Origin of the sequence: Haloechinothrix halophila YIM 93223, from assembly GCF_000504245.1 — a bacterium.
GTDB classification, from domain to species: domain Bacteria; phylum Actinomycetota; class Actinomycetes; order Mycobacteriales; family Pseudonocardiaceae; genus Haloechinothrix_A; species Haloechinothrix_A halophila.
Genome location: NZ_KI632509.1, coordinates 4,842,397 through 4,954,675 on the forward strand (window position 1 = coordinate 4,842,397; position 112,279 = coordinate 4,954,675).

Sequence of the window (112,279 nt, forward strand, 5' to 3'; positions counted from 1 at the left end):
CTTGCGAATGATCCTGGTGAACCCGCCGGACACCGCGCCACAACGGAACCCGAGCCGCTTGAGGGTACGCATCGTGGTCCGCGCGCCCGGCGTCAGCGTCATCTCGTCGGCCACGTCGTCGAGCACCGACTCCGGTAACCCTTCCAGCAGCGCCACCCGGTGCCGCAACGACTCGGTGAAGTTCAGCTCACCCCGCATGGCCGCCTCGGTGACCTTCGCGACCTCGTCCTCGACCCCGGCGTGCGCGGCGAGCATCTCGATGACCTCGCCGGTGATCAACGTCGAGTCGACGTCGAACACGATCAGCCGCTTGGCCCTGCGAAGCAGCCCCTCGGTCTCGACCGCGATGTCCACGCCCGCCTCGGTGGAGACGTCGGCCAGCGCGGCGCGCAGCTCGTTGTCGGCGCCCTGCCGATTCTCACCGGCGGAGATGTGCAGTTCGAGGCCGGTGACCGGGTAGTCGGCGACGCTGCGGATGGTGTCGATGTTCGCGCCAAGCTGGGCCAGCCTGCTGGATACCGCCGTGAACGCGCGGGCGGTGACCGGCCTGCCGAGCAGCACGGCGACGTGCGTCGAGTTGCGACGCCCCTGCGCGAACGGATCCTCGCCGATCTCATCGCCGACGCGGATGTCGACGTGCATGGACACCGTGGCCATCGCCTGCTCAACGGCTTCCTGCAGCGCCTCCGGGTCCTCCTCGACGGCGACGAGCACACCGAGCACGAGCCGCCCTCTGATGACCACCTGCTCGACATCGAGAACTTCGACGCCGTGCCTGGTCAGCGCCGCGAACAGCACCGAGGAGACACCCGGTTTGTCCGGCCCGGTCGTGGTGATCAGGACTGGTGTCGCGGTCACGGCTTCGGGCACCACACTCACTTGTGTTCCGGGTTGGCCTCGTCCGGTCCCGCGGCGACCTCGGCCGCCTTCTCGTAGGGCGACTCGTGGGCCGACTCGTGCGGGATCGGCTTGCCGGTGAGCGAGATGTGCGCGTCGCGGCGCGACTGCTCGACCAGGTGCGGATAGTGCAGCTCGAACGCGGGCCGCTCGGAGCGGATCCGGGGCAGCTCGGTGAAGTTGTGCCTTGGCGGCGGGCAGCTGGTGGCCCACTCCAGCGAGCTGCCGTAGCCCCACGGGTCGTCGATGTCGACCTTGGTGCCGAACCGGTAGCTCTTGAAGACGTTCCACAGGAACGGCAGCGTCGACGCGCCAAGGATGTAGGCGCTGATCGTGGAGATGGTGTTCAGCGTGGTGAACCCGTCCGACGGCAGGTAGTCGGCGTAACGCCGGGGCATACCTTCGTTACCGAGCCAGTGCTGCACCAGGAAGGTGCCGTGGAAGCCGACGAAGGTCAGCCAGAAGTGCCACTTGGCCAGCGGCTCGTCCATCATCCGGCCGGTCATCTTCGGGAACCAGAAGTAGATCCCGGCGAACGTCGCGAACACGATCGTGCCGTAGAGCACGTAGTGGAAGTGCGCGACGACGAAGTAGCTGTCCGAAACGTGGAAGTCGACCGACGGCGCGGCCAGCAAGATGCCGGTCAGCCCGCCGAACAGGAACGTCACCAGGAAGCCGACCGAGAACAGCATCGGCGATTCGAAGGTGATCTTGCCCTTCCACATCGTGCCGATCCAGTTGAAGAACTTCACACCGGTCGGCACCGCGATCAGGAAGGTCATGAAGGAGAAGAAGGGCAGCAGCACCGCGCCGGTGGCGTACATGTGGTGCGCCCACACCGCGACCGACAACGCCGCGATGGACAACGTCGCGAGCACGAGGCCCTTGTAGCCGAACACCGGCTTGCGGCTGAACACCGGGAAGATCTCCGAAACGATGCCGAAGAACGGCAGCGCGACGATGTAGACCTCGGGGTGGCCGAAGAACCAGAACAGGTGCTGCCACAGGATGACGCCGCCGTTGTCCGGGTCGAACACGTGCGCGCCGAAGTGGCGGTCGGCGAGCAGGCCCATCAGCGCCGCGGTCAAGATCGGGAAAGCCAGCAGGATCAGGATGCTGGTGATCAGGATGTTCCAGGTGAAGATGGGCATCCGCCACATCGTCATGCCTGGCGCGCGCATGCAGACCACGGTCGTGATCATGTTGACCGCACCGAGGATGGTGCCGAGACCACCGACCGCGAGGCCCACGATCCACAGGTCGGCGCCGACGCCGGGCGAGTGGATACCGTCCGACAGCGGGGTGTAGGCGAACCAGCCGAAGTCAGCCGCGCCACCGGGAGTCAGAAAGCCGGCGAGCACGATCAGGCTGCCGAACAGGAACAGCCAGTAGGAGAAGGCGTTGAGCCGGGGGAACGCCACGTCGGGCGCGCCGATCTGCAGCGGCAGGATGTAGTTCGCGAAGCCAAACAGGCTCGGCGTTGCGTACAGCAGCAGCATGACCGTGCCGTGCATGGTGAACAGCTGGTTGTACTGCTCAGCAGACAAGAACTGCATCTGCGGCTGCGCCAGCTCGGTGCGGATCAGCATCGCCATCGCGCCGCCGACCATGAAGAAGGCGAACGACGTCACCAGGTACATGATCCCGAGCTGCTTGGGATCGGTCGTACGGAACAGGCTCAGCAGGTAGGAACCCTTGGCCTTATCGGGCGCGGGATGCGGTCGCGTCGCGATCGGCTGGGGGGCTACGGCCGTCACTCCTGCCTCCTGCAGTGTCTTTCGAACAGTGGTGGGCGGCGCGAGGGGCACTCGCGGCTAGGAGGATCGTAGCCCGCGTGCCTTCCGGTGACGCGCGCCGGTTGGCGTGATCACACTGTGACCCCTCGCGGGGGCACTGGCGCCCCTGCCGTGAGATCGCCGCGGGACACAGGTGTATGCCCTGGTGGGACCGGTCGCGCCTGGCGTCACGCCGCGACGGCGGCTGGCTGCCGCGCACGGGCTACCGGACGGGTGTCCAGTGTGCCGCTAGTGCCGGAGTCGCGTGCTGTGTCGAACACCACCGTCGAACGCCACCGGTGCCGCTGCCACGCCGTTTCCTGGTGCCTACCGCAGCCAGCCGAGTATGGCCTCCGCGACGGCGGCGGGCTGCTCGACCGGGGCGAGGTGGCCCGCCGCCGGGATGATGTCCAGCGTGGCCTTCGGCAGCGCGTCCACCATGGCGTGTGCCTCGTCAACACGGGTGAGGGTGTCCTCCTCACCGACGACGACCAGCGCGGGGACGTCCGCGCGCCGCAGTGTTTCGGTGGAGTCCGGCCGCATGGCCATCGCCCGCTGTGCCCAGGCGACGCCGTCGGGTGACTGGCTCTTGATCAGCTCTCGTACCTGGGCCACCACCTCGGGCCGCTCGGCGCGGGTGGTCTCCCCGAGCAGGGCGTCCAGCATCGCGTCCGGCAGCCAGCCCACGCCATCGCGCTCGACCCGCTCGGCCATCACCAGGCGGTTATCGCTCGCCTCCTCGGCGTCGGAGCTGGCCTTGGTGTCGATCAGCACGATGCCGCCAACGCGCTCCGGCACCGCGCGCAGCACCGCCATGGTCACGTAGCCGCCCATGGAGCAGCCACCGAGCACGACCTTGTCCAGCTCCAGCTTGTCCAGCAGCGCGATGACGTCGCGAGCGGCGTCATCCAGCGTCGGCACCCGGTCACTGTCCGGCAGCGGGGACCTGCCGAGGCCGCGCTGGTCCGGGGTGATCAGCCTGGTCCGCGCGGCGAGCGGCTCACGGACGCCGTCCCACATCCGCGCGTCGACCGGGAAGGCATGGAGCAGCACCAACGGAAGATCAGCCATGGGAGTCATTGTGTCGAACCGGGTCAGAACCGACGGGACGGGCCGCGCCGGTGCCGGGCGTTCCAGCAGGAGCGGTGCCAGTGCCTGCGGTCGGCGACGCCGCCGGTGTCGTCGGCGGGCCAGGTCACGACGTGCGGGGTGCCCGGCCGGATCTCGTGGTCACACCCAGGGCAGCGGTACATCTTGGTGGTGCTGGCGCCGGGCACGCTGCGCACGATCCAGTCACCGTCCACGGCCGACTCGTGACTGCCCCACCCGAGCGACGCCCCGGGCGGCGGACCCACCTTGTCGCGCTTGGGACGGTTACGTCGAGGCATGTGGTCACGGTAACCGGGCGCGACCGGTGCCGGTGGCAAGGCAGGTCATCCGTAGGCCAGCACGAGCGGCACGAGCTGTTCGGCCGAGGTCAGTGAGCCGTGATGGCCCCGCAGCGAGGACTCGATTGGCTCGACAGTGCGGCGCAGCACCGCCGACCGCCCGCGCGATGCGACCACGACGTCCCCGATCCGCTCCCGTATCGCCTCGGTGACACCGGAGCCGAACCAGCCGGTGTCGATGGCCTCCTCGCCACTGATCACCCAGGCCCGCTCGCCGAGCGTCTCCCGCCACGCGGCAAGCACATCGGAGTCCGCGCCGTCCACTGTGTACACATGCCTCGCGCGTGGCTCGCCGCCGAGTGCCCGCACGCCGCCTCGCAGCGGTTCGCTGCTGTCGGCGTCCACAACGGATTCATCGATCTCGACCATGCCGTGATCGGCGACGACGGCGAGCACCGCATCCGGCGGCAGCTCATCGACGAGCGTCGCCACCAACAGGTCGACGTGGCGCAACTGCATCCGCCACGCGCGCGACCCCGGCCCATACAGATGCCCGACGAAGTCCAGCATCGCGTGGTAGCCGTAGCAGAATCCGCCCTGATCCACCGCGGTGAGCATCTGCGCGCTGAGGTCACCCAGCGCGTGCACACCGACGTAGCGCCCACCCCTGAGCACGGCCTGCGTCATACCGGAGTGGGTGAACTCGGCGCTCGACACCACATTGACGTCGACCCCGGCCATCGCCGCGCGTTCGAACGCGGTCGGCATCGGCTGCAGCACCGCGGGGTCGACCGTGCCACGCAGGTCCTCGCCCCACGGATGCACGCGCCAGCGCAGCGCGTTCATCACGCCGACGTCCGGCAGGTCGAACGAGTACCCGACCATGCCGTGCTGCCCGGAGCACATGCCGGTGCCGATCGCGGCGAGCCCGGCTGACGTCGTCGACGGATACCCGACGTGCAGCGTGCCGCTCCGCAGCCGGGCCAGCGTCGGCGCGTCGGACGCGTAGGTGTCCAGGAGTTCCGCGCCGAGGCCGTCGATCAGCAGCACCGCTGCCGAGCTGACCTCGGCAACGCCGAGGGTGTTCTCGAAACCGGGCGTGCCCAGTGCGGCGAGCAGGGACGGCGTGACCTCGGCAAGGTGCGGAACGTCAGGGGGTGCTGGTCGGTCCATGCCGTTCAGGGTGCCTGATCACGAGTGACGTCGTGGTGTTGTCACGCCGGAGGGCGTCCCACTCCCGTTGCGGCTCGAACGGTGACAGACGGCGCTCGACCTAAGCCCGACATGCGCGATAATCGGAAGCATGCCGACGTACGCATACCGGTGCCGCGAGTGCACCACCACCTTCGAGGTGAACCGGCCGATGGCCGAGGCCAGCGCGCCAGCTGCCTGCCCCGAGGGCCACGACGACACCGTCAAGCTGCTGACGACGGTCGCACTGACCGGCCGCTCGGCGCCGAGCCCAAGCGCCGCGCCCGCAGCACCGGCTGGCGGCGGGTGCTGCGGAGGCGGCTGCTGCGGCTGAGCCTCAGACCATCTCGGGCACGTGCAAGTGCGCCAGCACTAGTTCGAACTCGCAGACGTCCAGTACCTCGACGCCAGCCTCGCGCGCCCCGGACAGCCGTAGCGAGTCAGCCTCGTCGCGGGTGCGTTCCATGGCGGCGCTGTCGTCGTAGGTCACAGAGGACACCGCGATGTTGGACTCCCTGTCGATCATCAGACTCGCGCTGCAGAAACCCTCCAGCTCCTGCATCGCTGGCAGCATCGCCATCCGGTAGACGTCGATGGCGCGGTCGAGCGCATCGGTATCGAACCGCACCCACGTCGCCCGCACGCACGCGCCCTGGTTCGAGGGGTGGTCGCGATGCAGCACAGCGATCTCCCACTCGTCTACCTGCGCCCGGTTGCCCATGATCTCCGCGGCCCGCTCGCGCATCGGCCGCGCCATGTCCTCGCTGGCACGCATGCTCTCCATCGAGTCCCATGCGCTGGTGGCGATACACCTGCCCGACTCCCGGTTCACCAGCATCGACAAACCACTACAGCCAGGCATGTCCATGAGTGCGGGCATGACGTCATCGCGGATGAAAGCGATGCCGTTGTCGATCGAATCCAGGTGTGCTTGCACTGTGGTGGAACGCGCGTACACGCCTCTCCACCCCCTTCCGATCGGGGCAGCGCCCCGGCGGCGCCGCCGGTCCCCTCTCAGCGTGCGCCGCCCCGACCACCGTCGCAATGCCAGCTCACCCGCACGCGCGATGGCGGGCGCGGCGCCCATGGAAGCCAACCCGCCACCGGGCGCTCAGCGCCGAAGCACCCCGCGATGCTGACTCAGCTGTAGTCCCAGAAGCCCTGCCCGGTCTTGCGGCCCAGCCGACCGGCCTTGACCAGGTGCTCCAGCAGCGGCGCTGGCGAGAACCCCGCCTCGCGGAACTCGTTGAACAACGTGCGCTGGATCGCGAGCGAGACGTCGAGGCCGACGACGTCCAGCAACTCGAACGGCCCCATCGGCAGCGAGCAGCCGACCTTCATCGCGGTGTCGATGTCGGCGGCCTTCGCGTAGTGCGCCTCGAGCATCTTCACCGCGTCGTTGAGGTACGGGAACAGCAGCGCGTTGACGATGAACCCTGCCCGGTCGCCGCAGCGCACCGGCACCTTGCGCACCTTCGCGGCGACGTCGATGACGGTGGCTTCGACGTCGGGCGCGGTGTTGATCGTGCTGACCACTTCGACCAGCTTCATCACTTGCGCCGGGTTGAAGAAGTGCATCCCGATGACGTCGGCCGGGCGGTTGGTTGCCGCCGCACACTCCACCACTGGCAGTGACGACGTCGTGGTCGCGAGCACCGCACCGGGTTTCACGGCGGCGTCCAGTGCGGTGAACACCTCACGCTTGACGTCGATGTCCTCGGCGACGGCCTCCACCACCAGGTCCGCGTCCGCCAGCGCGGTGAAGTCGACAGCCGGGGTGATCCGCCCGATCGTGGCCTCGGCGTCCTCGGCGGACATCCGGCCCTTACCAACCGCCTTGTCCAGCGACTTGCGCACCTTGGCGATCACGCCGTTCGCCTTGTCCTCGCTGCGGGCGCGCAGCACGACGTCGTAGCCCGCCTTGGCGAGCACCTCGACGATCCCGGTCGCCATGGTGCCGGTGCCCACCACACCGACAGTGCGGACCGGGCGGGCATTCGCCGCCGCCGACGACGTGTCCGGCGTGAGGGCGTCGGCGACGACGGTCGGTGAGTCCGGCGCATCGTAGGTGTAGAAGCCCCTGCCGGTTTTCCTGCCGAGCAGCCCCGCCGTGATCATCTGCTTGAGGATCGGAGCCGGCGCGTGTCGCCGGTCGCGCGACTGGTGATACATCGAGTCGAGGATCTCGTAGGCGGTATCCAGCCCGATCAGGTCGATCAGTGCCAGCGGCCCCATCGGGTAGCCGCAGCCGAAACGCATCGCGGCGTCCAGGTCCTCCCGCGTCGCGTATTTCTGCTCGTACATGGTGACCGCGTGGTTGAGATAGCCGAACAGCAGCGCGTTCGCGATGAACCCCGCCCGGTCCCCCGTGACCACCGGCGACTTGCCGATCCGCTCCGCCAGCGCGACGACGTCGTCCACGACGTCCTGCTCGGTGACGACCGTCCGCACCACCTCGACCAGCGCCATCACCGGCGCGGGGTTGAAGAAGTGCAGGCCGACGACCTTGCTCGGCCGTGGCGTGTGCACCCCGATCTCGGTGATCGACAGCGACGACGTGTTGGATGCCAGGATCACGTCCGGCTTGGTGATCTTGGACAACTGCTCGAAGAGATCCGTCTTGGCATCGAGGTGTTCCGGGATCGCCTCGACCACGAGGTCGACGTCGGCCAGCGCTTCCAACGACGTCGTGTACGTGATTCGGTCGAGCAGGGCCTCGCGCGCCGCGTCGTCCAGCTTGTCCTTGGCCAGCGCTCGCTCCGTGGAGTGCTCGATGTGGCCGCGCGACCGCGCGATGCAGTCGTCGTTCAGCTCGACCCCGACAACGGGGATGCCGCTGCGGGCGAACACCTCCGCGATGCCGGCACCCATGGTGCCAAGGCCGACCACTCCAACAGATGCGAACTCACGCGGCATGCGGGCCTCCCGTGCTTCAGTCGCCGCCCTCGGCTACTACTGGGTAATCTGCCGATAGTGCCATGGATCACGTCCGATAGCAGCGCGGCGACCGGGGGATTTTCCGCGCCTGAGGACTCTGCTCAGTGAGCAGGAAGGCACGACAGCACGGATTAGGCGAGTGTGACAGTCTCCCGCACGCCCGCTTCGGCGTCGGCTCGCCGTCCGGCGTGCCGACGCCGCGCGACACCCACCGGGCGCTCAGCGGTGGTTCGGGAGTTACCGCGCGATCAGTCTCGCGCGGGTTGAATCAACCGCAGTTCGAGCAGCAGCCGCAGCCAGGACCGGAGCACTTGCCGCAGCCACATCCGCATCCACTCATGACACCCTCCGTATTGTCGGATGCGCATGACGTTACGCAGCGGTGCGCGCCAGGGACAACCTCCACCTGGGCGACGTCGGCGTTGAGGAAGCCCGTGCGGCCGGGGCACGCCTCGTGCTTCGCCGGGACAATTGTGCGAATGGCGCCCGATTGATAGCTGCATGTCCGATTCTCGGCGCAATATGCCCGGCGAAGCACGCAGGGGCGGGGCGGTGGAAACCCCAGCGAGCGTCAGAACAACCGAAACTCGTCCGGCTCGATGCCGCGCAGCGCGTCGTAGTCCAGCGTCACGCACCGGATACCGCGATCCTCGGCGAGCGTGCGGGCCTGCGGCTTGATCTGCTGCGCGGCGAAGACCCCCGCCACCGGCGCCAGCAGCGGGTCGCGGTTGAGCAGGTCGAGGTATCGCGACAACTGCTCGACGCCGTCGATCTCACCCCTGCGCTTGATCTCGACGGCAACGGTCGCGCCGCCTTCATCACGACACAGGATGTCCACCGGGCCGATCGCGGTCGGGTACTCGCGGCGAATCAGGCTGTAGCCGTCGCCGAGTGTGGTGATGTGCTCGGCGAGCAATTTCTGCAGGTGCGCCTCGACGCCGTCCTTGACCAGCCCAGGCTCAGCGCCGAGTTCCTGTCCGTGGTCGTGCAGCATCTCCTCGATGGTGATGACCAGCTTCTCGCCTGCTTTGTTCTGCACCGTCCACAGCGCAGCCCCATCGGCACCATCGCCGTCACGGCTCTCCTCGGTGAGCCAGCACGGCGGACTCATCCAGTTGAGCGGCTTGTACGCGCGGTCGTCGGAGTGCACCGACACCGATCCGTCGGACTTGACCAGCAGCAACCGGGTGGCCATCGGCAGGTGAGCAGTCAGCCTGCCCGCGTAGTCCACCTCGCACCGGGCGATCACCAAACGCACGCGACGCAGCCTAGGCGACAATGCGGGGCATGGAGACGCTGGGTTCGCGCGAGGTGTACGCCAACAACTGGATGAGTGTGCGGGAGGACGACGTCCGCCGCGCCGATGGTTCCGATGGCATCTACGGGGTGATCGACAAGCCGGACTACGCGCTGGTCATCCCACTGGACGGCAATCGGATACACCTCGTCGAGCAGTACCGCTACCCGCTCGGGCTGCGCCGCTGGGAGTTTCCGCAGGGCACGGCACCCGACCGGGCACACATGGCGGCCGACGAACTCGCGGTGCGCGAGCTGCGGGAGGAGACTGGTCTGAGCGCGGACAGCATGGTCGAGATCGGCCTGCTCGACGTCGCGCCAGGGCTGACCAGCCAGCGCGGCCGGGTGTTCCTGGCGACCAGGTTGAGCGAAGGTGAGCACGCGCGCGAACTGGAAGAGCAAGACATGCGCACGGCGTGGTTCACCCGATCGGATTTCGAAAAGCTGGTCAGCGAAGGCGAGATCACCGACGCGCAGTCGATCGCCGCCTACGCGCAGTTGCTCATGCACGAGCGAAGGGCGTAGCGCGATCCCACCCGTCAGGACGCAACCGGCGGCACCAGCCCGCGCAGCGGCTGCTGATGGCCCACCGGCGCCTGGCTCACTCCGGCCAGTCGGGCTTGCGCTTGTTCAGGAACGCCGCCATGCCCTCCCGCGCCGCGGCTGACTGTGAGGCCCGCGCCATCACGTCGAGCGCGACGTCGTAGGCCTCCTCCTCGGGCCGATCCAGCTGCGCGTAGAGCGTGCGCTTGCCGAGCGCCTTGCTCGCCCTGCTCCCCTGCGTCGCCCGTTCGAGCAGGTCAGCGATGGTGCTGTCCAGGTCGGCGTCCGGCACCACCCGGTTGACCAGTCCCCACTGCTCCGCGGTGCGCGCGTCGATCGGGTCGCCGGTGAGCGCCATCTCCATCAGCCGCTTGCGGCCGACCGATCGGGCTACCGGCACGGCGGGCGTGTGACAGAACCAGCCGCCCTTGCCACCGGGCAGGGCGAACCCGGCCGACTCCGTGGCTACCGCCAGGTCGCACGACGCGACCAGCTGACAGCCTGCCGCCGTCGCCAGCCCGTGCACCCGCGCGATCACCACCTGCGGCACCGACTGGATGGTGCGCATCAGCTCGGTGCACAGCTCAAGCAGCTCACGCACGCCGTCGAAGTCGCGTTCGGCGACATCACCGAAGTCGTGGCCCGCGGAGAACACCGGCCCCTCGCCCGCAAGCACGATCCCGGTCGCGTCGGTCTCACCCGCTTCGCTGAACGCATCAAGCAGTTCCGCGAGATGGTCCCAGGACAGCGAATTCCTGCGGGCGGCACGGTTCATCGTGATGGTCACCGTGTCGCCCTCGCGCTTGACGACGATGTGCTGGTAATCGGCCATGCATACCAAACTAACGCCGCCGCGGCTCCGAATCGAGTAATAGAAACCCAATCCGGCCCGGACGCAACGCCGTGTCGGAACTGACATCCACCAAACTGTCAGTCCCCGGGTTTACGATCACGACGAGAACCGGTTCCGTCGTGCGACATCAGAACAACGGCAACCGCCGGTAGCGGCGGAGATGGATGACGGAGATGGTCAGTGAGCAAGATCGCGAAGAGCTGGCTCAAGCAGCCGAGCTGCTGACGCACGTGATCGAGCGCCATCGGAGCGAAGACCTGCGCGCGATCAGCGTCTTCAACGCGGCATTGCAGGACATCCGCGTTGGCCAGCGCTATCTCGACGCCGACCGCAAGCACAGCGACGCCAACCAGCGCGACTGACGCGGATGCCACCGTCACCGGACCAGGCGACATGATGGGGGCATGAACGACACGGTGACGATCGCGGGCCGGTTTATCGGACCGCCCCGCTCAGCCAATGGTGGGTACGCGTGTGGCATCACCGCCCGTGCTCGCACGCACGGCACCGCACAGACCAGTCTGCGCGTACCACCCCCGGTCGAACGGCCGATGCGCGTCGAACTCAGCGAGGACTCCGCGGCCCTCTACGACGGCGACACCCTCGTCGCGCAGGCCAGCCCCGCGACGGTTGACATCGACCTGCCGACGCCGGTGACCCCGGCTGAGGCGAAGAACGCTGCCGAGGGCTTCGACCACGCCGCCTACCGGGCGATGCACTACTTCCCCACCTGTTTCACCTGCGGTCCCGATCGCGTCGAAGGTGACGGACTGCGGCTGTTTCCCGGCAAGGTGGACCGGCAGGAGCCGATGATCGCCTGGCCGTGGACGCCCGACCCGTCGTTGCCACGCGAGGACGGCGGTCTCGACCCGCTGATCTTGTGGGCCGCGCTGGACTGCCCGAGCGGGTGGGCCACCTACTACTCCCGCGACCCACACCCGCACGTGCTCGGTAGCCTCGCCACCCGCATCGAGCGGCTGCCCGAACCGGGTGAGCCGACGGTCACGGCAGGTTGGCCGATCTCCGATGACGGCAGGAAGGAACGTTCCGCGTCGGCGATTTGGTCCGCGGACGGCGAACTGCTGGCGGTCGGCGCGGCGACCTGGATCGCGTTGACCGAGGAGCAGTTCGCGCGGTTCCGTGTCGCGGTCAGCTAGTCCTCGGACGCGACTCGGTGGGGTGCCTCCGGCGGGGTTTGGTTTGTAGCCTGGCAGGATGCGCCGAGCGGAGCCACACCCGAGCGGACCCGATCTCGCGGGACTCGAATCCGATATCCCACCGCCCTGGCTCACGGAAAACGCCGTCACGGAACTCGTAGACGGCGCGCGGCTGCCGTTCGACGCGGGCGAGTACGCGGCTCGACTCGCCCGCGTACGCGAACGAATGGCGAACAGGGGCCTGGACGCGATGCTGGTGTTCCGGCCGTCCAGTGTGGAATACCTCTGCGGGTACCACACGGCGGAACGCCTGCCGCAGCCGTTGCTGGTGACCGAATCGGACGTCGTGCTGTACGTCCCCGATTTCGAGGTCGGCCGCGCGTTGGTCAGCAGCCGCGCGCCGACGGTACGGCACTTCCGGTATGCCTCCGCTCACGGCGCGCTCCGGCTGGTCACCGCCCATGTCTCTCGGCTCCTGCCACGGCGGGCACGCATAGCCGTCGAGCTGACGCCCCCGGTGACGCCGCCCCAGGTGCCGGACATGCTCCGGCATGACGACCTCGCCGTAGTCGACGGCGACTTCCTGGTCGAACGGGTCCGGCTGGTGCTGTCCGAGGCGGAAGTCCGATGCGTGGCGCGGGCCGCGATCGCGACACAACGCGGTGTCGAGGCAGCGGTCGAAGCGGCCCGTGAGCCGGCAGCGACGGACGCCTCGCTCGCTGCCGCCATCAGCGCGGCCCTGCTCCGAGACTCGAATTCCGCGTCAGCCTGGGGACCGACCGTGGCCACCGGCTCCCGCGCGGGTATCCCGCACTCCACCGTCGGCCACGTCCCGCTGAGCTCAGACTCGACGTTCGTGGAGTTCTCTGGCGCGCACCACCGCTACCACGCGCCGGTCATGCGCACCCTGTACCACTCGCGACCGTCGTCCTCGATCGAACGGCTGGCCGAACTCGCGACAACGGCACTGGCCGCTGTTATCGACACCGCACGGGCAGGCGTCACGTGCTCGGAGGTCGCCCAGCGAGCCGCATCGGCCATTGGCCCGTTGCCGAACGATGTCGTATTCCACGGACTCTTCGGCTACCCCGTCGGGCTCGCACACCCTCCCCATTGGATGGACGGGGCGCCGTTCGCCATCACCGTCGACAATCCCGAACCACTTGCGGAGGGCATGGTCTTCCACGTGCCCGCCTCGTTCCGCAAGTTCGGCGAGGCAGGCGTAGGACTCAGCCAGACCTTCGTCGTGGAATCCACCGGCGCCCGCGTACTGACCCACGGTGCGGCCGAGCCACTCGTAATGTGAGCCGCTGTGCCATGAGACCGTCTTGATGACGCTTACCCATCCGCCGTTCCGCTTGGTACCGCTCACTCCTCCTTGCCCCTGATCTCCGCGGCCACCGTGCGCAACGCGGCGAGTACCGCCGCGATCGGCGGATTGCGGCTGCTGCCCGCCCGCACCGCCACCGAGATGGTGCGCGACAACGCCGGTTCGGCGATCTCACGGACCTGGATGTGGGTCGAGATCGACTCCAGCGCGAGCCGGGGCACCAGCGACACCCCGAGACCCGCCTCCACCAGCGCGAAGATCACTGTGTAGTCGGAGCTGGTGTAGTCCAGTTCCGGCTCGAACCCGGCAAGTCCGCACGCCCGCTCCAGCATCACGCGCAGTTCGTTGTCCCGCTGCGCGGCGATCCACGGCTGCTCGGCCAACTCCCCCAGCGAGATCGGCCCGTCCGGCACTCGCACACTGGCGGGCAGCGCGGCGAGCAGTGGCTCGGTGAGCAGCTTCTCGGTCGTGACGCCGGGGACACGCACGCGCGGTAGCAGGTTGTACGAGTACACCAGCGCGACGTCGACGTCGCCCGCCTTGAGCGCGTCGATCGCGCCCGCTACGGGATCCTGCTCGGTCAGCCGCATCCGTAGGTCGGGATGCTCCGCGCGGCACCGCGCGATGGCGGCGGGGACCAGCGCCCGCGCCGCTGTGGGGAAGGCGGCGATGGTCAGCACGCCTCGCACCGTCGAGGACAGCTCGGCGACTCCGGCCTCGGCCGCCTCCAGGTCGGCGAGCACCCGTTCGGTGTGCGCGACAAGTACCCGCGCGGCCTCGGTCAGCACCAGTCGACGTCCGTCGCGGATCAGCAGCGGACTGCCGACCTCGCGCTCCAGCAACGTGAGCTGCTGCGAGACCGCCGACGGCGTCAGCGAGCACACCCGCGCGGTCGCGGCGATGGTGCCGTGCCGAGACAGTTCCCGCAGCAGCCGGAGCCTGCGCACTTCCAACATGTAGTAAATCTAATGGCTGCGGCAAGAGATCGTCGCTGGTTCTGATGGTCAGGTGGCCGCATCCTTGCGGTGTGAGCACCGACATGAACCTCGCGGCCAGCACCCAGGACGACGAGGCGCACGCCATCGCCCCTGACGTCAGGCACCGCCCTGGCGTCCCCGACGCCTGGCACTCCACCACCCCCGAACGCGCCGCCCGGCTCGCCGCGTTGCGGGCCCGGATGGCCGACGCGGACCTCGCCGTCGTCGCCCTCGCCAGCCCGGAGCGGATCTACTACCTCACCGGCCTGGACCATCTCGGTTACTTCGCCTTCACACTGCTACTCGTGCCCGTCGACGGCGAGCCGGTGATCGTCACCCGCGCGATGGAGCGGCCCACCATCGCCGCGCAGCTTCCCCACTGTCGGCATGTGACCTTCGCGGACGGCGACGACCCCGCGATGGCCGTCTCGGCGGTGCTGGACGAGTTCGCCGCCGACGGCGCGACCGTCGGCGTCGAGGCGAGCGCGTTGTTCTTCCCGCCCGCGATCCTCGCCCGGATCCGCGCCGCGACGCCGTGGCTGCGGCTGCGCGACACGGACGCGCTGCTCAGCGACGCCATGGCGGTGAAGTCCGCCGAGGAGATCACGCTGACCCGCCGCGCGGCGGGTGTCTCGGACGCCGCGATGACCGCCGGGATCGCCGCCGCCCGGCCCGGCGCTGGCGAACACGACGTCGCCGCCGCCGTACACCACGCGATGTACACGGCGGGCGGCCAGCAGCCGGGGTTCGCACCACTGATCCGGCCGTTGTCGCTGCTCGACCAGGAGCACGTCTCCTGGCAGCAACGCCCGCTCGTCGCGGGCACCGGACTGTTCCTCGAACTGTCCGGCTGCGTCGCGCGCTACCACGCCCCGCTGAGCAGGACCATCTACCTCGGCAGCCTGCCGGATGGCGCCGCCGAGGCACACGCCGCCGCGCTCGCCGGCCTGCACGCCGCCCGCGACGCGTTGCGTCCTGGAGTCACCACTGGCCAGGTCTACGCCCGGTGGCAGCACGCCGTCGCGGGATCGGACTCCCCCGCGTGGCCGCTGCGGCATCACTGCGGGTACCTGGTCGGCATCGGCTTCCCGCCCAGCTGGGTCGGCGGCGGCGAGGTGCTGGGAATCCGCTCCGGCGGCGAGACTCCGATCGCGGCGGGCATGACGTTCCATCTGATGTCGTGGGTGGCAGGCCACGTCGTCTCCGACACCGCGCTGGTCACCCCGCACGGCGCGGAACTGCTGACATCGACCCCCCGAGACCTGACGGTGGTGACCTGATGCGTATCACGAAGCTGCACGCGACGCCGGTGGCTGTGCCATTCCGCGCCGACGAGGTGTGGGCGTTCGGACGACGGCGCGGCCTGATCAGCGTGCTGCTCGAGGTCGAGACCGACGAGGGCGTCGTCGGCATCGGGGAGGCGGCGGCCTACCCGTCCGCGGACATCGTGCTCGCGGTGCTGCGCGGCCTCGAACCGCTGGTGATCGGTGAAGATCCGTTCGCCATCGAACGGCTGGTGCGCCGCATCGACCTTGTCGGCACCTGGCACCACGTCCGCGCCAGCAGCCCCGCGATCGCCGCCGTGGAGATGGCCTGCTGGGACATCGTCGGCAAGGCGTGCGGACAGCCGTTGGTGAACCTGTTCGGCGGCCGGTTCCGCGACGAGGTCGAGTCCTTCTACTACGTCGCGGCCGGCACGCCGGACGCCGTGGCGACGGAGGCGGCCCTGGCCACCAAGCACGGCTTCGCGACGTGCTACCTCAAGGTCGGTTCGGACGACCCGCACACCGACATCGCACGGGTGGAGGCGCTGCGCGACGGCGTCGGCTCGGACGCCAAGCTGCGGATCGACGCGAACGAGGCATGGTCGCCCGGTGAGGCAGTGCGCATGATCCGATCGCTGGAACGGTTCGACCTCGAGTTGATGGAACAGCCGGTATCAGGCCGGTGCCTCGATGAGATGGCCTACGTGCGCGGTCGCGTCGGCGTGCCGCTGCTGGCCAACGAGGCGAGCTGGACCCGCCACGACCAGCTCGCGGTGATCCGTGCTGGCGCCGCCGACGTGCTCTCCGCCGACAATCAGATGGACGGCGGCCTGCTCAACCTCAAGCGCTCGGCGGGCATCGCAGAGGCGGCGGGATTGACCGTGGTCAAGCACAGCCTGGGTGAGCTGGGTGTCGCACTGGCCGCTGCGACCCACGTGATCGCGGCGACGCCGAACTTCCGCCACGCCAACCAGGCCTACGGCGCGCTGCTCGCGGACGACGTCACCGTCGGCTTCGGCGGGGGTGTCGCGACCTACCGCAACGGCCACGTCCCCGTGCCGAGCGCGCCCGGCCTCGGCGTCGAGCTCGACCCCACGCGAGTCGAGCGTTACGCCGAGCTGTATCGCACCGACGGCGCGGCCTTCGCCTTCGGTGACCCGGACGCGTTGTCGGCATCCCACGCCCTGCCGAAGCGGTAACTCGATTCGAGCGGACCTTCGCGCCGCCACCAGGACTCCGGCGCCAACTCGATGGTGGTCAACAACGTTCACCAAGTGGCCAAGGGCGGGCCAGTCGGCGATGCTGTCCCAATAGGCATGGTCCATCACTATGATCAACTCGGGTAGGAACGTCATGCCAGGGTGGGCTGAATTCCGCGCGGCGGGTGCGCACCGTCAACGATTCACACGAGGGCCGCGCATCCCGGGCATTCCGCACGGCGTGTCGCCGCCATCAGCGCAGGTCAGGGCCCGCTGATTACAACCTTGCAAGAATCCTGTCCGTGTGAGTGATCAGTGCCTTAGGGTGTCGACAACTAAACGCGACTGAAACGAAGAGGAGGTCCCCCACATGTGGGCCATCCAGACCAGCAGGCTTCGTCGTCGTCTTGCCGCCCTCGTCGGAGCCGCCGCGCTGACGCTAGCCGGCTGCGGGGGCGACGGCGGGGGCAACGGCGACGGCGGCGGAGCCGGCGATGGCAGCGGGCTGCCGCCGAAAGACGCGCCGCTGACCATTGGCATCGCCAACGAGCAGCCCTACGGCTTCAAGAAGGGCGACGAGGTGACCGGCTTCTCGCCCGACGTCGCCCGAGCCGTGCTCAAGGAGATGGGCTACACCAACTTCAAGTTCGAGGTCGTCGATTTCGGCGCGCTGATCAAGAACCTCCAAGCGGAGAATTTCGACATTGTCGCGGCGGGTATGTATCTCACCCCCGATCGCATGAAGCAGGTCGCGTTCTCCGATCCGGACTACTGCATCGGCGAGTCGCTCGCTGTGGAGGAGGGCAACCCGCACGACATCGAGAACTACCAATCCATCGTCGACAACCCGGACCTCACGCTCGCCGTAGCCAGCGGCACCGTCGAGGTCGGGTACGCCGAGGACGCCGGCATCCCGGACGAGCAGCTGAAGACGTACTCCGGCATCGACCAGATGTACGCCGCGCTGGAAGCCGGTGAGGTCGATGCCGTGACGGGCACCGCGGCGACCGTCAAGTCGCAGGTCCAGGCCCGCAGCGGCATCGAGGCCGTGGAGTCGTTCATTCCGGAGGACAGCGTTCCGCCGTGCGGTGGCTATGCCTTCCGTCTCGAGGACCAGGAGTTCCGTGACGCGTTCAACGAGCAGCTGAACGAGTTCCGCGAGGACGGCACCACCACCGAGATCATCACCAAGTACGTGGACCAGAACGGCCCAACGGCTGAGGACGTGGCCAAGGCCAATGAGATGACCACGGCAGACTTCGAGGAAGCGCCCTAACAAGCGAGTCTCTTGCACTGTTTCCGGGGCCGGGCTGCCCGGCCCCGGAAACAGTCGGCCTGACATCGAGGTGATGCCGTGAGTATGAACGTGCCCAGCGACACCGGCGCCCCACCCGAGATCGAGCATCCTCGCACCAAGCTGGTGCTGGTGCTCGGCCTCCTCAGCATTCCGATCCCACTGCTAGGACCAGTCGCCTGGTGGATGGGAAATCAGGAGCTCCGCCAGCGGGATGACGACGACCGCGGGCAGCTGGTACTTGGCAGGACCATCGGCATGGTGATGAGCATTCTGCTGCTGGTCGTGCTCGGGCTACTCGTGACCCTGGCGGCAGTCGGCCAGGGCTGGTTGCTGACCGGCGGCCAATACCGGACCCTGATCAAAGCCTCGCTGGTGACGATCCAGATCCTGATCTACTCCTTCGCGCTCGGGATCGTGCTCTCTCTCGTCGTCGGGGTGGCACGCCTGTCCGATCATCGGTGGATCCGTGGCGCTGCCCTCGCGTTCGTGGAGTTCGCGCGGGGGATCTCGTCGATCATCCTGATCTTCATCATGGCTGTGGCCATCCCGATCTTGCTCGACGTCCCGCAGGCCTCGAAGATCCTGCTGGCCGCGATCGCACTCGGCATCAACATGGGCGGCTACGGCGCGGAGATCATTCGCGGCGCGATCCTGTCAGTGCCGAAGGGACAGGTTGAGGCCTCGCTGTCGCTGAACCTCACTCCGACGCAACGGCTACGCCACGTGATCCTGCCGCAGGCGATGACGGTCATTCTGCCGCCGATGGGCAATCTGACCATCGAGATCCTGAAGGGCACCGCACTGGTCAGCCTGGTCGGCGTCGCCGACATCATGCAGTCGGCGAACAACATCCGGCAGGAGCAGCTCTTCGCCCAGGAAGGAACCAAAGCGGTCCTGTTCCTCAATGTGCTTGTCCTCTACTTCATCCTTGCGCAGATCGTGAACGTGCTGTTCAAGCTGTGGGAACGGCGCGTGGAGAAGAGTTATGAGGGCGGCCGAACGCTGACACCGGACGAGCTGCCCGCCCATATTCGACATGCGACTCCTGGGGTGACCGGATGAGCGCCATCGACGACGCGGCCACCGAAGCCGCCGAAGCTCCCGAAGAGCGGGAGATCGAAGAGTACCGGCCGCACCGCAAGTGGTACCGGCGTGCGGACATCATGGTGCCGGTTCTGGTTCTCGTGGTGGTCTATGCGCTCCTCGTGGGCTACGTGGAGTCGCCGAACTTCTTCCGGACAAGGATGGAGGCCCCTGGCGGTCTCGTGAACTTCGACTGGATGTGGTTCTTCCACCTGATCCCGCTGATGCTGCAGGGTCTGCTGGTCACGATCAAGGGAGCCCTGCTGGGTTTCGCCGTCGCGGTGGTGCTTGGCTTCTTCCTCGCCCTCGGGCGGCGGGCGAAACTGCCCTTCGTCAGCTGGCCGACCATGGCGGTCATCGAATTCATCCGCTCCACGCCAGTGCTGGTGCAGCTGTTCTTCTGGCTGGCCTTGGAACGCGCCATCCCGGGACTCAACCTCAGTCCGATCGCGCTACTGATGGTCGGCCTTGGCGTCCACTACGCGACCTACTGCTCCGAGGCCTACCGTGCCGGCATCAATAGCGTTGACAAGGGCCAGTGGGAGGCGGCCACCGCACTCAACCTCAGTCCGGCCACCAAGTGGACCAGGGTCGTCATCCCGCAGGCCGTGCCCAACGTGCTGCCCGCGCTGGGCAACTACCTGGTCGCCGCATTCAAGGACGCGCCGATGGCCTTCGTCATCGGTGTCCATGGCGTGCTCTTCTTCGCCGACCAGGTGGCCGCCGAGACCTTCCGCGTGACAGAGCCATACCTGATCGCCGGTGCCGGCTTCCTGGTGGCGAGCCTTCCGGCCGCCTGGGCCGTCCGCCAGCTCGAAAGGAAGATCGCCTATGAGCGAATCTAAGACCATCTCGACGTTCGAGAGTGACTCCGGAACGGGGGCCGCTGGTGTCCGCTTCCACAGGGTCAACAAGGCGTTCGGCACCAATGTGGTGCTGCGCGATCTCGATCTCGACGTAGCGCCAGGAGAGCGCGTGGTCATCATCGGCCCCTCGGGATCGGGCAAGACCACGATCCTGCGGGTCACGATGACCCTCGAACGTCCCGACTCCGGCACCGTCCAGATCGGCGGCCGCCACCTCTACCACGAGCCACACGGTGACAAGCTGCGCCCGGCCAGTGAGAAACACATGAGCAAGGTGCGCTCCGACATCGGCATGGTGTTCCAGCACTTCAACCTGTTCCCGCACATGACGGCGCTGGAGAACATCATGCTCGCGCCCATGAAGGTGCACGGAAAAGCGCGCGACGAGGCGAGCGACACCGGCATGGAGCTTCTCAACAAGGTCGGGCTGGCCCACGCGGCCAACCAGACCCCCGGCCAGCTCTCCGGCGGTCAGAAGCAGCGGGTAGCCATCGCGCGGTCCCTTGCGTGCGAACCCCGTGTGATGCTCTTCGACGAGGTCACTTCGGCGCTCGACCCCGAGCTGGTCGGCGAGGTACTCAACGTGCTGCGCGACATCGCCCAGGAAGGCAACACCACGATGCTGCTGGTGACCCACGAGATGGCGTTCGCACGGGAAATGGCCGACCGTCTCCTGATGTTCGACAACGGGCAGGTCATCGAGTCCGGCCGACCCGCTGACGTCCTCGACCATCCCCAGAACCCACGCACCCAAGCGTTTCTCGGGGCGGTCAAGGCACACTGAGCATCCGACGGCGCCGCGCCGCTACCGCCCCGTCAGCCCACGCGCTTCCCGGACCACGGTCACGATCTCGGCCATGATCTCGGTCAGCTCATAGTCCTTCGGGGTGAACACCCGGGCGATGCCCCGTTCGGTGAGCGACGCGGCGTCGTCGGTCGGGATGATCCCGCCGACGATCACCGGCACGTCGCCCGCGCCCGCCGCACGCAGTCCGTCCACGACCTCGGGCACCACCTCGAGGTGCGAGCCGGACAGCACCGACAGCCCGACGACGTGCACGCCTTCCTGCACCGCCGCCGCGACGATCTGCTGCGGCGTGAGCCGGATGCCCTGGTAGATGACCTCGAACCCGGCGTCGCGTGCCCGCACCGCCACCTGCTCGGCGCCGTTGGAGTGCCCGTCGAGGCCCGGCTTGCCGACCAGCATCCGCAGCCGCTCGCCCAGCTCATCCCCGGTCGCGGCAACCCGCTCGCGCACCCGTGCCAGTTCGTCGCCGGAACCGCTGCTCGACGTCGCCGTCACGCCGGTGGGTGCGCGGTACTCGCCGAACACGTCACGCAGCGCACCGGCCCACTCCCCCGTCGTCACACCAGCCTTGGCACACGCGATCGTCGCCTCGAACAGGTTTTCCGAGGTGCCAGCGACGGTCTTGAGCTGCTCCAACGCAGCGGAGACGGCATCGTTGTCCCGCTCAGCGCGCCACTTCTCCAGCGCGGCGATAGCCTGCTTCTCCACCTCGGGGTCGACCGTCTCGATCGCCTGCGCACCCTCGGCTTGCAGCGGGCTCGGTTCGGTGGTGTCGAACTTGTTGACGCCGACGAGGACCCGCTCACCGGTCTCCACCTTGCGCCGGTACTCGCCGAGCGAGGACACCAACTCGGACTTCATGTAGCCGCTCTCCACGGCCGCGACCGCGCCACCGAGGTCCTGCACCCGCTCGATCTCGGCGCGGGCACCGTCGACGATCTCGTTCACCCGTGCCTCGACCACCGTCGAGCCCTCGAACAGGTCGCCGTACTCCAGCAGGTCGGTCTCGAACGCGAGCACCTGCTGCATCCGTAGCGCCCACTGCTGATCCCACGGCCTCGGCAGGCCAAGCGCCTCGTTCCACGCAGGCAGCTGGATCGCGCGCGCCCTGGCGTCACGAGACAACGTCACCGCGAGCATTTCAAGCACGATGCGTTGGACGTTGTTCTCCGGCTGCGCCTCGGTGAGCCCGAGCGAGTTCACCTGGACGCCGTAGCGGAACCGGCGTGCCTTGGCATCGGTGACGCCGTAACGATCGCGGGTGATCTCGTCCCAGAGCTGGACGAGGGCACGCATCTTGCACATTTCCTCGACGAACCGCACCCCGGCGTTGACGAAGAACGAGATGCGGGAGACGACGCGTGCCATGTCCTCCGCGGTGACCTGACCCGAGTCGCGCACCTCGTCCAGCACGGCGATCGCCGTGCTCATGGCGTACGCGACTTCCTGCGTCGGCGTCGCGCCCGCCTCCTGCAGGTGGTAGCTGCAGATGTTGATCGGGTTCCACTTCGGCACGTGGTGCACGGTCCACGCGATGACGTCCGTGGTCAGCCGCAGGCTAGGCCCTGGCGGGAAGATGTAGGTGCCTCGGGACAGGTATTCCTTGATGACGTCGTTCTGCGTCGTCCCCGTCAGCTGCGCCAGGACGTCGGCTATCGCGTCCTTATCGGCGCCGTGCTTTTCGCGCGCCTGCTCCTCTGCCACCGTCACGTACAGCGCGAGTAGCCACATCGCTGGCGCGTTGATCGTCATCGACGTGTTGGCCTCAGCCAGCGGGATACCGTCGAACAACTGGCGCATGTCGCCGATGTGGCTGATCGGCACGCCCACCTTGCCGACCTCACCGCGCGAAAGCGGGTGGTCGGCGTCGTAGCCGGTCTGCGTCGGGAGGTCGAAGGCAACCGACAGTCCCGTCTGCCCCTTGGCGAGGTTGCGACGGTAGAGCTCGTTGGACGCCGTCGCGGACGAGTGTCCGGCGTAGGTCCGCATCACCCAGGGGCGATCGCGCTCATTGTCGGCTGGGTACGGCATCTGTCGACCTCCGAGATTCCTGGCGTGCTTACCCCGATCTCATCAGAGTACTGGTCAGTAACCTCAGACCGCGAGGGCGCATTCACACCGTGTCCACACTGGCGCCCCGCGTATGTCACACCTACGAGAAATCCGTTGCGTACCCCGTTAGCGTGACTGCCATGGGTCCGACGTGGAGCGAGTACGGCAGTTACCTCGTGCTCGTCGTACTGCTGGTGATCGCACCCGGCCCCGACACCATGGTGATGCTGAAGAACTCGCTGTCCACCGGCGGCAAGGGCGGGCTCGCCAGCATCAGCGGTATCGCGACCGGCAACATCCTCAACGGCAGCGCCGCCGCGCTCGGGCTCGGCGCGCTGGTCGCGCAGTCACAGACGTTGTTCACGGTGCTGCGCTGGTTCGGCGTCATCTATCTCTGTTTCCTCGGCCTGCAGGCACTGCGCGCGGCATGGCGCGGCGCGTACAACGGCGAGGTCGGGGCGGCCAGGGGCATTGGCGGGTTTCGCTGCTTCCGCGAGGGCTTCCTGTCCAACGTCACCAACCCGAAGGTACTTGTGATGTACCTGTCGGTATTGCCACAGTTCATCGACCCGGCACAGACCTCGATGGCTGAGGCGCTGCTGCTGGCGAACACCGTCGGCGTGCTCGGCGCGGCCTGGCTACTGCTCCTGCTGGTCGTGGTGCAGCGTGCTCGGGTGTGGCTCAACCGCCGTCGCGTCCGCAGGGCCATGGACGCACTGACCGGCACCGCGCTCGTCGGCTTCGGGGCCGCATTGGCGTCCTGAGTCGACGTCGACTCAGGCACAGCGGCTCCTCCCTGCGGACCAGCCCGCCGTTCTTCGCCTGCGCGCCAGTCTCACCCACAGCGCCCGACTGGCCTCCAGCGCCAGGCACCGCTCGTTCCACGCGCTCGGCTCGCGCGACGCTCCCAGCCTCACTCAGACGTCGCCGTGCGTCCTCAACCTCGCTCGGTGACCGACGACACCCGCTCGATGTGCCCGCCGAGGCGGTTCAGGTTCTCCACGAAGTACGGGTAGCCGCGGTCGATGTGGAAGACGTCCCACACCTCGGTGATGCCCTCGGCGCACAGTCCGGCCAGCACCAGGCCCGCGCCCGCGCGGATGTCGGAGGCCCACACCGGTGCGCTGGACAGCTTTTCCACGCCGCGCACGACGGCGTGGTGGCCGTCGGTGCGGGCATCCGCCCCGAGACGCACCATCTCGTCGATGAACCGGAACCGCGCCTCGTAGACGTTCTCGGTGATCATGGACGTGCCATCGGAGATCGCGCTGAGCGCGACGGCGAACGGCTGCAGGTCGGTGGCGAACCCGGGATACGGCAGCGTGACGAAGTCGACCGCGATCGGCCGATCGTGCTGCACGATGCGGAAGCCCTGGTCCTCGGAGTCGTTGAAGGTCGTGATCTCCGCGCCCGCCAGGCGCAGCTTCTCAAGGACGAGGTCGAGATGGTGCGGGTCGACGCCGCGCACGGTGATATCGCCGCGCGTGGTGGCTGCGGCGAACGCCCAGGTCGCGCCGACGATCCGGTCACCGATCACGCGGTGCGTCGTCGGCCGCAGTTCGTCGACCCCGTGCACGGTCAACGTGGACGTCCCCGCACCCTCGATGTGCGCGCCCATCTGCTGCAGCATCCGGCAGAGGTCGATGATTTCCGGCTCGCGCGCGGCGTTGTCGATGACCGTGGTGCCTTTGGCCAGCACGGCGGCCATCAGGATGTTCTCCGTGGCGCCCACGCTGGGGAAGTCGAGCCAGATCTGCGCACCGTGCAGACCGTCCGCCTCCGCGACGACGCAGCCGTGCGCGATCTCGCTGGTCGCGCCGAGCTTGCGCAGGCCGTTCTGGTGCATGTCCAGCGGCCGGGAGCCGATCGCGTCCCCGCCTGGCAGCGCGACAACGGCGCGCTTCAGCCGCCCGACCAGCGGTCCAAGCACGCACACTGACGCCCGGAGCTTGCCCATCGCAGACGTGTCAGCATGGTGCGACAGCTCGGCAGGCGTGGTGATGGTGACGAGGTCACCATCGATGGCGACCTCGCAACCGACACTGCGCAGGACGTCAGCCATCAACGGAACGTCGAGGATCGTCGGGCAGTTGGTGATGGTCGTGGTGCCCTCGGCGAGCAGTGCGGCAGCCATGAGCTTGAGCACGCTGTTCTTCGCGCCTACCACTGCTACCTCGCCTGTGAGGCGAGCTCCGCCATAGACGTCGAAGTGCTCTGTCATGTGAGCGTTGTCCCTCTCGTCGACCTGCTGAGTTGCTGCACAGTGCGGATTGGGCTTGGCGAGTACGCATCCGGTCAAACGCCGGGGCAATCGTAAGCGAGACCAGCTTGCGCGCCTCGGCTGCGGTGCGCGAGCACACCCCGGCCGCAATCCGATTAAGGTGCGGGTATGGCTGTTCGGATCAATCGGGTATACACCAAGGTGGGTGACAGCGGTACGACGGCCCTCGGTGACGGGTCTCGTGTCCCGAAGTCTTCACCTCGCATCGGCGCCTACGCGGACGTCGACGAAACCAACGCGGCTCTCGGCGTCGCAATCGCGCTCGGCGAGCTTCCCGACGAGCTTACCCAGGTGCTGCTCGCGGTGCAGAACGACCTGTTCGACGTCGGCGCTGACCTGTGTGCTCCAGTTGTCGACGATCCGCCGTACCCGCCCCTCAGAGTGACCGAGGAGTACGTCGAACGCCTTGAGGGCTGGTGTGACGAGTTCAACGAACGGCTGCCGAAGCTCACGTCGTTTATCCTTCCGGGTGGCACGCGAGGTGCCGCTCTGCTGCACAATGCCCGCACGATCGCGCGCCGCGCCGAGCGATCCGGGTGGCAACTCATGGAGGACGACGGCGACCGCACGAACGTGCTCGCGGTGCGGTACCTGAACCGGCTATCAGACCTGCTGTTCATCCTCGCGCGCGCGGCGAATCCGGACGGGGACGTGCTCTGGCAGCCAGGCGGTGGCCGGTAGGTCGGTGGAGCGCTGGCACGAGACGACTTGGCTCGGCGCCCACAATCGGCGGCGTGGCCGCCGTTGGCGGCGTGCCTGCTGTTGGCGGCTCGACGCCAGACTCGCGACCACGACGGGCCGCCAGCGCTCCTCCAGACGACGTCGTGGAGCGAACCGCTCACATCGATCTGGGCGCTGCTTGCTGCCATGACTTCCCTCGGAATTAGAAGGGTGGTGGTTCTGGGTCGCTCGGCGGCGCTGGTTCCACGTCGGGTGGTGGTTCGGGTTCGGCGATGCGGGGTGTGCGGGGTCGGTATGTGCGGCCGGTCGGGGTGGTGATGGTCAGCGTGTCCCCGTTGAATTCGAAGTGCCAGCCCGGCCGATCCTTCAATCGGTGGTGGCGGCGACACAGGCAGGCCAGGAGCTTCGCGTCGGTGGTGCCATGACGGTGCCACTCGATGCTGTGGTCGGTATCGCAACGCCGAGCAGGCCGATTACACCCCGGCACCAAACACCGGCGATCCCGCGCACGCACATAGTCACCCAACTGTGCGGGTGGTTTGTAGCGGCGACGCCCCATCTCCAATAACTGTCCCGTCGGCGGGTCGGTGAGGAGACGCCGCCACGTGCACGTCGGATCAGCCGCCATCTCACGGGCGATCTCAGCCGGAATCGGCCCATACCCCTCCAGATCACCCGGCAGATCCCGTACCCCGAGCAGCGTCGTCACCGGCACCGTCACCTGAATCTGCACCCGCCGGTAGCTCTGCCGCGTACCCAGCAGCAACTCGGTGAACACATCAGCACGGATCGCATCCAAACTGCGCTCATCACGACGCGTCTTGTTCGACTTCGCGATCGCATCAATCCGCCCATAGATCGCCGCCGCGGTCTCAGCGGGCAGATAGGCACACAAATCCGCCATCCCATTCTCGGTAAACCGCAACTCCACCCTGCGGTCTTCGCGGCAGCGCCGCACCCGCTCGGCCGCACCCTCCGGATCCAGCTTGTCCACCCTGTAACGAGCAGAGCGTTGGATCGCAGCACCATCCCGACCGTCCAGGAGTGGTTCCATCGCGGCATCGAGTTGGTCGGCGTGCTCATCGGAAAGCAACGCACCCGCCTCCACCACCTTCGCCGCCTTGTAGGCGTCCACATCACCACGCTCCAACGACCCCAACAACCGCGGAAACCGGCACGTCACCTGCGTAGCCAACTCGATCTGCCGATCAGCCTGGTGCTGCCCCACCGCTAAGGCGAGCCCGACCTCGTCCGCGGTCTCGCGCTCACAACCCCGCCGCGCCCGCAGTTCGGCGACCGCCTTGAGTTGCACGGCCTGCACCTGTCCGAGCAGACGCTGCGAGAGCTTCGCGACCTCCACGAGAGCGTCCGCGTCGAACTCCGCCCACTCGACGTCACCAAGGCACAACACGTCCTCAGGGACAGACAGGCTCTCAGCGGATTCGCCCTCGCCCACGGACGCGGACGCGGACGCACCGCTGCCTCCCGGCACGGCCTCACTCTCGAAATTCGGCCCGCCATCAGGCTCACCCTCGAACTCATCCCCATGATTCGACTCTGGCGCCGACATCGGCCACACCCCCTAGCGCGCGACGACAAAAGACCCGTCATCCCGCGCCCCCAGAAGAGGCCCACATCACGACACTACTCGAACTGACATTCGACGCCAAGGAGTACGGCGTCACCCACACAGGTAAGCCCGTCGGCACCGCCAAACCGCAGCATGCCGCGTCCTATCGAACCAGCGTGGAATGCCAATCGGCCCAGCACACGCGGCGGCTACTGCGCGATACACCGTCCAGAACGGGGGACACAACGTCCCGAGTGCAGGACACGACGCCCCGAGTGCAGGACACGACGTCCGGAGCGCAGGACACGACGCATGTCGGCCGCGAGCCCGGAGGTCAGGGCTTGGTGACCGTCAACACGCGGAATGGGGTGCCTTGCATGCAGTAGGACATGACGTCCTTCTCGACATAGCCGGTCACGGTGACCTTGTCGCCAGGCTTGATGCGGTCCTGGTCATCAAGGAGCAGGTACAGCGTTCCGCTGTCACGCAGAACAATGCAGCCCGCCTCGACACCGGCGCGAGCGGTGCCGCTCAGGGTCATGCGATCACCACCGGGCTTCGAAGGCTCCGGCGAGGTGTCGGAAGTGGGTGCGGGCGTCGGTGCGGCGGACGTGTCAGAAGGCGCACCAGACGGCGCTGACGACGTCTCTGAGGGGGCGCTGGAAGGCGCTGCGGACGACGTCTCCGACGACGGGGTCGTGGTTGGCGTTGCGGTCACCTCAGCGCCGCCCTGCCCGGCGCAGCCCGCGAGCACCATAGCCAGCAGCAAGGCGAGCGCCGCCCCAACCGCAGCCACTGGTCGCCTTGCCGGACCACGCGCATCACGCCAAGCACCTGAACCGCTCGAAGTGCTCGACATACCGGAAGTCACCGACATTCCTGGCCCCCTAGCTCGCGCGTCGCACCTGACGTCCTGGTGGCGCTGACTCAAGCCAGGAGAGAAACCCCGTGAGGGCACCGGTCGCCATGGCGACCTCGATCGAGTCTCCCCGACTCGACTCACAACGCAACACCGATGCGCCCGATGGTAGCGCGTACACCTCGGCGCCAGCAGGCTCACGACGCTGGGCGATGTGCAATCCCTCGCGATACAACACCCGATCGGGGCCCCGCCGGAGGCTCAGCACCCGAAACCACACGAACCGCTCACCCTGGTAACGGCCAATACCGAGATGCCAGCCGAGGTCGGCCTGATCGTCGTTCCAACGGAGGGCGACATTGATGCCGCCCGCGCGGAGTACGCGACGCCAGCGCAGTGCGATCCACGCCAGTACAGCCGCGATCGCGGTCAGGAGCCCGATGACCACCAGGGTGATTTCCATGGCCCAGCTCCTGCCCGCCGCGCGCTCAGGCCGACTGTCCCGCGGCGCGCAATCGCGCGCCCGCTCTCGCGCGCTCGTCCTCGTCGCCTTGAGTCAGCGCCGCCTTGGCCGCCGCTATGTCGATCTCCTCGCCGAGCTCCGCGGTCTCCGCGAGCACGCTGACCGTGTCTCCCGTGACGGAGAGGAAGCCACCGTGGACCGCTGCTCCGACGTGCCCGTCGTCCGCCGTCGTGATCATGACGACTCCGCCTTCGACAAGCTGGCCGAGCATCGGTTCATGACCAGGCAGGACACCGATCTCGCCCTCCGTGGTCTGGGCGATGACGTACTTCGCCTTGCCCGACCACAGCCTGCGCTCCACGGCGACCAGCTCGACGGTCATCTCAGCCACGTGGTTGCTCCTTCATCGTGCAACTAACGAATCTTCAGTCTAGTTCCCTCGCTGGCCGCCCTGGCAGGGGCATGCCACTTGCGAGCGAAATCCCCGGCTTGGTGGGAGCCCGCGATGCGGACTCCCACCAGAACGCCGAGGCTCGCGGGTCACCGACCAGCGAACTCGTGGCGGCGGAGCCACCCGACCCCATGCACCGGGTCGCGGGGCTGCGCCCTCACAAGCCCCGCGGGATCACTTGCCGGTGATCTCGCGGTACTTCTTCTCCAGGTCGTCCAGGCCACCGATGCCAAGGAACGCCTGCTCCGGGTAGTGGTCGAACTCGCCCTTGGCGATCTTGTCGAACGCCTCGACGGTCTCGGCCAGCGGCACGGTCGAGCCCGGCTGGCCGGTGAAGACCTCAGCGACCAGCATGTTCTGCGACAGGTACCGCTCGATGCGACGCGCCCGGTTCACCGTCATCTTGTCCTCTTCGGACAGCTCGTCCATACCGAGAATCGCGATGATGTCCTGCAGCTCCTTGTACTTCTGCAGGATCCGGATGACCTCGGAGGCGACCCGGTAGTGCTCCTCGCCGACGATGCCAGGCTCGAGGATCGTCGAGGACGACGTGAGCGGGTCGACCGCGGGGAAGATGCCCTTCTGGAACACGCCACGCGACAGCTCGGTGGTGGCGTCCAGGTGGGCGAACGTGGTCGCCGGGGCAGGGTCGGTGTAGTCGTCCGCGGGGACGTAGATCGCCTGCATCGAGGTGATCGACCGGCCCTTGGTCGAGGTGATCCGCTCCTGCAGCGTGCCCATCTCGTCGGCCAGCGTCGGCTGGTAACCGACCGCCGACGGCATCCGGCCGAGCAGGGTGGAGACTTCCTGACCCGCCTGAGTGAACCGGAAGATGTTGTCGATGAACAGCAGCACGTCCTGGTTCTGGACGTCACGGAAGTACTCCGCCATGGTCAGCGCGGACAGCGCGACCCGCATACGGGTGCCCGGCGGCTCGTCCATCTGACCGAACACCAGCGCGGTGTCGTTGATGGTGCCGTCCTCACCGAGCTCGAGGAACAGGTCGGTGCCCTCACGGGTGCGCTCACCGACACCGGCGAACACCGAGGTACCACCGAAGTTCTTGGCGACACGGGTGATCATTTCCTTGATGAGCACCGTCTTGCCGACACCGGCGCCACCGAACAGGCCGATCTTGCCACCCTGCACGTACGGGGTGAGCAGGTCGATGACCTTCAGACCGGTCTCGAGCACCTGCGTCCGGCCCTCGAGCTGGTCGAATGCCGGCGGCTTGCGGTGGATGCCCCAGCGCTCGAGGTCGTCGCCGTAGCCGGGCTCGTCGAGGCACTCGCCGAGCGCGTTGTAGACGTGGCCCTTGACCTTGTCGCCGACCGGCACCGAGATCGGGCCGCCCGTGTCGCGGACAGGGGCGCCACGGACGAGGCCGTCCTGCGGCTGCAGCGAAATGGTGCGCACCAGGTTGTCACCGAGGTGCTGGGCGACCTCGAGGGTGACGGTCTTGGCGAGCTCTGCGAACTCGATGTCGACCTTGAGCGCGTTGTACTGCGCGGGGATCTGGCCGCGCGGAAACTCGACGTCGACGACGGGACCGGTCACGGAGACGATGCGACCCGTCGCACCTTCGGTCTTAGCTGCGGTGTCTGCCATGGTGGTCATCACTCTTCACTTCCTGCTGTGGCCAGCGCGTCCGCGCCACCGACGATTTCGCTGATCTCCTGGGTGATCTGGGCCTGCCGAGCCTGGTTCGCCTCCCGAGTGAGGGTGTCGACCAGCTCGTTCGCGTTGTCCGACGCCGCCTTCATGGCGGTACGGCGGGCGGCGAGCTCGGAAGCGGCCGATTCGAGCAGCGCCGCGTAGATGCGGGTGTTGATGTACTTCGGCAGCAGCGCGCCGAGCAGGGTCTCCGCGCTCGGCTCGAAGTCATAGGCGGGCAGCAGCGTCGGCGACGCCTCCTGCGCGCTCTCACCCTCGTCGGTGTACTCCACCTCAAGTGGGGCGACCCGCTTGGCGACCGGGGTCTGGGTGAGCATCGAGCGGAACTCGGTGTAGACGACGTGCAGCTCGTCCACACCGACAACACCGTCGGCACCAGGCCCTTCCGCCTCGTCGTCCGCCCCGGCGAGGAACAGGTTCACCATCGCCGTGCCCGCGTCGGCGGCGTTGACGTAGTGCGGCTGGTCGGAGAACCCGGTCCAGCTGCCAGCGACGTCGCGGCCACGGAAGCGGTAGTAGTTCAGCCCCTTGCCGCCGATGACGTAGAGAACCGGCTCCTTGCCCTGCTCGCGCAACAGCGAGAGCAGCTCCTCCGTCGCCCGCAGCACGTTGGCGTTGTAGCCACCGCAGAGGCCCTTGTCACTGGTCACCACGAGCACCGCGGCCCTGCGCGGGTTCGCCCGCTCCGTCAGCAACGGGTTATCGAGGTTCGCCGCGCCGCTCGCCAGCGCGGAGAGCGCCTTGGTGATCTCCTCGGAGTACGGCCGCGATGCCTGGACCCGTGCCTGGGCCTTGGTGATGCGCGACGTCGCGATCAACTCCATGGCCTTGGTGATCTTGCCGATGGATTTGGTTGAGTTGATCCGCGCCCGCAGTTCGCGAAGTTGTGCGCCCATGAGTTACCCGGTCACTTCTTCGGGGCTGGCTTGTTGACCTTGACGGTTTCCTGTCCGACCTTCTCGGCGTCCATCGCCTCGGCCTCCGCCTCGACCAGCGGCTTGCCCTCCGCGGTCAGGAAGCCCTTCTTGAAGTCGTTCACCGCCTCGACGACGCGCTTGGCGTTGTCGTCGTTCCACTGGCCGGTGTCGCGGATCTCGGTCAGGATGCCCTCGTGCTTGTGCCGCACGTGGTCGATGAACTCCGAGTTGAACCGGCGGACGTCGTCGACCGGCACCGTGTCGAAGTGGCCGTCGGTGCCGAGGAAGACCGTCAGCACCTGCTCCTCGACCGGGAGCGGCTGGAACTCGCGCTGCTTGAGCACCTCGTAGAGGCGCGCACCACGGTCGAGCTGCGACTTCGACGCCTCGTCCAGGTCGGAGGCGAAGGCGGCGAACGCCTCGAGCTCCCGGTACTGGGACAGGTCGATACGCAGCGAACCCGCGACCTTCTTCATCGCCTTGACCTGCGCGTCACCACCGACACGCGAGACCGAGATACCGACGTCGATCGCGGGCCGCTGACCAGCGTTGAACAGGTCGGACTGGAAGAAGCACTGCCCGTCGGTAATCGAGATGACGTTGGTCGGGATGTAGGCCGACACGTCGTTCGCCTTGGTCTCGATGATCGGCAGCCCGGTCAGCGAGCCGGCGCCGAGGTCGTCCGAGAGCTTCGCGCAACGCTCGAGCAGGCGGGAGTGCAAGTAGAAGACGTCACCGGGGAAGGCCTCGCGGCCCGGCGGACGACGCAGCAGCAGCGAGATCGCTCGGTAGGCTTCAGCCTGCTTGGTGAGGTCGTCGAAGACGACGAGGACGTGCTTGCCCTGGTACATCCAGTGCTGGCCGATGGCGGAACCGGTGTAGGGGGCGAGCCACTTGTACCCGGCGGAGTCGGAAGCCGGGGCAGCGACGATGGTGGTGTAGTCCATCGCGCCGTGGTCCTCGAGCGACTTCTTGACCGCCGCGATCGTGGAGCCCTTCTGGCCGATGGCGACGTAGATGCAGCGGACCTGCTTCTCCGGGTCGCCGGACTCCCAGTTGGCCTTCTGGTTGATGATGGTGTCGACGCAGACGGCGGTCTTACCCGTCTTGCGGTCACCGATGATCAGCTGGCGCTGGCCACGGCCGATCGGGGTCATCGAGTCGATCGCGGTGATACCGGTCTGCAGCGGCTCGGAAACCGGCTGCCGCTCCACCACCGACGCCGCCTGCTTCTCGAGGGCGCGGCGGCCCTCTTCCGCGACCTCACCGAGGCCGTCGATGGGCTTGCCGAGCGGGTCGACGACCCGGCCGAGGTAGCCCTCCCCGACCGGCACCGACAGAATCCGGCCGGTGCGCTTGACCTCCTGGCCCTCTTCGACCGACTCGAAGTCACCCAGGATGGCCACACCGATCTCGCGCGCCTCGAGGTTCAGCGCGACGCCAAGCACGCCGCCGGGGAACTCCAGCAGCTCGTTGGCCATCGTCGAAGGCAGCCCCTCGACGTGCGCGATGCCGTCACCGGCGTCGACGACGACGCCGACCTCTTCCCGGCTCACATCCGGGGAGTAACTCGAGACGTAGTTCTCGATCGCACTGCGGATCTCGTCCGAGGAGATCGTCAGCTCCGTCATGTCGTTCCCGCTCTCACTTCATTCTCTGCCACTTGCAACGTCTGTGTGTGTTTGTGCCGGTGACCCGGCGTGCCGGCCGTCAGGCCAGCTGACCGCGCAGCGCCATGATCCGGCCTGCCGAACTGCCGTCGATGACCTCGTCGCCGACCTTGACCACGATGCCGCCGAGCACGTCCGGTTTGACCTCGGCGTGCAGCGTGATCGGCTTGCCGTAGATCCGGTTCAGCTTGGCCGAGAGCGCATCGCGCTGCTCGTCGGTGAGCGGGCTCGCGGTGATCACGTGTGCCACCGACTGCTCGCGCCGCCGTGCCGCCAGTTCGGACAGCTCGTCGAGACGCTTCTCGACTCCCCTGCCCTTCGGGTCGCCCGCGACCTGCTCGATCAACGCGAGGGTGACCGGGTTGACGCGGTCGCCGAAGATCCGCCGTACCAGCTCACGCTTGGCCGCGATGCTGCCGGACTGATCCGACAGCGCGCGGTCGAGCTCGGCGTTGTTCGCCACGGCCCGCGCGACACCGAACAACTCGTCCTCAACGCTGTTGAGGGTACCGTCACGCTCGGCCGCCGCCAGCATCGCGCTCGCTCCGAGCGCCCTGACGCCGTCGAGCAGCTCACGCGGGTTAGACCACCTGCTGCTCGCGACGACGTCGAGTACCTGCAGCGTCGCGTCGCCCACCTGGCTGCCGAGCAGCGAACGCACCAGGTTCTTGCGGGCGTCCTCCGATGCGGCGGGGTCGGCGACGGCGCGCCGGAGCGCGACCTCGCCACGCAGCAGTCGCGTGAACGCGAACAGCTCCTCGCCGACCGTGGCAGGGCTGGCATCCGCCCCGCCGAGCACCCCGTCGAGGCGGTGTTCGGCGGCGGCGAGCGCGTCCCTGCTCGCGGCGTGCATGGTTGTCGCGGCCATCAGTTCCGAGCTCCGGTGGTGTCCAGCTCTGCGATAAAGCGGTCGACGGTGCCTTTGCGGCGGGCCTCGTCCTCCAGCGACTCACCGACGATACGGCTGGCGAGTTCGACGGAGTTGCGACCAAGCTCGGAGCGCAGCTCAGCGATGATCTGCGCCTTCTGCGCCTGCAGCTGAGCCTCGCCGTTGGCGACGATACGTGCCGCCTCGGCCTCGGCCTCGGCACGCAGCTCGTCACGAATCCGCTCCGCTTCCAGCCTGGCGTCGTCACGGATCTTGGCGGCCTCGGTGCGGGCCTCAGCGAGCTGCGCGTTGAACTGCTGACGCGCCTGCTCCGCCTCGGCCTGCGCCTTCTCGGCCTTCTCGATCCCGCCTTCGATCTTCTCGGCCCGCTCCTCGTACAGCTTCTCGAAGCGCGGGACGACGTACTTCCACAAGATGAAGAGCAGGATGCCGAAGGCCACCAGGCCAAGGGCGATCTCTGACGGCAGCGGAAGGACTGGATTGTGCTCTTCCTCAGCTGCCAGCACGTATGTCATAAGCACGACGTCTCCCAATACGGTGAGGCGTTAATCAGGCAGCGGAAGCGATGAAGTACAGCACCAGACCGATCAGCGCCAGCACCTCGGTCAGCACGAAGGTGGTCCACGCGATACCCATCAGCTTGCCCTGGGCCTCGGGCTGGCGCGCGGTGCCCTGGATAACTGCGGCCCAGATCAGACCGACACCAATACCGGGGCCGATGGCGCCGAGACCGTAACCGATCATGGCGAGCCCGGGGTTCAGGTTGACGGCTTCCTGCGCGAGAACGATGTTGCTCACTTGTGTATCCCTTTCCAACTCTCATCCGCCATTGACGCGGATCGCGAGGCTTTACTCGATGTGGTGTGCTTAGTGGTCTTCCGCCAATGCCATGCCGATGTATCCGGCGGAGAGCACGGCGAAAACGTAGGCCTGGATCACCTGGATCAGGGCCTCGACAAAGGTCATCAGGATCGCGAACGCCCACGAGATCAGCGAAACCGGCTTCAGCACGGCGCTGGCCTCGAGCAGCAAGTAGGAACCCGCCAGCGTGAACACCAACAGGATGAGGTGACCGGCGAACATCGCGGCGAAAACACGAATCGCGAGCGTGATCGGGTTCATCACGAACTTCTGGAAGAACTCGATCGGCGTCAGCAGCAGGTAGATCGGCTTGGGCGCACCAGCGGGGAAAAGCTGGTTCTTCAAGTAACCGGTGAAGCCGTGCCGACGGAACCCAGCGATGTGGTAGACGGGGTAGACGACGAGCAGCGACAGCGCCAGCGGGAAGCCGATGTGCGAGAACGTCGGGAACTGAATCAGCGGAATGATCCCGAACAGGTTGTTGACCAGGATGAAGGTGAACAACGCCAGAATGAGCGGCACAAACGGCCGGAAGTCGGCCGAGCCGATCTGGTCCCGCGCGATGTTGTTGCGACCGAAGTCGTAAACCGACTCAGCGGCGTACTGCAGCTTGCCGGGAACCACCTTGAGGTTGCGGGAGGCGATCAGGAAGAACGCCGCCACTATGACAACCGAAAGCACGACGAGGACCATCGGCTTGGTGACTCCGCCGACGATCGGCGGAAGGAAGAAATCCCCGACACCCGGGGGTACGAAATCGCCACCTTGTGCAAGTACCAGCGCGCCCAACGAGGGCTCCTTCCGGTTCTCCCGGCCGGCGATCACACCGCCGGGGGAATCGTCATGATCTGTCGTTAACGTACCTGACACATGTCAGGCACCCTGCGGCGGATGGGCCCAGGCCACTTCGGCGAGCTCCGCCTGCAGAGCGGACCCTACCAGCCCGCATGAGGCCACATAGTACGGGCGTACTCCTTAAGGTCGAGGACACTCCGCCGTTACTGAGAGTTCGGGATGATGGTCGGGATCTTGGTCCGCTTGAACGCGACGACCTCGGCTCCCGCCCACATCATCACGGCGGCGAGCACGGTCAACGCGAGCGAGAGGGTGTGGAAGGCGTCCACCTCGCGCAGCAGCATCGTCACCACGAGTAGCGCCAGGATCTTGAAGACGTACCCGCCGAGCGCGACCGCCATGACGAACATCACAGGCAGGTCGGCGGACTGCTTCATCATCACGAACGTCGCCAGCGACGACGCCAGCGCGACCGCGCCACCAACCAGCGCGCCCCAGAGGCCAGGCGTGCCGTTGAGCACGGTCGCGATGACGGCGGCGACCGCGATGGTCACCACTGTCACCGGGAGCGCGGTGCGCAGCATGGTGTCGGCGAGGGTGCGGACGATGGCGCCGTGCGGGTTCTCGGGTTCGGTGTTCGCACTGGTGTCGGCGTTGGTATCGCTACCGGCGTCGGTCACTGGCTGGCCTCCTTGGTTCTCGATCTGAGTCTAGGCACCGCCGAGATGAGCACCGCCACCAGCAGGCCGAGCAACATGATCCAGAACACGGCGGCAGCCTCGAACAAGGTCAGCGCGACCGTGCCGAACGCGAGCAGCCCTGCCCACATGTACATCAGCAGCACCGCACGCCGCTGGGAGTGACCGATCTCAAGCAACCGGTGGTGTAGGTGCATCTTGTCCGCGGCGAACGGGCTCTCGCCCCTGCGGGTGCGCCGGATGACCGCCATCAGGAGGTCGAGCAGCGGCAGGAACAGCGCGCCTGCCACCACGACCAGCGGCGACAGCAGCGCGATGATGTTGGTGGTGTTGTACTGCGGGTACGACATTTTGCCCGAGGCCGATGTAATCGCCCCGGCCAGCATCAGCCCGATGAACATCGAGCCGGAATCGCCCATGAACAGCTTGGCTGGCTGGAAGTTGTGCGGCAGAAAGCCGAGACAAGCCCCGGCGACGGTGGCCCCGATCAGTGCGGGCGGATAGGTCGCGACGTCGCCGCCGGTCGATGCGAGCAGGCCGATCGAGAACACGCAGATCGCCGATGCGGCGACGAAGCCGATGCCAGCGGCGAGCCCGTCGAGCCCGTCGACGAAGTTCATCGCGTTGACCATGGTGAGGACGAGCAGCACCACGAGCAGTCCGCCCTGGTTCTGGTCCAGCTGAAACAGCGTGCCAACGTCGCCGTCGCTGCCGCCCCACGGCACCCAGAAGGTGCTCCACTGCACGCCGAACAACACCAGGATGCCCGCGCACATCACCTGACCGGCGAGCTTCGTCCATGCGTCAAGCTCGAACCGGTCGTCGACCGCGCCGATCAGCACGATCACGCCGCCGCCGATGAGCACGCCGATCGGGTCGAGTGAGAACTCGAACGCCGCACGAAGCACCGGCAGCTGGTGCGCGAGGTACATGCCGCCAGCGACACCCGCGTACAGGGCGAGCCCGCCCAAGTAGGGCATCGGCTTGGCGTGGACGTCACGGGCGCGCGGATAGGCCATCGCGCCGAGGCGCATCGCGACGCGGCGCGCGACCCCGGTGAGCAGGAACGTCAGCGCGGCTGCCGTGAGCCCGACGAGCAGATACTCGCGAATCGGGAGGACGGCTACATCTGTCACGATCTGCCAGCTCAGCCTGCCGTCTCGACCTGGGTGCCAAGGACATCGGACACCGCGTTGACGCTGACGGCGCCTTCACGCAGCACGACGGGCTGCTCCCCGGTCAAGTCGACGATCGTGGACGGCACGGCGTCGCCGCTCGGGCCGCCGTCGAGGTAGATGCCGATCTCCTCGCCGAACTGCTCGCGGGCCTCCTCGACGGTGGCGGCAGGCGGCAGGCCGGAGCGGTTCGCGCTGGACACCGCCATGGGGCCGGTCTCGCGCAGCAGCTCGAGCGCGACAGAGTGCAGCGGCATGCGCAGCATCACGGTGCCCTTGGTGCTGCCGAGATCCCAGGCCAGGCTCGGCGCGTGCGGCAGCACGATCGACAGGTCCCCCGGCCAGAACGCCTCGACGAGGGCGCGGGCCGACTTCGGCACGCCGAGCACGAGGCCGTCGATGGTGGACCAGGAGCCGACGAGCACGCCGACCGGCATGTCGGGTCCCCTGCGTTTGGCGCTGAGCAGCGAGCGCACGGCGCCAGCGTCGAAGGCGTCGCAACCTATGCCGTACACGGTGTCGGTTGGCAGTATCACGAGCCTCCCGGCTCGCACCGCGGCCGCCGCCGCGCGCAATCCCTCGGCACGCTCGTCTCGCAGGCTGCAGTCGTACACCTGGCTCATGCCCAAAAGACTACTGCGAACAGACTCAACCCCTACGGGCGGTGGCGAACCGTGCTCTCCCCGCGAGGTCGGTATGGTCAACGACCCTGCTCAACACCTTGCGCGCCGACAGCAGCGCCGGGACGGCCTCGCCGTGGCTGTCGTCGTGCTCGATGGCCACTCCCCCGTCGATGACCAGCAGCCGGGCGGCGAGCGCGACCACCGACCGGATGATGGCGAGGCCGTCGTCAGCGGCGAACACCGCGTGGTGCGGATCGTGATCGGCGACCTCAGGCGGCACCCGCGTGCCCTCCGGCACGTACGGCGGATTGCACAGCACCAGGTCGACCAGACCGTCCAGGTCGGCGAGCAGGCGGCTATCGGTGACGTCGCCGGAGTACAACGTGACCGGAGTGTCGCCAGCCGCGACGCGGACGTCGGCGTTGCGGCGCGCCCATGCCAGCGCGGACGGGTCGTTGTCCACGGCGAACACCCGCGCGTCGGGACGGGCGTGCGCGACGGCGAGCGCGAGCGCGCCCGACCCGGTACAGAGGTCGACGACGATGGGCGCCTCACGGCGTTCGATGAGATCGAGGCCCCACTGCAACATCAGTTCGGTTTCCGGGCGCGGCACGAAGACGCCGGGTCCGACATCGACGCTGATCGGGCCCATCGCGGCGGTGCCGGTGATGTGCTGGAGCGGGATGCGCTTCGCGCGGCGAGTGACGATCTCGCGCATGGCATCCACGACAGGCGGGTCGACCAGCGGGGTCAGCGGGAGCCGGTCGCGTGCCACGCCGAGCACGTGCGCGGCGAGCAGCTCCGCGTCCACGCGTGGGGAGGCGACCCCGGCCTCTTCCAGGATCCGGGTCGCCTCGACGAGCGCCAGTCGCAGTGGTTGTCGCTTCACGCTGTCAAGGTTAACGGCGCAGCTCCGCCCGATCCGGTAGTGACTCGGCTGCTCACGCCTGTTGCTGCTCCGCCAGCCGCTCTTCCTTGTCCGCGGCTTGCAGTGCGTCGAGGACGCCGTTCAGTTCGCCGGCGAGCACCTGGTCGAGGTTGTACGCCTTGTAGTTCACCCGGTGATCGGAGATGCGGTTCTCCGGGAAGTTGTAGGTGCGGACCCGCTCGGAGCGATCAACGGTCCTGACCTGCGAGCGCCGCGTGTCCGCTGCCTTGGCGGCTGCTTCCTCTTCGGCCATCGCCTGCAACCTGGCCTGCAACACCTGCAACGCGCGAGCCCGGTTCTGGATCTGCGACTTCTCGTTCTGACAGGACACCACGATGCCGGTAGGCACGTGGGTGATCCGCACCGCGGAGTCGGTGGTGTTCACGCTCTGCCCACCGGGACCCGACGAACGAAAGACGTCGATGCGCAGGTCGTTTGGGTCAACCTCGACCTCGATCTCCTCCGGCTCCGGGTAGATCAGCACACCGGCGGCAGAGGTGTGAATGCGGCCCTGCGATTCGGTGGCAGGCACGCGCTGCACCCGGTGCACCCCGCCCTCGAACTTCAGCCGGGCCCACACGCCCTCGGGACCGTCAGCCTTGCCCTTGAAGGACACCGTGACGTCCTTATAGCCGCCGAGGTCGGACTCCGTCGAGTCGAGAATGGTGGCCTTCCAGCCTTCTCGTTCGGCGTAGCGTAGATACATCCGCAGCAAGTCACCGGCGAACAGCGCGGACTCCTCGCCGCCCTCGCCCGACTTGATCTCCATGACGACGTCGGACGAGTCGTACGGGTCGCGGGGCAGCAGCTGTTCGGTCAGCTTCGACTCGAGCTCAGGGACGCGCTGCTCCAGCTCAGCCGCTTCCTCGGCGAAGGTGTCGTCCTCCGAGGCGAGTTCCTTGGCCGTCCCCAGGTCGGACCGGGCGGACTCCAGCTCCCTGATGGTCTTCACGACCGGGGCCAGCTCGGCGTACCTGCGCCCGAGCTTGCGCGCACGATCGGTGTCGGCATGCACAGCGGGATCGCTGAGCTGACTTTCCAGCTCAGCGTATTCCGCCAGCAAGCCGTCCAGCGAACGAGAGTCCACGGCTTGACTCACCTAGCGTCGAAGGGAAAGAACCGCGTGGTGTGCCGCGCGGGCGCACGGCACACCACGACGATCCGGGAAAGAAACGGGCACCGGTCAACAGCGCTGTCGGTGCTGGCCGGCGCTGTTCGAGACAGTAGCCGCGGGCTACTTCTTTTCCTTGCGCTTGCCGTACCGCGCCTCGAAGCGCGCCACGCGGCCACCGGTGTCGAGGATCTTCTGCTTGCCGGTGTAGAAGGGGTGGCAGTTGGAGCAGACCTCGACGTGGATGTGACCAGACGACTTGGTGCTGCGCGTGGTGAAGTTGTTGCCGCAGCTACAGATGACCTCGGTCTGGACGTACTCGGGGTGGATACCGCTCTTCATGGTTGTCCTTTCTGATGTGGCCGCCGGGTCCCCGAACAACGCTCGGCCCAAAGTGAGCCAGTGGGGTGAACCGGTGCCGGACTTCGTCTCAATTCTGCCAGACGCCACACGCGGGCCCCGCACCATGGCAGGGCCCGCGTGAGCCGCGTCGCTACTCCTCGTCCTGACCAGGCGCCGTCTTGGACACCTGCATCAGGAACTCGATGTTGGTCTTCGACTTGCGCAGCCGGTCGATGAGCAGGTCGATGGCCTGCTGCGAGTCCAGCGCGTGCAGCACCCGGTGCAGCTTGACCGACACCGCGAGCTCGTCCGGCGCGAGCAGCAGCTCCTCCTTGCGGGTACCGGACGGGTTGACGTCGACCGCGGGGAACACCCTGCGCTCGGCGATCTTGCGGTCCAGCTTCAGCTCGGCGTTACCGGTGCCCTTGAACTCCTCGAAGATGACGGTGTCCATGGTGGAACCGGTCTCGACCATCGCCGTCGCGAAGATGGTCAGCGAGCCGCCGTTCTCGATGTTGCGGGCCGCGCCGAGGAACCGCTTCGGCGGGTACAGCGCGGTGGAGTCGACACCACCGGAGAGGATCCGGCCGGAGGCCGGGGCCGCCAGGTTGTAGGCACGGCCGAGGCGGGTGATCGAGTCGAGCAGCACGACGACGTCGTGGCCCATCTCCACCAGCCGCTTCGCGCGCTCGATCGACAGCTCGGCGACCGTGGTGTGGTCGGCTGGTGGCCGGTCAAAGGTCGAGGAGATGACCTCGCCCTTGACGTTGCGCTCCATGTCGGTGACCTCTTCTGGCCGCTCGTCGACCAGCACGACCATCAGCCAGCACTCGGGGTTGTTCGTCGCGATGGCGTTGGCGACGTCCTGCAGGATCGTCGTCTTACCCGCCTTCGGCGGCGACACGATCAGCGCGCGCTGGCCCTTACCGACCGGCATCACCAGGTCGATGACCCTGGTGGTCAGCTTGTGCGGCTCGGTCTCCAGCCGCAGTCGCTCGTTCGGATAGAGCGGCGTCAGCTTATGAAATTCGGCGCGCTGCTTGGCCTTCTCCGGCTCGAGGCCGTTGACGCTGTCGACGCGCACCAGCGGGTTGAACTTCTGCCGCTGCTGCTCGCCCTCGCGCGGCTGCCGGACGACACCGGTGATGGCGTCACCACGGCGCAGGCCGTACTTACGCACGAACGACAGCGAGACGTAGACGTCGTTCGGCCCCGCGAGGTAGCCCGACGTCCGGACGAACGCGTAGTTGTCCAGCACGTCGAGGATGCCCGCGACGGGCAGCAGGACGTCGTCCTCACGGATCTCGGTGTCGGGACCGCCGCCGCCAGTCTCACTGCCACGGCCACGCCGCCTGCGGTCGCGCGAGCGTCTGCCGCGACGGCCGCCACGCCCGTCATCGTCATCATCGTTGCGGTTGCGGTCGTTGCGGTCGTTGCGGTTGTTCTGCTGCCGACGCGCATCGCCCTGGCCGCCGTCGTTCTTGTCCGACTTGTCCTGACCCTTGTCGCTTCTGTCAGAGCCCTTGTCGCCCCGGTCGCCCCGGTCGCCCCGGTCGCCTCGGTCCGAACCCTGGTCGTTCTTGTCGTTCGGACGCGACGGGCCGCGCTTACGACGCCCGCCGTCTCTGCGGCCACCACCCTGCTCCTGGTCGCCCTTGCCAGCGGACTGCCCCTCCTGGCCAGAGCCTGGCTCCGTGCGCTGCTCGGGGGCCGCCTCGGTGGTCGCCGTCGCGGCGGGGTTGCTGGTCTGCTCGGCGGCGCCAGCCGGGTTCGCCGACTCGGCAGCCGACGGGTTCGCGGGCGCCGTCGCCTGCTCGTGCTTCGTCGCGCTGGCCTGAGCCGACTCAGACTCCGACGACGTAGCCGACTCCGACGACGCGGCGTCCGACTCGGCAGGCGCCTCGGACTTCGCCTCCGTTTTGGCCTCCGACTTCGCGGCGGGCTTGCGCTTCGCCTTGCCCTGCCGTTCTCTGATCGCGGCGATCAGATCACCCTTGCGCATGCCGACAGTGTCGGTAATGCCCAGCTCACCCGCGAGTTCACGGAGTTCGGCTATAACCATCCCGGAAAGCCCACCGGAGCGACGCTTGGGCGTCGCTGTCTCGCCATTGGCCTGCGGTGTGGTCTCCACCGTCACGTTGTCGCTCCCCGATTCCGCTGTCTGCGCTTGCGCATGAGTTTCTGTGTGGCCGCTAAGAAGATCGGTGTTGTTCACACAAGTCCTTCCTGACCGATCCCGCCTCCGCGTGGATCAGCGCCAGACGCCGCTCGGGTCACGACCACGAGCAGGCGCTGTGTCATATAGAGCTCGGGCTGGTCACTCCGGCCCACCTTCACCTCACAAGGTCACCTTCGACCACCGGCGCCGCCCCGCCGCACGGGCGGAACGCTCCGCTGGAATGTGACTGCCCTCACATAGCCCCCGGTGTCGACGGATTCCTGCAGGGATTTCAATACCACTGCGGCAGAGCCGCCAACACGGGATACGTGCGCCTCAGCCGAGGCCCACGAGTCGGCCACCGCCAGCCAGTGCGCACCGCTTCCTACATTCAGGCTCCCCACCCGTGCGGGGAATGTGCCTGAACAAAGTGATGTTCCGGGAAGAAACCCGGAAACCAACACCAGGTGCGTGAACTGCGCACGGTGATCGAACGCCTCTGAGCGTAGACGCCGTGCCTGCCACGTGCAACAACCACCCCCCAGTAGTTGTTCCCGCGTGTCCTGCCAGCGTCCTACCCGCTACGGATACGTGACGGTCACACCCGCTGAATCGATCGGGAGTTCGACAAGGGTGAATCCCGAAGTGTCGACATCCTCGGGGATGCACCCGTCGATGGTCAGCGCTAGCACCGTCGGGCCAGCGCCGGAAACCGCGGCCGCGACGCCGGACTTCCGCAGCGCCTCAATCAGGTGCGCGGTCGCGGGATAGGCGGGGGCGCGATAGTGCTGGTGCAACCGGTCGGCGGTCGCCGCGACCAGCAGTTCGGGTGCCGCCGTCAGCGCGTGCACCGCGAGCGCGGCCCTGCCTGCCGAGAACACCGCGTCGCCGTGCGGCACTGTCTCCGGCAACAGGCCGCGCGTCGCGTCGGTGGACGAACGCTGCTCCGGAATGGCCACTACCGGGCGAATCGTAGGATCCGGCGGAATGCGCTCGGCGTGCCAACGGCCCCCGCCTTCGTCCTGCCAGGCGATGACGGCGCCGCCGAGCAGGCTGGCCGCCGCGTTGTCCACATGTCCCTCGAACTCGGCGGCGATGCGGAGCACCGCGTCGGTGTCGAGCGGCTGGTCGGCCAGCGCATACGCTGCGGCCGCGCCCGCGACAACGGCCGCTGCCGATGAGCCGAGTCCCCTGGCGTGCGGGATGGTGTTCTCGCAGCGCAGTGCGAGCCCGGCCGGTGCGATGCCGAGGTGATCGAACGTTCGGCGCAGCACTCGCACCACCAGGTGCGACTCGTCGCGCGGCACGTCCTCGATGCCACCAGCGCCGGCGTCCGTGACGTCAACGCTCAAACCGGGCTCGGCGAGTGTGCGCACCTCGATGTGGTCGTAGCGGCCCAGCGCCATACCAAGCGTGTCGAAACCGGGGCCGAGATTGGCGGTGGACGCGGGCACCCGCACCCGGACGGCCCGCGGCGGCAGCGCGGCGGCACCGGACGTGCTCATGTCAGCTCCAGTGCGGCGGCGACCGCATCGGCGTCCACCGGCAGCGGCTCCACCTCCATGTTGCCCTCGAGCGCGGTGCCGGGGTCCTTGAGCCCGTGGCCGGTCAGCGTGCAGACCACAACCGAACCCTTCGGCACCCTGCCGTCGGCCGACGCGATCAGCATGCCAGCGACGCTGGTCGCGGACGCTGGCTCGACGAACACGCCTTCCCTCGACGCGAGCAGCCGGTAGGCGTCCATGATCTGCTCATCGGTGGCGGCGTCGAACAGCCCACCGGATGCGTTCTTCGCCTTCTCCGCACCGGTCCAGGAGGCAGGACTGCCGACCCGGATGGCGGTCGCGATGGTTTCCGGCTCAGCCACCGGCTCGCCATGCACCAGCGGCGCGGCGCCCGCGGCCTGGAAGCCGAACATGCGCGGCGTCGAGTCCACGACGCCATCGGCGGCGTACTCGGCGTATCCGGCCCAGTAGGCGGTGATGTTGCCCGCGTTACCGACCGGGAGACAGTGGATGTCCGGCGCACGGCCGAGCATGTCGCAGACCTCCCAGGCGGCGGACTTCTGCCCGACGAGCCGCACCGGATTCACCGAGTTCACCAGCGTCACCGGGTAGTTGGCCGCGGTTTTGCGCGCCAGTTCGAGGCAGTCGTCGAAGTTGCCGCTGACTTGCAGGATGCGCGCGCCGTGGCGCACCGCCTGCGCCAGCTTGCCCATCGCGATCTTGCCCTCCGGGACAAGCACCGCGCAGGTGAGCCCGGCCCGCGCGGCGTAGGCGGCGGCCGAGGCCGATGTGTTGCCGGTCGACGCGCAGATGACGGCCCGCAGTCCGCTCGCCTTGGCGTGCGTGATGGCCAGGGTCATGCCCCTGTCCTTGAACGAGCCGGTCGGGTTGGCGCCCTCAACCTTGAGGTGGACCTCGCAGCCGGTCAGTTCGGACAGATACGGGGCGGACACCAGCGGCGTGTTGCCCTCGCCGAGCGTCACGATTTCCGCGCCGTCCGGCACCGGAATCCGGGAAGCGTACGCCTTGACGATGCCGGGCCAGCCCGCCTTCACGTCACCGGCCGGTGTCCGCGCGGTCGACCCTGTCACCTGTGTTGTCACTAGTCGTCGCCTTCCACCCGCATCACGCTGATCACCTCACGTACGACCTCGAGCTTCGCCAGATCGTCCACAGTCGACTGCAACGCGGCGTCCGGCGCCAGGTGAGTCACCACGACGAGGCTTGCCGTCGAATCGGCGTCGCGCTGCCGCACGGCGGCGATGCTGACGTCGTGCTCGGCGAATACCAGCGCCACCTGCGCGAGCACACCCGGCTTGTCCGCGACATCGAGGCTGATGTGGTAGCGCGTCGGCGTCTTGCCCATCGGCCGGACTGGCAGCTGGGCGTGCGCCGACTCGCGCGGCCCGCGGCCACCAAGCACCCGGTTGCGCGCGACCGCGATCAGGTCGCCTAGCACCGCGCTCGCGGTCGGGGAACCGCCCGCGCCGTGGCCGAAGAACATCAGCTCCCCGGCGGCGTCGGCTTCGACGTAGACCGCGTTGAACGCGCCGTTGACCCCAGCGAGCTGATGGCTGCGCGGGATCATCGCCGGATACACCCGCGCGGACACCGATTCGCCGCCCTCGGCGTCGAGTACCCGCTCGCAGATCGCCAGCAGCTTCACCGTACGGCCGAGCGCCTTGGCCGCGTCGATATCGGCAGCGCCTATCGCGCCGATTCCCTCGCGGTGGACGTCGCTGGCGGTGACCCTGGTGTGGAACGCCAGCGAGGCCAGAATGGCTGCCTTGGACGCGGCGTCATAGCCATCGACGTCCGCGGTGGGGTCGGCCTCCGCGTACCCGAGCCTGCTGGCCTCCTCGAGCGTCTCGGTGTAACCGGAGCCGGTCTCATCCATCGCGGACAGGATGTAGTTCGTTGTGCCGTTGACGATGCCGAGCACGCGAGTGATCCGGTCGCCTGCCAGCGACTCGCGCAGCGGGCGCAGCAGCGGGATAGCGCCGGCGACGGCGGCCTCGAAGTACAGGTCGGCACCCGAAGCGTCGGCGGCCTCGGACAACTCGGCGGAGCACTCGGCGAGCAGCGCCTTGTTCGCGGTGACCACCGACTTGCCCTGATCGAGCGCGGAGAGCAGCCAGCCGCGCACCGGGTCGATGCCGCCGATCAGCTCGACGACGACATCCACATCGGAGTCGACGAGCGCTTCGGCATCCGAGGTCAGCAGGTGCTGCGGCAGTTCGGGGTGTTTATCTGGCCTGCGTACCGCGATGCCGGCCAGCTCGACAGGGGCACCCGCCCGCGCCGCGAGCTCATCGGCCTGCTCGTGCAGCAACCGGGCGACCTCGCCGCCGACGGTGCCACACCCGAGCAACGCAACCTTGACCGAATCGGCCACTTTACGACGCCTCCAATCGGGTCAGGTCTTCCTCGGTCTCTCGCCGCAGCAACAGCCGCGAGCTGCCGTTGCGCACCGCGACGACGGCGGGCTTGAGCAGCTTGTTGTAACCACTGGCCATCGAGTAGCAGTACGCGCCGGTCGCGGCGACCGCAAGCAGGTCACCAGGGCCGAGGTTGTCCGGCAACCAGCAGTCCCTCACCACGATGTCACCCGACTCGCAGTGCTTACCGACCACCCTGCTCAGCACGGACTCGACGTCGACAGCGCCGTCGTCGCTCGACCGCGAGACAAGGCGGCAGTCGTAGACCGCGTCGTAGAGCGCGGTGCGGATGTTGTCGCTCATGCCGCCGTCGACACTGACGTAGCGCCGCGACAGGCCGTCACCGAGTGCGACGTCCTTGATCGTGCCGACCTCGTACAGCGTGACGGTGCCCGGCGCGGCGATGGCCCTGCCCGGCTCGCAGGCGATCTTCGGCACCGGCAGTCCGGCGAACTCGCACTCCTTGCGCACGATCGCGCGGATCTGCGTGACCATCTGGGCAGGTGGCGGCGGGTTGTCCCGGTCGGTGTAGGCGACACCGAAGCCACCGCCGAGGTCCACGATCTCCAGCTGCTCGCTGATCTGTGGGCCGTGTTCCTCCCGCAGATCAGCGATCAGGCCGATCACGCGGCGCGCGGCGACCTCGAAACCGTCGGTGTCGAAGATCTGCGAGCCGATGTGGCTGTGCAGCCCAACCAGCCGCAGCCCGTTCGCGGATACCACCCTGCGCACCGCCTCCGCCGCGTCACCGGAAGCGAGCGAGAAGCCGAACTTCTGGTCCTCATGCGCGGTCGCGATGAACTCGTGGGTGTGCGCCTCGACGCCGACGGTGACCCTGACCAGCACGTTCTGCGTGACGCCTCGGTCCTCGGCGATCTTGGCCAGCCGTGCGATCTCCAGGTAGGAGTCCAGCACGACGGTGCCGACCCCGGCATCGACGGCGGTCTCCAGCTCATCGACCGACTTGTTGTTGCCGTGGAACGTCACCCGCTCCATCGGGAAGTCGGCATGCTTGGCGATGGCCAGCTCACCGCCGCTACAGACGTCAAGGCTGAGGCCCTTGTCCGCGACCCAGCGCGCGATCTCGGCGGACAGGAACGCCTTGGACGCGTAGTGGACGAGGGCTGGGTCCTCGAACGCCTCGGCGTACTCGGAGCAGCGGGACTTGAAGTCCACCTCGTCGATCACGAACAGCGGGGTGCCGTAGGTCTCGGCCAGCTCGCGGACGTCGACGCCCGCGATGCGGACGACGCCATCCGGCGCGCGGTAGGTGTTGCGCGGCCAGACCTTCGGGTAGAGACGGTCGAGTTCGGCCGCTGTCGCCGGCGGGAGGCCCGAGGTGTCCGCGTGCGGGTAGACCTCGGCGTGGCGGGGGCCTGCGGGGTGTGCGCACATGAGCTACATCCGTTCCGGGGCTGAAACGCCCAGCAGTGAGAGTCCGTTGGCGATGACCTGGCGCGCGGCTTCGCACAGCGCGAGCCGGGCGTACGTCAGCGCGTCCGCCTCCTCGTCGCCCTGCGGCAGCACCCGCGCCACGTCGTAGAACTTGTGGTAGGCACTGGCGAGTTCCTCCAGGTAGCGCGCGATCCGGTGCGGCTCACGCAGCTCGGCCGCGCGGGCGATGACCGCACCGAACTCGCCGATGGTGCGGATCAGCTCGCCTTCCTTCGGATGGTCGAGCAGCCCGTAGTCGATCTCGTCGGGCCCAGGCGTCGCCAGGCCAAGGTCGGCCGCGTTGCGCTGCAGCGACGCCAGCCGCGCGTGGGCGTACTGCACGTAGAACACCGGGTTCTCGTTGGTGTGCTTGCGCAACAGGTCGAGGTCGATGTCCACCGGCGAGTCGACCGAGTAGCGGGTCAGCTCGTAGCGGGCCGCGTCCACCCCGACGGCCTCGACCAGGTCCTCCATGGTGATCACGGTGCCCGCGCGCTTGCTCATCCGCACCGGCTTGCCCTCGCTGACCAGGTTGACCATCTGCCCGATCAGCACCTCGACGACGTCGGGGTCGTCGCCGAGCGCCGCGGCGGCGGCCTTGAGCCTGCCGATGTAGCCGTGGTGGTCTGCTCCGAGCATGTACAGACACAGGTCGAAACCGCGCTCGCGCTTGTCCTTGAGGTAGGCGATGTCGCCCGCGATGTAGGCGGGCGCGCCGTCGCTCTTGATGACGACGCGGTCCTTGTCGTCACCGAAGTCGGTCGAGCGGATCCACCACGCGCCGTCGGCGTGATACACCGAGTCGGACAGCTTGAGCTGGTCAAGCGCCGTCTCGACGGCACCCGAGATGTGCAGCGAGTCCTCGTGGAAGAAGACGTCGAAGTCGGTGCCGAAGTCGTGCAGGCTGCGCTTGATCTCCTCGAACATCAGCTGCACGCCGACCCTGCGGAACACCTCGTCGCGCTCGCTGTCCGGCAGCGACAGCGCGTTCGGCTCGACCTCGAGCACCTGGTTCGCGATGTCGGCGACGTAGCCGCCCGCGTAGCCGTCTTGCGGCGCCGGCTCGCCCTTGGCCGCGGCGACCAGCGAGGACACGAACCGGTCGATCTGGGCGCCAGCGTCGTTGAAGTAGTACTCGCGGGTTACCTTGGCGCCCTGCGCGGCCAGGATGCGGCCTAGCGCGTCCCCCGCGGCTGCCCAGCGGGTACCGCCGAGGTGGATCGGGCCGGTCGGGTTGGCCGAGACGAACTCCAGGTTGATCGACATGCCGTCCAGCGCGTGCCCAGTGCCGTAGGTCTCACCAGCGGTGAGCACCTGCCGGATGACCTCACCCTGGGCGTCCGCCGCGAGGCGCAGATTCAGGAAGCCGGGGCCAGCCACCTCGGCGGCCTCGATGCCGTCGGCCTCCGCGAGCCGTTCCGCCAGCGCCGTGGCCAGCTCGCGTGGGGCCATGCCGACCTTCTTGGCGACCTGCAGCGCCACGTTCGTGGCATAGTCGCCGTGCTCGGGATTCCGAGGTCGCTCGATGGTCACGACCTCAGGGAGCACGGCCGTATCCAGGCCGCGCTCGGCCAGCACGGACGTCGCGGTCGAGTGAACGAGTTCAGCGAGCACTGCGGGAGTCACCTGGTGAGTGTAAGTACCAGGGGTGATGGGCGCTGACGACGGGTCCCGGCATGCCCGCGCGGCCTGGCCAGCGGAAAGACCTCCTCGAATGATCCCACCTCACAGCGGATAGACACGGCGCGGCTACCCTGGCTTGCGGTGACGGCGAATCCGCACGTGTGGGTGGAATCACCACGGGCAGGCACCAACGAGACGAGGTCGGCGCAGAAACATGGCTAGCGGCACCAAGAAGAAGGGCAAGGGCGGCGTCAGCGACTTGCGCGCGGCGACGGATGCGGTGAACAAGAGGCAGGTGCCGTGGGGCACGCTCATCGCCGTCGTAGCGATCGTCGCGCTGGCGGCGGTCGTGTTCGGCTACTACATCATCGAGTCGGCGCCGAAGCGCGAGCAGGAGGCCCGCGAGGAGGCCGCGGCTTCGTTCCAGCCCAGCGCCCAGAACCCCGACCCGTCCAAGGACATCGAGGGCGTCGAGATCACAGAGATCAAGGCAGCGGGGCACGTCAAACGGAACCAGCGCGTCGCCTACGACGTGGAGCCGCCGATGGGCGGGCCGCACGAGGACGTGTGGGCCGACTGCAACGGCACCGTGTACCCGGAGGGCGTGCGCACCGAGAACATGGTGCACACGATGGAGCACGGCGCGGTGTGGATCACCTACAACCCGGACAAGCTGGACTCGGAAGCCGTCGACCTGCTCAAGCTGCGGGTCGAGAACAAGCCGTACACCGTGATGTCGCCGTACCCCGGCATGGACTCGCCGATCTCGCTGCAGGCATGGGGCCATCAGCTCAAGGTTGACAGCGCGGAAGACGAGCGCATCGACCAGTTCATCGCCGCGCTGCGCCGCAACCCGAACGTCGCTCCTGAGCCCCAGGGTGGCTGCTCCTCGCAGCCGGGCATGTTCGACGTCGACAACCCACCACCGTTCAACCCGGAGGAGCCGGGCAAGGACGCCGTGCCGATGGACTACAACGCCGGCGGGCCCATGGCCGGGCAGCCTGGTGCGGGCCAGCCGGTGCCAGGCGCGGGCGATGCCGGTGATGGTGACAAGGCGCCTGCTGACGAGTGACCGGCGACGCTGACACCTCAGCGGAACCGGTCGCCGCATCGGAGTCCAGCGCCGCGGCGGAGACATCCGGCGCACCAGCGGCGTCCGGTGCCCCTGGCTGGGCACGTGCGGTGATCCTGGGCGGCGCCGGGCTCGCGTTGCTGCTCATCGGCGCGACGATCGGCCTGCTGATCGGGCGCTCGGAACAGCCGGTATCCGAGCGGGCAACGAGCCCCAATCAGGTGGACATCGGGTTCGCTCAGGACATGACGGTGCACCACCTGCAAGCGGTCACCATGGGCCAACTCGCCTACGCGCGCGGCGATGACCAGGCTATTCGCAGCATCGGATTCGACATCGCTGGCACCCAGCAGGGCCAGGTCGGCACGATGCAGGGCTGGCTCTCGCTCTGGAACGCACCGGAGCAGGCAGCCGACGACGTGATGACCTGGATGGCGCACGGTTCGGACTCCGGCACGGCGCACGGCTCGATGACCGCCGAGGGCGACGCCGCCATGCCCGGTATGGCCACCAGCGACGACATGCGGAAGCTGCGGTCGCTCTCCGGCGAGGAGTTCGACGTCTTCTTCCTGCAGCTCATGCTGCAGCATCACCAGGGCGGCACACCGATGGCCGAGTACGCCGTGGCGAACGCCAATGTCCAGCAGGTGCGCGCACTGGCACGCAGCATGCTCACGTCGCAGGGCGCGGAGATCACGGTGATGAAGGGAATGCTCACGGCACGCGGTGCCGAGCCGTTACCGTTCTAGCCGACCCCGTGCTAGGCAGGTCTCTCCCCTGCTTGCGCTGACTTGAGCGCGTCGATCTGTTCGCTCAGCATCCAGCGGGCGCGTTTTCTGATCGCCTCCCGCTGCTCGGGGAAGCCGCCTACCATCATGCCGATGCCGCCCATGAGGGCGATGATGCGTTCCGCTTCGTGCTCGACGTCCACGCCGTCCGCCAACTCGCTCGCCTCGTCGGCCTGGTCGAGCAGCGACATCACGAACGCCCGCAGGCCCCGGTAGCCGAGCGAGTCCCCTTCCGCGACGACGAACTGCTGCGCCGCGCCGTGCCCCCAGAACGCGGTGAGCACGGTCCAGCAGAGCAGCATCTCCTCGTCCAACGGCAGCAACGCCTCCATCGCTGCCCGCAGCGCCGCGAGGCCGGACCCGCCCGCCGCGGCCTTGCCGATGCGCTCGGCGATGTGTTCGTTGTTGTAGCGCAGCACGGCCGTCATGACATCGGCCTTGCCGGTGAAGTAGTGCGTCACCGCACCCGTCGACACGCCAGCCTCATACGCGATGCCACGCATGGACGCCGCGTGCACGCCGCGTTCGGCCACCAGTCGGCGGGCGGCGACGACGATTCGCTCCTTGGCATCCGGGTCGCGAATCTGCTTCACCATGAGCCGATGCTACGGCGAACACGTCGCCCCGCACAGCGTCACCACACCGGCGGGTACTCGCCTCACCCAGCGAGCAGCCCCTTGGCTATGTGGGTCACCTGGATCTCGTTGCTCCCCGCGTAGATCATCAACGACTTGGCGTCCCGCGCGAGTTGCTCGACGCGGTACTCGCTCATGTAGCCGTTGCCGCCGAACAACTGCACCGCCTCCATGGCGACCTCGGTCGCGGTCTCCGAGGCATACAGCTTCATCGCGGACGCTTCGGCCAGGTCAGGCAGCGCACCAGCACGCAGCTTCTCGATCGCGGAGAACACCATGTTCTGCACGTTGATCCGCGCGATCTCCATCTTCGCCAGCTTGAGCTGGATCAGCTGGAACTGGCCGATCTCCCTGCCCCACAGCGTGCGCTGCTTGGCATAGTCGACCGAGAGCCGGTGGCACTCGTTGATGATCCCCAGCGCCAGTGCGGCGACACCGACCCGCTCGACGGCGAAGCTGGCGCGAGCGCTGTCCCTGCCGTCGCCGTCGGAGGCCGCTGGCTCGCGCTCACCGAGCAGCCGGTCCTTGCCGAGCCGGATGTCGGAGAAGAACAACTCCCCCGTCGGCGATGACATCATGCCCATTTTCTTGAACGCCCGGCCTTGTGTGAGGCCGGGCATGCCCTTGTCGAGCACGAAGGTCAGCACCGGACGGTCCCGCTGCGGCGTGCCGTCGCCGGTGTCGAGCTTGGCGTAGACGACGATGACATCCGCGTGCGGGCCGTTGGTGATGAACGTCTTCTGCCCATTCAGGATGTACTCGTCACCGTCGCGCCGCACCGTCGTCGTCATGCCGCCGAACGCGTCCGAACCGGAGCCGGGCTCGGTGATAGCCCAGGCTCCAATGTGCTCGAATGTGGCGAGCTTGGGCAGCCAGCGTTCCTGTTGCGCCAGCGTGCCCTTCGCCAGAATCGTCTGCGCCGTCAGTCCGATACTGACGCCCATCGACGCGACGATGCCGAGGCTGACTCCAGCCAACTCGCTCACCGCGATCAGCGCCAGCGACTCCTGCCCGCCGAACGGACTACCGCCGGAATCGCCCGTGGACTCCGACGTCTCCCCCGACTCGGCGCGCTTGCGCCGCTTGGCCAGCAGCGCGTTGATCGACTCCGATGCCATGGTGTCCACACCGAACGCGGCGAACAGCTTACGGATGATGTCGTACGGCGGCAGCGCCCCGGACTCCAGTTCATCGACGTGCGGACGAATCTCCTTGTCGACAAAGGACCGGATGGAGTCGCGGATGAGGACTTCGGTCTCCGACCATTCGAACATGTCGCTCCCCTCACCAGTCGCCGAGTTGATCCGCGACCGCGTCGATGGTCCATTCCTTGTCGGTTTCGGCGGTCTCGGCGGCGGTCCAGCCCGCGAGTCGCTGGATCGAGCCGCCCTGCACCGCGAACACCTGGCCGGTGTGCGGGCACTTCTCAGTGGCCAAGTACGCGACCAATGGGGCGATGTTCGCCGGGGCAAGCAGGTCCGGCTCGCCCTCCGGCACTTCCTGCGCGAACAGTGCGCCCATACCGGGCGTGGCTAGCGTGAGCCGGGTACGTGCGATCGGCGCGATGGCGTTCACCCGCACGCCGTAGCGATTCAGCTCCTCAGCCGCGACGAGCGTCAACGCCGCGATGCCCGCCTTGGCCGCGCCGTAGTTCGCCTGACCAGCGTTCGGCACTGTGACACCCGATGCCGACGCTGTGTTCACCACCGAGGCCGTCACCTGCTCGCCAGCCTTGGACCGCGCCTTCCAGTACGCGGCGGCGTGGTGCAGCACGGCGGCGTGCCCCTTGAGGTGGACGTCGATCACCGCGTCCCACTGCGACTCGTCCATCCCCGCGATGAAGGCATCCCGCAGGATGCCCGCGTTGTTCACCACGACGTCGAGGCCGCCGAATTCCGCGACCGCCTGCTCGATCAACCGCTCCGCGCCATCCCAGCCCGCGACGTTGTCGGTGTTGGCGACGGCGGTGCCGCCCGCGGCGGTGATCTCGTTGACGACGTCCTGCGCGGGGCCCTCGTCGGAACCGCTGCCGTCATTGGCGCCGCCGAGGTCGTTGACGACGACCCGCGCGCCCTCGGCGGCGAACAGCAGCGCGTGTTCCCTGCCGATGCCCCTGCCCGCTCCGGTGATGACCGCGACGCGACCGTCCAGTGATGCTGCCATGAGTCCTCCCTATGCGCCCGTGATCTCCGCGAGGCCGTCCTTGATCACGACGGCGTCGTCGGTGGTGGTTTCGTAGGCGTAGCGGCTCACGCCATCGGTCGTGTCCGCGTGCCAGAACTCGGTGGTGAGGTCCTGTCCGGGCAACACCGGCTTGGCGAAGCGCACCGCGAGCCGCCGCAACCGGGTGACGTCGGCGTCCGCGAGTTCGGTCAGCGCGGCCCAGGACGTGAAGGCCATCGTGCACAAGCCGTGCGCGATGATTCCCGGCAGCCCGGCGTCCTTGGCGACCTGCTCGTCCAGGTGGATCGGCATTGGGTCGCCCGCGGCGGGGCTGTAGCGGAACGTCTGGTCGTCGTCGACGTGCTGGCAGACCTTCGCGACCGAGCCCCGCGTGCGCAGTTGCTCGTCGAATGCGTGCTCCGGAGCCTGCTCACCCACGGTGTCGCCGGTGTCGAAGCCCCGCACGAAGAACGTCACGTACTGCTCGTTGACCAGCTCGCCCGCCGCGGTGTGCGTGGTCAGGTACACGCAGGCAGCGGTGCCGTTGGGCTTGCCGCGCCATCCGGTCATGGTGGCTTTCGCGACGAGTTCGTCGCCGGGGCGAATAGGGCGGTGGAACCGGAAGTCCTGCTCACCGTGCACGATCCTGCCGATCAGCGACAGCGGCACGACCTCGAGTGCGGGTTCCATCAGCGACTCGAACACCGGCACGATCGCGAACACCGGGCTGGCGACGTCACCAGCGCGATGGGCGGGAATCGGATCGTTGGTGGCCTCGGCATAGGCGGCCAGCCGCTCGCGGGTGACGTCGAACCGCGTCTCGTTCGTCCAGTTGCCCAGCGCGCTCGCGTCGAAGGTGAGCTGGTCTGCCATCAGGCCGACCCAATCAGCTCGGCGAAGTTCGCCAGCGACTCGTCCAGGTTCTTCTTACCGTCCTTCTCAACGGCCTTGCCGAGCGCGCCGACGATCATCTGGCCCTCGAACTCGGCGTCGATGGTGGCGACGGACCCGGTGTCATTCGCGGCCACCTTCAGGTCGAACCGGACCTTCACACCAGCCATGCCGGTGCCCGAAATGGACAGCGCACTCGGGGCGTCGAACTCATCGACCGTCCAGGTGATGGTGTTCGGCATGCCGAGCATCGTGACGACCTCGGTCGCCTGCGCGCCCTGGCTGAACTCACTGGGCACATCGCCCTTCCACTTGGTGTGGATGGTCAGCCACTTCTCGAAGTTGCTCGGATTGGACAGTTCACCCCAGACCTTCTCCGGTGCCGCGGGAAGCTCGACGGACGCGCTGATCTGACCCATGGTGGTTCTCCCTTCGGTTGGACTAGCGCTCGGCGCGCTGGTAGGCGGTGACGACGGCGGCGCCACCGAGGCCGATGTTGTGTTGCAGTGCGGCATCGACGCCGTCGACCTGACGCGCGTCGGCCGTCCCTCGCAGTTGCCAAGTGAGCTCGGCGCACTGCGCGAGTCCGGTCGCGCCGAGCGGGTGTCCCTTGGAGATCAGCCCGCCGGAGGGGTTGACCACCCACCTGCCGCCGTACGTGGTGTCGGCGGCGTCGATCAGTTTGGGCGCCTCGCCCTCGCCGCACAGTCCGAGCGCCTCGTAAAGCAGCAGTTCGTTGGCGGAGAAGCAGTCGTGCAGCTCGATCACGGCGAAGTCCTCCGGCCCGAGCCCCGACTGCTCGTACACCGAACGCGCGGCACGGACGTTCATGTCGTAGCCGATGATGTTCTTCGCGCTGCCATCGAATGTGGACTCATCGTCCGTTGTCATCGACTGGCCGACGATCTCCACCGCCTGCCCTGCGAGTCCGTGTTGCTCCACATAGGACTCGCTGGCGAGTATCGCGGCCGCGGATCCGTCCGATGTGGGCGAACACTGCAGCTTCGTCAGCGGCGAGTAGATCTCCCGGGAGCTCAGGATCTCGTCGAGCGTGTAGACGTCCTGGAACTGCGAGTACGGATTGTTCGCCGAGTGGCGATGGTTCTTCTCCCCGATCTTGGCGAAGTGCTCAGGAGTGGAGCCGTACCGCTCCATGTGCTCGCGGCCCGCCGCGCCGAACATCCACGGGGCCGGCGGGAACACGGGGTCGTAGAGCTCGCAGAGCGCCTGGATATGACGCATCATCGGCTGCTCACGGTCGTCGTAGGTGGTGCCGAGCGAGCCAGGCTGCATCTTCTCGAAGCCGAGCGCGAGCACGCAGTCCGAGCGACCGCCCCTGATCGCCTCGGCGGCCAGATACAGCGCGGTCGACCCGGTGGAGCAGTTGTTGTTGACGTTGAGGACCGGAATGCCGGTCATGCCCAGCTCGTACACCGCGCGCTGCCCGGACGTCGACTCGCCGTAGACATAACCGACGTAGGCCTGCTCGACAGCGCCGTAGGACGCGCCCGCATCGTCGAGGGCCTTCGTGCCCGCCTCCTTCGCGAGCTGCGGATAGTCGCCGTCCTCGCGACTGCCGGGCTTGTCGAACTTCGTCATGCCTACGCCGACGACGTACACCGTGTTCGCCACTGCGGCCGCTCCTTCCGCTTCCTTGCTGACGCCCGTCGGGCCGTCGCAACCTCTTGGTAAGAAACATACATTCAAGACTGACTGTTTTCTAGATCTGCGCGGCGATTCCCTGGCTCTCGCTGTTGACTGTGAGCCATGAGCTGCGGATTAGATCCCTCTGTTGCGGCCGTCACACAGCATTGGGGCATCGGACCCCGCAGGCCCACTGAGCCAGATTACAGTCAGTAACGCACGTAAGTTACACTGAGAGGTATGACCAGCAGCGCGACCGGCACCCGCCGCCCGAGGCGCACCCAGGAGGAGCGCAGCGCGACGACGAGGCGTGCGCTGCTTGAGGCCACCATCGACGTCCTCGTCGAGGAGGGCTACGCGAACCTGACGACCACAAAGGTCGCCGCGCGGGCGGCCGTGTCGCGCGGGGCGCAGGTGCACCACTTCCCCACCAAGGCCGCCCTGGTCGGCGAGGCCATCCAGTACCTGATCGGCAAGGTCAGCCAGTCGCTGCTGAGCGAGGTTGGCCAGCTGCCGCCAGGCCCGTCTCGCGCGGGCGAGGCGCTTGACCTGCTGTGGGACACCTACCGGGGCAAAACGTTTCAAGCGGTGGTGCAGCTGTCCGTCGCGGGCGGCGGTGACCCGGAGATCGACGAGAAGCTCGCCACCCTCAACCAGGTCGTCGCGGACCTGATCCGGGGGTCGGTGCCGGTGCTGTTCCCGCACGAGGCATCCCATCCGGACTTCGAGGACGCGCTCTACACCGCGATCAACACGATGACTGGGCTGGCGATGAGCCAGCGCGTCGCGAAGCTGAGCGAGGCCGAGGTCTCCGGCCGCTGGCGGCGCACGAAGGCCCAGCTGCTGCGGCTGATCCAGCTGGACGACTGACACCGTCCGCGCGAGTCTCACCTTATTTCTCGCGAGTCACACCGTAATCGCCGCGAGTTGCACCTTATGGCATGCGAACTGCACCTTCGCGGCCGCAAGCACTCGAACCAACGACAAGCCGGAACACGGAACTCGCGGACCCATACCGCGGGACTCGCGGGCAGCAACGTGCAACTCGCGGCCAAGAAGGTGCAACTCGCGAGAAATAGGGTGGGACTCGCGGGTTAGGGCAGGGCGCGCGGGCCGTAGCGGTCGGCAAGGAGGAGCGCCAGGTGGAGTCCGAGGGGGTGGTCGTCCAGTGGGTGGCCGAGGAGGTCTTCGACCTGGCGGAGCCGGTAGAGCACGGTGTTCTTGTGTACACCGAGCGCGGCGGCGGCCGCGCGGGCGCCGCCCGCGTCCAGGTACGCCAGCGCGGTCGTGCGCAGCCGCCCGACCGTCTCGCCGGAGCCGGCTAAACCGCCCAGCTCGCGGCGCACCATGGCGCGCATCGCCTCGTCGTCGGCGGACAAGCAGCTGATCAGCTCGACATCGCGGTAGCAGGTCACCGGCTCGTCACGCACCGACGCCGCGGCGACCCGCTGCGCCCGGAGCGCCTCCCGGTGGCTGGTGCGGAAGCCGTCGAGCCCCCGTGCTGCCGTGCCCACAGCGATCCGCAGCGAATCCGAACGCCGCAGCGCGTCCAACTCGCGCAGCCGTTCCAGCGGCAGCTCGTCGCCGCCCGCCAGCCACGCCCACACCACCCGCGCGCTGGCGCGCACCGCAAGCGGCCGGGGACAGCCCAGCGCCGAGGCGGCCTCTCCCGCCAGCGACTCCAGCTGCTCGGCGGGATCGGGCTCGCCAACGGATTCCCGCGCCCACAGCACCAGCGCCGTCTGGTGCCGCAGCAGGTTGTGACCCAGCTGCTCGCGCGCGGCCGAGACGTCGATCGCCTCGCCGCGCAGGATCGCGTGCACGGTCTCCGTCCTGCGCACCAGCGCACCGCGCAGTCGTCGTTCGCTCTCCTCGGTGTGGGTGTCGACGAGCAGGTCGATGTTGCGCTCCAACGCACGGCTGACCCGCTCCCACAGGAACTCGAGCACCGCCATGCGCAGCTCGGAATCCTCGATGCGGTCGGTGACGATCCGCATCAGCTTCGCCCAGAACACCCGCTGGCCCACCCGGTACATCCGAAGCAGCAGGCTGACGTCGTGACCGCGCACCGCCAGCGTGCGAGCCAGCTCGACGGCGGCGGGCGGGAAGGTCATATCCGCCTGCGGGTCCTTGGCCGACTGAACCAAGTACGACCACAACAGGTCGTGGGTGCTGACGTCGAGGTCGCGGCGGATGCCGATGTCGGCCGCCACCTCAGGGACCTCGGCGGCCAGCTCGGCGGTTACCACCTCGGTCAGCTCGGTGACCAGGTCTTCGCGCAGCATCGTCTCGGCGTAACGCTCCACCCACGCGAGCACGTCGCGCTGGCTGACCCGTGCCGCCATCCGGCTGCGCTCCCTTCCGCGATCGGAGTATCGCGTTGGCCGAACGGTACAACACGCCGACCGTGATCTGGCCAGTCAACTCAAGCGCGCCTCATGCGCCCGCCGCCATACTGCGGCGTGACGGATGACACAGGACGGAGAGGAACGGGGCGCATGGCACGGAGTGCGAAGTCTCCCGCGGCGATCAGGGATCAGGTCGCGGGGAAAGTCGTGGCGATCACCGGTGGCGCGCGGGGCATCGGCAAGGCGACAGCCGAGCAGTTCCTCGCGAACGGCGCGGCGGTCGCGATCGGGGACGTCGACGTCGAGCTGGCCGAGAAGACCGCCGTCGAGCTAGGCGCGAGGCCACACGCGACGGTGGTCGGCCTGCCGCTCGACGTCACCGACCGGGCGTCGTTCGGGACGTTCCTTGACCAGGTCACCGACCGGCTCGGTGGATTAGACGTGCTGGTCAACAACGCCGGGATCATGCCGACCGGGATGTTCCTCGACGAGACCGACGCGATGACCGACCGGATGCTCGACATCAATCTGCGCGGGGTCATCACCGGCAGCAAGCTCGCCGGGCAACGGTTCGCCAGCAGGCGCAGCGGCACCATCGTCAACATCGCGTCGCTGGCTGGCATGACCGCCGAAGCCGGCATCGCGACGTACTGCGGCACCAAGCACGCCGTCGTCGGGTTCACCGAGGCGCTGCGCCGCGAGCTGCTGGACAGCGGCGTCAACGTCACCGCGGTGCTGCCCGGCATCGTGCGCACCGAACTGTCCGCTGGCGCGAACCTGCCCGGCTGGGCGGAGAACATGACCACGGTCGATCCGGAGGACGTCGCCAGCACCGTCGTCAGAGCCGTGGTCAGCAATAAGGGCAGGTTGACCGTGCCGACGTCGCTGACCGCGACCATCAAGGTCATGTCGCTGCTACCCGAGCGGGCGCGCTACGCCTTCGCCAGGGCCACCAAGCTGGACCGGGCGTTCAGTGACCCCGACCCGGCGCAGCGGGACAAGTACCACCGCCGCATCGTCGGAGGTGACAGGTGAGCATCGAGATCCGCTCCCCCGCCGACGGCAGCGTGGTCGGCGTCGTCAGCGATCAGCAGCCGAACGAGGTGACCGAGGCCGTCGAGCGACTGCGCGAGCATCAGACGTCCTGGGAGAACATCGGCTTCGCGGAGCGGGCGCGCTGGCTGCGCCGCTATCGCGACTGGTTGCTGGACAACGAGGACCAGCTGGCGCGCATCCTGCAGTCAGAGACCGGCAAACCGTGGGCGGAAGCCACCATCGAGGTGCCCTACGCCGCCGATGTCATCAACTACTACAGCAAGCACGGCCAGCGGTTCCTCACCGAGGAGACGCCGCGTGCGCACGGCCCGATGACGCTGACCAAGCGGCAGCGCGCGGTGCATCGGCCGTATCCGGTGGCCGGGGTGATCACGCCGTGGAACTTCCCGGTCGCGTTGTCACTGATGGACGCCATCCCCGCACTGCTAGCTGGCGCGGCCGTGGTGGTCAAACCGTCCGAGTTCACACCGCTGGCGATCAGCACGGCCCTAGCTGGCTGGGCGGAGATCGGCGCACCGCCGGTGCTGACCTGCCTGACGGGGGCGGGCGCGACGGGTGCCGCGCTGGTCGACGCCGTTGACTACGTGCAGTTCACCGGCTCGACCCGCACCGGGACCGCGATCGCGACGCGCGCGGCGGAGCGGCTGATCCCGTGCGGACTGGAGCTGGGCGGCAAGGATCCGATGCTGGTGCTCTCCGACGCGGACCTCGACCGTGCCGCGAACGCCGCGGTGTGGGGCGGGATCTGCAACTCGGGCCAGATGTGCACTTCGGTGGAGCGGATCTACGTCGAAGCCCCGGTCTACGAGGACTTCGTCAACCGCGTCGTGGCGCGGGTGCGCGAGCTGCGGCAAGGCACCGACGGCCCCGTCGGCGCTGCTGGCGCTGGCTTCCGCTACGACGTCGGCGCGCTGGCGAACCAGGCGCAGGCCGAGATCGTGCGCCGCCACGTCGACGAGGCGATCCAGGCTGGTGCGAAAGCGCTCGTCGGCGGCAAACCCGCTGGCACGGGGACGTTCTTCGAGCCGACCGTGCTCGTCGACGTCGACCACACCATGGCGTGCATGCGGGAGGAGACCTTCGGGCCGACGTTGCCGATCATGAAGGTGGCCAACGCCGACGAGGCGGTGCGACTGGCCAACGACACGCCCTATGGGCTATCCGCGACGGTGTTCACGCGCGACACCGAGCACGGTGAGCGCATCGCACGCCGGTTGGAAGCGGGCGCGGTCAACGTCAACGACGTCTTCACCAATCTTTTCGCGCTGCCACTGCCGATGGCCGGCTGGAAGCAGTCCGGGATGGGCGCCCGCAACGGCGGCGCTCATGGCATCCGCAAGTACTGCCGCACGCAGGCGATCGTGTCCTCGCGGGTGGCACCTCGCTCGGAGCCGATGTGGTACCCATACCGGCCGCTGCGCGGGAATCTGGTGCGACGGCTGACGCGCTTCGTCATGGCACGCGACCTCCGGCGGCGGCTCGGGTTGCGCTGAGACGTCAGGCCTTCGCGCTAGGGTGGCGGCGACAGCGAGGCCATCGCGAAGGGACGTCAGGTGCGAGTGAACGCCGCGACCAGCGGGGAGAACGGCTCGGCGCGACCGCGCAACCGCAAGGAAGTCATCCTGCGCACCGCGACCGAGCACTTCCTGCGCAACGGCTACCACCGGACGTCCATGGTCGACATCGCGGCGACCATCGGCATCACGTCGACCGCGCTGTACCGGCACTTCACCAATAAAGAAGAGCTGCTGACCCGCAGTGTCCTCGACGGTCTTGACGAGATCATCGAGGGCATCGCACGCACCGAGAGCCTGGACGAGCTGATCGACTCGCTGGCGCATGGTGCGCTGGCGCATCGCGGCATGTCGGCGTTGTGGCAGCGGGAATTCCGCTACCTCTCAACGGAGACACAGGCACTGGTCATGCGCAAACTGGTCGGGGCCGCCGCGACCGCGCAGGCCGCGATCCAGCGCGCCAGGCCGGAGCTCAACCACGACGACGCCGAGTTCCTCGGCTGGTGCGTGCTCGCGGTGTTCGAAAGCGTGTCGCACCACCAGGTCATGCTGCCCGCGCAGGAGTTCCGGGTCCTGCTGCGCACGGTGGCACATCGGGTGGCGGCGACCGAACTGCCGACCGGCGCCGCTGGCGGCGAGCCGGAGTCCGCTGAGCACACGATCGATCCCGTCATCCCGATGCCGCACGAGGCGTCGGGAACCTCGCGCAGGGACCGGCTGATCGCGGCGGCGGCGTTGCTGTTCAGCGAGCGCGGCTACGCGTCGGTCAGCATCGACGACATCGGCGCGGCCGTCGGCATCACGGGCCCCAGCGTGTACTACCACTTCCGGCGCAAGTCCGACCTGCTCGCCGAGATCATCGACCGAGCCGCGGCCGCGACCGAGCACTACACCGCCGTGTCGATCGACGACGCGGACAATCCGGTCGACTCGCTGGAGCGGATGCTGCGCTACTACATCAGCTTCGCGTTCACCCATCGGGATCTCGTGCGGGTCGCGGTGAGTGAACTCACCCATCTTCCTGCCGACGTCGCTGCCGGGCACCGCGCTCGGCAGCGCGAGGGGATCATGACCTGGGCGCGGGCCCTGCAGGCGGTGCGGCCTGACCTGGACGAGGCGGCCGCACGGGTGGTCGTGCAGGCGGCGATTATGATCGTCAACGACGTCGTTCGGCTACCTGGCCTCATGTGGCGCCCCCGGTTGCACGACGACCTGTTCGCCGCGGGGATGGCAGCGCAAGTGACGCAGCGCACATAGAATTTTGGACTTTTTGGGTGTCCGGGCTTTTCTAGATCACCCAAACGGGTACTATCTGAGGCCTCCCCCCGACAGACCAAACAGACCACTAACGGCCATCAACTGGGTTATCGGATGGCCGGACGAGAGGTTCCCGCGTGTCTATCAACACGGTTGCACCGCAACGAAATGCGCGAAATTACTGCACCGTCGCCGAACTCGTCGCGCGCGAACGCGCCGCGTACACCCCGTACCGCCGTCCCCGGCAGCAGCACAGGGAGCGCCAGCTGCAGCCGGTGACCGAGCTGCTGCGGCGTGAGGGCATCGAGTTCAGCGGCGAGGACACCCCGACGATCGAGATGCCGACCACCAGGATCCACGTCAGCCAGCTGAGGCAGCGTGGGGCCGAGCCGACGCAAGGCGCGGCGCGGCCAGAGCGGGTTGACGCGAAGGCGGGCCGGCAGGCAGGCACCAAGGACGACAAGCGCCGTGGCGGCAGGTTCGGCGCCATCAGCAGCGCCGCCGTGCTGTGCGGGCTCACCGTCGCCGGGCTGATCGCGCTCAAGCCGACCATCGCCTCCGGCCCGGCCGACACGCTGGCCGACGCCGCTGGCACCCCCGGCGACCAGACGACGAGCGAGGCTCGCGTCGGTGGCGTCCAGCCGACGAGCACGGTGCTCAACGCCAGCAATGCCGCCGACACCTCGCAGCGGGCCACCGGCGGTGCGGCGCAGCAGCAGTCCAGTGTCGGCGGCGGCGTGCGGGCCACACAGCAGGCCAGCGAGCCGAGGACGGCGGCGCCCGGTCCGAGCAGGACGGTCGCGCCGGTGCCAGCGGACGAGACGCAGCAGTCCGAGCCGACCACGCGGCAGAGCGAGCCGTCCCAGCAGAACGAGGACGACGGCGGCCTGATCGACGACACCGTCGACACGGTCGACGACACCGTCGAGACGGTTGACGACACGCTCGACCCGGTCACCGGCACCATCACCGGCACGCTGGACGGCATGCTGGGCTGAGGCCCCGGCGACGTTCGGCTTTCGGGCTGAACCCCGGCGGCTTTCGGGGCGCCGGGGACCGGGTGACTCGCGTGGGAGTCCGGGCGGCGTCCCGCCCTACGCGGAGTCCGCGGTGGCGATACGGTGGGCGATCAACGTGGTCGCGTCGTCCGCCGACGCCGGTGCCCCGAACAGGAAGCCCTGCGCGCTGTCGCAATGCAGCACCCGCAGCGCCTCGACCTGCGCCGGGGTCTCCACACCCTCGGCGGCGACGTCGAGCCCCAGCGAGTGCGCCAGCGAGATGGTGGCCGCGACGATCTTGTCGTGCGCGGGATCGGTCGGCCCGCCCGGCCGCATCGGCGACAGGAATGACCGGTCGATCTTGAGCGTGTGCACCGGCAGCCTGCCCAGGTGCGCCAGGTTGGAGTAGCCGGTGCCGAAATCGTCGATGGCGAGGCCGACCCCAGCGGCGTCCAACTCAGTCAGCGCGGCCAGTGCGCACGTCGTGTCACCGGCGACCGCGCTCTCGGTCAGCTCCAGCTGCAACCGGTCGGCGGGCAGGCCAGCGGCGTCCAGCGCGCCGAGGACGTCGTTGACGAACGACGCCTCCCGCAGTTGCGTCGCCGCGACGTTGACGCTGACCACGACCGGCACATCGCGGAACTCGTCGTACCAACAGCGCGCCTGTGCGCACGCCTGCTCGAGCACCCACCTGCCGAGCGCGACGATGTGGCCGGTCTGCTCGGCGAGCGGGATGAATCGGTCCGGCCCAAGCAGCCCAAGCTGTGGGTGCCGCCAGCGCACCAGCGCCTCGAAGCCGCTCACCACCGAGTCGGGCAGCGTGACCATCGGCTGATAGTCGAGCACGAACTCGTCGCGGGTGAGCGCGAGCGGGATGGCGGTCGCCAGCTCGTGCTTGGTCGCCTCCTCGGCGCCCCGGTCAGGGTCGTAGCGCTCCCAGCGAGCTCTGCCAAGGGCTTTCGCGCGCTGCAGTGAGATGTCGGCGGCACGCATCAGCTCGGACGGCGCCGTCCCCGCTGCCGCCGTGTGCACCACACCGATGCTGGCGGTGATGCTGTACTCATCGTCGCCGATGCGGATGGGTGCGGCGAGCGTGTCCAGGGTGCGCTCGGCGTAGTGGGCGACGCGGTCGGCATCGGTGCCATCATCTTCGATCAGCAGCACGAACTCGTCGCCGCCGAGCCGCGCGACCCGCACGCCCTCGACGTTGGCCACCTGCTGCAGCCGCTTGGTGACGGCGATGAGCAACCGGTCGCCAGTGTCGTGGCCGAGGCCGTCGTTGAAGCTCTTGAACCCGTCGAGGTCCACGTAACACAGTCCAGCCAGCCGCTCGGACTCCGCGAGCCGCTCCAGGAACAGCTTGCGGTTCGGCAGCCCGGTCAGCTCGTCGTGGCGGGCCTCGTGCCACAGCTGCGCCTCAAGCGCGCGACACTCGGTCAAGTCGACGACGACGCCGATGAGGAAGTCGATCTCGCCTTCCTCGTCCGCGACGGCGGAGAGGGTGACGTCGAGTCGCATCGGCCTGCCGTCGGCGCCGGTGCGAACGCACTCGGCGCGAAACCGTCCGGTCTCCCCCGCGAGCAGCCGGGCCAGGTTGGCGCGGGTCTTCGCGGGGAGATCGTCCGCGATGACGTCGGCGATCGGCAACCCGGTACAGACGTCGTCGGCGCGATCCAGGATCCCCGCGAGAGCGGCGTTGACCTCGAGTATCGAGCCGTCCGGGTCCACGATGGCGATGCCGACCGATGCCTCGGTGAACACCGCGCGGAACCGGGCCTCGCTGGTGCGGCGGCGGCTCTCGGACGCCCGCGCCGCGGCGAGCGCGGCTGCCTGCGTCGTGTGGCGTTCCCGCAGCATCCTGCTGCGCAGTGCGAGCGAGAACCCCTCGGCGACCGCACCCTGTAGCGCGGCGACGCTGGCGACCCCCTGCTCGTCGTCGAGGCCGAGAGCTTCGCCCAGTTCCTCGACGAAGCCGGTGCCAAGCAGGGTGATGGTGCGGTTCAGCGACCGGGCGTTGCGGAAGTTCGCCTCGACCAGCGCCATCCCGACGTCCCGTGCGGCGTCGCGGGTGAGCGGATCGGAGCTCACGGCCCGGACCAGGTCTTTGACCAGCGGCTCAAGCACGCGCTCGATGTCCTCCGGTTGTCTGGCCGGGGAGACGGCTTCCGCGAGCGCGGCCGCCCAACGCCGGGTGAACCGGCGAGTCTCGGCGGCGAGGGACTGCCGCGGCATCAGATCAGGGCCCAAGTCGATCCGTCCACGCTTACCTCACGCCTCGGGGACATCCAAACGTACGGAGCGTACAGGTAGGACTACCCTACAGTGTGATTCCCCGGTATCAAGTCCGTGACAATGCGTGTCGGCCCCTGCGTCACGCGTGCCGCGTTGTAACGGCGCGAGTTCCCCGTTGTGGTGCCGCGAGTCCCCCGTTGCGGCGCTGCGGAGCTCGCATCCGGTGCGCGACGCGGCTGCTACCCGTCCGGGGGCTATAAAGGAGGAATGAGCGAGCCGCAGTATGAACGCTATGTCGCGCTTGGTGACAGCCAGACCGAGGGCCTGTGCGACGGCGACGAGGCGACCGGGTACCGGGGGTGGGCCGACCGGCTGGCCGAGCACCTGGCCGAGCTGAACCCGAACGTCCACTACGCGAATCTCGCCGTGCGCGGCACCCACGCCGCCGACATCAGACGTCAGCAACTCGAACCGGCCCTGGCGATGCGCCCCGACCTGGTCACCGTCGTCGCGGGCATGAACGACCTGCTCCGGCCGTCGTTCGACGCCGACGAGGTGGCAGGCGAGATCGAGGCGATGTTCGCGGCGTTGACCGATGCGGGCGCGCGAGTCGCCACGATCACCTTCCCGAAGATCGGTGAGATCGTGCCGCTGGCCCGGCCGTTGCTGCCGAGAGTCATCGCGCTCAACGCCCGCATCGACCAGGCGGCGGCGCGGCACGGTGTCGCCGTGCTTGAGACCTACCACCAGGGCGTGACCACCGACCAACGGCTGTGGAGCCCTGACCGGTTGCACGCCAGCCCGCTCGGCCACCGCCTCATCGCGGCGGGCATGGCCAACACGCTTGGCCTGCCCGGCAGCAGCACGAACTGGTCGGATCCACTGCCGGGGGTGCCGGAGTCGGGCACGCTCGGCACGGCGGCCGCCGAACTACGGTGGATGGCGACGTTCTTCGGGCCATGGGTCAGCAGGCGGATTCGCGGCAAGTCGTCCTCGGATGGACGCACGGCCAAGCGGCCGGAGCTGACGCCACTCCGGGGGTAGCGCTGTCACTCACCGGCGCATCGCGAACAACACCGAGTGCGCGATGTCGGTGCCGGTGGAGTCCGTGAGGCGGAGAATGGCCGAACGCGGCCCTGGGTCCGGTTTGCCGCCGGTGGCGACGGCACGCAGCGTGATCGTCGCTGTCCCCCGGGCGGGGACCGTTACCGCGCCAGGGGCGGTGAACCGGACGCCCTCGCCGACGCGGGAATCGATCGACACCGACAGTCGCTGCTCCTTACCGGTCAGGCTGGTCAGCCGCACGGTCGCCTCGGCTGGCGAGCGGCCGGTGAGAGTGCGGAACGACGTGCTCACCGGCCCGAGCGCCACCCGGGCGCCGACCGCGGCGCGCAGGTCCGCCAACCCGGCGCCGGTCAGCGTGACGTCGTCCGCCACCGTGCGGCCGTCCTCGTGCTGTGTCAGTGCGCCCTCGGCGGCCGTGTTCACCACGGCCGAACGGACCTGCGCCGATGTCCACTCCGGGTGGGCCGCGCGCAGCACCGCCGCCATGCCAGCCAGGTGCGGGGCCGCCATCGACGTCCCCTCCATAAACGCCCAGCACGTATCGGCGTCGCAGTCGTCGGCGGGAACGCTGGCGAGCACGTTGGCGCCCGGCGCGACGACGTCCGGTTTGACCAGGCTGGCCGTGTCCGGCGTCGGTCCCTGCCCGGAGAACCCGGCCATGATGTTCTCGTTGCCGGTGCGGAAGTAGCTGGCCTCGGCGTCGATCGTGGCCGAAGCGCCGTTGGCGGCCAGCACACCACGCGCCGCGCCGCGTCCGACCATGTACGCCGGGATCGTCGGCTTCGGCTCGACGGACGGGTCCGCCGCCATCGACGTCGGATCGCCCGCGACGTCGTTGACGACCAGCGCGCCGCGCGCCCCCGCGTCCTCGACGGTGCGGACCTTGGCGGAGAAACTGCAGTCACCCCTGCTCACCACCGCGATCCGGCCGGTGAGGTCGAGCCCGTCGAGCGGTTCGCACGCCGTGCCGAGGCCGTTGACATCGCCCTCGACGACGCCGAGCGGCGCCGTGAGGTCCCGGCGCACGGTCGGGAAGTCACCAGCTGCGGCGCGGAACGTCCTGCCGTCAGTAGTGATCGCGGTGCCAACGAAGTGGCCGACCGTGGACGCGCCGGAGGTCAGTGCCCGCTTGGCGGTGCCAGGCGAGGCGACGGTGCCCTCCCCCGGCCCGTCGTTGCCCGCCGCGACCGTGACGACGACGCCCGATTCGTCGAGGTTGTCGACCGCGTCGGCGATCGGGTCCTGCGTGCGCGCGGCCGGACCGCCGAGACTGAGGTTGATGACGTCCATGCCGTCGCGGTAGGCGGCCTCCAGCGCGTCGAGCAGGTCCTCATCGGACGCCGTGCCCACGTCGCCTGGGAAGACGTTGTAGTTGCCCAGCCGCGCGGCTGGCGCGACGCCGGACACCCGGTACGGCACATCCGCTCCCCGCACACTCGCCGGGGTGTCCGCATTGCACGCGACGGTGCCCGCGACGTGGGTGCCGTGCGCACCGACCGCCTCCGGCGTCAGGCTGCTGTCGGAGTGGAACACGCGCGCGACGACGACCTTGTTATTGGTGAAACGCAGGTCGCCGCGCTGCACGCTCACCGGGTAGTCGGTGTCGTCGAAACACGGGTGCTCAACGTCGATGCCGCTGTCGATCACGCCGACGTCGATGTCCGCACCCGCGCTGGCCGCGCCGCCGACCTGCTTCGACCGCCAGGCGCTGATCGCGTTGATCAGGGTCAGGTCGGGGTCGGCCGTGTCGAGCGGTTCGTACGACTGGGTGCGGTGCACGCCGCGCACGCCGGGCGCGCCACGCAGGTCGGCGATCTTGGCGCCGTTGAGCTCCACCGCGACGGCGTTGAGCGCGAGATGGTACTCCCGGGTCACCGTGGCGGATGACGCGCGCAGCCAGCCCCGGAACCGGTCGTGCTGCACGGCGAGTCCCTTCTTGACCGCGCGCACCGGGGCGGCGTCGAGATCGAGCGGCGGCCGGAGTCGTGACGTCCTCGGATGGGTGAGCAGCGGCTCGCCGTCGAAGACGACGATCGCGCTGTCGCCGTTGCCGTGCGTAGCGTGTGTGGCGACATCGGCGGGCGTGGCGGTCGCCGACGTGAAGATGCCACCGATGACGGCGGCACTGGCAATGGCGGCGACGACACCGACGAACGCTCGTCGAGCGCGAGCGGACTTCACCACAATCCTCCTGCGGGCGAGAACGAGCACAGTGGACACGCCGGAGCGCGGAACCTGCGGCACGATAGCGCACGGCCGGGTGACGACACACCGGGCAAAGCGAGTTCCGAGTCACCGACGATCATCGCGGCCCAGGCTTATACAGTGAGCCCTCTCACTCGGCGAGGAGGACCATGGCAGAGCCCGATTCCGGGACCCGCGGCCGCGCCCGCATGTCGATGACCAACCTCGACGACATCGCGATGCTCCTGCTCGCGGTGTTCTCCGTCGGGTTGCTCGTGCACGTGACGTTCATCGAACCCTCGTTGTCGCGCGCGCTGTGGGTGATCATCGTCGATACGTCGATCTGCGGCGTGTTTCTCATCGAGTTCCTGTGGCGGTGGCGTTCGCACGGCTGGGATCGCTGGTTCCCGCTGCGCAACTTCTACGAAATCCTCGGCATGATCCCGCTGGCGCACCCCGCGCTGCGCAGCCTGCGGCTGCTGCGGATCATCGGCATCGTGGTGCGGCTGGTGCGAGCGGCGGACCTGGTGTTCGGTGAGCGGTTCACCTACCGGCTGGTGGAACGGCTCGCCGAGCCGATCGTGCTCGCGATCAAGAAGCCGATCACCGTCGCGGTGCTCGACGAGGTCGTCAAAGTGCTCGCCACCGGGCACTATCCGCGCCACCTGGCGAGTTCGCTGCGGGAGAACCACGACGAGTTGCAGGCGCTCATCGCGGAGAAGCTGGACGCGGACCCGCAGCTCGGCAGGCTGAAGCTGGTGCCGTTCCACGACCAGCTGGTGCGCACGGTGACCGAGTCGACGATGCGGGTGACGCTCGAGGTGCTGACCGACCCGCGCATCGACGAGTTCTTCGCCGACTTCATTCAGCAGGCCGAGGTGCAGATCCGCGACGCGGTGCAGCGCGGCGAGCACCAGCGGCTGCGGGAGGAGCAAGCGCGGATCGAGCGGTAGCGGCGGCTGGCGCGGATCGCCGTGGGGGGCGGGCGCGCGTCGGTAGCGGCGGTCGTCGTCGGCCCGAGAGCGCGTCAGCGACGGCGGTTGGTGCCGGTCGTCGGCTCGGCGGTCAGCGGGTCCTCCGGCCAGGCGTGCTTCGGGTAGCGACCGCGCAGCTCCGCCCGCACCTGTGGATATCCGTTCCGCCAGAACGACGCCAGATCGGTGGTGACCGCACACGGCCTGCCCGCTGGCGACAGCAAGTGCAGCACGACCGGCGCCGCGCCGTCCGCGACCACCGGCGTGCGGAGCCAACCGAACGTCTCTTGCAACCGGACCGCCAGCACCGGATCGCCCTCGGAGTAGTCGACACGGATGCGCGAACCGGTCGGCACCTCGATGCGCTCCGGGGCGAGATCGTCCAGCCGGGCGACGTGTTGCCACGGGATCAGTCTGCGCAGCAGATCGCCGGCGTCGAGCGCGGCGAGGTCCGCCCGTGAGCGGGACGTCGACAGCTCGGGTTCCAGCCATTCGTCCGCCCGCGCGAGCAGGTACGCATCGCCCATGGCTGGCCACGGCTCACCCAGCGTGCGGTGCAGGAACGCCAACCGGTCACGGAGGGCGGTGGCCTCACGTGACCAGCGCAGCAGCCCGGTGCCCTCGGTGCGCAGGCCGTCGAGCAGGGCGGATCGGATGGCGGTCGGGTCGGGGTCGGCGAGTGGCCGCTGGCTGAGTTCGATCGCGCCGAGCCAGTCGCGGCTGCGCGCCCGGACGTCGCCGTCGTCCCAGGTGATCTCGTCCTCCGTGCGGCGCAACGTGGCGGCGGCCGCCGTGGCGAGGTCGATGTCGGCAGGTGCCGCCAGCCGGATGACCGCGTGCTTCCGGCCTGGCTCGCGGGTGGCTTCGGCGACGGCGAGCCATTCCGCGTCCGCCAGTGCGCCATCGCGCGGTAGTTCCGCGGCGGTTCCGTTCGCCATGAGATACACCCGCGTGCCTGGTGCGCGACGGCGCGCGATCCGTTCGGGGTGCGCGAGGGCGATGACGTAGGCCGGGTCGGGGGTGGTGTCCGCGCGCATGGCGGCCCTTGCGTCGTCCGTGCGGGTCCCGGCCTCGGCGTCGTCCGTGCGCCGGTCGGCTCCGGTGGTGTCCGTCGCGATGCGCTCAAGGCGCGCGACGTCGTCCCGCCAGCGGCGTGCGCCCGGTGCGGTGCCACGCCGGAGTCCGGACAGCGCGGCGTCGACGTCCGTCGCGGTACTCGCGCCCGCGGCGTCGAGCAGCGCGACCACCTCCGCCGCGCAGCGTCGTCCGGCATCCTGTGCGCCGTCGAGTAACGCCCGCGCGAGCCTGGGATGCAGCCCTGCCCGCGCCATCGCCCGGCCCCTGCCGGTGACGGCACCGTCATCGTCGACCGCGCCCAGGGTCGCGAGCACCCGCACACCGGCGTCCAGCGGACCACGCGTCGGCGGATCCCACCAGGACAGACCGCCGCCGTCCGGCGTGCCCCAGCAGGCGAGTTCGAGCGCCAGCGGGGTCAGGTCCGCGATAGCGATTTCCGGTTCCGGGTATGCGGGTAGCGTGCTGTGTTCGTGTTCCGGCCAGCATCGCAGCACCAGCCCCGGTCCCTGCCGCGCCGCCCTGCCAGCGCGTTGTTCGGCGACGGCGGCGCTGACCCGCACCGTGGTCAGCCCGGAGAGCCCGCGCCGGTGGTCCACACGCGGCACTCGCGCCAGCCCGGAATCCACCACCGAGCGCACGCCTGGCACCGTCACGCTGGACTCCGCGATGGCCGTCGCGAGCACCACGCGACGCCGCTCGCTCTCCCGCAGCACGGCGTCCTGGCCGGATCCGGTCAGTCCACCGTGGAGCACCTGGACGTCCACACCGGAGTCCGGCAGATCGTCGAGCGCTCCGGACACCGCGCTGATTTCCCCCACTCCGGGCAAGAACGCCAGCACGTCGCCGTCGGCTTCGGACAGCGCGGTACGCACCGCCCGTGCGACGCAGGCCGCCACCCGCTCGCTCCTGGCGGGTGGGATGTGTCGCGTGGTGACGTCGAACAGCGGCGTCCGCGCGGTCACGATCGGTGCGGACGACCCGTCGCCAAGCAACGACGCCAGCCGGTCGGCGGCCACCGTCGCGGACGTGGCGAGCAGGCGCAGGTCGTCACGCAGCCCGCCCCTGACGTCCAGCAGCAGGGCGAGCAGCAGATCGGCGTCGAGGTGTCGTTCGTGGCACTCGTCGAGCACGACGGCGGCCACGCCGGGCAGGTCGGTGTCGGCTTGCAGGCGTCGCACCAGCAGCCCCGACGTCACGACCTCGATGCGGGTGGCGTCGGAAACCTTCCGGTCGCCACGCACCGAGTAGCCGACGGTCTGGCCCACGCGCTCGCCGAGCAACGACGCCATCCGGCGCGCGGCGGCACGGGCGGCGACCCGGCGCGGCTCGGCGACCACGATGCGGCCGTCGTAGTCCCCGGTGAGCGCGAGCGGGACGACGGTCGTCTTGCCGGTGCCGGGCGGCGCGACCAGCACGGCGCTGCCGATGTCCCGCAGTGCGCAGAGCACCTCCGGCACCACAGCACGCACCGGCAGGTCAGGCAATGCGGCGAGATGTGTGTCCACTCAACCCTCGGTCACGGCAGGCGGCGCTGGCAGCTCGTAGCCGGACGCGCCCAGGTGATGACGCAGCGAGCGCTCCCACTCGCCGCTGCCGATGAACTTCCTGATCGCGTCGTTGACCGCGCGCTGGCCGCGGTGGTCGTCCTTGCGCAGGCCAATACCGTAACGCTCCTGGGAGAACTGCTGGCCGACGACCTTGAGCAGTTCGGGGTTCTGCGCGACGTACCCGGCGAGAATGGCTTCGTCGGTGGTCACGGCGTCGAGCTGCCCAGCGAGCAGTGCGGTGACGCAGTCGGCGTAGCGGGGGTACTCCTTGAGCTCGACGTCCTTGGCGTGGCGCTGTTTGACCTGCTGGGCCGACGTCGAGCCGCTGACGGAGCACAACGTCTTGCCGTTCAGCGCGCCGGGGCCGTCGATGTCCTTCGTACGCATTCCAACCATGACGGCCTGCCCGGTGACGAAGTACGGTCCCGCGAACGCCACCACCTGCTTGCGCGACTCGGTGATCGAGTACGTGCCGACGATCATGTCAACCCGTCCGTTCACCAGCGCGGATTCCCGCTCGTCAGCGGTGACGTCGACCCACTCGATGTCCTCATCGTCGACGCCAAGCTCGTTCGCGACGAACCGAGCGAGGTCGATATCGAACCCGACGAAGCGACCGTCAAGGGTTTGTTCGGACATTCCAGGCTGACTGAACCGGGTGCCGATGACCAGGCTTTCGACGTCCTCAGCCTTGGCCACCAGCGTGTCCGGCGCCGGGTCCGAGCCGCAACTGGCGACAAGCATGGCGACACAGGTCAGCACCAGAGCAGCGATACGACTCGCGGGCCGCGCACGCCACGTAGTCACCAGGCAGATCGCCTCCTGAGCCCAGCGAGAGAGAGCCAGACGTCGACTGTGCCGACAGTAGCGTAAGCACCGTCACGACAACCCCAGATCGACATAGTCAGCAGGGGAGATTTTCACGCTGGTCAGTAGCCTGGCGGAGGCCTTGTCACGATGTGAGCACCCCACTGGCGGCCCCCTGTGCGACGGCCAGTTCGGCGTCATGTAGCGTATACACGTCGCAAGGGGCTGTGGCGCAGCTGGTAGCGCACCACACTGGCAGTGTGGGGGTCACGGGTTCGAGTCCCGTCAGCTCCACTCTTTGTGAACGTCGTTTATTCAACCCCTGACCTGCGGAGACGTGGTCGGGGGTTGATCTTATTTTGGCGTCCATAGTGGACTGGGTGCACCGCAACTGGAGCAAAACTGGAGCAGCGGTGCCGGTGTCGCGAAATGGGGTCACGGCACTGCTCCACCGGTTTTGCCCGTTTTGTACGCTTGTTGCGGGGCTGGAGCCGAGCGGCCAGTGCATGAATGCGTCTTGTCCAGACCGACCACGGGTCAAGGCGGCTTGTCCCCGCGCGGGCGGCCAACTGACTGTTGTCAGGTCAGGGGCTCGAGGACACCGGTATCGGCATGGGCTTGACCTTTGATTTGGCGCGCATGTCGACGCCACCACCGCCGACACCAACAGCACTACTGCCAGCAAACCCGCCGTGATCCACCTCTTCGTGTGTCTCGGTCGCTTCATCGTTCACGCCACGCCGCTAGTGGACCTCAACCATGGCCGCAGCCACCAGTCGCCGATCGACGTCGCCGCCTTCATAACTCGCTGACTTCGTGAGGCGGTAGCGGCCCGGCTCGGGAAGACCTCCGAACGGCCAGGTCTGCGCCTCGGTGCTCCCTCCCGGTTGCAGGAGGATTCCAACGTCGGGCCAGACACCATGCTGTGTGATCTCGACCCACCGTTCGCCGTTCCACCGCTCCTGGATGATCGGCAGACCTGTCATGACCTCTACGTCACCCCGGTTGACCAGTCGGACGGCGAGCTGCTCTCCAGCCTCCATGGAGCGCTTGTCGAGTACCAGCTGGATCGCCGCCTCACCCTGCGGCGTGTGCAGGCGGGTCACATCGCCGCGGACGACGTGGCGCGGAACGTGCGAGGTGGCGCTTGTGTCGCTCCGCAGTGGCGGCTTATCGGCCGGACCGTCATCGGCGCAGGCAGCGACAACGACTACTGCGAGGGCGACCGACATCGCCACACGGAGACGACGCGTCACAGGCTTCCCCTTCCGCAGCAGCCCCTTGCTCAAAAGACGCGGGCGATGTTCGATGCGTTGCACTGCCCTGGCGTTGCACCGGATAGCGACCGGATCAGAGCGCAGTCCGATTCGGCGCCCTACTCCAACGCATCGGACTCGAGCAACGGCGCGTGGCGCATTTCATCGACCTGCACCACCCGCAGCTCCTCGACGCCCGAATGGAATTGTTCGTCGACCTTCGATATCATCGAATCTGTGTTCGAGTGCCTATGTGATCGGGTGGCTGAGGGGCGCGAGAAGCGCTGTCCCCTGCATCCGCTGCTCAGCGTCACCGAAGGCCCAGTCTGGGTACAGCTCGACCATTTGTTCCCGAACGTTCCGCTTGAGCGCAGGAAGCCCAGCACTGGCACGCTCAACGTGCAAGGAGATGTCCCCGGCGAACTACGGAAGTGGGAACGCGCGACGGACGGTCGCTGGCTCGGTGTCGTCGACTACGCGATCAGCTACACCGACGAGCGATCCGATCATTACGAGCTGCCGGGCCAGCTTGTGCCAGCATGGGCGATACGCCCGCGCAACGACAGCACAGCCTGAACGTGCGCACGACCCCCATCGGCAGGCAGAGTTATCCACATCTGAGCAAGCAGGCAGGTCCGGCGCGCCGAGGAGACCCGTCACCAAGACCTGATGGCGCAAGTGATCCGCGTGATCGCCTCGTGCTACGCCCACCGGCCGGGACGGCAGCCTGAGTGGCGTTCCAGCAGGCTGTTAGGGCAGGTTGTTCTGGCCCCGCCTGGGCAGGGTGCCTCGGCCCCACTTGGGTTTGGACAAGTTGATCTGGCCCACCTTGCCGTGGGTGAACATGAGCTGGCCGCCTCCGCACCGACGACGACACCCACGACATCATCGACGCCCTGCTGGCAGTGCCGAATCTAAGGACGGATGTTAGACCTGAATGCCGAATGTCGCTGAGACAGCGATGCGCCCACTACGGGTGAACCGGACCTTGCGTGGCCCGTCCTGGCGCACGAGCCATCGATTAAGCAACATGGTGTCCAGGAGTCCGGCGCCCACCGCGCCGGCAAGATGATGCCGTCGCTGACTCCAGTCCAGGCACGACCGCACGAGCGGCCGCCGAGAGGCCTGTGGCGCGACGTCGACACCGATGTCGCTGAACAGCTCCAACCCCGATGTCGTGAGGTGGACCTGTTCGTCGTCTGCAATCAGATACCTGTCGTCGACAAGCTGGCCATAGATGCGCACTGCCACCTCGCCGGCGAGGTGGTCGTAGCAGGTGCGAGCGAACGCCACGGCCGTCGCAACCGGTGGTGCGGGCACTGAGAGTGCGGTTGCGCCCAGGGATTCCAGCATGTCGGCGATCCGGTGATCGGCTATGCGGAAGTAGCGGTGTCTCCCCTGCGCTTCAACCGCCACCATGCCTGAGTCACGCAGTTTGCGGAGATGCTCACTCACCGTGGACGCGCTGACCTGCAAGTGACGGGCGAGTTCGCTGTTGGTGTGGGCGCGACCGTCCATCAACGCCGTCAGCAGTCCGGCGCGCGTGTCGTCGGCGAGCAGCGAGCCGATGACCGCAAGCGGATTGCGTTCCATGAGAACAACGTATCCGCTCGATAGTTCGGCCCGCACCGAAACGTCGGTGGTTAGCGTTGGCTGCAGGAGGTGCCAAGAGTGATTGCGATGATCTTCGAGTTCTGGTTCGACCAAAGCGCGCCCGAGATCTACGAGGAGTACCTGCGTGAGTCCGAACGGGTTCGCGCGGCCCTGGCCGAAGTCGAGGGTTGTCACGGCGTGGAGCGGTTCTCGAGCTGCGCTACGCCGGGCAAGTTCGTAGCGATCGGGTTCTTCGATAACGAGGAGGCCGTCACGCGCTGGCGCAACCGTCCAGAGCATCGACGCGCACAAGGCTTGGGCCGAGCTCGCCTGTTCACCGACTATCGCCTGCGCATGGCGGAGCTGGTCCGCGACTACGGCCCGCACGACAGGGCGGAGGTTCCAATGGACAGCCGCCGAGTCCACGGATAGCAAGAAGGGGATTGACGTGTTCGACATCGAGCTGGATTTGACGGATGATCCGGGCTCGCTTGCGGCAGTCGGTGAGGCCTTGGAGCAGGCCGGCGTCAGCATTGAAGGCGGCGGGATGTTCGTTGCCGCACGGAGGGGCGTTGCGCATTTCCTCGTCGAGAACGGCGACGCCGCCGGGCAAGCGTTAGTCACGGACGGGATCACGGTCCGTGACTGCCGTCCGGTCGTCATGCTGCGCTTGAACCAAGACGAGCCGGGTCAACTCGGCAAGGTCTGTCGGGCGATGGCCGACCAGGGGGTCAACATCGACGTGCAGTACAGCGACCATGCTGGTCAACTGGTCCTTGTGGTCGACGACCACGATCGCGGGCTGCAGGTTGCAAGCCAATGGATGGCCGCCCGCCTCGGCTGACGACCGGATCCTGCACCCTCCAGCCCCGAACGATTAGGCCGGCAGCCCACGGAACTCATGCCTGTCGGGGGCGAAGCACCGCCGACACCCGGCACCGCGAACGCTACCGCCCTGCCCAGCCCCACGACGCTCTGCAGCGCCCACGGCCAGCCGGTTCACCCCTCCAGTGGGGCCAAAACAACCTGCTCGCCGAGCGAGCGACCGCGCAAGTGGGCCCAAATCAACTTGTCCGACACCCCTCAGATGGGACCGGCTCAACCTGCTGAAAACACAGCAGGCCAAGGCGTGAGGGAACCCGTGCCGCCATTCGGGATGATGCCCACAACCACGAGGTGCAGCATCCACGAGTACCCGGCAGGGTCCTACCGGAAATGGGTGGAGACGGGAGCGAACCAGTTAACGCTGCCGGTACCCCGGCTGGTCGTCGTGGAAGGCGCGCCCCTGAACACCTACGACTACCGCGACCTCACCATCCGCCACCGCATCGGGCTCGTTCCGATCGTACGCTGACCTTCGTGTTCGGTCCGCACTGTGAAGGGCTCGTGTACTACCTGGTGCTCGACGTCGGCGCGCGCGTCGTAATCCTCGATGTGCACTGGTTCGGCTAACGCCTAGGAGCGCCAGAACGGCGCTAGTTCGGCGAGCACACCACGGCCGACTGATGTCAGCGCGATCGGCACGCTGGTGTCGGGCGTCAGGGGGCCGAGCGGTGGTGCGTATGGCACCGGGACGGGCACCCGCACCATGTCGTCGATGAGGGAGGTTGCAAGTCCGGGGGTGTGCACGTCGACACGGATGAGCTGGGGCGCGAGCGTCGCCGTGGTGAGGCCACGATGCACCTTCGAGCGGGTTCCGCACACCTGCTCCAGCGTGCCAAGTTCGCGCAGGAAGTCGGCCATGGGCCGCGTGAGGCGATGCGCGGCAAGAAGACGCGCCAGCGGGGTGGTTGCACCGCTCTCACCACCCCCACGAGGGGGTTTCGTGTAGGGGCGCAGGTCGTGGCGGTCGATCTGGAACGAGTGCGGCCCCGCGTGCGCGACGAAGAGCAGACAGGGATCCGTCTCGGCGCTCGCCTCAACGGCCGCGTCGGTCGCACACGGCAGCAGGATCGCCAGATCACGGTCACGGATCGTTGCGTCATCGGTCCAGCGCAGCCACCAGTCTCGGCGCTTGGCGTCACTTTGAGCGAGCGCGTGGTGCTGGCCGCGGTGACGGTGAGAGAGCTCGCAGCGCAGCCACGGGTAGAGATCCTTGATAAGGACGGGCTGTGGGACCGCGCGCAGCACCTCCCAGTCGAGTTCGCTCAGCACAGCCAGCGCGGTGCACCGCCGCAGCAGACCGGTCATGACGCCCACCGACCGACATCGCTGCCCTCACCGCCAACACCGCCGGCGTGCGCCAGTTCCACCCTGAGCTGATCGGAGGGAATGTCGCATAGCTGCGCCATGCGAGCGACGGCAGCGGGTGGAAGCGTGACCGCCGTGGTACCGCCTTCGGACAGGCGTGCCGCCGCCCACTGGCGTAGTGGCCGCAGCTCGGGGTGGGCGATCTCGACAACACTCGCCAGGTCCATGCTGATCGCGGTGTCGTGGCCTCCGATGACGGCGTGGTCTACGCGCTCCAGCACAGCGTGGGGGCGGTCGCCGAGAGTCAGGCACAGCTCGGCGAACCGCGTCACGTTGAGGGCCCGCGTGCCGTGTTCCCATGCGGCCAGGGTTTGCGTGGAGATTGACATCGACAGGCGCGACAGGACGTCGGAGCGAGTCCAGCCCCGAGCCTTCCGCATTCTTCGCAGCTCTCCGCCGAGCGCGATCTGGTACTGCTCGGTATCCGGTATCAGCACGTCGATTCTCCCGATCGTCGTGCGATATCCCCGCTAGCGCCCCTCACAAGGTACCGATGCCCCGTATCAGGGGCGAGCGATTCGCGCGGCAGTGATACGAGCCGCTCAGTACACCCGTTTGGACGGTTCCCGGTCATCGCGTTCCTGCTCTTCAGCTTTGGCGGCGTGATACTCGCCCACCAGATGGGCGTTGTTGATGAGGACCAGTTCTGCACCACGCTTGCGTAGCTCCGCGTCCCACACGGCTACGGTTCGCCCGGTCGGCTCTGTGCGTTGAGGCGGGGCCGTGGCCGTATAGCGCGCCCGCCTTGAGGTCAGACTTCCTCACCCGAATTTCCTCACTGCCGACTCTAGATCCGCCGTGAGCTCGGCGAATCCCTTGAGTTCGGCGTCTAGTTCGAGCTCGCCGGCGCAGTCGGCACACAGCGGCTCGCCGTCCCACGACCGCAGCCACGTCTGCCAGGGAGGGGCCATCGACCACCAGGTGCCGCACTCGCGACACATCGCGTCGCCATCCGGACCAATTTCTCGTCCGGCGCGCACCGCCAGCGCGAACGCAAGCGCGCACTCACACTCGTGTGGGACCCGGGCTCGCGCCAAGGCACACAACGACACCGCGCTCACTGTGGCCGTCGCGCGCACGATGCAGCATTCCACCCCGCCCTCCGCAAGTTAAATAAAATAACAACTTATTTTCTAGTTGTTTATAAACGTATAGCGCATCGCTAGTGCTTCTATCAAGGTTTCGATGTGCCGAAACCGCCGCCCGTGTCCGCCGCTGCGGCCGAGCTCGGCCGCCGCCTGCGGCAGCGCCGCAAAGCGGCGAACTTCACTCAACTCGAGCTCGCCTACCAGGCAGCCAGCACGGTCGCCGCGATCAGCAACTACGAAAACGGTCGTATGCTGCCCAGCCTCACGACGCTGCTCGACCTCGCCTACGTACTCCAGGTTGATCCCGGCGAACTAGTTAGCCAGCTCAAGCCAGACACATCCCCAGCCGACCGGCTCGGGACCGGACGTCGAGTCGAGCGCTGACACCTGGCCAACCCGCGTCCAGCACCCGTAGCAGATACGCGGAGCGGTTGACCGAGAATGCGGCGGCCACCCTGCATCGGCACGAGGTGTTGTTGCGGTCGGCCATCTCCGGCCCCACCCTGCCGACAGTGGTGGGCGGCGGTGTCCCGCTGGGCGCGGTCAGGGTCGAGCGCGCGGGCGTGGCAGGCTGCGGCAATGGGTTCGGTCCATCGGCCTGCGTGTCGTGGTAGCTGCTTCGATCTCGGCGGCGGTCGTGGTGATTCGCTCCTACGGTTGGGGGTCGCGGGGGTCAGGGTGCGGCCGGTTGCGCGGCGCGGTCAAGCGGCGGCGCGCCAGGTGGTGTCGTGGTTGGTGGCGGCGTTGGCGACGGCCTTTTCCCAGCGGGCTTGGAGGTGGTCGAGCAGACGGGCTTCGACCTCGTCGGCGACGTGGGAGTAGGTGCGTTGGATCTTGTCTTTGAGCACGTGCCCGAGGCGCACGGATTGGGCGATCTCGGGGATGCCGTCGGCGATCATCCAGGTCTTATGGCCGTGCCGGAGTCCATGGAAGGTCAGGCCAGCGCAGGCGGGCTGCAGCCGTATGCGCGGGTTTCTCACCTGCAGGTTGCCGTCGGCGGCGGGTCGCATGGCGCGGCGGGAGAAGTTGCTACGCCGGAGTAGTTGTCCATCCAGGCTGACGAAGACGTGCTCGTGGTCGTGGGTTTCCAGGTGCGCACGCAGCAGCCGGACGAGGAACGGGGGCAGGCTGATGGTGCGGGCCGATTCCTCTGTCTTGGGTGGGCCGAGCCAGAGCTTGCCGGTGGAGTCTTCGTGCAGCGCCCCGGTCTCGGGATCGACGACGAGATCGCCGGTGTCGTCGTCGAACAGGTGCAGGTTGGGGCGGCGCAACCCAGCCAGCTCGCCCCAGCGAGATCCAGTCCAGCCGCCGGTGACGACGAGGACTCCTGCCCCGGGCCCGTAGAAGGCGGCGGCCTGGTCGGCGACGTCGAGCGTTGCGGCGGGTTCGGCCCAGACCTTCTCGGGGGTGCGGGTGGTGTGGCGGCGACGTCCGCGACGACGGGGGCGGATGGGGTTGGCGGGGATGAGTTTCTCGTCCGCGGCATCGGAGAGCATCAGGCGGAACAGCTTCATGATGTCGTCGACGGTCACCGGGGCCAACCCGCCCGCACGCAACTTCTTGGCCCAGGCGTGTGCTTTGAGACCGGTGATCGCAGACAGGGCGGTGTCGCCCCAGCGTGGCTGGATATGGACGGCCCACCGGTTGCGGTAGTTCTGTTCGGTGCGGGGGTCGACATCGAGTGCGTCGAACCAGTCGGGGTCAACGAACTCGCTGAGGGTTGTCTGCCCGGCGGCGGGGTCGATCCAGGTCCCTCTACGGCGATCGGATTCCAGGTCGTCGGCGTGGTCTTGGGCGGCCGTCTTACTGGTGAATCCCGGGATGGCGCCGATGGTGCCGTCGTCGCGCCGGTAGCGGACTCGCCAGGTGTCGTCGCCGCATTGCTCTACCCAAGCCATGATGACGGCCCTCCGTGGTGTGGTCGGTGGTGTCAGGCAGAGCGGATGGACGCTCGTCTCCGCAGCGATGACAAGCCGCCGAAGGACGGATTCAGCGGGTCCTCCGGCCTCCGGCGGCGCGGGCCGGGCGGGTGCCGGTCGCGACTATGTCGTGTAGGTCGGCGTCGCTGAACCGCAGGTGTCGGCCGAGGTAGGTGCAGCGGACGCGCCGCTGCCCGGCCTGGCGACGCAGCCAGGACTCGGGCACCTTCAACAAACGAGCGGCTTCCGCCGGGGTGTACAGGACCGGTGGGCTCGACCGGGCGCCGGTTCCCTCCCGCGTGCCGGCCGACCCAGGCGAGTGGGCCCGTGCGGTGCTCATGCCGCCCGTCCCGGCGCGGTGGGGGCTGGTTCGCCCGCTGGTGGCATGTCTGCGGCGGGGCCGGGGTCGACACCGGACGCGCCGATCTCGACGGGTGTCCGCGAATGCCGAAGGTCGATCAGTTCTTCTGAACCCACTAGGGGTGTGGTGAGGATGAGGACGCCTTCGTGGGCGATGACGTAGGCGGGGACGCCGCGGGCACGGAGCTTGCGGACGTAGCCGAGCTGGAGAAACCGCAGCGGCGGGCCGGCGTCGTGAGTGGAGGCCGGGGTGGTCACGCCGCGTCCACCTCCTTCCCGTGTCCGCAGTACTCGCCAGCGGCGGGGTCGCCGATGAGCTCAGCCAGGTCTGCCAGCAGCAGCGCCACGGCGTAGGCGGCCTGCTGGGGCACGACGCCGTTTCCCAGGGCGCGGAGTTGTGCGGTGCGAGGCAGCGGGAGGCTGGTCACCCAGCCTGGCTCGAGTCCCATTAGGAATTCAACGAAGTCGGGGGCCAGCACGGGGCGGCCGTGCGTACCGGGCTGGGTGGGAAACGGCGCGCCTCGGCCGAGTATTTCTTCCCATCGCCGCACGGCCGCCGCATAGTTGCCCCAGTCCACTCGGGAATGAGCTGTCGCCGGCTTCGCGAGCTCGTGACTGGCTGGGTTCGCGACGGCTACGAGCCGGCCTCGTCCGCCTCCGGGGTGAGCAGGTGCATGATCGCCGAGGGCAACATCAGGTCGCCCTTGGAGCCCCGTTGCGCCGGGCAGCCCTTGGTCCCGTCGCTCGCCCGCGGCGTCGGCAGGAATGCCTCGGGATCGACCAGCGGGAGCACCTGCTGCGACAGCGGCGGCCGGAAACCCGCTCCCGCCCGCCGGCCCGACGTGCCGGTGTCCGAGGCTCTCGGCGTCGGCAACAACCGAATCGAATCGGTCAGCGTCACACACCCCACCGGGGTCGGGCGCCCCGGTTTCACCACGGTTTGGATCGCGGCCGAACGGGAGTCCGCCGCCGTCGGGGTGGGCAGCAGTTTCACCGTGGCGTGCACCGCGTCGTGGAGGTTGACTTGGTGACCGCCGGCTCGGCGCCGCGCCGGGTCCGCCGGGCCCCGGTTGTCGCCGTCGCGGGCTTGCGGGGTCGGCAGCATCCGCGTCGAAACTGGCGCGGGGCCAGGCGAGCAGGAACACCCTCTCTCGTCGGTGGGCCGCGCCGATGTCGGCGGCGCGGACGCTACGCCAGAGCGCGTCATACCCCGCTTCGGCCAGGTCTCCGAGTACACGGTGCAGGCCGCCGTTTCGCCAGCGCAGTGCGGCGACGTTCTCCACGACGACGAGCGGCGGTCGTAGGCAGCGAATTCCTGCCACGATGTCGGTCCACAGTCCACTGCGTTGGCCTTTCTCGATGCCGAACCTGCGGCCGGCGGCGCTGATGTCCTGGCAGGGGAACCCGGCGGTGAGCACCTCGACCGGCTCCACGCGGGTCCAGTCGATGGTGCGCACATCGCCGAGGTTGGGGACGCCGGGCATCCGCGCGGCGAGGATCCGGGCGATGTGGGGATCGTTGTCAGCGCACCAGGCGATGCGGCCCCCACCGAGCGCGGTGAGTACGCCGAGGTCCAATCCGCCGTATCCGGTGCAGACCGATCCAAGGACTGGACCCGGTCTCGCGGCGACCGACAACGTCTCGGCAGTGGCCGCCGCCGCGGCGAGGGTGGAGTCGTGCCCAGATCCGCGTGTGGTGCGGTCGGGTCGGGTGCTCATGCCGCCCGGCTCCCCGACACGCGCGAGCCACCGCTCGGGTTCCCGGTGTGTCGTGCTCGGCCGCCGAGGGAGCCTCGGACATCCTGACCGTCCGTCGTGATGGCTGAACCCACGGACTTTCGAGGTGTGGTGAGGATGAGGACGTCTTCGTGGGCGATGACATGGGCGGGGACGCCGCGGGCACGGAGTTTGCGGATGTAGCCGAGCTGGAAGAAGGACGCGCGGGGTATCAGGCGGCCGTCACGCAGCCCAGCGAGCAGGGCGACGCAGCGCTGCACGGGGGCGAGTCCGGCGGCGACGGCGGCATCGAGGGTGAGGGCGGGGAAGTCGATGAGCTCGCCGTCGACGCGAAACGGCCGGGTGGTGATCGCGACGATCCCGCCGGGGGCAAGCAGGGGCATGCTGGTGCGGAGGATGTCGGTGAAGCCGCGCAGCAGTGCGGACAGGCTGCGGTGGGCGAGGTTCGCGCGGTCGTGGCCGTAGCGGTGGTCGCGCTTGCGGACACCGCCGCGTCGGCCGGGAGTAGCGATGACCTGGCCGTGCAGGCTGCTGCCGTAGGGCGGTGAGGTGAGCAGCAGCCTGACGCGGCCGGCGTGGGTGCCGGCCAGGGCGGGGAGCTGCTGGCGGGCGTCGCCGGTGCTGACGTGTCCGGTTCCGGGTGCGCCGAGTTGCGCGGCGAGTGCGAGGTTGGCCTGGGCGACGTCGACCCACCGTGGCTCGTACTCAACACCGAGGCCGTGGCGGCCAAGGTGGGCCGCCTCGACGAGGGTGGTGCCGATGCCGCACATCGGGTCGAGTACGTACTCGCCGGGCTGGGTGAAGGTGGCGATGGCGTGGGCAGCGATGGCAGGCAGCATCTTTGCCGGGTGCGCGGTGGAGGCGGGCACATAGCGTGCGCGCCGCTGGGTGCCGGCGGGGCGCTGCGCGGTGGTCCACACCGATACCGGCGGCCGGGCGGGCTCGGGGGACGAGACGGTGGTGGGCTCGTTCATCGGCGCTCCGTTTCGGTGGCGGCGCTGACGCGGTTGATGGGGTCGGGTTGTGTGTCTGTCGGTGCTGGTGAACTCGCGGCCGGCCCCGGTGCGGTGAAGATCAACAAGTCGCTGTGGGCGGGGACGTGGACGGCGCGGTGTGCCTCCGGCGAGGACGTCGGCGGGTCGGCTACCAGTAGCCGGTCGCCGTCGACGTGGGCGAGCACCGCGACGATGTGTTGGAGGTAGCTCAGCCCGGTGGCCTCGGCGGCGCGAACGACGGCGGCGGTGTGGTGGGCGAAGTCGTCGACCCCGGCCGGGTTGGCGGTGACCACCGCGAGCACACCGCCAGGCCGCAGCCATCGCGCCCAGGTGAGGTAAGGCTGCCCGTCATCGTCGACGAACGGCACCGGCAGCTCGACAGCCAGGATCAGACCGACCGACCCATCCGGCGGGCACCGGCCGCTACCCCGCTCGCGGTGACCGACGGTGACCGGAGCCGCGGTCTGGGTGGGCAGTCGCCGACCAGCGCGGGCGGCCATGACCGCAGCGACACGAGCGGCGTCGAGCCCGGTGGCCATCACGGTGTCGGCGGGACGGGAGAATTCCTCGGCCACCCTTGCCACGAGGGCGCGGGACAGCCCTTGTACCAGTGGTGGTAGCCCAGCCTCGCCCTCGGCGGTCGGGGCGCACAGCCAAATTCCCAACGGGACCGGGAACGAACGAGGACCGGTTTTGGGTGACGCCACTTTCGGCGTGGTGTCGCATTTCACTGTGACGACCCCTTTCGCAATTTCGAGGCGCGGATCGATAGGACCCGGACACCCTTCTAAAGCGCGTCACAGGGACGGGTTTGGGAAATATCCCCAGAGAATTTCTTTGTCACGCCGCGCCATATCCGACAGCGCCCACCACCGTGACGTCGTAACCGAAAGCAAGACCACCAAGGACATCGCGCTCACTGCGCTACGGGCGCGCGACAAGCACAAGAGAGACACACGAATCGTCGACACCATCCGGGCGGTACCCGACTCGGTGAGCAGCTCCGCGCGGAAGGCAGCCGCGCGCTGCCTCGCGACGGCCGCCCGGTCAGGCTCGACGTCGCCAGCGTCCGTGAGGCGCTCGCGGACCGCGCACGCGCCACCTCACGCTGAGACAGCATCTGTGACGGCAAGACCCTATGCGACACACGCGACGGCTCCTTCACGGTCGCCGACGGCGTCGTCTCCGCATGGAGCTGCGCGCAGCTGTCGCGGTGCTTTCCGTGGTCGGGCGAACCACTGAACGCGACCGGCGCGAGAGCCTACGTCCGACCTGACGCCAGGCGATCTCGCCCGCTACCCGGGCGAGATCCGCGCGGCCATGTGGCGGGGAGCAGGCTACGAGTGTCGGCGGCGGGATCCGTGAGTAGGGACCGGTGTGCGCTGCGGCCAGCCGGCCAGTGAGCCTGTGACCTGATCGTGATGTTCGAAGGTTCGGCGGGTGCGGTCGGTGTCGGGCGGACCCTTACGGATTCCTTGCGTCGATGGTCAGCGGCCGTGTCAGGTCCGACGGCGCTAGGTCTTGCGGGTTCCTGGCGCGCGACCTTACGCACCTGGCGCAGCGGCTTACGCGGCGCGTGAAGATCGACTCGCAAGGTCTGGGTAAGGCGCTCGTGGCGGCCTGGGTGGGCGAGCACACCGCTCGCATCGCCATCACGAGAGGGGCTGTCCGCGATGACCACCCGAGACCAGCGTTTCCACCATCTCGACGACTCCGAGCGACACGACCCGCCGAGCCCGGTCGACCCGCGCGGCGGCGCGTGCGATGAGGCGGTGTCTGCGCCGCGGGTGCTGGATGCGGCGGAGGCCGCGTTCCGGTTGCTGACCACCGGCCCGGCGCCGCTGGCGGTGGACGGGGCGGTGCTCGGGCACGGTCTGCCGCGCCGGCTGCTGCCGCTGGACGAGGTGCGCGAGCTGTTGTTGAACGCGGGCACCGGGCACGAGGCGCGGGAAGCGATCTGGCAGGTGCTGGTGCGCAACGCGCGCGAGCGCGGCGCCGCCTGGGTGGTGGGCGCGGTCGGGGTGGCGATCCCGGGGCTGCGCAACGTGGCCGGCGAGTTGGCCCGCGGCTACACCGGTGACGTCGAGGATCTCGACGCCGAGGTCGTCGCGGGCTTCACCGAACGGCTCAAGACGATCGACCCCGACGCGGGGTCGTTGGCCGCGCGCCTGGTGTGGGCGGCGCAGCGCGCGGGAGCCAGGCTACGGGCGGCCGAGTGGGAGCATGCCGCGCGGAGACTGCCGTTGCTGGACTCGATCGAGCCGCCCGCCCCGTGGGGGCATCCGGACCTGGTGCTGGCCGACGCGGTCACCGAAGGCATCATCACCGAATTCGAGGCGTCGGTGATCATCGCGACCCGCCTGGAAAACACGCATCTGACCACGCTGGCTCGAACGCTGGAATTCAGCTACGAGCAATTGCGTTATCTGCGCGATCTCGCCGAATACCGGCTGGTTCGCTATCTCACCGAACAACGGCGAAAAAGAATCTTCAACAAGATTTCCCAAACCGCGGCCTGAACCGCGCTTTAGAAGAGTGCGGGGGAATTGGGCCGTATACCGCCCCGCTGGGTGTCGGCGACGGCCCCTCCGCGACACACCGTCTCGCCGCACACCCGCCGAGAACCCGACCACCGCAATGACGGGAGGCACGAGCATGATCGTCCGGTCATCGGGCCGCCGCCCGACCCGTTCCCCTCACGGCGGCCGACTGTGGTCACGGTGCGTGACCGTGATGCTGGTCGTGGCGGTGGTGGTGGTCGTGACGACGCCTCCGGTGGCGTGGGCCCAGACGGGGCAGCAGCAGCTGGAGCAGGTGATCGCGAATCTGCGGAACTTCCTGGTCGGTCTGCTGGTCGGCTTGTCGACGCTGTTCCTCACGCTCGGGGGCGTTCGGTACTTGGCCGCCGACGGTGACCCGGGGGAGGTCGAGCGGGCGAAGAAGAGCCTGCGTAACGCCTTACTGGGGTATGCGCTGGCGGCGCTGGCACCGGTGGCGGTCTCGATCTTGCGGTCGCTGGTGGGCTGAGCGATGACCGCAGCGTGCGCGCGCCTGGCTCGTCATCGGCGTCAACGGCGGCTGGCGGTGCTGCTGTGTGCGATGGCTGTCCTGTTCGCCGCAGGCGCGGTCGTGGGGGTGCCCGACGCGCACGCGCAGCAGGATGATCCGTGCGCCGTGCCGAACCCGCCGGTGCCGTGCCTGCCGCACGAGCAGCCCGATGCCGGCACCGTGCCGGAGATCGACACCGGTCTCGACACCCCCGGCGGCGAGGACACTGATGTCGGTCGTGGCGAGCGCGAGGTCGACGTCGACACCGAGGCTGAGGATTGCGGCACGTTCGACGTGGCGTGCAAGGTAGGCCGCGCGATCGACGCGTGGTTCACCGATCTGGTCGTCGGCGCGATGCGGCCGGTGATGGACCTGATCGGCCAGACCACCCTGGCCACCCCCGATGTGACCGGCAACGCCGAGATCGCCGATCTGCACCGGATCACCCGGTGGGTGGCGAACTCGCTGTTCGTGCTGTTCGTCATCGCCGGCGGGTTCGTCGTCGCCTCCCACGAGACCCTGCAGACCCGTTACGCGCTGCGCGAGATCCTGCCCCGCCTGCTGGTCGCGTTCCTCGCGGTCAACGTCAGCCTGTCGCTCACCGGCACGGCCATCACCGGGATCAACGCCGTCACCGCTGCGGTGTTGGCCGGTGATGGCGACGTCTCGGCCGGGATGGCGGCCGAGCTGACCCGCCAGCTCGAGCGGGGCGGGATCTTCATGATCCTGGTCGCGCTCGTGGTGCTGGTGCTCGCGCTGATCCTGCTGGCGATCTACGTGATCCGGGTGGCGCTGACCATCATCGTGGTGGTGGCCGCGCCACTGGCACTGGTCTGCCACGCCTCCCCCTACAGCGAGGGCATCGCGAAACTCTGGTGGCGCGCGCTGATCGCGGTGCTGTCGATCCAGCTGTTGCAGGCGATCACGCTGCTGGTGTTCATCACCGTGTTCTTCGACCAGGGCACCTCCGCCCCCACCACCAGCGGCCTGCTCGGCGTCTCGGGCGGGCTGATGAACCTCGTGGTCTCCGCGGTGGTGCTGTTCATCCTGATCAAGATCCCGGTGTGGGTGTTGCGGCAGGTCGGTCTGTCCGGCCGGTCGGCCATCGCCGGCATCGTCAAGTACGCCCTGATCGCCAAGGGCATGGCCGCGGTGGGTATCACCCGCCACGGCCACGCCGGCCAAAGCGGGCGCGGCGTGCCAGGACGTGGTGGGGCCGCGGGCAGCCGCCCGTCCGGCGGAGGTCCCCGGCCCACCCGCGCCGGTGGGGGTGCCCGCCCCACCGGCGGGAGTCGTGGTGGCCAGGGCGGCGGCACGAATCGCTCCGGTGCCCGCGGCGGCGGTTCCGGTCCGCGCGGCGCGGCACGCACGTCCCGCCCGACCGCAGGCGGCATGACACCGCAGCGGGCGTCGACGGGGCAGGGTTCGCCGGCGCGGCGTGCGCGGGAGGCCGCGACGCGCGGCTGGTCGCCTCCGCGCGGCACCGGCCACACCTCGTCCGACACCCGAACGCCGCCGCGACGCGGATCCGCGTCGCGGTCTCCCACCCTGCCGACGTCAACGCCGCGCACCGGGCCAACCAGCCCGGTGCCCACCCGGCCAGCGCCGCCGATCGAGGCGACTCCCGCCGGTCGTGGCCTGCCGGTCACGTCCAGTCCGGGAGGACCTGCTCCGCGCGCCCGCCCCTCGCCCGGCGTCCAACCGGCGGCGCGGCAACGGCAGGGCAACCGGGTGATGCCTCGCACGGCGAGCGAGCAGAGGCCACGGCCAGCAACGAGGTCCCGCGAGAGGAAGCGAGGTGGTAGGGATGTCCAGTCGTCGTGACGAGCAGGACCCGGTGAGTGTGCGGGTGCCGGCCGACGTGGAACGCCCCGACGAGGTGGTGTTCGGGCTGACCGCCCGGCAGCTCGGAATCGCCGCGACGGTCGCGCTCACGCTGTGGGGGCTGTATCAGGCCACCGCGCCAGTGATCGGACCGCTGCTGTTCGTCGCGTTCGCGGTCCCGGTCGCCGGGGCCACGCTGGCGCTGCTGGTGGTGCGCCGCGACGGGCTGGGCTTGGACGCGTGGCTGGTCGCCGCGCTGCGGCAGCACCGCGCCCCGCGGCGGCTGGTACCCGCCGAGACCGCCGATACCGAACGCGGACTGCCCGAGGCGCCACGCTGGGTCGCCGCCCAGACCGGCCCGTTGCCCGCCCCCCTCACCCTGCCCGCCACCGCGATCAGCGACACCGGGCAGGTCGATCTCAGCGACGACGGCGTGGCCGGGTTGGCGGCCTGCTCCACCGTGAACTTCGGACTGCGCACCCCGGCAGAGCAGCACTCGTTGATCGCCGGGTTCGCGCGGTGGCTGCACAGCCTCACCGGACCCGCGCAGATCGTGGTCCGCGCCGATCGACTCGACCTCGACGACTACCTGGACACGCTGCGGACCGACGCACCCGGGCTGCCGCACCCCGCGCTGGAGGCCGCGTGCCTGGCGCATGCCGAGCACCTGCACCGGCTGGCGGGCGAGACCGACCTGCTGCGCCGCCACGTCACGGTCGTGCTCCGCGAACCTCCGAGCAAGGGCGGGCGCGAGGCCGCCGCCGCGACGGTGGCACGCCGTGCCGCCGACACCGGCCGCGCCCTGGGCACGTGCGAGATCACCGCCCGACCGTTGGACGGCGCCGGCGCACACGCGGTCATCTCGGCCGCCGCCGACCCCCACGGTCGGCATCCCACACCTGCGCGCGCCGCGTCCGGGCCGGTCACCGCCACCAACGAACTCACCGCCGCGCTCACCGATTCCGCCACCGACCCGACCCCAGGGAGGTAGGACATGCCCCCCGCACCGCTGATCCGCGCGGCCCGCCGCCTGCTGCGCCGACCCACCACCCACCAAGGCGGAAACCGCCCCGACAACCCCGCGGGGCTCGCGGTGGGTGGGCCGGACGCGGTGGAGGTGCACGCGCGGCGGCTGCGCCTGGGCGACGGGTGGGCCGCCACCCTGATCGTGACCGGCTACCCGGCCGAAGTCGGACCGGGCTGGCTGGAGCCACTGCTGTGCTATCCCGGGCGGCTCGACGTCGCTCTGCACATCGACCCGGTGCCGCCCGCGGTGGCGGCCCGCAAACTGCGCACCCAACAGGGCCGGTTGGAGTCGGCCCGCCGCGGCCGCGCTGACAAAGGCCGACTGGACGACCCCGAGCTGGACGCCGCCGCCGCCGACGCCGCCGACATGGCCACCGCGCTCGCGCGCGGCGAATCGAAGCTGTTTCGCCTCGGCCTCTACCTCACCGTGCACGCCGCCACCCGCGACGAACTCGACGACGAGGTCGAGCACGTCACCGCGCTGGCGTCCTCACTGCTGCTGACCGCGCAGCCGGCGTCGTTTCGGTCGCTGCAGGGCTGGATCTCCACCCTCCCGCTCGGCGTTGACCTGCTGCGGGTGCGGCGCAGCATGGACACCCCCGCGCTCGCCGCAGCCTTCCCGTTCACCAGCCCGGACCTGCCCGCCGACCCCGCCCCGCACGCCGAACTGTCCGGCCGCCTCTACGGCGTCAACGCCACCTCCACCGGTCTGGTGCTGTGGGACCGGTGGGCCTGCGACAACTACAACTCCGTCACCCTGGCCCGCTCCGGCGCCGGCAAGTCGTACTTCACCAAACTCGAAGCGCTGCGCTCGCTGTACCCGGACGCGACCACCGCGGCCGGAGGCGAAAGCGTGCAGGTGTTCATCATCGACCCCGAACACGAATACGCCCGCCTCGCCGAGGCCGTCGGCGGCACCTATCTGCGACTCGGCGCGCCCGGCGTGCGACTCAACCCCTTCGACCTGCCCACCGGCGCGGCCGAGATCCCGGACGCGTTGACCCGCCGCAGCCTGTTCGCCCACACCCTGATCGCGGTGCTGCACGGCGAGGCCCTCACGCCCGGGGAACGTGCCGTGCTCGACCGCGCCGTCACCGCCACCTACACCAGCGCGGGAATCACCAGCGACCCCCGCACCTGGACCCGACCCGCTCCCCAGCTCGCCGACCTCACCCGAACCCTCCAACAGGATCCCGATGGCGCGGAGTTGGCCGCGCGCCTGGCCCCGTATGCCACCGGCTCCTACTCCGGCCTGTTCGACGGCCCCACCACCCACCCCATCGACTCACACCTGGTCGCGATCAGCCTGCGCGACCTGCCCGACGAGCTCACAAGCGTCGGCACCCTGATCGCGCTGGACGCGGTATGGCGGCGCGTGCTCGACCCCCGAGCGCGGCGGCGCCGCCTGGTCGTAGTGGACGAGGCTTGGCTGCTCATGCAGCAACCCGAAGGGGCACGGTTCCTCTACCGGATGGCCAAAGCCGCCCGCAAACACTGGGCCGGGCTGGCGTTCGTGTCCCAGGACCCCGCCGACGTGCTCGCCACCGACCTCGGCCAAGCCATCGCCGCCAACGCCGCCACCCAGGTGCTGCTGCGGCAAGCGCCGCAGGCCATCGACACCGTCGCCGAGGCATTCGGCCTCTCCGACGGCGAACGCGGCTACCTCTTGGCCGCCAATCCCGGGGACGCGCTGCTGCTATCCGGCACCACCCGCGTGGCGTTCCACACCCTCGCCTCACCCAGCGAGGACATCGCGATCACCACCGACCCCGCCCAACTCGCCGCACTCGACACCAACAGCGACACCGAACCATGACAACCACCACGCCCCCGCCCTCGCCTCTGCCGAATCCGCCGGTGCCGTCGGTCCCGGTGTACGAGCCACCCGAACCCTCCGACCTGCCCAGCCTTCCCAGGCTGCCTGGATTCGGTGAGCTGGCCGACACCGGCCACGCGTGGGTCGAGACCGTGCTGGCGCACGCGCCCGCGGCGGTCGCGATCACCACGGCCATGGGCGCCGTGCTGCTGGTGCGGCCGATGCTGGCGCGACGTGCCCGGGGTGCCCGCCACGCCGGGGCGCGGATGGTGACGGTGCTCGCCCCGGCCGGTCTCGACCCCGTCGACGCCCTGGCCGGGGGCCTGCGGTTGTGGCGCGACCTCACCGGAACCGCCCCACCCGCATGGCGGCGCGCCCTGTTCGGCCCGCCCCCGCACCTCGGTGTGGAGTACCGGCTGACGGCAGGCGCCGAGCCGGCGGTGCGGGTGTGGATCCCCGGCGAGATCGACACCCACCGGGTCGCCAGCGCGATCCGCGCGGCCTGGCCCGGCGCGCAAGCCATCCCGGACCCGCCCGGGCAGCCCGACACCACACTCCCGGCCGGGACCATCACCGGCGGCATGGTGCGCCCGGTGCGCGGCGCACTGCTGCCGCTGCGGCTGCCCGACCCCCGGGCCGGGGAGGATCCACTGCGCGCCCTGGAAGCGCTGGCGGGCACGCTCCGCGCCAGCGAGCACGTGATGGTGCAGATCCTCGCCCGCCCAGTCGTCGGCCGCAGGCTGCGTCGCTACCGCGCCGCGCTGGCCCGCATCCAGGCCGGCCGTCCCGCTCGCCCCTCGCTGGCCCTCGGGGCGGTGACGGGGTTGGTGCGGGCTGCGCTTGCCCTGCTCACCCCCGCCCGACGCACCACCACGTCCCACCACTACGGGCGCAGGCCGGGGCCGGATCCGTTGCGTACCGAGCGGCTCGCCGCGATGCGCCGCAAAGCCGACGAACCGATGTGGGAGGTCGCGCTGCGCTACGCGGCAGCCACCACCAACACCGGGCGCGGCGCCCGTGACCGCGTCCGCGGGCTCGCCGACGCCACCTTCGCCTGCTTCGCGCTGCTGTCCGGCCCGCACAACGCGCTCGCCCGCCACCGGCTACCGCACCCTTCTCGAGCGCTGTCGGCGCGGGCGATGCGGCGCGGCGCGCTGCTGTCGGCGACCGAACTCGCCGCGCTTGCCCACCTGCCGTCGCGTACCCCAGGCCTGGGCGAGCCCACTGCCCGTCGTATCCCCGCGCCGCCCGACATCCCCGAACCCTGAAACCATGCGGAAGGGACAGCTCGTGACGCCTACCCGCAGCGATCAGCAGACCCCGCGTCGGCTGGCGTTGACCCCCGTCGACGACCCCGCACGCCGCGCGGTCAAACCGCTCGGCGTCACCGACGCCGGACCGCCCCGCCCCGTGGGGTTACCGGTGGTCGACGCCCGCCACCACCTCCACGTCGCCGGCACCACCGGCAAGGGCAAAACCACCCTGCTGCTGCGGCTCGCGCTCGCCGACATCGACGCCGGGCGCGGCTGTGCGGTCATCGAACCCCGTGGCGATCTCATCCGCGACCTGCTCGACCGCATCCCGGCCCACGCCGCCGGACGGATCGTGCTCATCGATCCCGACGAGACCCACGCCCCACCCTCCCTCAACGTGCTCAACCCCAGCGGCACCGGAGCCGACGCCGAGACCCGCGCGGAGCATCTCGTGTCCACCCTGCACCGCCTGTACTCGGCGTGGTGGGGACCCCGCGTCGAAGACACCCTGCGCGCGGCCACGCTCACCCTCGCCGCCCAGCCGGACGCGACCCTGGCCGACATCCCGACGCTGCTGACCAACCGCGACCACCGCGCCCGAGCCACCCGCGCCATCCGGCGCGCCGACCCCGCCGGGATCGGCGCGTTCTGGGACGCCTTCGACACCCTCACCCCGAACCAGGCCGCCGCCGCGGTCGGGCCGGTGCTGTCCAAACTCCGCGCCCTGACCACCCGCCGGTTCGTCGCCGACCTCTTCGGCACCGCCACCAGTTCCTTCCACCCCGCCGACATCCTCGACGGCGGCATCCTGCTCGCCCGCCTCCCCAAAGGCCAACTCGGCGAGGACTGCGCCCAACTCGTCGGCTCCCTGCTCGTCGCCGCGCTCTGGCAAGCCACCACCGCGCGCGCCGCCCGCCCCGAACCCACCCGGGCCGATGCGACCATCCTCATCGACGAGGCGCAGAACTTCCTGCACCTGCCGACACCGCTAGGTGACGCGCTGGCAGAATCCCGCGGCTACCACGTCGCCTGGGCACTCGCGCACCAACACCTCGACCAGCTCACCCCCGCGCTGCGCGCCGCGTTGGACGCCAACGCCCGCAACAAGCTGTTCTTCGGCATCAGCCCCGCCGACGCTCGCCACCTCGCCGGCCACGTCGCGCCCCACCTCGACGCCGACGACCTCACCCACCTCGCCCGCTACCAAGCCGCCACCCGCCTGACCATCGACAACCGCGACCGGCCCGCCTTCACCCTGCGCACCCTGCCCGCCCCGCCCCCGATCCGGGGGCGCGGCGAAGCGCTGCGGGCCGCCGCCCACCGCCACGGCATCCCCGCGGACCAGCGCCGCCAAGCCAGCCAGCGCCGCCGCTTCACCCCACCCACACCCTCGCCGGGCTGGGGCCGCGACGAGGAGATCCAGCCATGACCACCCGCAGCGCCCACCGGCGGGGACACCGGCCCGCCACCCCCACCGACGCGCTCGTCCTGCTCGGCCGCCTCACCCGCCGCGACCGGACCCTGCTCGAACTGCTCGCCGAACACCAGGTCCTGACCACCGAACAGATCGCCGCGCTGCTGTTCCCCAACCTCGACGCCGCCCGCCACCGCCTCGTCACCCTGTGGCGCTACCACGCCCTGGAACGGTTCCGCCGCCCCGGCCTCGACGGCCGCATGACCGGCTGGCGCTACACCCTCGGCCCCGCCGGAGCCACCGTGCTCGCCCACATGCGCGCCACCGACAGCCCCCGACCCAACCGCGTACGCGCCCGCGCCGCCCGACTGGCCGCCCACCCCCACCTCGACCACCTCCTCGGCACCCACGACGTCGTCATCGCCCTCGCTCGCCACGCCCACCACCACCCCGACTATCAACTCGCCACATGGCTCGGCGAAGCCTCCGCCACCGCCGCCTGCGGACGGCTCGCCCGACCCGACGCGCTCGGCGTCTGGACCCACCACACCAGCCGGATCGTGTTCTGCCTCGAACACGACACCGGCACCGAACCCCTCACCCGCGTCGCCGCGAAACTCACCGGCTACGCCGACCTCGCCGACGCCGGCGGCCCCCACCTCACCAGCAACCCCAACGGTGAGGATCCCGGTCACGTCGGACCGTTCACCGTGCTCATCCACCTACACTCCCCAGCCCGCGAAGCCGCGCTGCACAGACTGCTCGCCACCAGCCCCCACACGCCCCGGCGCGGCGAGCCCTGGCAACTCGCCACCAGCCACACCGACCACCCCGACGGGCCTGCCGGACCTGCATGGCTGCCCGCCGCAGGAGGGCCGCGCCGCGACCTCGCTCACCTGGACGCCCGATGACCCCCGCCGCAAAACTCGCCGCCGGAGCCACCGCCGCCGTGCTCGTGCTGCCGCTTCTGTTGCTCTCCGCCGCACTCGGCGCGCTCACCGGCGCCACACCCCACCGCAGCGCCCCCTCAGACGCCGCGCTGGCCGACATCCCGCCCGACTACCTCGACCACTACACCCACGCCGCCACCGTCTGCCCCGGCCTCGACTGGACCATCCTCGCCGCCATCGGCGCCATTGAATCCGACCACGGCCGCAGCACCCTGCCCGGCGTCCACAATGGCCACAACGGCGTCCTCGGGTCGGACGGGGCGCGCGGTCCCCTCCAGTTCTTACCCGCGACCTTCGCCGACGTGCGACGCGAACACCCCGACGTCGGACCCGACATCTACGATCCAGCAAACGCCGCGCTTGCCGCAGCTTGGTACCTCTGCGACTCAGGCGCCCGCAGCAGCCGCGACTTACGCGGCGCCATCTTCACCTACAACCGCGCCGACTGGTACGTCAACACAGTCCTCGCCCAGGCAACCGCCTACCGCTCCTCCTACTCCGGCGGCGGAGACTGCGACGCCATCCAAGCCCCGACACCCGCCACACGGACGGCGATCGCATACGCCTGCCAGCAGATCGGCCTGCCCTACCTCTGGGGCGGCGACGGCCCCGACGCCGGGGACACCGGATTCGACTGCAGCGGTCTCACCACCGCCGCCTACAACACCGCTGGAGTCTCCCTGCCCCGCACCGCCCACACCCAGTACCACCACGGCCCCCGCGTACCCGCCGGAGAACCACTCCAGCCCGGCGACCTCGTGTTCTACGGCAACCCCAACACCAAGGGGACTGCCCCGGGTTCGGTTGACTCCTTAGCTGTGAGGATTCGTCCTCATTGGAAGGATGATCGCTATGCCGAAGCCGTTCCCTGCCGAGTTCCGTCGTGACGTCGTCGCCGTGGCTCGCAAGCGCGAAGCGCCGATGCGCCAGATCGCCAAGGACTTCGGGATTTCCGAGTCCTGTCTGAACCGCTGGTTGCAGCAGGCCGATGTCGAGGACGGTGTCCGTCCCGGTGCTACGAAGGAAGAGTCGGCCGAGTTGCGGGAGTTGAAGAAGCGCAACCGGGTCCTGGAGCAGGAGAATGAGATCCTGCGGCGGGCGGCGGCGTTCTTCGCCAAAGACATCGCCCCAAAATGATGTACCCGCTGGTCCGTGACCTGGCCGCCGAGGACATCCCCGTGGCGGTGACCTGCCGGGTGCTTGGGTTCTCCAAGCAGGCGTTCTACAAGTGGCGTGCCAACCCCGTCTCGCAGCGGGACTGGGAGGACGCCCACTTGATCAACACCGCGATCGACGTCCACGAGGATGATCCAGCGTTCGGGTATCGGTTCATCGCCGACGAGCTGGCCGCCCTCGGGCACGTGGCCGGGGAGAACCGGGTGGCCCGGTTGTGTTCGCTGCAGCGGATCTACTCGGTCTTCAGCAAGAAGCGCGGGCTGAACCGCACGGCCGGACCGCCGGTACACGACGACCTGGTCGAGCGTGATTTCACCGCGGCAGCGCCGAACGTCTTGTGGCTGACCGACATCACCGAACACCCCACCGGCGAGGGCAAGCTGTACCTCTGTGCGATCAAGGACGTGTTCTCCAACCGGATCGTCGGCTACTCCATGGACTCGCGCATGAAGGCCTCCCTCGCGGTAGCCGCGCTGCGCAACGCCGTCGCCCTCCGCAGCCCGGCCGGGACGATCGTCCACTCCGACAGAGGCAGTCAATTTCGGTCCCGAAAGTTCGTCCGTGCCTTACACGAGTACGGCCTTGTCGGGTCGATGGGGCGGGTCGGAGCCTGCGGTGACAACGCCGCGATGGAGTCCTTCTTCGCGCTGCTGCAGCGCAACGTCCTGGACCGGCAACGCTGGGCCACCCGCGACCAGCTGCGCCTGGCCATCGTCACCTGGATTGAACGCACCTACCACCGTCGACGCCGGCAACGCCGACTCGGCAGAATGACCCCCGTAGAGATCGAGTTGCTGTTCCACGAACCGGTCGCACTCGCGGCTTGAACCACCCAACCCGCGAGTCAACCGAAGTCAGGGCAGTCCCAAGATCCACCACGTCGGCCTCTACATCGGCGACGGCAAGATGATCCACGCACCAACCTTCAACGACGTCGTCAGAATCGCCCCATACCGATGGTCGGGAGACCAATACGCCGGAGCAACGCGACCGGCTAACAATTGATCTTTAGAGTATGGACTTCCCAATCCAGCCGTTGATCAAGCCTCCTGTGCAGGCGGCCAGGGTACCGCCCCGGTAGAGCGGCGCATCGCGGCCAGCTGTCGCGGCGCCGTGAAGGTCGCGGATAGACATCGGATGGCCTTGTGTGTGCGGGCCGTGGGGCGGATCATGCAGTTTCGGTGGCGCGCTCGCGTAGCACGTTCAGAATGTCGGTCCCGTAGCGCGCCTTGATGCGATGCTGGGTGCCCCTCTGCATCTCCCTGATGAACTTCGCCACCTTTGTGGCTTCGTCGAACTCACCGCCTGCCGCGAAAAAGGCGCGCAGCCAGGTGCCCGCATCGAGCGGATAGCCAGCTGCGGTAAACACGCGCAGAAGCTGCACGACGGCACTCTTGCCGTTGCCGCTCGACAGCCCGTTGTACTGCTCACCTACCCAGCACTTCGCGGCCTCAAGTTGCACGACGTCTGGTGCTTCGAATGCAGACCCTGTGTGCAGGTTCATGGCGCCGATCCCGTCAAGCCAGGTGCGGACCATATCGTGCGGCGACCAAACGATGACGAACAGTCGAGCGACGGACTCCGTCGCAACGATCTCGCGCAGCAGGTCGCAATCCCGTTCCCTATAGGGATGCAGGACGATGAGCGGGCGGGTGACCGCCTTTTCGGCGCGTCGGAGCTCATTGAGGTCTGACAGGTCGATGACGTGCCGTTCATCGGCATCGTGGGCGATGTACGTCACGAACTCGCGGTCAGCGCTGTGGTCCGACTCGTACGTCTTCCGATCGGCCGTGGCGAAAACGTATGGCGGACTTCCGAGCCAGTCTCGGATCACGGCGCTCTGCTGTCGCATCGCGGTGCCGTGCTGTCCCCAATCGTCTCGGACCATGTACGCGAGTTCGGTCATGGGACGAGTCTGCCGCAAACCTCAAACGTGGTGTCCGCGGCTGGCCGTACACCGACCGCATCACCGCCACCATCAATCGCCACTCCGAGGCGAGCGGCAGTCCCAGGGCTTGCAACAAGACACCTGTCTTTGTTGTCGGGGGACTTGCTTTCAGCGGCGTATCGAGCGTCCATGGACGTGGTAGCCCGATCGACCCGGCAACGCGCCGGAGGGCTACTGCCCCCGGGGGCATGACCATCCATATCGGACACGAATGGAGTGCGTAGTCATGTCCAGCAAAAACAACTCGAAGAAGCGGCACTTGACCGCTGTGCCCGCGACCAGCGCTGGGAACCTGGCCAATCCCGGGCGGACTGCAGCCGAGATTCGGCTGTGGGAAGCGCTGATCACCCACCCGGGCAGCGGCGTGGCCGAACTCGCCGCCCATGCGGCGGTGGGCAGGTCCACGGCGGGCAAGATCCTGCCTCGGTGGCACGCCCAGGGGCTGATCAGCCGCAACGCCGGTCAACCCACGGGTGCCCGGCGCGGCCCCGACCTGTGGGCCGTCCTCGCCCCAGCGTCGGATGCCGCCACACCACGGGAGGACTCGGTCGGCGACGTGCCGAAGTCCGACGGGACCGCACCCGGCGCTACGGCCAACCGCAAGCGGCGCCTGCCCAAGGGCGCGCTGCGCGGCATGGTGGAGGACTTCCTCCGCGAGGACGACCGCGTCAGCCACGACTACACCCCGGGGGACATTGCCCGCAAGCTCGCCCGCAGTTCCGGAGCAGTCAGCAATGCCCTCGATCGTCTCGTACAGGACGGCACCGTCGTGCAGACCAGCAGCAAGCCCCGCCGGTTCCGGCTGGCCGACGAGACCAACGACACCTGACGGGGGTTCCCCACGGGACACCGTGGGAGGGGCCGCGCGGCGACCGAGCAGCCTCGTTCGCCGCGCGGCGACCACGTCCACCGGCATGGCCCCAGAAGTAGCGGGAATGCGAGACGTAGTAGCCGTATCCGGCCTCGCTGGCCAGATCAGAACGCTTGGCCGTCGAAGCCCGCCAGCGATGTTCCCCAGCGGAACCAGATCTCCTTCCGCCGCCGCGCTATCGCGAGTTGTCGTCAGCTCGGCTGAACGTAGATCTGGCGGGGACCGCTGGGTTGGCTCGAGACAAAACTGGTGAGGTACGACGGCTGGACATTCATCGTGGCGAGTTCGTCCTCGCTGAACAGACCATACGACTTCACTGGGCCGCCCGTGTCTTGCCAAGCTTCGAAACGCTCCGGGGAATCGACCAACTCCGCTCGGAAATAGCACTCGACCTTGTGCTCAGCCTTGGCGTGTTCCACGTACTCGGAGACGGCAACCACGTCCCCGACCGACACGGTCAGGCCGGTTTCCTCACGCACCTCGCGCGCGACGCAATCCGGCAGCGTCTCTCCAGGTTCGAGACGGCCACCCGGCGTGTACCAGTAGTCCGCACCATGGGTGACGAGCAGCAACTTGTCCTCGTGCGAGACGATCGCTCGGACCGCGACCGTGGCCCGCATAGCTGTCACCGGCTTCCATTCCTTCCGTAGTGTCAGCACATCGGCACACCAGTACGGATGATCTCATCGGTCAGGTCCGGGAAGCCGTCGAGGGCTTCCCGGACGAGCGTGACAGTCGCTGCACCAGCCTGTGCGCGGCTACGCTGTACAGCTTCCCGACGTGGTAAGGACGGCGTCGGGTTGGCGTGGGGCCTCGCAGATCGAGTGCAGCAGGGTGTCGGTGTTCATGGCGTCACCATGCGTGTGTTGTGCCCAGCTGGTTCGGCGAGCTCGGGCTGGTCGGCGAGGGTGGCGGTGTAGCGGTGTGCGCCGTCGCCGATGTGCCCGATGGCGGCGATCGCGGTGACGGTGCGTCCGGTGTGACGGTGCACGGTGTCGGCGATGGCGTCGCGGTAGGTGCGGTCGTGGGCGGGCAGGGTGTACTCGGTGTAGCGGCCGGGATGGTGCACGATCGACACCTGGAACCGCTGGTCGATGATCTCGGCGATGACGTGCACCCGCTCCGGCTCGGCGGGTGTGGTTCCGGGTGGGTCGTCTCCGTGCCAGTGGGTGTAGTTCCCGGCGGTGATCTCCACGCGCCCGTGGTGGAAGCGGATGATCCAGTCGCTCGCGGTGGAGTCGGGCCAGGGCCACGGCCATCCGTCGCGGGGGTGATGGGCGGTGCCGCGTTGTTCGTCGTCCCAGACGTCGAGGAGGTCGGTCACGGCGTCGGCGAAGGTGAAGGGGTCGGTGGCGGTCAGCGCGAGCCGCCCGGGTGGCACGGTGGGCAGGTGGCGCGGGTCGGCGTCGGTGGCCAGGGAGCCGAGCCAGCGGTCGTGGTTGTAGAAGTCGGTGCGGGTACTCATGGTCGGTCCCTCCTCCTCGGTGTGTCGGGTGTGGACGGTCAGGCCGTGTGTCCTCGGCGGTGCCGGGTGGCCGGGCAGCGGGCGGCGTGGGCGGGATCGTGGTTGAACTCGGCCGGGTGCGGGGGTTCGGTGTCGTCGGCGATGGCGTCGAGGTAGCGGCCGAGCGCGGGCGGGTCGGACGCGTCGGCCAGCGGGACGGGGCGATCGCATCCCGGGCAGGGCCCGAGGATCAGGTAGTAGCCGTCGGTGCCGGGCAGGGGCAGGAAGGTGAAGTACTGGCCGTTGTCGGTGATGGTGATCAGGAAGCCGCGCCAGGTTCCATAGCAGCGGTCGGGGTCGTCGGTCACGATGACGTCGATGGCGTCGAGGCCGTGGGCGTCGGCGAAGTCGTGCGCGAGGGCGCGGCGGTGTGCGGTGCGGCGGTGGTCGGCGGCGCGTGTGTCGAATTCGGGGTCGACGTGGCGGGCGATGTGGGCGGCGCGCACGGCGCGGCCGACCAGGCTTGTGTCGCGTCGCGCACCGGTCGGCGGGCTCACGGTGGGGTCTGCGGTCGGTTCGGTGGTGGTCATCGCGACCACCCCAGGGCTTCGGAGATCTCGCCGGGCAGGTACCGGACCTGGTCGCCCTGGGTGAGCCACACCGTGGCCGGTTGGTCGGGATCGAGGTCGGTGTCGGGTGCGAGCAGCACCGCGCCGAAGGTGTATTCGAACGGCCAGCTCGGCTGGTGTGCGTAGCGGACGGGGGTGTCTGGGTCGTAGCCTTCCAGCAGCTCGGCGAGTTGGCCGACGGTTTCGATGGTCACGTCTTGTCGCTCCTTGCGAGATGTCGGGCGCGGCGTGATCAGGTGGGCGGCGGTCCTATTGGGCAGTCGCTCCGGTGGCGGGCGTGCGCGGCGCGGCGTGTCCACTCTGGCCAGTCTGTGTGGCGGTCGGCGAAGCCATCGGGGTCGCGGTGGTGATCGAGGGCCCGTAGGGCGCGGTCGGCCAGCGGCAGCGCGACCCCGGCGGCGGTGGTGACGGGTGGGGTGGTCATGGTGATCAGCTCCGTTCGTTGGGGTCTAGCGCCAGCCGAGGGCGCGGGAGGCGATGCCGGGCAGGTAGCCGACCTGGTGGCCTTCGGCCAGCCACACGACCGGGTCGGGAGGTGGGGTGTCGTCGTCGACGTCGTCGGGGTCGAAGTCGAAGATGTCGGGCGTGCGCGTGACCGTGCCGACGGTGTACTCGAACGGCCAGCTGGGCTGCTGCGCGATCCGGACCGGGGTGTCGGGCTCGTAGGCCTCCAGCGCCTCGATCAGTTCGCCGACGGTGTCGATATTCATGATCAGGTTCTCCTTCGGGTAGTGGTTTGGTTGGCGAGTCGTGCTAGGCGGTCAGGATCGCTGTGGCGCGTCCGATCAGGAGGTCGGTGATGCTGCCGAGTTCCGCGCGAGCATCAACCGCCGTGCCGGGTAAGGCGGTTTCGTAGAACCAGGCAGCGGTCGGCTCGGTGGCCAGGTGGGTCCAGGTCATGCTGTCGGCGAGTACCTCGGCGACCGCGACGCTTTGCTGCGGGTAAAAGTCGCGCCGGACACGGATGCGCACGCGGCGCTCGCCGATCTTGACGATGCGGTCGTAGCTGTAGCGGTGCCGGTCGGCGTCGGCGCATTCGTCCAGTTCGCGGTGGGTGGTGGTCATCATCGGTTCCGGTCCTTCCCTTCGGGTTCGGCTGGTCTTCGGCCCGCCGGGGGTGGCGTGGGCTTGCGTGTCGCGTCCCGGGGATTAGGGCGCTGAGGTCGAGTCACGAGGTGGGCTGGAGGTCGCGTCGCAACGCGGCGTCGAAGGCGTGCCACACCGGAGCGGGCAGGTCGGGCAGCGTGCCGTCGCGCCGCAGCGCGCGGTAGGCGTCGGCGACCCAGCGGCGTGGGCAGGCGGTCAACGGCTGCGCCGTTTCGACCTCACGCGCCAGGATCGGCTGCACGGCACGGCCCGGCTCGTCTGGCCCGCCGCGCCCCGGGAACCACACCAGCACGTCGCCGGAGTCGCCGTTCCACGTCTCGAACACCACACCCCGACAGGCGCGGGCCAGGGGTTGGCCGCCGGACCAAGGGCGAGCGGTGATCGCGCTGCCGGGACGTGCGGTGGTCGTGGTGTGGGTGGTCATGGTGATCAGCTCCGTTCATAGGGTTGCTAGCCGCGCTTTCTCTCACGGCATGGCTGGGACCGGGCGGAGAGCTAGGTGGGCGGTGGGGGCTGCGGCCCGGCAGAAGTCGTGAAGCAGCTGGGGCAGCGCGACGCGGTGGTCGATGGCCCAGGTCTGGTAGCACTGCGGGCACATCGTTTCGCAGTGGTCGCATTCGGCTGGGTTGTAGTGGAAATCCACGGGTTCCCATGGGTCGTCGCTCGGGAATTCTTTGAGCTGCACGTGAGCGGTGGTCGTGGCGTTCGTGATCATCGTGTGGTTCTCCCATTCGTTCGGTAGGGCATAGCTCACGCCGGGCACGGAATTGCGGGGGGTTCGTTTCCGGCGTTTCCGGTGACATTTCCAAGGTAGCTCGACGGGGGGTGAAGTCAACCCGCTGCGCGACTTTTCCCGCACCTTTTTTCGCGATCGCGCGACCGTCCCGAAAGGCGGGTAGTAGCGCGGATTTCCGTGCGAACCTCGGAGGGAGCGGGGCGCACGCCCGAGGCCTCGGCGCGGCCCGCCGGTGCGTCCTGCCCCGAGGCCCCGGACGCAGCCGACAGTCCCAATCGGCCTATCCCCACCCCTTTCCACCCGGACGGCCAGGCTGCCTGTCGTGGCAGTCTGGCTCGGCCGACGGCCTCATAGGACAACCTGTGACCTGGTGATTTGGCCGCTTCCTGCGAGTGGTCGGTTCCCCGGGCTTAGCCGGGGGGTCGTCGGGGGGCTTCTCGGTGGGGTGCTCGGGGGCCTGTTTGACGCGAAGTGACGCGGCCGGTGAGCGGGTTCCTGCGGCCTGGTTCCCGGTTGGTGATGTGTGCCGAACGGAGATCGGGTAAATCAATCACCAACACGGTATGCCCACCGACGGCCAGGGGTGTGTCGCCGCTAGGGATAGGTGGGTCACGGGCTAAAGGGCACCGAACGCGCCTTTGCATTTTCTGGGTGGGGTTTCCGCTTTTCGGTTCTAGGTTCATCGAACCATTCCTTTGAATAATTGGGAAGCCGATCCATTGGTGTTGTTTCCGGCTGAGATGAGTCGTTCGGTTTCCGGGCTGGGTTCGAGGTCGATGTCGGCGAGGCGGGCGCGCAGTTGCCGGTAGGTGGCGCGGGCGGCGTCGTGGTGGCTCAGGCGCAGTCGTAGGGCGATGACACGGCGGTGGAGGTCTTCGGCGTAGGGGTCCCACGCGGTGATGGCGTCCAGCGCGGTGAGCGCGGTGTCGGGGTCGTCGTCGGTGATGGTGTCGACCAGCGTCGTGAGCGTGGTGATGGTGCGGGTCCGCCAGGTGTCGGCGACGCGCTCGGCCCAGTCATAGGTTTCGCCGTCCAGGGGCGGGCCGTCCCGGCAGAACTCGGCGGCCCGCAGCAGCGCCTCCCGGACCGCGCCGGTGGACTCGGTGTCCTCGCCAGATCGGTGGGCGGAGCGCAGGACGGCCTCGAGCTCCACAATGTCGGAGCCGACCTGCTCGGGGTCGAGGTGGTAGCGGCCGTCGGTGGTGATCACGAAGGCGGTGTTCAGGCCGGTGGCGGCGCGCAGCGCCCGGCGAGCGTGGGAGATCGCCGAGTACAGGTGGTTGCGTTGCTTGTCGGGATCGGCACCGGGCAACAGGTCCTCGGCCATGGTCTCGGCGCGGACTCCGCGCTGGTGGCAGGCGAGGTAGGCCAGGGCTTCGCGGGCGGCGGAGCGCAATCCCGAGATCGGGGCGGGCTTGTGACTGGCGTGGCTGTCCACGGTGACGCCGCCGAGCATCCGCACCACGATCACCGGCTCCACATCGGACACCGCGCAGGGCGGGCGCGCGGGATAGGTGGTATCGGTGGCCGGTTCGTCCGACGCGACCGGGGCGCTCCCGATCACTTCGGGTGTGGGGTCGCGGCGTGTCGCGTCAAGCAGCCGGGCGATCTCGGCCGTTTCGTCGGTGGTCAGGGTGTCGAGTCGGGTTCCGGTGAGCGGATCGGTGGCGTTGTCGTGGCCGGTGGCGGCGCCTTGGGCGTCGACGGTGAGGTGGACGTCGGTGTCGCCGGTGAGCAGCAGCGCGTGGATGCCCAGGCTGCGGCCAAGTTCGCAGAGCGCGCTCCAACGAGGCAGCGTGGCGGGATCGGGTGTCGCGCAGGCGATGATCTGGGGCAGGTCCTCGCTGGGGTCGGCGTCGCGGTAGGCAGCGATCTCCACTTGCCGCTCGCCGCCAAGCATGTCTTCGGGCGGGTCATCGACGGTGGTGTCGCGCTCGGCGAGGAGCCGGAGTCGGCGGGCGATCTCGGCTTCCAACCACCGCAGCACCATGGATTCTTCACTGGCGATTGCGCCGGGCAGCTGGGTGGCGGCTTCCTCGAGCGGAATGGCGGCTTCGGTGAGGGCGTGCAGGGTGTCGGTGCCGGCGATCCGCACGAGGGCGGGGTGCAGTGTGTCGGCGGTCGCGACCGTGGCCAAGATCGCGCGTGCGGCGGCGGGCGCTCCGGCACCGGTGAGGCCGAGCCCGGCCACGTCGGCCAGCCGAACCCTGACCGTGCCTCGCGGGGCGTGTCCGGTGACGACGACGTCCGGGGGCGGCCACACCCGCCGACGTTCCCCTACACCGATCGGTCCTGCGGCCGGGGTGCTGGTGTCGTCCGCGCCGTCGATCTCATCCGGGTCGTCTCCGTCATCGCCGCGGTCGTCCTCGTGGTTGTGAGCGTGGTGGGCGGCGCGGACCAGGGCTGCGACGGTGGGGCCGGCCGGTTGCGCCACCTGCGGGCTGATCGCGGAGGTGCGGGCGCGGGTGCGGCGGCGTGACAGGAGCAGCAGGGTGGCGATGGCGGCGGCCAGTGACAGGCTCACGATCGCGCCGGAGGGCAGCGTCACCGTCTCTGGACCGCTGTCGGGTGGTGTGTCGTCACCGTTGGGTGACGCGGACGTCTGTTCGGGAGGAGAGGTCGGGGCGCGGTCGAGCTGGCTGGTGGGTGTGGGGTTCGGGTCGGGCGGTGTCGGCAACGCTTCGGGCTTCTGTGTCCGTCGGTCCAACTCGGGTGGAGCTTGGGGGTCGGGCGGCTCGGGCGTGTCTGCGGTCCGATCGTCGCTGGCCTCGGTGCCTGTTGGGATGCGGAGCGTCCAGCCGGGCAGGATCGTGTCGGGATCGACGAGAGCCCGGCCGTCGGGCTGCGGCACCCGGTGGTTGGCGTCGAAGATCGCGCGCCACTGCTCGGGGTCGCCGAGTTCGCGGGCGGCGATGGCGCTGAGGGTGTCACCGGCTCGGACGGTGACGGTGCCCTCGTCGGCACAGGACGTGGAGCGGGCAGGGTCGGGAAGGTTGGTGGCGTCCGGCGGCAGCAGCAGAGACCAGCCGACCTGGAGGCGGTCCGGGCCGCCGGCGGTGAGGCGGTCGCGGTTGAGGGTGACGATGTCGGTGTAGCGGCGACCGTCGCCGAGGTGTCGTTCGGCCAGGCCCCACAAGGTGTCGCCGCCGACGACCCACACCGTCGGACAGTCCGCCGTGTCGCTGGCCGGTTCAGCGATCGGGATTCCACCGGGAGTCGCCTGCGGTACGGCGACGGTTACCCCGCTGTCGGGGAGGGTGCCGACGTCGGGGCGCGGGGGCTTGTGCGGCGCGGTCGCCACCACCTGCTCACCCGGTGTGTGCGCGGCGGCGGGGCTGGTGGCGCCGAGCAGGATGATCGCGGTGACGAGTCCGGCGATCCATCGCCTCGGCGGTACGGCGGCGCAGCGCTCGCGGGCCGCGGCGGCACCGTTGCGGACCTGATAGGTGAACTCGGAGATGGTCATCCACACGAACCCGAGCCACGCGACCCAGCCGAACAGGATCAGCGCGAGGATGACGAAATCGCCGGTGTCGATGGCCCACCGCAGGCGATGCCAGAGGAACTCAGGCACCTCGGCCACGGGTGGCCAGGGATCCGCTGGCAGCAAGCGGCGCGGGTCTGCGTCCAGCACGGTCAGCATCGCCGCGGGCACTCCCACGACGATCACACCCAGCGCGGTGAGCGCGCCGAGGCCGCGGGCAATCCGGTTCAGAGTTGTCATCGGCCGGCTCCAGGCGGTTGGGCGACACCGAGCCGAGCAGTCGCGGTGCCGGTGGCGTGGTGCGTGGGACCGCCGAGGCCGATCGCGGCCGGCACGGTGACGCTCACCGACACGGTGACGGTGTCCGGACCGGTAACGCTGACTCGTCCGGTGTGTCCGGCCTGGGCAAGGTAAGAGCGGGCGGCGGCGACCGCGGCGTTGGTGTCGATGGTGACGGTGGCGCCGCGGGTGTCCAGCGCGGTCTGCGCGGCACGGGCGGCCTCGGCGGCGACGGCGTCGGCACGGCTGATCGCCCTCAGCTGTCCCGCACCGTCCACGACGAGCGCGATCATCAGCAGCAACGCGGGCACCAGGACCGCGACCATCACCGACACCGAGCCGTCGTCGCCGCCCGCGTAGCGGGGTGTGTGGGTGCGTGTCATGAGCCACCCGTCCTAAATGGATCGAGCGGGCTGGCGAAGGTGGCCGCCAGTTGCTTACCGCCTCCGAAAGGCAGGGCGAGATCGGCCAGGGGCACAGTGCATCGCACCGTCACCCTGACGAGTCCAAGCGTGCCGGGACGGGCACCGAACTCGCTGGCATCGACGGTGACGCTGCTGGTCGCGCAGCGGATGTTTCGTTGGGCCAGCATCCGGTTCGCGGTGGACGTCGCGGCGACGGTAGCGGCAGAGGCGGTCCGCGCGAGAGAGGCGTCCCGCGCGGCGGCAGCAGCGGCGTGGTCGAGTGCTTGCTGGGCGGCGTGCAGGCGCCCAGCGGCGACGACGAGCAGCCCGACCAGCAGCACGACGGGCACCAGGATCGCCAGCTGGACGCTGACCGACCCGCCCTCGCGGCACTCCCGACAGCTCATGGCGCGCCCCCGGCATCGCTGGTCCAGCGCTCGACCGGGGCTGCGGCCCCAGCGGTGAGGCGCAAGGTGACGCCCGGGAGGGGCAGTACGCGCGGCGCGGTACCGGTGACCGTCACCAACACCCGCTCGGCACCTCGGTTGACGCGAACCGCCGGCGCGGTGATGACGTTGCGGCCTGCGCGGTTGAGGAAGGAGCTGGCGGCGGCGTGCGCGTCGGCTGGGGTGGCGTACAGCACCCGCCCGGCGTTCACCCCAGCTTGGGCGGACTCGGCGAGCACGTTGTGGGCATGCCACAGCATCCCGGCCTGCACGATCGCCAGGATCAGCAGCAGAGCGAGAGGGAACAGGATCGCCATCGAGACCGTCTCGGCACCGGTGTCGCCGAGATGACGCGACCGACCGCCACGTGTTCGGGGCATCGCCGCACCTGTGACGCCGGGCTACGGGGTGATCTGGGTTTGGTAGGAATTGACGACAGCGGTGATCGCGGCGGCCAGCCCGACCGCGAGGCCGAGGGCGACGGCGACGATGACCGCTTTCTCCACCGTCTCGGAGCCGCGGTCGCCGCTGGCGCGGGCCTGCCGCCAGCGGCCCTCCAGCCGACCGGGCAGGCTCACGCAGGCCAGAGCGAGCAGCGCCAGAGCGTGCCGGGTCCGCGCCGCGACGGTGTCACTACGGTGTGGTGTCCACATTGGTGTTCTCCCAACATTCGGTGTTCTTCTTCTCTTGCGTCAGGTGGCGTCGAGCAGCCGGATCACCGCCGGGTACAGCACGAGCAGCAACAGCCCGACCAGCAGCAGGGTCACGGGCACGGTGAGACGTTGGCTGGCGGCGTTGGCGGCGGCCTTGTCGGCGGACAGCGTGGCGCGACGCAGCCCGGCCGCCTTCGCGGTCAGGGAGGTGTAGACGGCGGCGCCGTCGGCGGCGGTGGCGGCGATATCGGCCACGTCGGCCAGCTCCGGCACCCGCATCCGGTTCGCGAGCTCGATGAGCGCGTCCCACGGGGGCTGTCCAGCGTGCTGGGCGCGGATCAGCGTGGCCCGTAGGCGACGAAACGGCCACGCCTCGGATATCGACGCGGCATCAACGAGCGCGGGACCCGCAGCGGCACCGGCGGCGCGTTCCTGCGCGACGAGGTCGAGGTAGGCGGCGATGGCCTGGCGAAACTGCGCACGGCGGGTGCGGGCGGTCTCGGTGACGTCGAGTACCGGCACCGCCGAACCGACCGCGGCCCCCGCCACAACCGCCACCGGGGCCAGCAGAACGGGCGGACCGAGGCCGCCCGCCGTGGCCACCACGAGAAGCACCGCGGCCGTCGCGGCGCCAGCGGCGGCCCACGCCAGGCGCCGCGCCACATACCCGGTCGGGGTGATCTCGCAGGCATCGAGGTCGGTGGTGGGGATGCCCCACCACCGGTTGGTCGTGCGCGTGGCACGCGCCGCGAGCGGGACGAGGAGCTTCTCCCATCGCCCCGGCACCTCGGTGTCAGGGTCGGCGAGCGGGCGGGTGTGGGCGTCGAGGCGGGCGAGCGCGGCGGGCAGGTGCAGCGGCGCCGGGCGCGCCACCGCAACGATCGCCAGCGTGAGCGCGAGCCCGAACGCCACGCCCGGCAGAGTCGCGACCAGCGGTATCACCGTGATCCCCTCCCTCCGGCGCCCAAGAGCCGCAACCGTGGGCGCGGGGTGGAGAGCAGGTGCATCCACCAGCACGCCAGTCCCATCAGCACCACGATCGCGGCCATCACCAGCTGGCCCAACAGGCCGCTGAACGGTGCCAGGAAGTCGCGCGCGAACAGCAGCAGGCCCGCCAGTACGACGCCGGTGATGGTGACGACGAGGCGGGTGTCGGTGCGGGGCTTAGCGCGGTCGGCCTCCACGTCGCGGCGGGCGGCGACCTCCGCCGCCAGAGCGTCGGCCTTGGCGTCGAGGACGTCGAGCAGTCCGCGTCCGCCAGCGCGGGCGCGCAGGATCAGCGCGGCGACGACCTCGTCTGCCGCGGGGTCGCCCACCTCGTCGGCGAACACCCGCAGCGCTGGATCCAGTCCGCGGGTGCGGACCCGCACCGCCAGGGCGCTCACCTCGGTCGCGATCGCCTCCGGCGGAGTCCGCGCCGTCGAGGTGATCGCGGACTCCAGGCCGCCAGCGCCGGAGGCGAGCACGTCGGCCACCCTGCGCACCCACGACGACAATCCCTCAAGCCGGGCGATCGCCGTCTGGGTGTCGCGTTGCGCCAGCAGTGGCGGAAGCGCCACGACACCCGCGGCCACCGCAACGGCCATCACGGGCCACCCGGTCACGGCCAAAACCACAATCCCCGCTCCCGCGGCGGCACCGGCCCGCGCGAGCCTGGCGCGGTCGCGGAGCGTCCGCCACAGCACCGGCAGCCGGGGCCAGTAGGAGACAGCATGGGGTCGTGGTGGACGCACGGCGAGCACGGCGCAGCCGATCCCGGCCGCGATCAGCACGCCGGGCAGCGCCCGCACCATCACGTCGGTCACGGCGCTCATGGCCCCGCCTCCCCACCTGCGGTCGTCAGGCGGGCGGCGTCGAACCCGTGCGCGGCCAGCCGAGCCGCCAGCTCGGCGCCCGGGGTGAACACCGGCTTCGCGGGAAGCCCGGGTGCTGCCCTGCTGTACAGGCGGGTGGTGTCGGGTGTGCCGGCATCGCCGACCGGGCCGACGGAGAGAACCTCGCTGACGTAGCGGCGGCGCCGGCGACGACCATGTGGATCGGTGTCGTCGATCTTCACGACGTGCACGATCAGGTCGATCGCCGAGGCGGTCCATGCAGAGGCGGCCTCAACGGACAGCGGCGGGTGGGCGAGCATGCCGAGGCTGGCGATGCGGTCGAACACCACGTCGGCGGAGCGGGCGTGCAGGGTGCACATCCCGCCCGCGGCACCGTTGCCCAACGCCCGTAGCATCGCGGTGATCTCGCCGCCACGCACCTCGCCGA

At 68.9% G+C, this 112,279-nt stretch carries 115 protein-coding genes, 1 tRNA gene and 1 pseudogene (2 of these 117 running past the window's edge); 42 read left to right on the forward strand and 75 right to left on the reverse strand.

Translation table 11 applies throughout. The annotated features are described in order from the left end of the window. The 5 genes from serB to AMYHA_RS22065 all read right to left on the reverse strand — a co-directional run. A protein-coding gene (gene serB / locus AMYHA_RS22045; protein WP_034278360.1) for a phosphoserine phosphatase SerB crosses the window boundary here: on the reverse strand, nt 1-858 show its 5' portion. The gene continues 372 nt to the left of window position 1, outside the view; the window shows 858 of its 1,230 coding nt (coding positions 1-858); it begins with the start codon at nt 856-858; its stop codon lies beyond the left edge, outside the window. A 17-nt stretch (nt 859-875) separates the two neighbouring features. Then, entirely contained in the window at nt 876-2,654 is a 1,779-nt protein-coding gene (gene ctaD, locus AMYHA_RS22050) for an aa3-type cytochrome oxidase subunit I (protein WP_034274163.1), read from the reverse strand. 345 nt (nt 2,655-2,999) lie between these two features. Next, nucleotides 3,000-3,743 (reverse strand): alpha/beta fold hydrolase, encoded by a 744-nt coding sequence (locus tag AMYHA_RS22055; protein WP_034274165.1) that lies wholly within the window; start codon nt 3,741-3,743, stop codon nt 3,000-3,002. A gap of 23 nt (nt 3,744-3,766) precedes the next feature. Further along, entirely contained in the window at nt 3,767-4,060 is a 294-nt protein-coding gene (locus AMYHA_RS22060) for a hypothetical protein (protein WP_034274168.1), read from the reverse strand. 45 nt (nt 4,061-4,105) lie between these two features. Next, nucleotides 4,106-5,233, reverse strand: coding sequence for an alkaline phosphatase family protein (locus AMYHA_RS22065; RefSeq protein ID WP_034274171.1), 1,128 nt, complete (start codon nt 5,231-5,233; stop codon nt 4,106-4,108). 130 nt (nt 5,234-5,363) lie between these two features. Between AMYHA_RS22065 and AMYHA_RS22070 the strand changes: the two genes are divergently transcribed. After that, entirely contained in the window at nt 5,364-5,585 is a 222-nt protein-coding gene (locus tag AMYHA_RS22070) for an FmdB family zinc ribbon protein (RefSeq protein ID WP_034274174.1), read from the forward strand. A 3-nt stretch (nt 5,586-5,588) separates the two neighbouring features. Here the strand turns inward: AMYHA_RS22070 and AMYHA_RS22075 are convergent, their stop codons facing one another. The 3 genes from AMYHA_RS22075 to nucS form a co-directional block, all read right to left on the reverse strand. Continuing rightward, nucleotides 5,589-6,209, reverse strand: a complete 621-nt coding sequence (locus tag AMYHA_RS22075; protein ID WP_034274177.1) for a hypothetical protein — start codon at nt 6,207-6,209, stop codon at nt 5,589-5,591. 182 nt (nt 6,210-6,391) lie between these two features. Next, on the reverse strand, nt 6,392-8,167 hold the full coding sequence (locus AMYHA_RS22080) for a 3-hydroxyacyl-CoA dehydrogenase family protein (protein ID WP_034274180.1): 1,776 nt from the start codon (nt 8,165-8,167) through the stop codon (nt 6,392-6,394). A gap of 592 nt (nt 8,168-8,759) precedes the next feature. Next, a complete protein-coding gene (gene nucS / locus AMYHA_RS22085; protein WP_034274182.1) occupies nt 8,760-9,446 on the reverse strand; it encodes an endonuclease NucS in 687 nt (228 codons plus the stop codon). Between the two features lie 29 nt (nt 9,447-9,475). On the opposite strand from nucS, the gene AMYHA_RS22090 reads away from it, so the two are divergent. Then, complete coding sequence (locus tag AMYHA_RS22090; RefSeq protein ID WP_034274185.1) at nt 9,476-10,009, forward strand: NUDIX domain-containing protein; 534 nt, start codon at nt 9,476-9,478, stop codon at nt 10,007-10,009. Nucleotides 10,010-10,085: 76 nt separating this feature from the next. On the opposite strand, the gene AMYHA_RS22095 is transcribed toward AMYHA_RS22090, so the two are convergent. Then, nucleotides 10,086-10,859, reverse strand: a complete 774-nt coding sequence (locus tag AMYHA_RS22095) for an enoyl-CoA hydratase-related protein (protein ID WP_034274188.1) — start codon at nt 10,857-10,859, stop codon at nt 10,086-10,088. A 185-nt stretch (nt 10,860-11,044) separates the two neighbouring features. Between AMYHA_RS22095 and AMYHA_RS22100 the strand changes: the two genes are divergently transcribed. Genes AMYHA_RS22100 through AMYHA_RS22110 form a run of 3 tightly spaced genes read left to right on the forward strand, consistent with a single transcriptional unit; the run spans nt 11,045 to nt 13,343 of the window. Continuing rightward, nucleotides 11,045-11,242 (forward strand): hypothetical protein, encoded by a 198-nt coding sequence (locus AMYHA_RS22100; protein ID WP_157362305.1) that lies wholly within the window; start codon nt 11,045-11,047, stop codon nt 11,240-11,242. Nucleotides 11,243-11,284: 42 nt separating this feature from the next. Continuing rightward, nucleotides 11,285-12,037 carry a hypothetical protein gene (locus tag AMYHA_RS22105; RefSeq protein WP_034274196.1) on the forward strand — a complete coding sequence of 251 codons (753 nt, stop codon included), beginning with the start codon at nt 11,285-11,287 and terminating at the stop codon, nt 12,035-12,037. A gap of 58 nt (nt 12,038-12,095) precedes the next feature. Continuing rightward, a complete protein-coding gene (locus AMYHA_RS22110; RefSeq protein WP_034274199.1) occupies nt 12,096-13,343 on the forward strand; it encodes a M24 family metallopeptidase in 1,248 nt (415 codons plus the stop codon). 62 nt (nt 13,344-13,405) lie between these two features. Here the strand turns inward: AMYHA_RS22110 and AMYHA_RS22115 are convergent, their stop codons facing one another. After that, a complete protein-coding gene (locus AMYHA_RS22115) occupies nt 13,406-14,323 on the reverse strand; it encodes a LysR substrate-binding domain-containing protein (protein ID WP_034274201.1) in 918 nt (305 codons plus the stop codon). A gap of 71 nt (nt 14,324-14,394) precedes the next feature. On the opposite strand from AMYHA_RS22115, the gene AMYHA_RS22120 reads away from it, so the two are divergent. The 6 genes from AMYHA_RS22120 (at nt 14,395) to ehuA (ending at nt 20,838) form a co-directional block, all read left to right on the forward strand. Beyond that, nucleotides 14,395-15,624 (forward strand): M24 family metallopeptidase, encoded by a 1,230-nt coding sequence (locus AMYHA_RS22120; RefSeq protein ID WP_051400181.1) that lies wholly within the window; start codon nt 14,395-14,397, stop codon nt 15,622-15,624. Next, entirely contained in the window at nt 15,624-16,808 is a 1,185-nt protein-coding gene (locus tag AMYHA_RS22125; protein ID WP_034274204.1) for a mandelate racemase/muconate lactonizing enzyme family protein, read from the forward strand. Before AMYHA_RS22120 ends, AMYHA_RS22125 begins: the two co-directional genes overlap by 1 nt. A 370-nt stretch (nt 16,809-17,178) precedes the next feature. Further along, on the forward strand, nt 17,179-18,084 hold the full coding sequence (gene ehuB, locus AMYHA_RS22130) for an ectoine/hydroxyectoine ABC transporter substrate-binding protein EhuB (RefSeq protein WP_051400182.1): 906 nt from the start codon (nt 17,179-17,181) through the stop codon (nt 18,082-18,084). An 84-nt stretch (nt 18,085-18,168) separates the two neighbouring features. Further along, nucleotides 18,169-19,167 (forward strand): amino acid ABC transporter permease, encoded by a 999-nt coding sequence (locus AMYHA_RS22135; RefSeq protein WP_051400183.1) that lies wholly within the window; start codon nt 18,169-18,171, stop codon nt 19,165-19,167. After that, entirely contained in the window at nt 19,164-20,033 is an 870-nt protein-coding gene (gene ehuD / locus AMYHA_RS22140) for an ectoine/hydroxyectoine ABC transporter permease subunit EhuD (protein WP_231104860.1), read from the forward strand. Before AMYHA_RS22135 ends, ehuD begins: the two co-directional genes overlap by 4 nt. Continuing rightward, nucleotides 20,020-20,838 (forward strand): ectoine/hydroxyectoine ABC transporter ATP-binding protein EhuA, encoded by an 819-nt coding sequence (gene ehuA / locus AMYHA_RS22145; RefSeq protein ID WP_034274206.1) that lies wholly within the window; start codon nt 20,020-20,022, stop codon nt 20,836-20,838. The genes ehuD and ehuA overlap by 14 nt, the downstream gene beginning before the upstream one ends. A 21-nt stretch (nt 20,839-20,859) precedes the next feature. Here the strand turns inward: ehuA and AMYHA_RS22150 are convergent, their stop codons facing one another. Beyond that, nucleotides 20,860-22,893: a protein meaA gene (locus tag AMYHA_RS22150; RefSeq protein ID WP_084037436.1), complete on the reverse strand. Its 2,034-nt coding sequence runs from the start codon at nt 22,891-22,893 to the stop codon at nt 20,860-20,862. Nucleotides 22,894-23,054: 161 nt separating this feature from the next. Between AMYHA_RS22150 and AMYHA_RS22155 the strand changes: the two genes are divergently transcribed. Further along, nucleotides 23,055-23,678 (forward strand): LysE family translocator, encoded by a 624-nt coding sequence (locus AMYHA_RS22155; RefSeq protein WP_034274208.1) that lies wholly within the window; start codon nt 23,055-23,057, stop codon nt 23,676-23,678. 173 nt (nt 23,679-23,851) lie between these two features. On the opposite strand, the gene murA is transcribed toward AMYHA_RS22155, so the two are convergent. Then, nucleotides 23,852-25,135, reverse strand: a complete 1,284-nt coding sequence (gene murA / locus AMYHA_RS22160) for a UDP-N-acetylglucosamine 1-carboxyvinyltransferase (protein WP_034274211.1) — start codon at nt 25,133-25,135, stop codon at nt 23,852-23,854. A gap of 168 nt (nt 25,136-25,303) precedes the next feature. Here murA and AMYHA_RS22165 point away from each other — a divergent pair, with 168 nt between their 5' ends. Next, nucleotides 25,304-25,876 carry a cob(I)yrinic acid a,c-diamide adenosyltransferase gene (locus tag AMYHA_RS22165; protein WP_034274214.1) on the forward strand — a complete coding sequence of 191 codons (573 nt, stop codon included), beginning with the start codon at nt 25,304-25,306 and terminating at the stop codon, nt 25,874-25,876. Between the two features lie 202 nt (nt 25,877-26,078). Here the strand turns inward: AMYHA_RS22165 and AMYHA_RS22170 are convergent, their stop codons facing one another. Further along, nucleotides 26,079-27,446, reverse strand: a complete 1,368-nt coding sequence (locus AMYHA_RS22170) for an HNH endonuclease signature motif containing protein (protein ID WP_157362309.1) — start codon at nt 27,444-27,446, stop codon at nt 26,079-26,081. A gap of 334 nt (nt 27,447-27,780) precedes the next feature. Continuing rightward, on the reverse strand, nt 27,781-27,987 hold the full coding sequence (locus AMYHA_RS22175; protein WP_051400185.1) for a hypothetical protein: 207 nt from the start codon (nt 27,985-27,987) through the stop codon (nt 27,781-27,783). Between AMYHA_RS22175 and AMYHA_RS27210 the strand changes: the two genes are divergently transcribed. Then, nucleotides 27,986-28,372 (forward strand): hypothetical protein, encoded by a 387-nt coding sequence (locus AMYHA_RS27210; protein WP_157362311.1) that lies wholly within the window; start codon nt 27,986-27,988, stop codon nt 28,370-28,372. The two genes, AMYHA_RS22175 and AMYHA_RS27210, sit on opposite strands and share 2 nt — an antisense overlap. Here AMYHA_RS27210 and AMYHA_RS22180 read toward each other — a convergent pair. The 21 genes from AMYHA_RS22180 to argS all read right to left on the reverse strand — a co-directional run bounded on the left by AMYHA_RS22180 (nt 28,334) and on the right by argS (nt 50,063). Next, a complete protein-coding gene (locus tag AMYHA_RS22180) occupies nt 28,334-28,768 on the reverse strand; it encodes a DUF2550 domain-containing protein (protein WP_034274216.1) in 435 nt (144 codons plus the stop codon). The genes AMYHA_RS27210 and AMYHA_RS22180 overlap by 39 nt on opposite strands. A 25-nt stretch (nt 28,769-28,793) precedes the next feature. Beyond that, the gene (locus AMYHA_RS22185; RefSeq protein WP_034274218.1) at nt 28,794-29,159 is read right to left on the reverse strand and encodes a F0F1 ATP synthase subunit epsilon; all 366 of its coding nucleotides are present in this window, start codon (nt 29,157-29,159) and stop codon (nt 28,794-28,796) included. Nucleotides 29,160-29,393: 234 nt separating this feature from the next. Next, on the reverse strand, nt 29,394-30,836 hold the full coding sequence (gene atpD, locus AMYHA_RS22190; RefSeq protein WP_034274221.1) for a F0F1 ATP synthase subunit beta: 1,443 nt from the start codon (nt 30,834-30,836) through the stop codon (nt 29,394-29,396). Beyond that, nucleotides 30,836-31,789 (reverse strand): F0F1 ATP synthase subunit gamma, encoded by a 954-nt coding sequence (locus AMYHA_RS22195; protein WP_034274224.1) that lies wholly within the window; start codon nt 31,787-31,789, stop codon nt 30,836-30,838. The genes atpD and AMYHA_RS22195 overlap by 1 nt, the downstream gene beginning before the upstream one ends. 11 nt (nt 31,790-31,800) lie before the next feature. After that, the gene (gene atpA / locus AMYHA_RS22200; protein ID WP_034274227.1) at nt 31,801-33,441 is read right to left on the reverse strand and encodes a F0F1 ATP synthase subunit alpha; all 1,641 of its coding nucleotides are present in this window, start codon (nt 33,439-33,441) and stop codon (nt 31,801-31,803) included. A gap of 79 nt (nt 33,442-33,520) precedes the next feature. Beyond that, nucleotides 33,521-34,348 (reverse strand): F0F1 ATP synthase subunit delta, encoded by an 828-nt coding sequence (locus AMYHA_RS22205; RefSeq protein ID WP_034274232.1) that lies wholly within the window; start codon nt 34,346-34,348, stop codon nt 33,521-33,523. Next, a complete protein-coding gene (locus AMYHA_RS22210; RefSeq protein WP_157362594.1) occupies nt 34,348-34,884 on the reverse strand; it encodes a F0F1 ATP synthase subunit B in 537 nt (178 codons plus the stop codon). The genes AMYHA_RS22205 and AMYHA_RS22210 overlap by 1 nt, the downstream gene beginning before the upstream one ends. A 34-nt stretch (nt 34,885-34,918) precedes the next feature. Next, on the reverse strand, nt 34,919-35,167 hold the full coding sequence (locus tag AMYHA_RS22215; RefSeq protein ID WP_034274237.1) for an ATP synthase subunit c family protein: 249 nt from the start codon (nt 35,165-35,167) through the stop codon (nt 34,919-34,921). Nucleotides 35,168-35,236: 69 nt separating this feature from the next. Further along, nucleotides 35,237-36,019, reverse strand: coding sequence for a F0F1 ATP synthase subunit A (gene atpB / locus AMYHA_RS22220; RefSeq protein WP_034278387.1), 783 nt, complete (start codon nt 36,017-36,019; stop codon nt 35,237-35,239). Nucleotides 36,020-36,228: 209 nt separating this feature from the next. After that, complete coding sequence (locus AMYHA_RS22225) at nt 36,229-36,705, reverse strand: hypothetical protein (RefSeq protein ID WP_051400186.1); 477 nt, start codon at nt 36,703-36,705, stop codon at nt 36,229-36,231. After that, nucleotides 36,702-37,859 (reverse strand): glycosyltransferase family 4 protein, encoded by a 1,158-nt coding sequence (locus tag AMYHA_RS22230; protein ID WP_034274242.1) that lies wholly within the window; start codon nt 37,857-37,859, stop codon nt 36,702-36,704. The genes AMYHA_RS22225 and AMYHA_RS22230 overlap by 4 nt, the downstream gene beginning before the upstream one ends. Before the next feature lie 11 nt (nt 37,860-37,870). After that, the gene (locus AMYHA_RS22235; protein ID WP_034274245.1) at nt 37,871-38,521 is read right to left on the reverse strand and encodes an L-threonylcarbamoyladenylate synthase; all 651 of its coding nucleotides are present in this window, start codon (nt 38,519-38,521) and stop codon (nt 37,871-37,873) included. A 25-nt stretch (nt 38,522-38,546) separates the two neighbouring features. Next, a complete protein-coding gene (gene prmC, locus AMYHA_RS22240; protein ID WP_034274247.1) occupies nt 38,547-39,410 on the reverse strand; it encodes a peptide chain release factor N(5)-glutamine methyltransferase in 864 nt (287 codons plus the stop codon). Between the two features lie 52 nt (nt 39,411-39,462). After that, on the reverse strand, nt 39,463-40,536 hold the full coding sequence (gene prfA, locus AMYHA_RS22245) for a peptide chain release factor 1 (protein WP_034274250.1): 1,074 nt from the start codon (nt 40,534-40,536) through the stop codon (nt 39,463-39,465). 147 nt (nt 40,537-40,683) lie between these two features. Beyond that, entirely contained in the window at nt 40,684-40,902 is a 219-nt protein-coding gene (gene rpmE, locus AMYHA_RS22250) for a 50S ribosomal protein L31 (RefSeq protein WP_034274252.1), read from the reverse strand. 151 nt (nt 40,903-41,053) lie between these two features. Next, nucleotides 41,054-43,117, reverse strand: a complete 2,064-nt coding sequence (rho, locus tag AMYHA_RS22255) for a transcription termination factor Rho (protein WP_084037437.1) — start codon at nt 43,115-43,117, stop codon at nt 41,054-41,056. Nucleotides 43,118-43,641: 524 nt separating this feature from the next. Next, nucleotides 43,642-44,565: a homoserine kinase gene (gene thrB / locus AMYHA_RS22260; protein ID WP_051400187.1), complete on the reverse strand. Its 924-nt coding sequence runs from the start codon at nt 44,563-44,565 to the stop codon at nt 43,642-43,644. Continuing rightward, nucleotides 44,562-45,668 carry a threonine synthase gene (gene thrC / locus AMYHA_RS22265; RefSeq protein ID WP_231104861.1) on the reverse strand — a complete coding sequence of 369 codons (1,107 nt, stop codon included), beginning with the start codon at nt 45,666-45,668 and terminating at the stop codon, nt 44,562-44,564. The genes thrB and thrC overlap by 4 nt, the downstream gene beginning before the upstream one ends. Further along, nucleotides 45,668-46,960, reverse strand: a complete 1,293-nt coding sequence (locus AMYHA_RS22270; RefSeq protein ID WP_034274257.1) for a homoserine dehydrogenase — start codon at nt 46,958-46,960, stop codon at nt 45,668-45,670. The genes thrC and AMYHA_RS22270 overlap by 1 nt, the downstream gene beginning before the upstream one ends. Nucleotide 46,961: 1 nt before the next feature. Further along, complete coding sequence (gene lysA, locus AMYHA_RS22275; RefSeq protein WP_034274259.1) at nt 46,962-48,398, reverse strand: diaminopimelate decarboxylase; 1,437 nt, start codon at nt 48,396-48,398, stop codon at nt 46,962-46,964. A 3-nt stretch (nt 48,399-48,401) separates the two neighbouring features. Next, nucleotides 48,402-50,063, reverse strand: coding sequence for an arginine--tRNA ligase (gene argS / locus AMYHA_RS22280; protein ID WP_034274261.1), 1,662 nt, complete (start codon nt 50,061-50,063; stop codon nt 48,402-48,404). Nucleotides 50,064-50,274: 211 nt separating this feature from the next. Here argS and AMYHA_RS22285 point away from each other — a divergent pair, with 211 nt between their 5' ends. Next, entirely contained in the window at nt 50,275-51,132 is an 858-nt protein-coding gene (locus AMYHA_RS22285; protein WP_051400188.1) for a DUF3105 domain-containing protein, read from the forward strand. Further along, the gene (locus tag AMYHA_RS22290) at nt 51,129-51,881 is read left to right on the forward strand and encodes a DUF305 domain-containing protein (protein ID WP_034274263.1); all 753 of its coding nucleotides are present in this window, start codon (nt 51,129-51,131) and stop codon (nt 51,879-51,881) included. The genes AMYHA_RS22285 and AMYHA_RS22290 overlap by 4 nt, the downstream gene beginning before the upstream one ends. Nucleotides 51,882-51,892: 11 nt before the next feature. On the opposite strand, the gene AMYHA_RS22295 is transcribed toward AMYHA_RS22290, so the two are convergent. The 6 genes from AMYHA_RS22295 to AMYHA_RS22320 form a co-directional block, all read right to left on the reverse strand. Next, nucleotides 51,893-52,516, reverse strand: coding sequence for a TetR/AcrR family transcriptional regulator (locus tag AMYHA_RS22295; RefSeq protein ID WP_034274265.1), 624 nt, complete (start codon nt 52,514-52,516; stop codon nt 51,893-51,895). A 62-nt stretch (nt 52,517-52,578) separates the two neighbouring features. Further along, nucleotides 52,579-53,829, reverse strand: coding sequence for an acyl-CoA dehydrogenase family protein (locus tag AMYHA_RS22300; RefSeq protein ID WP_034274267.1), 1,251 nt, complete (start codon nt 53,827-53,829; stop codon nt 52,579-52,581). Nucleotides 53,830-53,839: 10 nt separating this feature from the next. Next, a complete protein-coding gene (locus tag AMYHA_RS22305; protein ID WP_034274270.1) occupies nt 53,840-54,718 on the reverse strand; it encodes an SDR family oxidoreductase in 879 nt (292 codons plus the stop codon). A 9-nt stretch (nt 54,719-54,727) separates the two neighbouring features. Further along, nucleotides 54,728-55,591, reverse strand: coding sequence for a MaoC/PaaZ C-terminal domain-containing protein (locus AMYHA_RS22310; protein ID WP_034274272.1), 864 nt, complete (start codon nt 55,589-55,591; stop codon nt 54,728-54,730). After that, the gene (locus AMYHA_RS22315) at nt 55,591-56,028 is read right to left on the reverse strand and encodes a type II toxin-antitoxin system Rv0910 family toxin (protein ID WP_034274277.1); all 438 of its coding nucleotides are present in this window, start codon (nt 56,026-56,028) and stop codon (nt 55,591-55,593) included. The genes AMYHA_RS22310 and AMYHA_RS22315 overlap by 1 nt, the downstream gene beginning before the upstream one ends. 22 nt (nt 56,029-56,050) lie before the next feature. Next, nucleotides 56,051-57,241 (reverse strand): lipid-transfer protein, encoded by a 1,191-nt coding sequence (locus AMYHA_RS22320; protein WP_034274280.1) that lies wholly within the window; start codon nt 57,239-57,241, stop codon nt 56,051-56,053. A gap of 252 nt (nt 57,242-57,493) precedes the next feature. Between AMYHA_RS22320 and AMYHA_RS22325 the strand changes: the two genes are divergently transcribed. Next, complete coding sequence (locus AMYHA_RS22325; protein ID WP_034274283.1) at nt 57,494-58,123, forward strand: TetR/AcrR family transcriptional regulator; 630 nt, start codon at nt 57,494-57,496, stop codon at nt 58,121-58,123. A 224-nt stretch (nt 58,124-58,347) separates the two neighbouring features. Here the strand turns inward: AMYHA_RS22325 and AMYHA_RS22330 are convergent, their stop codons facing one another. Then, on the reverse strand, nt 58,348-59,598 hold the full coding sequence (locus AMYHA_RS22330) for a PucR family transcriptional regulator (RefSeq protein ID WP_034274286.1): 1,251 nt from the start codon (nt 59,596-59,598) through the stop codon (nt 58,348-58,350). Nucleotides 59,599-59,751: 153 nt separating this feature from the next. Between AMYHA_RS22330 and AMYHA_RS22335 the strand changes: the two genes are divergently transcribed. The 4 genes from AMYHA_RS22335 (at nt 59,752) to AMYHA_RS22350 (ending at nt 64,426) form a co-directional block, all read left to right on the forward strand. Beyond that, nucleotides 59,752-60,636, forward strand: a complete 885-nt coding sequence (locus tag AMYHA_RS22335; protein WP_051400189.1) for an SDR family oxidoreductase — start codon at nt 59,752-59,754, stop codon at nt 60,634-60,636. Beyond that, complete coding sequence (locus AMYHA_RS22340) at nt 60,633-62,150, forward strand: aldehyde dehydrogenase family protein (RefSeq protein WP_034274290.1); 1,518 nt, start codon at nt 60,633-60,635, stop codon at nt 62,148-62,150. The genes AMYHA_RS22335 and AMYHA_RS22340 overlap by 4 nt, the downstream gene beginning before the upstream one ends. A 60-nt stretch (nt 62,151-62,210) precedes the next feature. Then, nucleotides 62,211-63,428 carry a TetR/AcrR family transcriptional regulator gene (locus AMYHA_RS22345; RefSeq protein WP_084037438.1) on the forward strand — a complete coding sequence of 406 codons (1,218 nt, stop codon included), beginning with the start codon at nt 62,211-62,213 and terminating at the stop codon, nt 63,426-63,428. 137 nt (nt 63,429-63,565) lie between these two features. Continuing rightward, nucleotides 63,566-64,426, forward strand: a complete 861-nt coding sequence (locus tag AMYHA_RS22350) for a hypothetical protein (RefSeq protein ID WP_034274293.1) — start codon at nt 63,566-63,568, stop codon at nt 64,424-64,426. Nucleotides 64,427-64,522: 96 nt separating this feature from the next. On the opposite strand, the gene AMYHA_RS22355 is transcribed toward AMYHA_RS22350, so the two are convergent. Next, entirely contained in the window at nt 64,523-66,658 is a 2,136-nt protein-coding gene (locus AMYHA_RS22355; protein ID WP_051400191.1) for a putative bifunctional diguanylate cyclase/phosphodiesterase, read from the reverse strand. A 267-nt stretch (nt 66,659-66,925) separates the two neighbouring features. On the opposite strand from AMYHA_RS22355, the gene AMYHA_RS22360 reads away from it, so the two are divergent. Continuing rightward, nucleotides 66,926-67,702: an SGNH/GDSL hydrolase family protein gene (locus AMYHA_RS22360; protein WP_034274299.1), complete on the forward strand. Its 777-nt coding sequence runs from the start codon at nt 66,926-66,928 to the stop codon at nt 67,700-67,702. Nucleotides 67,703-67,711: 9 nt separating this feature from the next. Here AMYHA_RS22360 and AMYHA_RS22365 read toward each other — a convergent pair whose 3' ends face one another. Beyond that, nucleotides 67,712-69,904: a S8 family serine peptidase gene (locus AMYHA_RS22365; protein WP_169732969.1), complete on the reverse strand. Its 2,193-nt coding sequence runs from the start codon at nt 69,902-69,904 to the stop codon at nt 67,712-67,714. A gap of 173 nt (nt 69,905-70,077) precedes the next feature. On the opposite strand from AMYHA_RS22365, the gene AMYHA_RS22370 reads away from it, so the two are divergent. Continuing rightward, nucleotides 70,078-70,860, forward strand: coding sequence for a hypothetical protein (locus tag AMYHA_RS22370; protein ID WP_034274304.1), 783 nt, complete (start codon nt 70,078-70,080; stop codon nt 70,858-70,860). A 74-nt stretch (nt 70,861-70,934) separates the two neighbouring features. Here AMYHA_RS22370 and hrpB read toward each other — a convergent pair whose 3' ends face one another. Together hrpB and AMYHA_RS22380 are read right to left on the reverse strand one after the other, a co-directional pair. Then, on the reverse strand, nt 70,935-73,463 hold the full coding sequence (gene hrpB / locus AMYHA_RS22375; RefSeq protein WP_157362313.1) for an ATP-dependent helicase HrpB: 2,529 nt from the start codon (nt 73,461-73,463) through the stop codon (nt 70,935-70,937). After that, a complete protein-coding gene (locus tag AMYHA_RS22380; protein WP_034278412.1) occupies nt 73,464-74,249 on the reverse strand; it encodes a glutamate ABC transporter substrate-binding protein in 786 nt (261 codons plus the stop codon). It abuts the gene before it with no gap. A 284-nt stretch (nt 74,250-74,533) separates the two neighbouring features. Between AMYHA_RS22380 and AMYHA_RS22385 the strand changes: the two genes are divergently transcribed. Beyond that, a tRNA-Ala gene (locus tag AMYHA_RS22385) sits at nt 74,534-74,606 on the forward strand. A 449-nt stretch (nt 74,607-75,055) separates the two neighbouring features. On the opposite strand, the gene AMYHA_RS22390 is transcribed toward AMYHA_RS22385, so the two are convergent. Next, nucleotides 75,056-75,568: an immunoglobulin-like domain-containing protein gene (locus tag AMYHA_RS22390; RefSeq protein WP_157362315.1), complete on the reverse strand. Its 513-nt coding sequence runs from the start codon at nt 75,566-75,568 to the stop codon at nt 75,056-75,058. 261 nt (nt 75,569-75,829) lie between these two features. Between AMYHA_RS22390 and AMYHA_RS22395 the strand changes: the two genes are divergently transcribed. Beyond that, nucleotides 75,830-76,144: a hypothetical protein gene (locus AMYHA_RS22395; protein WP_051400192.1), complete on the forward strand. Its 315-nt coding sequence runs from the start codon at nt 75,830-75,832 to the stop codon at nt 76,142-76,144. A gap of 351 nt (nt 76,145-76,495) precedes the next feature. On the opposite strand, the gene AMYHA_RS22400 is transcribed toward AMYHA_RS22395, so the two are convergent. Further along, nucleotides 76,496-77,161, reverse strand: coding sequence for an ArsR/SmtB family transcription factor (locus AMYHA_RS22400; RefSeq protein WP_034271117.1), 666 nt, complete (start codon nt 77,159-77,161; stop codon nt 76,496-76,498). 87 nt (nt 77,162-77,248) lie between these two features. Between AMYHA_RS22400 and AMYHA_RS22405 the strand changes: the two genes are divergently transcribed. The 3 genes from AMYHA_RS22405 (at nt 77,249) to AMYHA_RS27215 (ending at nt 78,515) form a co-directional block, all read left to right on the forward strand. Beyond that, complete coding sequence (locus AMYHA_RS22405; RefSeq protein WP_157362088.1) at nt 77,249-77,593, forward strand: antibiotic biosynthesis monooxygenase family protein; 345 nt, start codon at nt 77,249-77,251, stop codon at nt 77,591-77,593. A 16-nt stretch (nt 77,594-77,609) separates the two neighbouring features. Beyond that, nucleotides 77,610-78,005, forward strand: a complete 396-nt coding sequence (locus AMYHA_RS22410) for a hypothetical protein (protein ID WP_034271308.1) — start codon at nt 77,610-77,612, stop codon at nt 78,003-78,005. A 285-nt stretch (nt 78,006-78,290) separates the two neighbouring features. Further along, nucleotides 78,291-78,515, forward strand: coding sequence for a hypothetical protein (locus AMYHA_RS27215; protein WP_157362317.1), 225 nt, complete (start codon nt 78,291-78,293; stop codon nt 78,513-78,515). A 101-nt stretch (nt 78,516-78,616) separates the two neighbouring features. Here the strand turns inward: AMYHA_RS27215 and AMYHA_RS22415 are convergent, their stop codons facing one another. Together AMYHA_RS22415 and AMYHA_RS22420 are read right to left on the reverse strand one after the other, a co-directional pair. Next, the gene (locus AMYHA_RS22415; RefSeq protein WP_157362319.1) at nt 78,617-79,351 is read right to left on the reverse strand and encodes a hypothetical protein; all 735 of its coding nucleotides are present in this window, start codon (nt 79,349-79,351) and stop codon (nt 78,617-78,619) included. Further along, a complete protein-coding gene (locus tag AMYHA_RS22420; RefSeq protein ID WP_051400193.1) occupies nt 79,348-79,848 on the reverse strand; it encodes a helix-turn-helix domain-containing protein in 501 nt (166 codons plus the stop codon). The genes AMYHA_RS22415 and AMYHA_RS22420 overlap by 4 nt, the downstream gene beginning before the upstream one ends. Nucleotides 79,849-80,598: 750 nt before the next feature. Between AMYHA_RS22420 and AMYHA_RS22430 the strand changes: the two genes are divergently transcribed. Together AMYHA_RS22430 and AMYHA_RS22435 are read left to right on the forward strand one after the other, a co-directional pair. Beyond that, the gene (locus AMYHA_RS22430; protein WP_034274317.1) at nt 80,599-80,883 is read left to right on the forward strand and encodes a helix-turn-helix domain-containing protein; all 285 of its coding nucleotides are present in this window, start codon (nt 80,599-80,601) and stop codon (nt 80,881-80,883) included. A 47-nt stretch (nt 80,884-80,930) separates the two neighbouring features. Next, a complete protein-coding gene (locus AMYHA_RS22435) occupies nt 80,931-81,113 on the forward strand; it encodes a hypothetical protein (RefSeq protein ID WP_034274320.1) in 183 nt (60 codons plus the stop codon). Nucleotides 81,114-81,200: 87 nt separating this feature from the next. Here AMYHA_RS22435 and AMYHA_RS22440 read toward each other — a convergent pair whose 3' ends face one another. The 8 genes and pseudogenes from AMYHA_RS22440 to AMYHA_RS28065 all read right to left on the reverse strand — a co-directional run bounded on the left by AMYHA_RS22440 (nt 81,201) and on the right by AMYHA_RS28065 (nt 86,084). Then, entirely contained in the window at nt 81,201-82,397 is a 1,197-nt protein-coding gene (locus AMYHA_RS22440) for a tyrosine-type recombinase/integrase (RefSeq protein WP_034274322.1), read from the reverse strand. Between the two features lie 91 nt (nt 82,398-82,488). After that, nucleotides 82,489-82,758, reverse strand: a complete 270-nt coding sequence (locus tag AMYHA_RS28455; protein WP_169732970.1) for a helix-turn-helix domain-containing protein — start codon at nt 82,756-82,758, stop codon at nt 82,489-82,491. Next, nucleotides 82,755-83,036: a hypothetical protein gene (locus tag AMYHA_RS22445; RefSeq protein ID WP_034274324.1), complete on the reverse strand. Its 282-nt coding sequence runs from the start codon at nt 83,034-83,036 to the stop codon at nt 82,755-82,757. The genes AMYHA_RS28455 and AMYHA_RS22445 overlap by 4 nt, the downstream gene beginning before the upstream one ends. After that, nucleotides 83,033-83,356 carry a hypothetical protein gene (locus AMYHA_RS28050; protein ID WP_231104984.1) on the reverse strand — a complete coding sequence of 108 codons (324 nt, stop codon included), beginning with the start codon at nt 83,354-83,356 and terminating at the stop codon, nt 83,033-83,035. The genes AMYHA_RS22445 and AMYHA_RS28050 overlap by 4 nt, the downstream gene beginning before the upstream one ends. Nucleotides 83,357-83,412: 56 nt before the next feature. After that, entirely contained in the window at nt 83,413-83,772 is a 360-nt protein-coding gene (locus tag AMYHA_RS28055; protein WP_231104985.1) for a hypothetical protein, read from the reverse strand. Between the two features lie 196 nt (nt 83,773-83,968). Next, nucleotides 83,969-84,496, reverse strand: a pseudogene (locus tag AMYHA_RS28060) (DNA cytosine methyltransferase); the annotation flags it as partial. After that, nucleotides 84,493-85,488: a TRM11 family SAM-dependent methyltransferase gene (locus AMYHA_RS26620; RefSeq protein ID WP_231104862.1), complete on the reverse strand. Its 996-nt coding sequence runs from the start codon at nt 85,486-85,488 to the stop codon at nt 84,493-84,495. The gene AMYHA_RS26620 and the pseudogene AMYHA_RS28060, both read right to left, overlap by 4 nt. Continuing rightward, complete coding sequence (locus AMYHA_RS28065; protein WP_051400194.1) at nt 85,485-86,084, reverse strand: class I SAM-dependent methyltransferase; 600 nt, start codon at nt 86,082-86,084, stop codon at nt 85,485-85,487. The genes AMYHA_RS26620 and AMYHA_RS28065 overlap by 4 nt, the downstream gene beginning before the upstream one ends. Nucleotides 86,085-87,182: 1,098 nt before the next feature. Between AMYHA_RS28065 and AMYHA_RS22465 the strand changes: the two genes are divergently transcribed. From AMYHA_RS22465 to AMYHA_RS27220, 11 genes are all read left to right on the forward strand, one after another. Next, nucleotides 87,183-88,028 (forward strand): hypothetical protein, encoded by an 846-nt coding sequence (locus tag AMYHA_RS22465; protein ID WP_157362321.1) that lies wholly within the window; start codon nt 87,183-87,185, stop codon nt 88,026-88,028. A gap of 214 nt (nt 88,029-88,242) precedes the next feature. Continuing rightward, entirely contained in the window at nt 88,243-88,536 is a 294-nt protein-coding gene (locus tag AMYHA_RS22470) for a pilin (RefSeq protein WP_051400490.1), read from the forward strand. A gap of 72 nt (nt 88,537-88,608) precedes the next feature. Further along, nucleotides 88,609-90,381: a hypothetical protein gene (locus AMYHA_RS22475; RefSeq protein WP_157362323.1), complete on the forward strand. Its 1,773-nt coding sequence runs from the start codon at nt 88,609-88,611 to the stop codon at nt 90,379-90,381. Continuing rightward, nucleotides 90,365-91,372: a PrgI family protein gene (locus tag AMYHA_RS22480; RefSeq protein ID WP_051400195.1), complete on the forward strand. Its 1,008-nt coding sequence runs from the start codon at nt 90,365-90,367 to the stop codon at nt 91,370-91,372. The genes AMYHA_RS22475 and AMYHA_RS22480 overlap by 17 nt, the downstream gene beginning before the upstream one ends. Nucleotides 91,373-91,375: 3 nt before the next feature. Next, nucleotides 91,376-93,223, forward strand: a complete 1,848-nt coding sequence (locus AMYHA_RS22485; protein WP_034274332.1) for a VirB4 family type IV secretion system protein — start codon at nt 91,376-91,378, stop codon at nt 93,221-93,223. Nucleotides 93,224-93,279: 56 nt separating this feature from the next. Next, on the forward strand, nt 93,280-94,491 hold the full coding sequence (locus AMYHA_RS22490) for a hypothetical protein (RefSeq protein ID WP_157362325.1): 1,212 nt from the start codon (nt 93,280-93,282) through the stop codon (nt 94,489-94,491). 4 nt (nt 94,492-94,495) lie between these two features. Then, nucleotides 94,496-95,905, forward strand: coding sequence for a type IV secretory system conjugative DNA transfer family protein (locus tag AMYHA_RS22495; RefSeq protein ID WP_157362327.1), 1,410 nt, complete (start codon nt 94,496-94,498; stop codon nt 95,903-95,905). Next, on the forward strand, nt 95,902-96,801 hold the full coding sequence (locus AMYHA_RS26050; protein ID WP_051400197.1) for a replication-relaxation family protein: 900 nt from the start codon (nt 95,902-95,904) through the stop codon (nt 96,799-96,801). Before AMYHA_RS22495 ends, AMYHA_RS26050 begins: the two co-directional genes overlap by 4 nt. Continuing rightward, the gene (locus AMYHA_RS22505) at nt 96,798-97,727 is read left to right on the forward strand and encodes a C40 family peptidase (RefSeq protein WP_034274337.1); all 930 of its coding nucleotides are present in this window, start codon (nt 96,798-96,800) and stop codon (nt 97,725-97,727) included. The genes AMYHA_RS26050 and AMYHA_RS22505 overlap by 4 nt, the downstream gene beginning before the upstream one ends. Continuing rightward, a protein-coding gene (locus AMYHA_RS22515; protein ID WP_157361777.1) for an IS3 family transposase occupies nt 97,693-98,843 on the forward strand; the annotation gives its coding sequence in 2 pieces (ribosomal slippage) (nt 97,693-97,963 and nt 97,963-98,843; 1,152 coding nt in all). Before AMYHA_RS22505 ends, AMYHA_RS22515 begins: the two co-directional genes overlap by 35 nt. A 43-nt stretch (nt 98,844-98,886) precedes the next feature. Further along, nucleotides 98,887-99,021, forward strand: a complete 135-nt coding sequence (locus AMYHA_RS27220; RefSeq protein WP_157362600.1) for an NlpC/P60 family protein — start codon at nt 98,887-98,889, stop codon at nt 99,019-99,021. 163 nt (nt 99,022-99,184) lie between these two features. On the opposite strand, the gene AMYHA_RS22520 is transcribed toward AMYHA_RS27220, so the two are convergent. Next, nucleotides 99,185-99,922: a hypothetical protein gene (locus AMYHA_RS22520; protein ID WP_034274339.1), complete on the reverse strand. Its 738-nt coding sequence runs from the start codon at nt 99,920-99,922 to the stop codon at nt 99,185-99,187. 268 nt (nt 99,923-100,190) lie between these two features. Here AMYHA_RS22520 and AMYHA_RS22525 point away from each other — a divergent pair, with 268 nt between their 5' ends. Then, nucleotides 100,191-100,793, forward strand: a complete 603-nt coding sequence (locus AMYHA_RS22525; RefSeq protein WP_034274341.1) for a MarR family transcriptional regulator — start codon at nt 100,191-100,193, stop codon at nt 100,791-100,793. Between the two features lie 233 nt (nt 100,794-101,026). Here the strand turns inward: AMYHA_RS22525 and AMYHA_RS22530 are convergent, their stop codons facing one another. From AMYHA_RS22530 to AMYHA_RS22605, 16 genes are all read right to left on the reverse strand, one after another. Next, nucleotides 101,027-101,455, reverse strand: coding sequence for an NUDIX domain-containing protein (locus AMYHA_RS22530; protein WP_051400198.1), 429 nt, complete (start codon nt 101,453-101,455; stop codon nt 101,027-101,029). Nucleotides 101,456-101,679: 224 nt separating this feature from the next. Continuing rightward, nucleotides 101,680-102,300 carry a hypothetical protein gene (locus AMYHA_RS27660; RefSeq protein ID WP_196776949.1) on the reverse strand — a complete coding sequence of 207 codons (621 nt, stop codon included), beginning with the start codon at nt 102,298-102,300 and terminating at the stop codon, nt 101,680-101,682. A gap of 38 nt (nt 102,301-102,338) precedes the next feature. Further along, complete coding sequence (locus AMYHA_RS22540) at nt 102,339-102,869, reverse strand: hypothetical protein (protein WP_157362329.1); 531 nt, start codon at nt 102,867-102,869, stop codon at nt 102,339-102,341. Next, a complete protein-coding gene (locus AMYHA_RS22545) occupies nt 102,866-103,102 on the reverse strand; it encodes a hypothetical protein (RefSeq protein ID WP_034274343.1) in 237 nt (78 codons plus the stop codon). The genes AMYHA_RS22540 and AMYHA_RS22545 overlap by 4 nt, the downstream gene beginning before the upstream one ends. Before the next feature lie 38 nt (nt 103,103-103,140). After that, nucleotides 103,141-103,332: a hypothetical protein gene (locus AMYHA_RS27460; RefSeq protein ID WP_169732878.1), complete on the reverse strand. Its 192-nt coding sequence runs from the start codon at nt 103,330-103,332 to the stop codon at nt 103,141-103,143. A 25-nt stretch (nt 103,333-103,357) separates the two neighbouring features. Then, entirely contained in the window at nt 103,358-103,618 is a 261-nt protein-coding gene (locus AMYHA_RS22550) for a hypothetical protein (RefSeq protein ID WP_034274346.1), read from the reverse strand. Between the two features lie 43 nt (nt 103,619-103,661). Next, on the reverse strand, nt 103,662-103,976 hold the full coding sequence (locus tag AMYHA_RS22555) for a hypothetical protein (protein WP_051400200.1): 315 nt from the start codon (nt 103,974-103,976) through the stop codon (nt 103,662-103,664). A gap of 100 nt (nt 103,977-104,076) precedes the next feature. Beyond that, entirely contained in the window at nt 104,077-104,439 is a 363-nt protein-coding gene (locus AMYHA_RS22560; RefSeq protein ID WP_034274349.1) for a hypothetical protein, read from the reverse strand. Between the two features lie 991 nt (nt 104,440-105,430). Continuing rightward, the gene (locus AMYHA_RS22570; RefSeq protein ID WP_034274354.1) at nt 105,431-108,475 is read right to left on the reverse strand and encodes a LysM peptidoglycan-binding domain-containing protein; all 3,045 of its coding nucleotides are present in this window, start codon (nt 108,473-108,475) and stop codon (nt 105,431-105,433) included. Continuing rightward, nucleotides 108,472-108,897, reverse strand: coding sequence for a pilus assembly protein TadG-related protein (locus AMYHA_RS22575; RefSeq protein WP_034274356.1), 426 nt, complete (start codon nt 108,895-108,897; stop codon nt 108,472-108,474). The genes AMYHA_RS22570 and AMYHA_RS22575 overlap by 4 nt, the downstream gene beginning before the upstream one ends. Beyond that, a complete protein-coding gene (locus AMYHA_RS22580; protein WP_034274358.1) occupies nt 108,894-109,325 on the reverse strand; it encodes a TadE/TadG family type IV pilus assembly protein in 432 nt (143 codons plus the stop codon). The genes AMYHA_RS22575 and AMYHA_RS22580 overlap by 4 nt, the downstream gene beginning before the upstream one ends. After that, entirely contained in the window at nt 109,322-109,744 is a 423-nt protein-coding gene (locus AMYHA_RS22585) for a TadE/TadG family type IV pilus assembly protein (RefSeq protein WP_034274361.1), read from the reverse strand. The genes AMYHA_RS22580 and AMYHA_RS22585 overlap by 4 nt, the downstream gene beginning before the upstream one ends. Before the next feature lie 21 nt (nt 109,745-109,765). Next, nucleotides 109,766-110,017, reverse strand: coding sequence for a hypothetical protein (locus tag AMYHA_RS22590; protein ID WP_034274364.1), 252 nt, complete (start codon nt 110,015-110,017; stop codon nt 109,766-109,768). 39 nt (nt 110,018-110,056) lie between these two features. Next, on the reverse strand, nt 110,057-110,959 hold the full coding sequence (locus AMYHA_RS22595; RefSeq protein WP_084037443.1) for a hypothetical protein: 903 nt from the start codon (nt 110,957-110,959) through the stop codon (nt 110,057-110,059). Further along, a complete protein-coding gene (locus AMYHA_RS22600; RefSeq protein ID WP_034274366.1) occupies nt 110,956-111,831 on the reverse strand; it encodes a type II secretion system F family protein in 876 nt (291 codons plus the stop codon). Before AMYHA_RS22600 ends, AMYHA_RS22595 begins: the two co-directional genes overlap by 4 nt. Next, nucleotides 111,828-112,279, reverse strand: the 3' end of a protein-coding gene (locus tag AMYHA_RS22605) for a CpaF family protein (RefSeq protein WP_084037444.1). The gene runs 1,009 nt beyond the window's last position; only the last 452 of its 1,461 coding nucleotides appear in the window; its start codon lies beyond the right edge, outside the window; it ends in the stop codon at nt 111,828-111,830. The genes AMYHA_RS22600 and AMYHA_RS22605 overlap by 4 nt, the downstream gene beginning before the upstream one ends.

Excerpts from the sequence above, each read along its gene's own strand:
- AMYHA_RS22055 (WP_034274165.1), bottom strand. The coding sequence starts at position 3,743 with ATGGCTGATCTTCCGTTGGTGCTGCTCCATGCCTTCCCGGTCGACGCG.
- AMYHA_RS22060 (WP_034274168.1), bottom strand. The coding sequence starts at position 4,060 with ATGCCTCGACGTAACCGTCCCAAGCGCGACAAGGTGGGTCCGCCGCCC.
- AMYHA_RS22065 (WP_034274171.1), bottom strand. The coding sequence starts at position 5,233 with ATGGACCGACCAGCACCCCCTGACGTTCCGCACCTTGCCGAGGTCACG.
- AMYHA_RS22070 (WP_034274174.1), top strand. The coding sequence starts at position 5,364 with ATGCCGACGTACGCATACCGGTGCCGCGAGTGCACCACCACCTTCGAG.
- AMYHA_RS22080 (WP_034274180.1), bottom strand. The coding sequence starts at position 8,167 with ATGCCGCGTGAGTTCGCATCTGTTGGAGTGGTCGGCCTTGGCACCATG.
- AMYHA_RS22090 (WP_034274185.1), top strand. The coding sequence starts at position 9,476 with ATGGAGACGCTGGGTTCGCGCGAGGTGTACGCCAACAACTGGATGAGT.
- AMYHA_RS22095 (WP_034274188.1), bottom strand. The coding sequence starts at position 10,859 with ATGGCCGATTACCAGCACATCGTCGTCAAGCGCGAGGGCGACACGGTG.
- AMYHA_RS22100 (WP_157362305.1), top strand. The coding sequence starts at position 11,045 with ATGACGGAGATGGTCAGTGAGCAAGATCGCGAAGAGCTGGCTCAAGCA.
- AMYHA_RS22105 (WP_034274196.1), top strand. The coding sequence starts at position 11,285 with ATGAACGACACGGTGACGATCGCGGGCCGGTTTATCGGACCGCCCCGC.
- AMYHA_RS22110 (WP_034274199.1), top strand. The coding sequence starts at position 12,096 with ATGCGCCGAGCGGAGCCACACCCGAGCGGACCCGATCTCGCGGGACTC.
- AMYHA_RS22115 (WP_034274201.1), bottom strand. The coding sequence starts at position 14,323 with ATGTTGGAAGTGCGCAGGCTCCGGCTGCTGCGGGAACTGTCTCGGCAC.
- AMYHA_RS22125 (WP_034274204.1), top strand. The coding sequence starts at position 15,624 with ATGCGTATCACGAAGCTGCACGCGACGCCGGTGGCTGTGCCATTCCGC.
- ehuB (WP_051400182.1), top strand. The coding sequence starts at position 17,179 with ATGTGGGCCATCCAGACCAGCAGGCTTCGTCGTCGTCTTGCCGCCCTC.
- AMYHA_RS22135 (WP_051400183.1), top strand. The coding sequence starts at position 18,169 with ATGAACGTGCCCAGCGACACCGGCGCCCCACCCGAGATCGAGCATCCT.
- ehuD (WP_231104860.1), top strand. The coding sequence starts at position 19,164 with ATGAGCGCCATCGACGACGCGGCCACCGAAGCCGCCGAAGCTCCCGAA.
- ehuA (WP_034274206.1), top strand. The coding sequence starts at position 20,020 with ATGAGCGAATCTAAGACCATCTCGACGTTCGAGAGTGACTCCGGAACG.
- AMYHA_RS22150 (WP_084037436.1), bottom strand. The coding sequence starts at position 22,893 with ATGCCGTACCCAGCCGACAATGAGCGCGATCGCCCCTGGGTGATGCGG.
- AMYHA_RS22155 (WP_034274208.1), top strand. The coding sequence starts at position 23,055 with ATGGGTCCGACGTGGAGCGAGTACGGCAGTTACCTCGTGCTCGTCGTA.
- murA (WP_034274211.1), bottom strand. The coding sequence starts at position 25,135 with ATGACAGAGCACTTCGACGTCTATGGCGGAGCTCGCCTCACAGGCGAG.
- AMYHA_RS22165 (WP_034274214.1), top strand. The coding sequence starts at position 25,304 with ATGGCTGTTCGGATCAATCGGGTATACACCAAGGTGGGTGACAGCGGT.
- AMYHA_RS22170 (WP_157362309.1), bottom strand. The coding sequence starts at position 27,446 with ATGTCGGCGCCAGAGTCGAATCATGGGGATGAGTTCGAGGGTGAGCCT.
- AMYHA_RS27210 (WP_157362311.1), top strand. The coding sequence starts at position 27,986 with ATGCGATCACCACCGGGCTTCGAAGGCTCCGGCGAGGTGTCGGAAGTG.
- AMYHA_RS22175 (WP_051400185.1), bottom strand. The coding sequence starts at position 27,987 with ATGACCCTGAGCGGCACCGCTCGCGCCGGTGTCGAGGCGGGCTGCATT.
- AMYHA_RS22180 (WP_034274216.1), bottom strand. The coding sequence starts at position 28,768 with ATGGAAATCACCCTGGTGGTCATCGGGCTCCTGACCGCGATCGCGGCT.
- atpD (WP_034274221.1), bottom strand. The coding sequence starts at position 30,836 with ATGACCACCATGGCAGACACCGCAGCTAAGACCGAAGGTGCGACGGGT.
- AMYHA_RS22195 (WP_034274224.1), bottom strand. The coding sequence starts at position 31,789 with ATGGGCGCACAACTTCGCGAACTGCGGGCGCGGATCAACTCAACCAAA.
- atpA (WP_034274227.1), bottom strand. The coding sequence starts at position 33,441 with ATGACGGAGCTGACGATCTCCTCGGACGAGATCCGCAGTGCGATCGAG.
- AMYHA_RS22205 (WP_034274232.1), bottom strand. The coding sequence starts at position 34,348 with ATGGCCGCGACAACCATGCACGCCGCGAGCAGGGACGCGCTCGCCGCC.
- AMYHA_RS22210 (WP_157362594.1), bottom strand. The coding sequence starts at position 34,884 with ATGACATACGTGCTGGCAGCTGAGGAAGAGCACAATCCAGTCCTTCCG.
- AMYHA_RS22235 (WP_034274245.1), bottom strand. The coding sequence starts at position 38,521 with ATGAGCCAGGTGTACGACTGCAGCCTGCGAGACGAGCGTGCCGAGGGA.
- rpmE (WP_034274252.1), bottom strand. The coding sequence starts at position 40,902 with ATGAAGAGCGGTATCCACCCCGAGTACGTCCAGACCGAGGTCATCTGT.
- thrB (WP_051400187.1), bottom strand. The coding sequence starts at position 44,565 with ATGAGCACGTCCGGTGCCGCCGCGCTGCCGCCGCGGGCCGTCCGGGTG.
- lysA (WP_034274259.1), bottom strand. The coding sequence starts at position 48,398 with ATGTGCGCACACCCCGCAGGCCCCCGCCACGCCGAGGTCTACCCGCAC.
- AMYHA_RS22285 (WP_051400188.1), top strand. The coding sequence starts at position 50,275 with ATGGCTAGCGGCACCAAGAAGAAGGGCAAGGGCGGCGTCAGCGACTTG.
- AMYHA_RS22295 (WP_034274265.1), bottom strand. The coding sequence starts at position 52,516 with ATGGTGAAGCAGATTCGCGACCCGGATGCCAAGGAGCGAATCGTCGTC.
- AMYHA_RS22300 (WP_034274267.1), bottom strand. The coding sequence starts at position 53,829 with ATGTTCGAATGGTCGGAGACCGAAGTCCTCATCCGCGACTCCATCCGG.
- AMYHA_RS22305 (WP_034274270.1), bottom strand. The coding sequence starts at position 54,718 with ATGGCAGCATCACTGGACGGTCGCGTCGCGGTCATCACCGGAGCGGGC.
- AMYHA_RS22310 (WP_034274272.1), bottom strand. The coding sequence starts at position 55,591 with ATGGCAGACCAGCTCACCTTCGACGCGAGCGCGCTGGGCAACTGGACG.
- AMYHA_RS22315 (WP_034274277.1), bottom strand. The coding sequence starts at position 56,028 with ATGGGTCAGATCAGCGCGTCCGTCGAGCTTCCCGCGGCACCGGAGAAG.
- AMYHA_RS22325 (WP_034274283.1), top strand. The coding sequence starts at position 57,494 with ATGACCAGCAGCGCGACCGGCACCCGCCGCCCGAGGCGCACCCAGGAG.
- AMYHA_RS22330 (WP_034274286.1), bottom strand. The coding sequence starts at position 59,598 with ATGGCGGCACGGGTCAGCCAGCGCGACGTGCTCGCGTGGGTGGAGCGT.
- AMYHA_RS22335 (WP_051400189.1), top strand. The coding sequence starts at position 59,752 with ATGGCACGGAGTGCGAAGTCTCCCGCGGCGATCAGGGATCAGGTCGCG.
- AMYHA_RS22355 (WP_051400191.1), bottom strand. The coding sequence starts at position 66,658 with ATGCCGCGGCAGTCCCTCGCCGCCGAGACTCGCCGGTTCACCCGGCGT.
- AMYHA_RS22360 (WP_034274299.1), top strand. The coding sequence starts at position 66,926 with ATGAGCGAGCCGCAGTATGAACGCTATGTCGCGCTTGGTGACAGCCAG.
- AMYHA_RS22370 (WP_034274304.1), top strand. The coding sequence starts at position 70,078 with ATGGCAGAGCCCGATTCCGGGACCCGCGGCCGCGCCCGCATGTCGATG.
- AMYHA_RS22380 (WP_034278412.1), bottom strand. The coding sequence starts at position 74,249 with ATGCTTGTCGCCAGTTGCGGCTCGGACCCGGCGCCGGACACGCTGGTG.
- AMYHA_RS22400 (WP_034271117.1), bottom strand. The coding sequence starts at position 77,161 with ATGGAACGCAATCCGCTTGCGGTCATCGGCTCGCTGCTCGCCGACGAC.
- AMYHA_RS22405 (WP_157362088.1), top strand. The coding sequence starts at position 77,249 with ATGATCTTCGAGTTCTGGTTCGACCAAAGCGCGCCCGAGATCTACGAG.
- AMYHA_RS22415 (WP_157362319.1), bottom strand. The coding sequence starts at position 79,351 with ATGACCGGTCTGCTGCGGCGGTGCACCGCGCTGGCTGTGCTGAGCGAA.
- AMYHA_RS22440 (WP_034274322.1), bottom strand. The coding sequence starts at position 82,397 with ATGGCTTGGGTAGAGCAATGCGGCGACGACACCTGGCGAGTCCGCTAC.
- AMYHA_RS28455 (WP_169732970.1), bottom strand. The coding sequence starts at position 82,758 with ATGAGCACCGCACGGGCCCACTCGCCTGGGTCGGCCGGCACGCGGGAG.
- AMYHA_RS26620 (WP_231104862.1), bottom strand. The coding sequence starts at position 85,488 with ATGAACGAGCCCACCACCGTCTCGTCCCCCGAGCCCGCCCGGCCGCCG.
- AMYHA_RS22465 (WP_157362321.1), top strand. The coding sequence starts at position 87,183 with ATGACCACCCGAGACCAGCGTTTCCACCATCTCGACGACTCCGAGCGA.
- AMYHA_RS22470 (WP_051400490.1), top strand. The coding sequence starts at position 88,243 with ATGCTGGTCGTGGCGGTGGTGGTGGTCGTGACGACGCCTCCGGTGGCG.
- AMYHA_RS22475 (WP_157362323.1), top strand. The coding sequence starts at position 88,609 with ATGGCTGTCCTGTTCGCCGCAGGCGCGGTCGTGGGGGTGCCCGACGCG.
- AMYHA_RS22480 (WP_051400195.1), top strand. The coding sequence starts at position 90,365 with ATGTCCAGTCGTCGTGACGAGCAGGACCCGGTGAGTGTGCGGGTGCCG.
- AMYHA_RS22485 (WP_034274332.1), top strand. The coding sequence starts at position 91,376 with ATGCCCCCCGCACCGCTGATCCGCGCGGCCCGCCGCCTGCTGCGCCGA.
- AMYHA_RS22495 (WP_157362327.1), top strand. The coding sequence starts at position 94,496 with ATGCGGAAGGGACAGCTCGTGACGCCTACCCGCAGCGATCAGCAGACC.
- AMYHA_RS26050 (WP_051400197.1), top strand. The coding sequence starts at position 95,902 with ATGACCACCCGCAGCGCCCACCGGCGGGGACACCGGCCCGCCACCCCC.
- AMYHA_RS22505 (WP_034274337.1), top strand. The coding sequence starts at position 96,798 with ATGACCCCCGCCGCAAAACTCGCCGCCGGAGCCACCGCCGCCGTGCTC.
- AMYHA_RS22520 (WP_034274339.1), bottom strand. The coding sequence starts at position 99,922 with ATGACCGAACTCGCGTACATGGTCCGAGACGATTGGGGACAGCACGGC.
- AMYHA_RS22525 (WP_034274341.1), top strand. The coding sequence starts at position 100,191 with ATGTCCAGCAAAAACAACTCGAAGAAGCGGCACTTGACCGCTGTGCCC.
- AMYHA_RS22530 (WP_051400198.1), bottom strand. The coding sequence starts at position 101,455 with ATGCGGGCCACGGTCGCGGTCCGAGCGATCGTCTCGCACGAGGACAAG.
- AMYHA_RS27660 (WP_196776949.1), bottom strand. The coding sequence starts at position 102,300 with ATGAGTACCCGCACCGACTTCTACAACCACGACCGCTGGCTCGGCTCC.
- AMYHA_RS22540 (WP_157362329.1), bottom strand. The coding sequence starts at position 102,869 with ATGACCACCACCGAACCGACCGCAGACCCCACCGTGAGCCCGCCGACC.
- AMYHA_RS27460 (WP_169732878.1), bottom strand. The coding sequence starts at position 103,332 with ATGACCACCCCACCCGTCACCACCGCCGCCGGGGTCGCGCTGCCGCTG.
- AMYHA_RS22550 (WP_034274346.1), bottom strand. The coding sequence starts at position 103,618 with ATGAATATCGACACCGTCGGCGAACTGATCGAGGCGCTGGAGGCCTAC.
- AMYHA_RS22555 (WP_051400200.1), bottom strand. The coding sequence starts at position 103,976 with ATGATGACCACCACCCACCGCGAACTGGACGAATGCGCCGACGCCGAC.
- AMYHA_RS22560 (WP_034274349.1), bottom strand. The coding sequence starts at position 104,439 with ATGACCACCCACACCACGACCACCGCACGTCCCGGCAGCGCGATCACC.
- AMYHA_RS22570 (WP_034274354.1), bottom strand. The coding sequence starts at position 108,475 with ATGACAACTCTGAACCGGATTGCCCGCGGCCTCGGCGCGCTCACCGCG.
- AMYHA_RS22575 (WP_034274356.1), bottom strand. The coding sequence starts at position 108,897 with ATGACACGCACCCACACACCCCGCTACGCGGGCGGCGACGACGGCTCG.
- AMYHA_RS22580 (WP_034274358.1), bottom strand. The coding sequence starts at position 109,325 with ATGAGCTGTCGGGAGTGCCGCGAGGGCGGGTCGGTCAGCGTCCAGCTG.
- AMYHA_RS22585 (WP_034274361.1), bottom strand. The coding sequence starts at position 109,744 with ATGCCCCGAACACGTGGCGGTCGGTCGCGTCATCTCGGCGACACCGGT.
- AMYHA_RS22590 (WP_034274364.1), bottom strand. The coding sequence starts at position 110,017 with ATGTGGACACCACACCGTAGTGACACCGTCGCGGCGCGGACCCGGCAC.
- AMYHA_RS22600 (WP_034274366.1), bottom strand. The coding sequence starts at position 111,831 with ATGAGCGCCGTGACCGACGTGATGGTGCGGGCGCTGCCCGGCGTGCTG.